The sequence below is a fragment of the Rhizobium sp. ZW T2_16 genome, assembly GCF_044987325.1.
In the GTDB taxonomy this organism is placed as follows: Bacteria; Pseudomonadota; Alphaproteobacteria; order Rhizobiales; family Rhizobiaceae; genus Neorhizobium; species Neorhizobium cellulosilyticum.
In genome coordinates this window covers 1-97,896 of sequence record NZ_JBJDRG010000016.1, presented here as the reverse complement: position 1 = coordinate 97,896, position 97,896 = coordinate 1, and the positions used below count along the sequence as shown (strand labels likewise).

At 59.2% G+C, this 97,896-nt stretch carries 93 protein-coding genes, 2 tRNA genes and 1 riboswitch; of the genes, 61 read left to right on the top strand and 34 right to left on the bottom strand.

Annotated elements, in window-relative coordinates:
* Positions 1 to 219 precede the first annotated feature (219 nt).
* From ACI3K0_RS24760 to ACI3K0_RS24750, 3 genes are all read left to right on the top strand, one after another.
* On the top strand, positions 220 to 585 hold the full coding sequence (locus tag ACI3K0_RS24760; protein WP_183686137.1) for a hypothetical protein: 366 nt from the start codon (positions 220 to 222) through the stop codon (positions 583 to 585).
* Between the two features lie 167 nt (positions 586 to 752).
* A complete protein-coding gene (locus ACI3K0_RS24755; protein ID WP_148148518.1) occupies positions 753 to 1,679 on the top strand; it encodes an ABC transporter ATP-binding protein in 927 nt (308 codons plus the stop codon).
* Positions 1,676 to 2,437: an ABC transporter permease gene (locus ACI3K0_RS24750; RefSeq protein ID WP_148148502.1), complete on the top strand. Its 762-nt coding sequence runs from the start codon at positions 1,676 to 1,678 to the stop codon at positions 2,435 to 2,437. The genes ACI3K0_RS24755 and ACI3K0_RS24750 overlap by 4 nt, the downstream gene beginning before the upstream one ends.
* Before the next feature lie 64 nt (positions 2,438 to 2,501).
* On the opposite strand, the gene ACI3K0_RS24745 is transcribed toward ACI3K0_RS24750, so the two are convergent.
* The gene (locus tag ACI3K0_RS24745) at positions 2,502 to 3,707 is read right to left on the bottom strand and encodes an MFS transporter (RefSeq protein ID WP_183821743.1); all 1,206 of its coding nucleotides are present in this window, start codon (positions 3,705 to 3,707) and stop codon (positions 2,502 to 2,504) included.
* Positions 3,708 to 3,790: 83 nt separating this feature from the next.
* Here ACI3K0_RS24745 and ACI3K0_RS24740 point away from each other — a divergent pair, with 83 nt between their 5' ends.
* Positions 3,791 to 4,789, top strand: coding sequence for an AraC family transcriptional regulator (locus tag ACI3K0_RS24740; RefSeq protein ID WP_183821742.1), 999 nt, complete (start codon positions 3,791 to 3,793; stop codon positions 4,787 to 4,789).
* A 117-nt stretch (positions 4,790 to 4,906) separates the two neighbouring features.
* Here ACI3K0_RS24740 and ACI3K0_RS24735 read toward each other — a convergent pair whose 3' ends face one another.
* The 3 genes from ACI3K0_RS24735 to cobS are packed head-to-tail and all read right to left on the bottom strand — an operon-like array spanning position 4,907 to position 6,664.
* The gene (locus tag ACI3K0_RS24735) at positions 4,907 to 5,608 is read right to left on the bottom strand and encodes a TIGR02281 family clan AA aspartic protease (RefSeq protein WP_148148499.1); all 702 of its coding nucleotides are present in this window, start codon (positions 5,606 to 5,608) and stop codon (positions 4,907 to 4,909) included.
* Entirely contained in the window at positions 5,605 to 5,826 is a 222-nt protein-coding gene (locus ACI3K0_RS24730; RefSeq protein ID WP_148148498.1) for a DUF1289 domain-containing protein, read from the bottom strand. The genes ACI3K0_RS24735 and ACI3K0_RS24730 overlap by 4 nt, the downstream gene beginning before the upstream one ends.
* Before the next feature lie 19 nt (positions 5,827 to 5,845).
* Positions 5,846 to 6,664 carry an adenosylcobinamide-GDP ribazoletransferase gene (gene cobS, locus ACI3K0_RS24725; RefSeq protein ID WP_404946410.1) on the bottom strand — a complete coding sequence of 273 codons (819 nt, stop codon included), beginning with the start codon at positions 6,662 to 6,664 and terminating at the stop codon, positions 5,846 to 5,848.
* A gap of 68 nt (positions 6,665 to 6,732) precedes the next feature.
* Here cobS and cobT point away from each other — a divergent pair, with 68 nt between their 5' ends.
* Both cobT and ACI3K0_RS24715 read left to right on the top strand, forming a co-directional pair.
* Complete coding sequence (gene cobT, locus ACI3K0_RS24720) at positions 6,733 to 7,749, top strand: nicotinate-nucleotide--dimethylbenzimidazole phosphoribosyltransferase (RefSeq protein ID WP_148148497.1); 1,017 nt, start codon at positions 6,733 to 6,735, stop codon at positions 7,747 to 7,749.
* 11 nt (positions 7,750 to 7,760) lie between these two features.
* A complete protein-coding gene (locus tag ACI3K0_RS24715; RefSeq protein ID WP_148148496.1) occupies positions 7,761 to 8,159 on the top strand; it encodes a diacylglycerol kinase in 399 nt (132 codons plus the stop codon).
* Positions 8,160 to 8,537: 378 nt separating this feature from the next.
* Here the strand turns inward: ACI3K0_RS24715 and ACI3K0_RS24710 are convergent, their stop codons facing one another.
* Positions 8,538 to 10,073: a HAMP domain-containing sensor histidine kinase gene (locus ACI3K0_RS24710; RefSeq protein ID WP_183821741.1), complete on the bottom strand. Its 1,536-nt coding sequence runs from the start codon at positions 10,071 to 10,073 to the stop codon at positions 8,538 to 8,540.
* A 122-nt stretch (positions 10,074 to 10,195) separates the two neighbouring features.
* Here ACI3K0_RS24710 and ACI3K0_RS24705 point away from each other — a divergent pair, with 122 nt between their 5' ends.
* The 3 genes from ACI3K0_RS24705 to ACI3K0_RS24695 are packed head-to-tail and all read left to right on the top strand — an operon-like array spanning position 10,196 to position 11,960.
* On the top strand, positions 10,196 to 10,780 hold the full coding sequence (locus tag ACI3K0_RS24705) for a thermonuclease family protein (RefSeq protein ID WP_183821740.1): 585 nt from the start codon (positions 10,196 to 10,198) through the stop codon (positions 10,778 to 10,780).
* Positions 10,777 to 11,421: a uracil-DNA glycosylase family protein gene (locus tag ACI3K0_RS24700; protein WP_148148516.1), complete on the top strand. Its 645-nt coding sequence runs from the start codon at positions 10,777 to 10,779 to the stop codon at positions 11,419 to 11,421. Before ACI3K0_RS24705 ends, ACI3K0_RS24700 begins: the two co-directional genes overlap by 4 nt.
* A gap of 50 nt (positions 11,422 to 11,471) precedes the next feature.
* Complete coding sequence (locus ACI3K0_RS24695; protein WP_148148515.1) at positions 11,472 to 11,960, top strand: Lrp/AsnC family transcriptional regulator; 489 nt, start codon at positions 11,472 to 11,474, stop codon at positions 11,958 to 11,960.
* Between the two features lie 73 nt (positions 11,961 to 12,033).
* Here ACI3K0_RS24695 and ACI3K0_RS24690 read toward each other — a convergent pair whose 3' ends face one another.
* Both ACI3K0_RS24690 and ACI3K0_RS24685 read right to left on the bottom strand, forming a co-directional pair.
* The gene (locus tag ACI3K0_RS24690; RefSeq protein ID WP_404946409.1) at positions 12,034 to 12,723 is read right to left on the bottom strand and encodes a DNA alkylation repair protein; all 690 of its coding nucleotides are present in this window, start codon (positions 12,721 to 12,723) and stop codon (positions 12,034 to 12,036) included.
* A gap of 18 nt (positions 12,724 to 12,741) precedes the next feature.
* Entirely contained in the window at positions 12,742 to 13,614 is an 873-nt protein-coding gene (locus tag ACI3K0_RS24685) for an NAD(P)-dependent oxidoreductase (protein WP_183821738.1), read from the bottom strand.
* A gap of 255 nt (positions 13,615 to 13,869) precedes the next feature.
* Between ACI3K0_RS24685 and ACI3K0_RS24680 the strand changes: the two genes are divergently transcribed.
* From ACI3K0_RS24680 to ACI3K0_RS24665, 4 genes are read left to right on the top strand one after another with little or no spacing between them, the layout of a single operon-like run.
* Positions 13,870 to 14,847, top strand: a complete 978-nt coding sequence (locus ACI3K0_RS24680) for an aliphatic sulfonate ABC transporter substrate-binding protein (protein WP_183821737.1) — start codon at positions 13,870 to 13,872, stop codon at positions 14,845 to 14,847.
* A 44-nt stretch (positions 14,848 to 14,891) separates the two neighbouring features.
* Positions 14,892 to 16,067 (top strand): FMNH2-dependent alkanesulfonate monooxygenase, encoded by a 1,176-nt coding sequence (ssuD, locus tag ACI3K0_RS24675; RefSeq protein WP_183821736.1) that lies wholly within the window; start codon positions 14,892 to 14,894, stop codon positions 16,065 to 16,067.
* 21 nt (positions 16,068 to 16,088) lie between these two features.
* Complete coding sequence (locus ACI3K0_RS24670; RefSeq protein ID WP_404946408.1) at positions 16,089 to 17,003, top strand: ABC transporter permease subunit; 915 nt, start codon at positions 16,089 to 16,091, stop codon at positions 17,001 to 17,003.
* 10 nt (positions 17,004 to 17,013) lie between these two features.
* On the top strand, positions 17,014 to 17,844 hold the full coding sequence (locus tag ACI3K0_RS24665) for an ABC transporter ATP-binding protein (protein WP_183821734.1): 831 nt from the start codon (positions 17,014 to 17,016) through the stop codon (positions 17,842 to 17,844).
* A 131-nt stretch (positions 17,845 to 17,975) separates the two neighbouring features.
* Here ACI3K0_RS24665 and ACI3K0_RS24660 read toward each other — a convergent pair whose 3' ends face one another.
* The 9 genes from ACI3K0_RS24660 to ACI3K0_RS24620 all read right to left on the bottom strand — a co-directional run bounded on the left by ACI3K0_RS24660 (position 17,976) and on the right by ACI3K0_RS24620 (position 25,677).
* The gene (locus ACI3K0_RS24660; protein WP_183821733.1) at positions 17,976 to 19,052 is read right to left on the bottom strand and encodes a D-alanine--D-alanine ligase family protein; all 1,077 of its coding nucleotides are present in this window, start codon (positions 19,050 to 19,052) and stop codon (positions 17,976 to 17,978) included.
* Between the two features lie 126 nt (positions 19,053 to 19,178).
* Positions 19,179 to 19,592: a CopD family protein gene (locus tag ACI3K0_RS24655; protein WP_183821732.1), complete on the bottom strand. Its 414-nt coding sequence runs from the start codon at positions 19,590 to 19,592 to the stop codon at positions 19,179 to 19,181.
* Complete coding sequence (locus ACI3K0_RS24650) at positions 19,592 to 20,158, bottom strand: DinB family protein (protein ID WP_183821731.1); 567 nt, start codon at positions 20,156 to 20,158, stop codon at positions 19,592 to 19,594. Before ACI3K0_RS24650 ends, ACI3K0_RS24655 begins: the two co-directional genes overlap by 1 nt.
* 28 nt (positions 20,159 to 20,186) lie before the next feature.
* Positions 20,187 to 21,002: a methyltransferase gene (locus tag ACI3K0_RS24645; protein WP_183821730.1), complete on the bottom strand. Its 816-nt coding sequence runs from the start codon at positions 21,000 to 21,002 to the stop codon at positions 20,187 to 20,189.
* Positions 21,003 to 21,075: 73 nt separating this feature from the next.
* Entirely contained in the window at positions 21,076 to 21,339 is a 264-nt protein-coding gene (locus ACI3K0_RS24640) for an usg protein (protein WP_183821729.1), read from the bottom strand.
* Positions 21,340 to 21,538: 199 nt separating this feature from the next.
* Positions 21,539 to 22,369: an ABC transporter permease gene (locus tag ACI3K0_RS24635; protein ID WP_148148483.1), complete on the bottom strand. Its 831-nt coding sequence runs from the start codon at positions 22,367 to 22,369 to the stop codon at positions 21,539 to 21,541.
* Positions 22,366 to 23,148: an ABC transporter permease gene (locus ACI3K0_RS24630; protein WP_183821728.1), complete on the bottom strand. Its 783-nt coding sequence runs from the start codon at positions 23,146 to 23,148 to the stop codon at positions 22,366 to 22,368. Before ACI3K0_RS24630 ends, ACI3K0_RS24635 begins: the two co-directional genes overlap by 4 nt.
* A gap of 153 nt (positions 23,149 to 23,301) precedes the next feature.
* The gene (locus tag ACI3K0_RS24625) at positions 23,302 to 24,087 is read right to left on the bottom strand and encodes an ABC transporter substrate-binding protein (RefSeq protein ID WP_183821727.1); all 786 of its coding nucleotides are present in this window, start codon (positions 24,085 to 24,087) and stop codon (positions 23,302 to 23,304) included.
* Positions 24,088 to 24,510: 423 nt separating this feature from the next.
* Entirely contained in the window at positions 24,511 to 25,677 is a 1,167-nt protein-coding gene (locus ACI3K0_RS24620; RefSeq protein ID WP_404946407.1) for a hypothetical protein, read from the bottom strand.
* Here ACI3K0_RS24620 and ACI3K0_RS24615 point away from each other — a divergent pair.
* Positions 25,636 to 26,859: an OmpA family protein gene (locus tag ACI3K0_RS24615; protein WP_343062350.1), complete on the top strand. Its 1,224-nt coding sequence runs from the start codon at positions 25,636 to 25,638 to the stop codon at positions 26,857 to 26,859. The two genes, ACI3K0_RS24620 and ACI3K0_RS24615, sit on opposite strands and share 42 nt — an antisense overlap.
* A 51-nt stretch (positions 26,860 to 26,910) precedes the next feature.
* Here the strand turns inward: ACI3K0_RS24615 and mobB are convergent, their stop codons facing one another.
* Genes mobB through ACI3K0_RS24600 form a run of 3 tightly spaced genes read right to left on the bottom strand, consistent with a single transcriptional unit; the run spans position 26,911 to position 28,948 of the window.
* The gene (mobB, locus tag ACI3K0_RS24610; RefSeq protein WP_183821725.1) at positions 26,911 to 27,426 is read right to left on the bottom strand and encodes a molybdopterin-guanine dinucleotide biosynthesis protein B; all 516 of its coding nucleotides are present in this window, start codon (positions 27,424 to 27,426) and stop codon (positions 26,911 to 26,913) included.
* Complete coding sequence (gene mobA / locus ACI3K0_RS24605) at positions 27,423 to 28,037, bottom strand: molybdenum cofactor guanylyltransferase MobA (protein WP_183821724.1); 615 nt, start codon at positions 28,035 to 28,037, stop codon at positions 27,423 to 27,425. Before mobA ends, mobB begins: the two co-directional genes overlap by 4 nt.
* A gap of 2 nt (positions 28,038 to 28,039) precedes the next feature.
* Positions 28,040 to 28,948 (bottom strand): DMT family transporter, encoded by a 909-nt coding sequence (locus tag ACI3K0_RS24600; RefSeq protein ID WP_183821723.1) that lies wholly within the window; start codon positions 28,946 to 28,948, stop codon positions 28,040 to 28,042.
* Between the two features lie 207 nt (positions 28,949 to 29,155).
* Between ACI3K0_RS24600 and ACI3K0_RS24595 the strand changes: the two genes are divergently transcribed.
* The 4 genes from ACI3K0_RS24595 to thiD all read left to right on the top strand — a co-directional run bounded on the left by ACI3K0_RS24595 (position 29,156) and on the right by thiD (position 34,281).
* Complete coding sequence (locus ACI3K0_RS24595) at positions 29,156 to 31,723, top strand: methyl-accepting chemotaxis protein (protein WP_404946406.1); 2,568 nt, start codon at positions 29,156 to 29,158, stop codon at positions 31,721 to 31,723.
* A gap of 143 nt (positions 31,724 to 31,866) precedes the next feature.
* Positions 31,867 to 31,963: riboswitch (TPP riboswitch) on the top strand.
* 49 nt (positions 31,964 to 32,012) lie between these two features.
* A complete protein-coding gene (gene thiM, locus ACI3K0_RS24590; RefSeq protein ID WP_404946405.1) occupies positions 32,013 to 32,828 on the top strand; it encodes a hydroxyethylthiazole kinase in 816 nt (271 codons plus the stop codon).
* A complete protein-coding gene (gene thiE / locus ACI3K0_RS24585) occupies positions 32,825 to 33,460 on the top strand; it encodes a thiamine phosphate synthase (protein WP_404946404.1) in 636 nt (211 codons plus the stop codon). Before thiM ends, thiE begins: the two co-directional genes overlap by 4 nt.
* Positions 33,460 to 34,281, top strand: coding sequence for a bifunctional hydroxymethylpyrimidine kinase/phosphomethylpyrimidine kinase (gene thiD / locus ACI3K0_RS24580; protein WP_404946413.1), 822 nt, complete (start codon positions 33,460 to 33,462; stop codon positions 34,279 to 34,281). Before thiE ends, thiD begins: the two co-directional genes overlap by 1 nt.
* Here thiD and moaA read toward each other — a convergent pair.
* Positions 34,268 to 35,257 carry a GTP 3',8-cyclase MoaA gene (gene moaA, locus ACI3K0_RS24575; RefSeq protein ID WP_404946412.1) on the bottom strand — a complete coding sequence of 330 codons (990 nt, stop codon included), beginning with the start codon at positions 35,255 to 35,257 and terminating at the stop codon, positions 34,268 to 34,270. The genes thiD and moaA overlap by 14 nt on opposite strands.
* Positions 35,258 to 35,343: 86 nt before the next feature.
* On the opposite strand from moaA, the gene ACI3K0_RS24570 reads away from it, so the two are divergent.
* Genes ACI3K0_RS24570 through ACI3K0_RS24555 form a run of 4 tightly spaced genes read left to right on the top strand, consistent with a single transcriptional unit; the run spans position 35,344 to position 38,326 of the window.
* A complete protein-coding gene (locus tag ACI3K0_RS24570) occupies positions 35,344 to 35,481 on the top strand; it encodes a hypothetical protein (RefSeq protein WP_206825432.1) in 138 nt (45 codons plus the stop codon).
* On the top strand, positions 35,478 to 35,861 hold the full coding sequence (locus ACI3K0_RS24565; RefSeq protein ID WP_183989235.1) for a gamma-butyrobetaine hydroxylase-like domain-containing protein: 384 nt from the start codon (positions 35,478 to 35,480) through the stop codon (positions 35,859 to 35,861). Before ACI3K0_RS24570 ends, ACI3K0_RS24565 begins: the two co-directional genes overlap by 4 nt.
* 24 nt (positions 35,862 to 35,885) lie before the next feature.
* Positions 35,886 to 37,709, top strand: coding sequence for a monovalent cation:proton antiporter-2 (CPA2) family protein (locus ACI3K0_RS24560; protein WP_404946403.1), 1,824 nt, complete (start codon positions 35,886 to 35,888; stop codon positions 37,707 to 37,709).
* 11 nt (positions 37,710 to 37,720) lie between these two features.
* On the top strand, positions 37,721 to 38,326 hold the full coding sequence (locus tag ACI3K0_RS24555; RefSeq protein WP_404946411.1) for a pyridoxamine 5'-phosphate oxidase family protein: 606 nt from the start codon (positions 37,721 to 37,723) through the stop codon (positions 38,324 to 38,326).
* Between the two features lie 47 nt (positions 38,327 to 38,373).
* On the opposite strand, the gene ACI3K0_RS24550 is transcribed toward ACI3K0_RS24555, so the two are convergent.
* Positions 38,374 to 39,444 (bottom strand): GGDEF domain-containing protein, encoded by a 1,071-nt coding sequence (locus ACI3K0_RS24550; protein ID WP_148148470.1) that lies wholly within the window; start codon positions 39,442 to 39,444, stop codon positions 38,374 to 38,376.
* A 277-nt stretch (positions 39,445 to 39,721) separates the two neighbouring features.
* Complete coding sequence (gene fumC / locus ACI3K0_RS24545; RefSeq protein ID WP_404946402.1) at positions 39,722 to 41,113, bottom strand: class II fumarate hydratase; 1,392 nt, start codon at positions 41,111 to 41,113, stop codon at positions 39,722 to 39,724.
* Positions 41,114 to 41,519: 406 nt separating this feature from the next.
* On the opposite strand from fumC, the gene ACI3K0_RS24540 reads away from it, so the two are divergent.
* On the top strand, positions 41,520 to 43,505 hold the full coding sequence (locus ACI3K0_RS24540) for a murein L,D-transpeptidase (RefSeq protein ID WP_246435746.1): 1,986 nt from the start codon (positions 41,520 to 41,522) through the stop codon (positions 43,503 to 43,505).
* A 59-nt stretch (positions 43,506 to 43,564) separates the two neighbouring features.
* On the opposite strand, the gene ACI3K0_RS24535 is transcribed toward ACI3K0_RS24540, so the two are convergent.
* Positions 43,565 to 44,254: an HAD family hydrolase gene (locus tag ACI3K0_RS24535; protein ID WP_148148468.1), complete on the bottom strand. Its 690-nt coding sequence runs from the start codon at positions 44,252 to 44,254 to the stop codon at positions 43,565 to 43,567.
* A 177-nt stretch (positions 44,255 to 44,431) separates the two neighbouring features.
* Between ACI3K0_RS24535 and rpiA the strand changes: the two genes are divergently transcribed.
* The 4 genes from rpiA to ACI3K0_RS24515 all read left to right on the top strand — a co-directional run bounded on the left by rpiA (position 44,432) and on the right by ACI3K0_RS24515 (position 48,815).
* Positions 44,432 to 45,127 carry a ribose-5-phosphate isomerase RpiA gene (gene rpiA / locus ACI3K0_RS24530; RefSeq protein ID WP_148148467.1) on the top strand — a complete coding sequence of 232 codons (696 nt, stop codon included), beginning with the start codon at positions 44,432 to 44,434 and terminating at the stop codon, positions 45,125 to 45,127.
* 18 nt (positions 45,128 to 45,145) lie between these two features.
* Positions 45,146 to 45,766 (top strand): DUF2059 domain-containing protein, encoded by a 621-nt coding sequence (locus ACI3K0_RS24525; RefSeq protein ID WP_148148466.1) that lies wholly within the window; start codon positions 45,146 to 45,148, stop codon positions 45,764 to 45,766.
* Positions 45,767 to 45,876: 110 nt separating this feature from the next.
* On the top strand, positions 45,877 to 47,265 hold the full coding sequence (gene gor, locus ACI3K0_RS24520) for a glutathione-disulfide reductase (RefSeq protein ID WP_148148465.1): 1,389 nt from the start codon (positions 45,877 to 45,879) through the stop codon (positions 47,263 to 47,265).
* 176 nt (positions 47,266 to 47,441) lie between these two features.
* Positions 47,442 to 48,815, top strand: a complete 1,374-nt coding sequence (locus ACI3K0_RS24515) for a class II 3-deoxy-7-phosphoheptulonate synthase (protein WP_148148464.1) — start codon at positions 47,442 to 47,444, stop codon at positions 48,813 to 48,815.
* A gap of 129 nt (positions 48,816 to 48,944) precedes the next feature.
* On the opposite strand, the gene ACI3K0_RS24510 is transcribed toward ACI3K0_RS24515, so the two are convergent.
* The gene (locus ACI3K0_RS24510; RefSeq protein WP_183821716.1) at positions 48,945 to 49,994 is read right to left on the bottom strand and encodes an NAD(P)-dependent alcohol dehydrogenase; all 1,050 of its coding nucleotides are present in this window, start codon (positions 49,992 to 49,994) and stop codon (positions 48,945 to 48,947) included.
* Between the two features lie 190 nt (positions 49,995 to 50,184).
* Between ACI3K0_RS24510 and ACI3K0_RS24505 the strand changes: the two genes are divergently transcribed.
* From ACI3K0_RS24505 to ilvC, 3 genes are all read left to right on the top strand, one after another.
* Positions 50,185 to 51,090: an AraC family transcriptional regulator gene (locus ACI3K0_RS24505; RefSeq protein WP_183821715.1), complete on the top strand. Its 906-nt coding sequence runs from the start codon at positions 50,185 to 50,187 to the stop codon at positions 51,088 to 51,090.
* Positions 51,091 to 51,204: 114 nt separating this feature from the next.
* Positions 51,205 to 51,864 carry a TetR/AcrR family transcriptional regulator C-terminal domain-containing protein gene (locus tag ACI3K0_RS24500; protein ID WP_183821714.1) on the top strand — a complete coding sequence of 220 codons (660 nt, stop codon included), beginning with the start codon at positions 51,205 to 51,207 and terminating at the stop codon, positions 51,862 to 51,864.
* A gap of 39 nt (positions 51,865 to 51,903) precedes the next feature.
* Positions 51,904 to 52,923: a ketol-acid reductoisomerase gene (ilvC, locus tag ACI3K0_RS24495; protein WP_183821713.1), complete on the top strand. Its 1,020-nt coding sequence runs from the start codon at positions 51,904 to 51,906 to the stop codon at positions 52,921 to 52,923.
* 63 nt (positions 52,924 to 52,986) lie between these two features.
* On the opposite strand, the gene ACI3K0_RS24490 is transcribed toward ilvC, so the two are convergent.
* Entirely contained in the window at positions 52,987 to 53,439 is a 453-nt protein-coding gene (locus tag ACI3K0_RS24490; RefSeq protein ID WP_183821712.1) for an RbsD/FucU family protein, read from the bottom strand.
* 200 nt (positions 53,440 to 53,639) lie between these two features.
* Here ACI3K0_RS24490 and ACI3K0_RS24485 point away from each other — a divergent pair, with 200 nt between their 5' ends.
* The 9 genes from ACI3K0_RS24485 (at position 53,640) to ACI3K0_RS24445 (ending at position 62,716) form a co-directional block, all read left to right on the top strand.
* Positions 53,640 to 54,884: a PLP-dependent aminotransferase family protein gene (locus ACI3K0_RS24485; RefSeq protein WP_183821711.1), complete on the top strand. Its 1,245-nt coding sequence runs from the start codon at positions 53,640 to 53,642 to the stop codon at positions 54,882 to 54,884.
* Positions 54,885 to 55,029: 145 nt separating this feature from the next.
* A complete protein-coding gene (locus ACI3K0_RS24480) occupies positions 55,030 to 56,010 on the top strand; it encodes an ABC transporter substrate-binding protein (protein WP_404946401.1) in 981 nt (326 codons plus the stop codon).
* Between the two features lie 11 nt (positions 56,011 to 56,021).
* Positions 56,022 to 57,716: an ABC transporter permease gene (locus ACI3K0_RS24475; RefSeq protein ID WP_404946400.1), complete on the top strand. Its 1,695-nt coding sequence runs from the start codon at positions 56,022 to 56,024 to the stop codon at positions 57,714 to 57,716.
* Positions 57,704 to 58,732, top strand: coding sequence for an ABC transporter ATP-binding protein (locus tag ACI3K0_RS24470; RefSeq protein WP_183821709.1), 1,029 nt, complete (start codon positions 57,704 to 57,706; stop codon positions 58,730 to 58,732). Before ACI3K0_RS24475 ends, ACI3K0_RS24470 begins: the two co-directional genes overlap by 13 nt.
* A 50-nt stretch (positions 58,733 to 58,782) precedes the next feature.
* Complete coding sequence (locus ACI3K0_RS24465) at positions 58,783 to 59,892, top strand: endonuclease/exonuclease/phosphatase family protein (protein ID WP_183821708.1); 1,110 nt, start codon at positions 58,783 to 58,785, stop codon at positions 59,890 to 59,892.
* Positions 59,889 to 60,647, top strand: a complete 759-nt coding sequence (locus ACI3K0_RS24460; protein ID WP_183821707.1) for an NUDIX hydrolase — start codon at positions 59,889 to 59,891, stop codon at positions 60,645 to 60,647. Before ACI3K0_RS24465 ends, ACI3K0_RS24460 begins: the two co-directional genes overlap by 4 nt.
* 66 nt (positions 60,648 to 60,713) lie before the next feature.
* Positions 60,714 to 61,631, top strand: coding sequence for a PhzF family phenazine biosynthesis protein (locus tag ACI3K0_RS24455; RefSeq protein WP_183821706.1), 918 nt, complete (start codon positions 60,714 to 60,716; stop codon positions 61,629 to 61,631).
* A gap of 167 nt (positions 61,632 to 61,798) precedes the next feature.
* Positions 61,799 to 61,874, top strand: a tRNA-Lys gene (locus tag ACI3K0_RS24450).
* Between the two features lie 122 nt (positions 61,875 to 61,996).
* Positions 61,997 to 62,716, top strand: coding sequence for a BA14K family protein (locus ACI3K0_RS24445; RefSeq protein ID WP_404946399.1), 720 nt, complete (start codon positions 61,997 to 61,999; stop codon positions 62,714 to 62,716).
* A 20-nt stretch (positions 62,717 to 62,736) separates the two neighbouring features.
* Here the strand turns inward: ACI3K0_RS24445 and ACI3K0_RS24440 are convergent, their stop codons facing one another.
* Positions 62,737 to 63,672 carry a LysR family transcriptional regulator gene (locus ACI3K0_RS24440; protein ID WP_183821704.1) on the bottom strand — a complete coding sequence of 312 codons (936 nt, stop codon included), beginning with the start codon at positions 63,670 to 63,672 and terminating at the stop codon, positions 62,737 to 62,739.
* A 138-nt stretch (positions 63,673 to 63,810) separates the two neighbouring features.
* Between ACI3K0_RS24440 and ACI3K0_RS24435 the strand changes: the two genes are divergently transcribed.
* From ACI3K0_RS24435 to ACI3K0_RS24425, 3 genes are all read left to right on the top strand, one after another.
* On the top strand, positions 63,811 to 64,608 hold the full coding sequence (locus ACI3K0_RS24435; RefSeq protein WP_148148450.1) for an alpha/beta hydrolase fold domain-containing protein: 798 nt from the start codon (positions 63,811 to 63,813) through the stop codon (positions 64,606 to 64,608).
* A 74-nt stretch (positions 64,609 to 64,682) separates the two neighbouring features.
* Positions 64,683 to 65,867, top strand: a complete 1,185-nt coding sequence (locus ACI3K0_RS24430) for an efflux RND transporter periplasmic adaptor subunit (protein ID WP_206825478.1) — start codon at positions 64,683 to 64,685, stop codon at positions 65,865 to 65,867.
* A gap of 119 nt (positions 65,868 to 65,986) precedes the next feature.
* Positions 65,987 to 69,169 carry an efflux RND transporter permease subunit gene (locus ACI3K0_RS24425; RefSeq protein ID WP_183821702.1) on the top strand — a complete coding sequence of 1,061 codons (3,183 nt, stop codon included), beginning with the start codon at positions 65,987 to 65,989 and terminating at the stop codon, positions 69,167 to 69,169.
* A 54-nt stretch (positions 69,170 to 69,223) separates the two neighbouring features.
* On the opposite strand, the gene ACI3K0_RS24420 is transcribed toward ACI3K0_RS24425, so the two are convergent.
* The gene (locus ACI3K0_RS24420) at positions 69,224 to 69,994 is read right to left on the bottom strand and encodes an SDR family NAD(P)-dependent oxidoreductase (RefSeq protein WP_183821701.1); all 771 of its coding nucleotides are present in this window, start codon (positions 69,992 to 69,994) and stop codon (positions 69,224 to 69,226) included.
* A gap of 201 nt (positions 69,995 to 70,195) precedes the next feature.
* Here ACI3K0_RS24420 and ACI3K0_RS24415 point away from each other — a divergent pair, with 201 nt between their 5' ends.
* On the top strand, positions 70,196 to 70,810 hold the full coding sequence (locus ACI3K0_RS24415) for an HAD-IA family hydrolase (RefSeq protein WP_183822430.1): 615 nt from the start codon (positions 70,196 to 70,198) through the stop codon (positions 70,808 to 70,810).
* Positions 70,811 to 70,816: 6 nt separating this feature from the next.
* Here ACI3K0_RS24415 and ACI3K0_RS24410 read toward each other — a convergent pair whose 3' ends face one another.
* A complete protein-coding gene (locus ACI3K0_RS24410; protein ID WP_404946398.1) occupies positions 70,817 to 72,184 on the bottom strand; it encodes an APC family permease in 1,368 nt (455 codons plus the stop codon).
* A 197-nt stretch (positions 72,185 to 72,381) separates the two neighbouring features.
* Between ACI3K0_RS24410 and ACI3K0_RS24405 the strand changes: the two genes are divergently transcribed.
* Positions 72,382 to 73,026: a class I SAM-dependent methyltransferase gene (locus ACI3K0_RS24405; protein ID WP_148148445.1), complete on the top strand. Its 645-nt coding sequence runs from the start codon at positions 72,382 to 72,384 to the stop codon at positions 73,024 to 73,026.
* Here the strand turns inward: ACI3K0_RS24405 and ACI3K0_RS24400 are convergent.
* The 4 genes from ACI3K0_RS24400 to ACI3K0_RS24385 all read right to left on the bottom strand — a co-directional run bounded on the left by ACI3K0_RS24400 (position 73,007) and on the right by ACI3K0_RS24385 (position 77,331).
* Entirely contained in the window at positions 73,007 to 73,447 is a 441-nt protein-coding gene (locus tag ACI3K0_RS24400) for a YqaA family protein (protein WP_183821699.1), read from the bottom strand. The genes ACI3K0_RS24405 and ACI3K0_RS24400 overlap by 20 nt on opposite strands.
* Before the next feature lie 82 nt (positions 73,448 to 73,529).
* Positions 73,530 to 76,058, bottom strand: coding sequence for a protein translocase subunit SecD (gene secD, locus ACI3K0_RS24395; RefSeq protein WP_183821698.1), 2,529 nt, complete (start codon positions 76,056 to 76,058; stop codon positions 73,530 to 73,532).
* 79 nt (positions 76,059 to 76,137) lie between these two features.
* Positions 76,138 to 76,500, bottom strand: coding sequence for a hypothetical protein (locus ACI3K0_RS24390; RefSeq protein WP_183821697.1), 363 nt, complete (start codon positions 76,498 to 76,500; stop codon positions 76,138 to 76,140).
* 153 nt (positions 76,501 to 76,653) lie between these two features.
* Positions 76,654 to 77,331, bottom strand: a complete 678-nt coding sequence (locus ACI3K0_RS24385) for an alpha/beta hydrolase (RefSeq protein ID WP_183821696.1) — start codon at positions 77,329 to 77,331, stop codon at positions 76,654 to 76,656.
* A gap of 238 nt (positions 77,332 to 77,569) precedes the next feature.
* Between ACI3K0_RS24385 and ACI3K0_RS24380 the strand changes: the two genes are divergently transcribed.
* From ACI3K0_RS24380 to sufA, 7 genes are all read left to right on the top strand, one after another.
* On the top strand, positions 77,570 to 78,736 hold the full coding sequence (locus ACI3K0_RS24380) for a cysteine desulfurase family protein (protein ID WP_183821695.1): 1,167 nt from the start codon (positions 77,570 to 77,572) through the stop codon (positions 78,734 to 78,736).
* 149 nt (positions 78,737 to 78,885) lie between these two features.
* The gene (gene sufB / locus ACI3K0_RS24375; RefSeq protein WP_148148440.1) at positions 78,886 to 80,355 is read left to right on the top strand and encodes a Fe-S cluster assembly protein SufB; all 1,470 of its coding nucleotides are present in this window, start codon (positions 78,886 to 78,888) and stop codon (positions 80,353 to 80,355) included.
* A gap of 63 nt (positions 80,356 to 80,418) precedes the next feature.
* Entirely contained in the window at positions 80,419 to 81,174 is a 756-nt protein-coding gene (sufC, locus tag ACI3K0_RS24370; RefSeq protein WP_183821694.1) for a Fe-S cluster assembly ATPase SufC, read from the top strand.
* A 19-nt stretch (positions 81,175 to 81,193) separates the two neighbouring features.
* The gene (sufD, locus tag ACI3K0_RS24365) at positions 81,194 to 82,477 is read left to right on the top strand and encodes a Fe-S cluster assembly protein SufD (protein ID WP_183821693.1); all 1,284 of its coding nucleotides are present in this window, start codon (positions 81,194 to 81,196) and stop codon (positions 82,475 to 82,477) included.
* Positions 82,478 to 82,681: 204 nt separating this feature from the next.
* Positions 82,682 to 83,926, top strand: coding sequence for a cysteine desulfurase (locus tag ACI3K0_RS24360; protein WP_183822428.1), 1,245 nt, complete (start codon positions 82,682 to 82,684; stop codon positions 83,924 to 83,926).
* Positions 83,927 to 83,958: 32 nt separating this feature from the next.
* The gene (locus ACI3K0_RS24355) at positions 83,959 to 84,333 is read left to right on the top strand and encodes an SUF system Fe-S cluster assembly protein (protein WP_112511628.1); all 375 of its coding nucleotides are present in this window, start codon (positions 83,959 to 83,961) and stop codon (positions 84,331 to 84,333) included.
* Positions 84,334 to 84,410: 77 nt separating this feature from the next.
* Complete coding sequence (gene sufA, locus ACI3K0_RS24350) at positions 84,411 to 84,800, top strand: Fe-S cluster assembly scaffold SufA (protein ID WP_183821692.1); 390 nt, start codon at positions 84,411 to 84,413, stop codon at positions 84,798 to 84,800.
* A gap of 122 nt (positions 84,801 to 84,922) precedes the next feature.
* On the opposite strand, the gene ACI3K0_RS24345 is transcribed toward sufA, so the two are convergent.
* Positions 84,923 to 86,182 carry an O-antigen ligase family protein gene (locus tag ACI3K0_RS24345; protein WP_404946397.1) on the bottom strand — a complete coding sequence of 420 codons (1,260 nt, stop codon included), beginning with the start codon at positions 86,180 to 86,182 and terminating at the stop codon, positions 84,923 to 84,925.
* A gap of 681 nt (positions 86,183 to 86,863) precedes the next feature.
* Between ACI3K0_RS24345 and ACI3K0_RS24340 the strand changes: the two genes are divergently transcribed.
* The 3 genes from ACI3K0_RS24340 to ACI3K0_RS24330 are packed head-to-tail and all read left to right on the top strand — an operon-like array spanning position 86,864 to position 89,487.
* Positions 86,864 to 87,715, top strand: a complete 852-nt coding sequence (locus ACI3K0_RS24340) for an oxidoreductase (protein WP_183821690.1) — start codon at positions 86,864 to 86,866, stop codon at positions 87,713 to 87,715.
* A gap of 12 nt (positions 87,716 to 87,727) precedes the next feature.
* Positions 87,728 to 88,762, top strand: a complete 1,035-nt coding sequence (locus ACI3K0_RS24335) for an AraC family transcriptional regulator ligand-binding domain-containing protein (protein ID WP_404946396.1) — start codon at positions 87,728 to 87,730, stop codon at positions 88,760 to 88,762.
* A 59-nt stretch (positions 88,763 to 88,821) separates the two neighbouring features.
* Positions 88,822 to 89,487: an NAD-dependent epimerase/dehydratase family protein gene (locus tag ACI3K0_RS24330; RefSeq protein ID WP_183821688.1), complete on the top strand. Its 666-nt coding sequence runs from the start codon at positions 88,822 to 88,824 to the stop codon at positions 89,485 to 89,487.
* Positions 89,488 to 89,609: 122 nt separating this feature from the next.
* Here ACI3K0_RS24330 and ACI3K0_RS24325 read toward each other — a convergent pair.
* Positions 89,610 to 89,699 (bottom strand) — tRNA-Ser (locus tag ACI3K0_RS24325).
* Between the two features lie 380 nt (positions 89,700 to 90,079).
* Between ACI3K0_RS24325 and ACI3K0_RS24320 the strand changes: the two genes are divergently transcribed.
* From ACI3K0_RS24320 to ACI3K0_RS24290, 7 genes are all read left to right on the top strand, one after another.
* On the top strand, positions 90,080 to 91,198 hold the full coding sequence (locus tag ACI3K0_RS24320) for a septal ring lytic transglycosylase RlpA family protein (RefSeq protein WP_183821687.1): 1,119 nt from the start codon (positions 90,080 to 90,082) through the stop codon (positions 91,196 to 91,198).
* 162 nt (positions 91,199 to 91,360) lie between these two features.
* Entirely contained in the window at positions 91,361 to 92,530 is a 1,170-nt protein-coding gene (locus ACI3K0_RS24315) for a D-alanyl-D-alanine carboxypeptidase family protein (RefSeq protein ID WP_183821686.1), read from the top strand.
* Positions 92,531 to 92,617: 87 nt separating this feature from the next.
* A complete protein-coding gene (tmk, locus tag ACI3K0_RS24310; protein ID WP_183821685.1) occupies positions 92,618 to 93,283 on the top strand; it encodes a dTMP kinase in 666 nt (221 codons plus the stop codon).
* Positions 93,280 to 94,311, top strand: a complete 1,032-nt coding sequence (locus tag ACI3K0_RS24305; protein ID WP_183821684.1) for a DNA polymerase III subunit delta' — start codon at positions 93,280 to 93,282, stop codon at positions 94,309 to 94,311. The genes tmk and ACI3K0_RS24305 overlap by 4 nt, the downstream gene beginning before the upstream one ends.
* Positions 94,312 to 94,428: 117 nt before the next feature.
* Complete coding sequence (gene metG / locus ACI3K0_RS24300; protein WP_148148432.1) at positions 94,429 to 95,985, top strand: methionine--tRNA ligase; 1,557 nt, start codon at positions 94,429 to 94,431, stop codon at positions 95,983 to 95,985.
* A 73-nt stretch (positions 95,986 to 96,058) separates the two neighbouring features.
* Complete coding sequence (locus ACI3K0_RS24295) at positions 96,059 to 96,841, top strand: TatD family hydrolase (RefSeq protein WP_183821683.1); 783 nt, start codon at positions 96,059 to 96,061, stop codon at positions 96,839 to 96,841.
* A gap of 3 nt (positions 96,842 to 96,844) precedes the next feature.
* Positions 96,845 to 97,687 (top strand): MBL fold metallo-hydrolase, encoded by an 843-nt coding sequence (locus ACI3K0_RS24290; protein WP_183821682.1) that lies wholly within the window; start codon positions 96,845 to 96,847, stop codon positions 97,685 to 97,687.
* The last annotated feature ends 209 nt before the right edge of the window (positions 97,688 to 97,896 follow it).

Sequence of the window (97,896 nt, the reverse complement as noted above, 5' to 3'; positions counted from 1 at the left end):
CCGACTTAGCAATGTCGACTCCAATCGTGGTAATCTCTTCCATGGATGGCTCCTCCCATGCGGTTCCTAACAGCACCGCGAATATGGCACATCGCGATGCCGGCGGAGGAGCCGTCCACAGCATCAATTGCGGACGTTGCCTCAGTCTAGGACTCATGGTTTTTTGGATACTGAGATATCAAGATTGGCAACGATGCCCCGTCACTACAGAGAACAAGCATGCGCTTCCCAGAAGAAAGACTTTGGGACCACATTAACGATGGATGGAGCCGCATGTCGTTCAAACAGCGCAAGTTTTGGGACGCTATTAAGCGGCCACCTGAAGAATGGGAGTTGAAGGGTTACGGGCCTTGCTGGGTTGTCGCATTAATTGGCGAAATTGTGATTTACTACAACCATTATGAGCATGGGTTTAATCGATCACCGTGGTCGCAGTTTGGCGTCATCGAACGATATCAATCGCTGCAAGATGAGTTGGAGGGCGCGGTTCAGACGCAGCTCAATAGTCTTGAAGCAGGCTACGACGTTGGCCCGTGGACTAGCGGCCCAATCGCTGGGGAATATGCTGTCAAGCATACCCGATGACCGGTTTGGGCCGATAACGGACAACCCCGAACGTCTCCGCATCGTCCCAAAATCCCGAACGCAATATTCTTCCATGAAGGGATAGCTTCATGGGAACGCGACCCTATATTGCGGCATCTCCGGGGAACAACTTCCTCGCAATGTCGCCCTATACGAATGCGGTTCCCATGCCCCCCATTATTTCCGTACAGCAACTGACAAAGACCTATGGTAACGGGTTCGAGGCCCTGAAGGGCATCGATCTCGATATCGAGCGTGGCGAGATCCTCGCTTTGCTCGGGCCGAACGGCGCCGGCAAGACGACGCTGATCTCTATTGTCTGCGGTATCGTCAACCCGACCGGCGGCAAGGTGCTTGTCGGCGGGCATGATGTGGTCAAGGATTTTCGCCAGACGCGATCGCTGATCGGTCTCGTGCCGCAGGAGCTGACCACCGACCAGTTCGAAACGGTCTGGAACACGGTAAGCTTTTCCCGCGGCGTCTACGGCAAGAAGCCGAACCCGGCGCTGATCGAGAAGATTTTGCGCGAACTGTCCTTGTGGAAGAAGAAGGACAACATGTTGCGCGAACTTTCCGGCGGCATGAAGCGGCGCGTGCTGATCGCCAAGGCGCTGAGCCACGAGCCGGAAGTGCTGTTCCTCGACGAGCCGACAGCCGGCGTCGATGTCAGCCTGCGCCGCGACATGTGGGAAGTGGTCAAGCGGCTGCGCGAGGATGGCGTCACCATCATTCTGACCACCCATTATATCGAGGAGGCGGAAGAGATCGCCGACCGCGTAGGGGTCATCAATGGCGGGCAGCTATTGTTGCTGCAGGAAAAGACCGGGCTGATGAAACAGTTCGGCCGCAAGCAGATGAAACTCGAACTGACCGAGAAGCTGGACGAGATACCGCCGAGCCTTGCGGCCTTTTCGCTTTCGCTCAGTGAAGACGGCATGTCGCTTACGCATGAATACAGCCACGAGGAAAGCCAGGACAGCATTGCCTCGCTGCTTTCGGCGCTGACGGCGGCAGGCATCCATTTCCGGGATCTCTCGACCCGGCAAAGCTCGCTGGAGGACATTTTCGTTGCTCTGGTGGAGGAAAAGGCATGAATATCGAAGCGATCAAATCCATCTACTTCTTCGAGATGGCGCGCATGCGCCGCACGCTTTTGCAGAGCGTCATCTCGCCGGTCATCACCACTTCGCTCTATTTCATCGTCTTCGGCACGGCGATCGGTTCGCGCATCCAGTCGATCGAAGGTGTGTCCTACGGCTCGTTCATCACGCCGGGCCTGATCATGCTGACGCTTCTGACCCAATGCGTCGCGAACGGCTCGATCGGCATATACTTTCCGAAGTTCACCGGCACGATATACGAGATCCTGTCGGCGCCGGTGGCGATGACGGAAATCCTGATCGGTTATGTTGGTGCAGCCGCCAGCAAGGGGCTGATCATCGGGTTGATTATCCTCGCGACGGCTTCCTTCTTCGTCGATATCCGCATCGCCCATCCGTTCATGATGGTGCTCTTCCTTGTGCTCACCGCAATCACCTTCAGCCTGTTCGGCTTCATCATCGGTGTATGGGCGAAGAATTTCGAGCAGTTGAACATCGTGCCGATGCTTGTCGTGCCGCCGCTGACATTTTTGGGTGGAAGCTTCTATTCGATCGACATGCTGCCGCCATTCTGGCAGGCGGTAAGCCACTTGAACCCGGTTCTTTATCTCGTCAGCGGCTTTCGCTGGAGCTTCTATGAGATCGCCGACGTCAATCCGGTGATCAGCCTGATCATGATCGGCGTCTTTCTGGCTCTGTGCCTGTCGATGCTCGGCTGGATGTTCAAGACGGGCTATCGGCTGCGCAGCTGACGCGGAGAGGGCGATAGGCGGCTTATCCCCGCCTATCGCTTTGTCTTTCAACAGTCGGCCACTCTTATCCGAGCGACAGCTGGCGGCGTTCGCCGCGTGCGGCCATGACCGATGCGGCAAGCAGGCTGGCTGCCGCAAGAAGCATCACGACGGAAACCGGACCCTGGGTTTCGATCAGGAGGCCGCCGAGAACCGCGCCGCTCGAAATCGCGATCTGGAAGGCCGGGATCACCAGAGCGCCGGCGCTTTCCGCCTCATCCTGCGCATGGCGCACGACGAAACTCTGTACGCTGACCGGGAAGGCACCGAAGGCGAGGCCCCAGAATGCGATCGCAGTCGCCGCAACGGCAAGCGAGGCACCGCCAACGGCCAAAACGACGGCCGATGCGGCAACGAGCGTGGTGAACAGGACGATCGACAGGCGCGGGCTGCGTTCCGAAACCATGCCGCCGAGCATGTTGCCGAAAAAGCCTGCAACGCCATAGGCAAGCAGGATCAGCGAGATGGTTTCGACATCAAGCTGCGGCACCCGCTCCAGGAACGGACGGATATAGGTGAAACCGGCAAAATGGCCTGCAACGAAAAGCAGGATGGTGATCAGGCCGGTGCGGATTGCCGGCCGGCGCATCAGCGCCGCAAGCGTGCCAAGCCCGGCGTGACCGGTCGGCGGCAAAGCGGGCAGGAGCGTCGCCTGGGCGACCAATGCAACGAAGCCGACGGCAGCGGACAGATAGAATGCCGCCCGCCAGCCGAGCGTGTCGCCGATCCAGGCGCCGAGCGGCGCGGCACAGACGGTGGCAAGCGAAACGCCGGCCATGATGATGGCCATCGCGCGCGGCATCCGCGCCGGTGGGACGAGGCGCATGGCAAGTGCTGCCGACATGGCCCAGAAACCGCCGAGCCCGACGCCGAGAAGGATGCGGGCGGCGAATACCGTATAGATATCGGTGGCGATCGCGGCGAGGAGGCTGGAAATGACCAGAAGTGTCGTCAGCGCCAGAACTGTCCAGCGCCGGTCGATCTTGCGGGTTCCGATGATGACGCCGGGTCCGGCGATTGCGGCGATCACTGCGGTGGTGGTGATCGACTGGCCGGCGACGCCGGTGCCGACGCCGAGATCAGCCGAGAGCGGGGTCAACAGGCTGACGGGAAGGAATTCGGCAGTGACGAGGCCGAACACGCCCAAGGTCAACGAGGCGACTGCGCCCCAACGTGCGACATCATGTTCCGTTCGCGCTGCATCGTCAGATGATAAGGGGGTGCCGTGCATGAGATTCTCCTGAATTGCAGCCTATTTGGCTTTTGTCAGGAATAGGCGTGACGGACTGGCGTTTCCATGCTAGAAAATCCGACATGCTTGACAGATCGTCCAAATTCTCATCGTCGGCTGGAGCCGATCCCTTGTCGGAAATGCTGCGGGGCCTACGGCTCGACGGTGTCGAATACGGGCGTTGCCGGCTCGCGGACCCTTGGGCCACGGCCTTTCCGGCCGAGGATGCGGCGCGGTTTCATTTCATTTCGTCCGGCAGGGCGCTTCTCAAGGCGCCTTCAGGCGAATGGCTGCAGCTGAATGCCGGAGATGCCGTCATACTGCCGCGCGGTGACGCCCATGTGATAGCGAGTGCCGAGACTGTCGAGCCGCTGCCTTTCGGGCGTTACGGCAAGAAGCAGGTCTGTGAGGGCGTATTCGACATGCAATGCGCCGATGCACGTTGCGGCACGGTGGCGCTGACCGCGTCGATGCGCTTCAATATAGACAGGTTGCATCCGCTTCTGCAGCTCATGCCCGAAACGATACTGACCAGCGACCTTGCAACCAGCGAGCCGGCCATTCCGCATCTTCTGGATGCCATGGCGCGCGAGGTGGATATGGATCGGGTCGGCGCCGGCGGTATTCTGGCGCGGCTGGCGGATGTCCTGACGGCGACGATCATTCGCACCTGGGTCGAACACGGCTGCGGCAATACGAATGGCTGGATTGCGGCGGTGCGTAATCCGGAGGTCGGGCGGGTTCTCGCTGCCATTCACCTTGAGCCTGAACGTGACTGGTCTGTGGCCGAACTTGCGCGGCTGATGGGTGCCTCACGTTCCGGTTTCTCCGAGCGGTTTGCCCGCGTCGTCGGAGAAACGCCCGCCCGGTATGTTGCACTGGTGAGAATGCACCAGGCGCGTCTCTGGCTGAAGCAAGGCATGCGGGTAGCGACGGCGGCCGAAAAACTCGGTTATGACGCTGAAGCCTCGTTCAGCCGTGCCTTCAAGCGTATCATCGGACACCCACCAAGCCATTTTCGAGGCAAGCCGGATAGCGAAACGGCGCCTGACGAGATGGTCGAACTGGCCGCGGTCGGGTGAGGCGAAGGACGCGGGAACCGGCTCTGCCCATCCGATGGCGCGAGGAGCTGGAAGCCTGATGGACCGGCGGCGTTTCTCAAGCATGTCGTCACAATGAGACGGCGTGTGCCGGCTTGCCTAATCCCTTAGCCGCAACTCGTCTGTCTGCATGTTGAGCGAACTCAGCGTCGACAGAAAGCTCATGCCAAGCAGGCTTTCGTCCAGCATTCCGTCCTGGGCTACCATGGCGCGGACGTTTCTGCGCGAGATCGGGCCGATGGCGATCTCGTCGAGCCTGACGGGGGCGGCCATGGCAGGGCCGTTGGCGGTCATTACCCGGACAGTGTAGGCGAGGCCGCCGGTATCTATTCCGACTGCCGAGGCATCCTCGAAGGAGAGAACCACGCTGCTGGCACCGGTGTCGACGAGCATCGGGATGTTTTTTCCGTCGACCGCGACATCGGCCTGGAAATGCCCGCCGAGTGCCTTCTGGATGATGACCTCGTTTCCGTCGCTTCCCGTGACGACGACGGCTCGGCCGGGCATCAGCCCTGCGACCATGCGGCCGGCGAACTGGTTGGCGTCGTTTCTGTAAAGATAGGCGGCAACCAGTCCGAGGATGATGACCAGCCAGATGGCGAGATTGCGTAATGCCTCGTTCATGCCGCCGCGGCGACCGGCAAGAATGCCGGCACCAAGCAGGCCGGCAATCGGGACGAGATAGATGAGTTGGCCGAAATCGTTGTTGTCGATGCCGAAGGTCTGGCCCGACGAATGGTTGAAGACCAGCAGCGCAAGGCCTGCGCCGAGCACGAGAAGCACGAAGGTCAGTCCGTTCATGTGATCTGGCGCTCCTTTGCTATTTTCTGTCGTCTGGTCTCCCGCCGCGGTTTTCGTTCGACCGTTTCCAGCCGGGCGGTAAGCCCGTCCATGATCGAATGCCGCTCGGCATCGGAATAGTCGATCCAGCCGGCAATCTCGTCGCGCGTGCGGCCGCAACCAAAGCAATAGCCGGTTTTCAGGTCGATCGAACAGACAAGGATGCAGGGCGAAATCATGCAAACCTATATCGGAGGTTCAGGCGATCAGGGCAAGGGTCGAAAGAAGCACGATTTCGCTAACCTGTTGTGTGGCGCCGATCGTATCGCCCGTATGGCCGCCAAGCTTGCGGCGGACGAAAGCGGTAAAGAACTGGCCGGCGGCGGCGCAGACGAGGATCGCAAAGATCGCAACCGGAATGCCGAGGTGAGAGGCGATGAAGATCAGCCCCATCACGCCGCCGATCAGCAGTGCAAGGTTACGCGAGCCCCGTTCGGGTGCGCCGATGGCCACCGCCACGCCGTTTGTTCGGGCAGGCGGGAGCGCGCTCCAGTGCCAGATCATTACCGAGCGGCTGAGGCAGGCCGCGGCTAGCATCGAGACTGCCGCCAGGCTGGAATCGAACCGGGCGAGTGCCGCGAGCGATGCTGCGCGCAGCAGGAAGGACAAAAGCATTGCAACGACACCGTAGGAGCCGATACGGCTGTCTTTCATGATCGCGAGCGCATGTTCGCGGTCACGTCCGCCGCCCAGCCCATCGGCTGCATCCGCAAGGCCATCTTCATGCAGCGCGCCGGTCAACAGAACCATCAGTGACAGAGCAATCATGCTCGTCACAAGCGCGTCACCCGTCTGCGACAACATGTAAAGCACGAGTGCGGGGACGAGCGCGATCAGCACGCCGGCAAGCGGAAATGCCCTGACTGCACGGGAAAACGAGCCGCTTTGACCGAGAAAGAAACGGTCCGGCACGGGGATGCGGCTGAGAAATGCGACCGAGCGGGCTAGGTCGGCGATGAAATCCGTCGCGTTTGGCAGTTGTCGCTCCCGATATAGGCGATTAAGAGATGCGCACACAAAGCGCGATTTGCCGGTGAACACAAGTGCCGGACGATGACGCGCCGGCTAAGACGAGAGAGATTTCGATGAGTTTGAGCGGCCTGCCTTTCGACGATTTTCGTAACCTGATTGCCAACTTGCCGGGACCGGATCCGCGCGCATTGGTGGATGCCCGTGAGCGTGACGCCAAGCTGACAAAGCCGCTCGGAGCGCTTGGAAGGCTTGAGGAAATCGCCTTCTGGCTCGCCGCTTGGACGGGCAGGGCACCTGCGGTCAACCGCCCGCTTGTTGCGATCTTCGCCGGCAATCACGGTGTTACCCGGCATGGGATCACTCCCTTTCCGCCGTCCGTGACGCAGCAGATGGTGGATAATTTTGCCGCAGGCGGTGCGGCAATCAACCAGATCTGCGTCACCCATGACCTGGGCCTGAAGATTTTCGACCTTGCGCTCGATTATCCGACCGGCGACATTGCAACCGAAGCGGCTCTTTCCGAGCGCGATTGCGCTGCGACCATGGCTTTCGGTATGGAAGCGATTGCCGGTGGCACGGATCTCCTCTGCCTCGGTGAAATGGGCATCGGCAACACTACGATCGCCGCAGCTATCCATCTGGCGCTTTATGGTGGCGAGGCCGAAGACTGGGTCGGTCCGGGCACCGGCTCCCATGGCGAGCTGATGGCCCGTAAGATCGCCGTCGTTAAACAGGCGGTCGAGTTCCACAAGGACCATCTCTCCGATCCGCTCGAAATTCTTCGCCGTCTCGGCGGTCGCGAGATCGCAGCAATTGCCGGTGCGATTCTGGCAGCCCGCATGGAAAAGATCCCGGTTCTGCTTGATGGCTACGTCGTCACTGCTGCCGCTGCAATTTTGAAGGCGATGAACCCGTCGGCGATCGACCACTGCCTGATCGGTCACGTTTCTGCCGAGCCGGGACATCTGCGCTCGATTGAAAAGCTCGGCAAGACACCGCTGCTGGCACTCGGCATGCGCCTAGGTGAAGGCACGGGCGCAGCACTGGCGGCCGGTATCGTCAAATCTGCAGCCGCCTGCCATACCGGCATGGTGACCTACGAACAGGCAGGCGTGACCAACAAGGCATAAGAGAACCGCCAATGGAAAACACGCCGCTCGACAGCACCCTTGGAAAAGCGAGCGGCGTCCGCCGGATTATCGCCGCGACCCGGTATTCGATGCAGGGTCTTGTGCGCCTGTGGCGTGAACAAGCCTTCCGGCATGAGGTCTATGCCTTCTGCGCAGGTCTCGCGCTCTTTGCGATCGTCGGTGCCGCGGCGATCGATTATTTCATCTTCCTCATTCTGACTCTGCTCCTGTTTTGCGTCGAGGCGCTCAACACGGCGATAGAGGAACTTGTCGACCGGATATCTCCCGAAATCTCCACGGTCGGACGCCACGCCAAAGATCTCGGTTCTTTCGCTGTCTTCTGTATGCTGACCGCAAACGGATTGTTTGTGCTTTACGTTCTGGTCAAGCCCTTCTTTCGATTGCATTAGGAAGGCGCGATATCGGCGTTTTCCGGATCTTCCGAGTTGCGATCACGGACCCGTGATCTTCAGATACAACTTTTTATAGTGGACGCGCGAATGTCAAAAAATTAGCATTTGTCATGTTTTGGAGATTGCGGGACCTGTCACCTTGACTGATGACTCGATCGAAGTTTTTGAATGTGATTTCAAATGGATTGTTCGGGTATGCGAAAACGGAGAAGTGACGGAGCGCGTTTTTAGCATCGCTGAACATGCCCATTCCTGGGCAGCAGGTCAGCGTATACGGATCAAATGTCCGCCGCAGAGATTCGCTTGCAGGCGCGAAGACTAATGACCGTGAACGATTTGCGGACGAATGCACGGATGATTATTCGGTAATTAAGTTCAGGCGAAAGAACGCTTACGTTTTTCGATCGCCGGCGCATCGGCAACGGCGGGAATGCTTTGCATCACCCGGGTGGCAGGCAGGATGGCTATGACTTCGGTGCCTTCACGCAGTTTGGAACGAAGCACGAATTGGCCGTCGTGCTTGGCCAGGATGGCCTGGACGATCGGCAGCCCGAGGCCGGTACCCTGCTCGGCGCTTTTGATGGCGATCGAGCCCTGTCCGAAGGCCGACAGCACGACGGGAATTTCTTCCTCGGGAATGCCGGGGCCGTTATCCTTGATTGCCACATATTGCCCGCCGCCTGCCGTCCAGCCGACCTTGACCGAGATCTCTCCGCCTTGCTGCGTGAATTTCACCGCATTCGAGAGCAGGTTGAGAATGACCTGTCGGATCGATTTTTCATCTGCCCAGACATGCGGCATCTCGTTTTCGAAATTGTGGCGAATGGCGATGTTCTTCGCCCGTGCCCGCAACTGAACCATGCCGATGCAGTCCTCCGCCACTTCCAGTAGCGACAGCGTCTCCTCGTTGAGATCATAACGGCCGGCTTCGATACGCGATAGATCAAGGATTTCGTTGATCAGGTTGAGAAGATGCTCGCCGGAGCGGTGGATGTCGCCGGCATATTCGCGGTATGTGGGGTTCGGCATCGGGCCGAGCACTTCTGAACTCATGACCTCGGAAAAGCCGAGAATGGCATTGAGCGGTGTTCTCAGTTCATGGGACATGGAGGCGAGGAAGCGGGATTTTGCCAGATTGGCTTCCTCCGCCCGGCGCCGCGCCTCGTCCGACATCGATTTTGCCACTTCCAGCTCGGCGATCAGGTCGTCCTTTTCCGACTGGTAGGACATCAGGGTAAGGTTCGAGCGGTAGAGGCGGTCGCCGATGAAATGAAAGAAAACCACGGCGATGGCGCAGATCGCGGTCAAACCGATGTCGAGGAGGTCCCGTGAGATCGCGACACGAAAGAGAAGTGCCGCAATCACCGGGACAAAGCCGACGAGAACGCCCTGGCGCAGCATGAAGCTGCTCATGGCTGTGATTGAAATCGCAAAGAGCAGGACGGCGCCCTTGTAGAAGTAAAAACTGTCGCCACCACACGCGTCGCAGGATTGAAGCGCAAAAGTCGCCCATCCCACGCCAAGCAGAATCTGCGCAAGCAGCAGCCGCCGGCGCCACTTGGTGGTTTCCGCCGCCGCGATTTCCTTGCGGCTGAAACGTCGGGCGAGCAGAAGGTTGATCGCATGCAGGCTGAGCATCAAAAGCGCCCAGGCAATCAGGTGGGCGCTCGGCGAGATATACATTCCGATCGCGGTGACGAGCGCGATGAAGAGTGGCACGACCGCCGCCGCCTGCAGTACCGCATTGACATGCATGGCGAGCATGTCACGGTCGAAGGCTTGGTTGCCGCTATTGGAAAGTTGCAGCCGTTCACGTGTCGCGCGGACGGTTTTGGATACCGCCTTGTTGCGGTGGCCACGCGATCGATCAACGATTATCTTGTCGGTCGAGATACTGACGCCGCTACTCATTGGTTGTGAACTAATTTATTCGGATGATTGAGAGCTTATGTTCCAAACCTTAAGAAGATACTGCCGGGAAAGGTTTTGTTTGCCATTCTCCTGAAGCTTCCGTTTGTAATTGAGACCGGATTGTGACCCGCCTTGCCAAGACCCTGAAGGATGGTTTGTTCCTCGGAGCATTCCTTGTCCTTGCCTCACTTATCGTTGCCAAGATCGACCTCAACGGTGACACCCGCATCAACGGTCCGTTTTACGCGATCGACGGCGATACGCTGGCGGCTGGAGCCGAGCGCTTGAGGCTGATCGGCATCGATGCCCCGGAGGCTGATCAGTCCTGCGGCGAAGGGCAGAATGTCTGGACATGCGGCGATGCCGCACGCGACGCCCTGGCAAAATTCGCCTCGGCGCCCGACGCATATTGCGCAGGATCCTCCAGGGATCGTTATGGCCGTGTTCTTGTACGCTGTCGGCTGGGTGAAACGGATATCAACGCCGAACTCGTACGCCGCGGAATGGCTGTCGCATCCGGGGACTATCACGCAGAAGAGACAGCTGCGCGGGCACAGGCAGAAGGGATATGGTCCGGTCCTTTCGAAACCCCACGCGCGTGGCGTACGGCCAAGGGTGCTGAGGCCGAAGATGATGGATCGACCGGGACCGGAAGCCGTGTCGAAGCGATCCTCGATCGGCTGAAAGGCATGCTGCCGTGGACGTGATTGAACCGGACCGGATTGCCGATCTCGGTGCAGGCATCGCAGCCTGTCGCATTTGTCGCGACCATCCTGCAAAACCAGGAAATCCGTTGCCCCACGAGCCGCGGCCGGTTGCGACATTGTCCTCGACGGCACGGTTACTGATTGCCGGTCAGGCGCCGGGCTTGCGAGTTCATCAGAGCGGACTGCCATTTGACGATGCCTCGGGCAACCGGCTGCGCGACTGGATGGGCGTGACCCGAGAAGAGTTTTACGATGCAGACCGTCTGGCGATCGTGCCAATGGGCTTCTGCTTTCCCGGTTACGACGCAAAGGGAAGTGACCTGCCACCGCGCAAGGAATGTGCGCCCGCATGGCGCAGCAGGGTGATTGCGGCAATGCCGCAGATCGACACGGTTCTGGTGATCGGCCAATATGCTGCGGCTTGGCATCTGGGCGCTCGCCGAAAGAAAACCACGACGGAAACGGTGAGGAACTGGCGGGAATATTTCTTCGTCAATGACGGGCCGCGCATCCTGCCGCTGCCACATCCGAGCTGGCGCAACAGCGGCTGGCTGAAAAGCAACGGCTGGTTTGAAGCGGAGATCTTGCCCGTGTTGCGCCAGCATGTGGATAGCTTGATCCGCGGAACAAAATTCGCTTAACTGTGTGAAAATCGGGTGTATAACGAAAAATCATTTCGAAGGGGACAATGATGGACCGTCTTGACCGCAAGATCCTGCGTATTCTGCAGGAAGATTCCACACTCGCAGTGGCGGATCTCGCCAAGAAGGTCGGCCTGTCCACCACGCCTTGCTGGCGCCGTATCCAGAAAATGGAAGAGGACGGCGTCATCCGCCGTCGCGTGGCGCTGCTCGATCCGGGCAAGGTCAATACGAAGGTTACCGTTTTCGTCTCGATCCGCACCGCCAGCCACTCGATCGAATGGCTAAAGCGCTTTTCCGAAGTCGTGGTAGATTTTCCGGAAGTGGTAGAATTTTACCGCATGAGCGGTGACGTAGACTATCTGCTGCGTGTCGTCGTGCCGGATATCGCTGCCTATGACGCCTTCTACAAGCGCCTGATCGCCAAGATCGAGATCCGCGACGTCTCTTCCGTTTTTGCCATGGAGCAGATCAAATACACGACGGAACTGCCGCTCGACTACATGATGATCGACAACCAGAAATCCGGCGACGACTGAGCGATCCAACTCAGCTGAGATGATTTTGAAAGCGCTGCAATCCGGGTTGGGTTGCGGCGCTTTGCTTTGGTATTCAGACCTTTAGTCGCCGCATCACCTTCTCGCCCGACAGTTCTTTGAGCGCGTCCTTGCCGATCCAGCGTGCCGTTTTGTCATTCGATTCTGCGAGTTTCTGCGCAAGGGCGAGAGCCGGCTTATGGCAGGTGACATTTCGCTTGCCGATATTGCGCAAGGCCCAGTTGACAGCCTTTTTGACAAAACTGCGCGGGTCGGTGGAGTGTTGTTCGATCAGGCGCAGACAGCCTATCAAGGTCGCGTCCGGCTCCTTCTTCAGATGGACGGATGCTCCGGCGATCATCGCAAAGGCGGTGCGGCGGACGAATTCACGCTCGTCTTCGGCAAACTCGGCGATCAGGTCCTGCCAGAAGGGGGCTTCGGTAAAGAGGTCGGCGGCGGCATCGACGATTTCCCAGGAGGCGAAATCATCCGCCCAGGAATGCGCTTCGGCAGAGGTAAGCGCTTTCGGGTCGGCGGTGTAAATCGCCACCATCCGCGCTTCGCGAATGCCTGTGTTCCACAGATCAAGCGCCCGGGCGTGATCGCGTTTCACCACATGGGCGATTTTCTGCAGGTCAGGATTGGAGATGCCGAGCGCCGCATCGGTGACGATGCCGAAGCGACCCATGCCGGCAATGTTCTCCTCCGACCGCAAAGTACCAAGATGATCGATGATCCCGGCGACGTCGGAGGAGGGGCTGAGCATTGCCTTTGACCTTTTGTCTTACTTCCGTTCGAGACGGGCAAGCAGCGAGGACGTATCCCAGCGATTGCCACCCATGGCCTGCACGTCGCCATAGAACTGGTCGACCAGTGCCGTCAGCGGCAGTTTCGCCCCGTTGCGACGTGCTTCTGTCAGGACGATGTCGAGATCCTTGCGCATCCAGTCGACGGCAAAGCCGAAATCGTACTTGCCCTGGTCCATCGTCTTGTGGCGGTTTTCCATCTGCCATGAACCGGCAGCACCCTTGGAAATGACATCGACGACGGTCTCGATGTCGAGGCCGGACTGCTTGCCGAAATGAATGGCTTCCGACAGTCCCTGGACGATGCCGGCGATGCAGATCTGGTTCATCATCTTGGTGAGCTGGCCGCTTCCGACCGGTCCCATCAGGCCGACCATGCGGGCATAGGCGTCGATGACCGGCTTGGCCTTGTCGAACACGGCCTGATCGCCGCCGCACATGACGGTGAGCACGCCGTTTTCGGCCCCCGCCTGACCGCCGGAAACCGGGGCGTCGATGAAGTGGACGCCGCGCTCCTTCGCAGCCGCATCCAGTTCGCGCGCAACCTCGGCACTGGCTGTGGTGTTGTCGATCAGAATCGCGCCGGACTTCATGGCCGAGAGCACACCGTTTTCGCCCGTTGTCACCGAGCGGAGATCGTCGTCATTGCCGACGCAGGTGAAGACGAAATCGGCATCCTTGGCAGCTTCCGCCGGCGTGGCTCCGGTCGTGCCGCCGAATTTCGCGGCCCAGTCGGCGGCCTTGGCGGCGGTGCGGTTATAGACGCTGACGTCGTGGCCACCCTTTTGCTTGAGATGTCCCGCCATCGGGAAACCCATGACCCCGAGACCGATGAATGCCACTTTCGCCATGCCGAACCTCCGAACGCTTGTTGTTCCCGATGATTAGAACAAAGCATGGCCGACGGGAAGAACAAAGCAGGCAAAAATGATTTTCCGCAATGCAGTGGAGATTTGCACTTTAGCAGTTTTGCATTCCCATCGGCTTGAATCGGAGAAATGAAATCTCCGATTGCAGTTGTTTTTTGAAACGATGGAATGTCGACCAACTCGATAGAGTATGGGAGCCTTCTGTCATCAGAGATCTGGTGAGGAAGGGCTCATTCCATGGTGACAGGCAATTTGAACCGTCGACAGACACTTGGCTTGTTCGGCGCGGCAGCGGCCACTGCCGTCCTGCCCATCGCGGGAAAGGCAAAGGCGGCAGCCAAGGAACTGCGCATCGGCTGGCAGAAGAACGGCGTGCTGGCTCTGGCAAAAAGCCAGGGTGCGCTCGAAAAGCGTTTCGCCGATCGCGGCATCAAGGTGACATGGGCGGAATTCACCTCCGGCCCTCCGCTTCTGGAAGCGCTCGGGGCGGGCGCGCTCGATTTCGGCCCGACCGGTGACGTGCCGCCGCTCTTTGCACAGGCCGCTCGCGGCAACCTGCTTTATGTCGGTACCTATCGCGGCAGTTCTCAAGGTTCGGCCATCCTCGTCCACAAGGATAGCCCGATCCAGTCGATCGCGGATCTGAAGGGCAAGAAGCTGGCCTTCAAGCGCGGCTCCAGCGCCCACAATGTTGCAGTCAAGGTTCTGCGCAAGGGCGGACTTTCCCCCAGCGACGTGACGCAGCTCGATCTTGCGCCACCGGATGCGGCCGCTGCCTTCAAGAATGGTTCGATCGATGCCTGGTCGATCTGGGATCCCTATACGGCAATTGCCCAAGCCGACCCGCAGACCCGCGTGCTGACGACGGCGGAGGGTATTGTCGATAGCTGGAGCTATTTCCTCGGCAATGGTGATTTCGCTGCCGAGAACGGCGATCTGATCGTCGAGGTGATCGACGAGCTGAAAAAGGTCGGCGGCACGGCACAGTCGAATTTCGATGAGACGGTGAAGGCGATCGCCTCAATCACCGGCGTGCCGGAAAACGTCACCAAGGTCGTGCTGTCGCGCCGTGGGGCGGATCTGGGCGCGGTCTCCACCGTGCCGGATGCGGCGGTCCAGTATCAGCAGGCGCTGGCCGATGAATTCTACGATCTCAAGATCATTCCGCGAAAGCTGGACATCTCCGACATCGTCTGGCGCCCCAAGGCCAGCTGAGCCTGCGTCCGTCACAGACCAACCGAGATCAAGGATTTTTCACGATGAGCGATACGAAGAACCCCATCGATTTTCTCTGGTTCATCCCGACCGGCGGCGACGGCACCTATCTCGGCGGCAGCGAGCTTAACCGTCCGCCTGAAAACAGGTATCTGCGCGAACTGGCGCAGACTGTGGACAGGCTTGGGTTTTCCGGCGTGCTTTTGCCGACCGGCGTCTCCTGCGAAGAGTCCTTCGTGACGGCTGCCTCGCTGGCGCCGTTCACCGAAAAGCTTAAATTCCTGGTGGCGATCCGCCCGGGCACGGCGGCGCCGGCCTATTATGCAAGGCTCGCGGCAGCGCTCGACCGGGTATCGAACGGCAGGCTGCTGCTCAATATCGTCGTCGGCGGCAATCCGTCGGAACTAGCGGGCGACGGCATCTTTCTTGAGCATGACGAGCGCTACACCCATGCTGAAGAATTTTTCCAGGTCTTCGAGGATCTCGTCACCACCGGCCATGCGGATCTAGACGGCAAGCATATCAAGGCGAGGAATGCCAAGCTCGGTTTCCCGACCATTCAGCAGCCACGGCCACCGCTCTATTTCGGCGGATCGTCGGATGCCGGCATCGAGTTCTTCGCCGGCCGTGGCGACAAATATCTGACCTGGGGCGAGCCACCGGAACAGGTGGAGCAAAAGATCAAGGCCGTGCGCGCTGCCGCCGAAAAACGGGGCAGGGAGGTTTCCTTCGGCATCCGGCTGCATTTCATTGTCCGCGAGACCGACGAGGAGGCCTGGGAGGCTGCGGACAAGCTGATCTCCAGGCTCTCTGACGAGACAATCGCCAAGGCGCAGGCGCATTTCGCGCGCGATTCCGACAGTGTCGGCCAGCAGCGGATGGCGGCGCTCCACAATGGTCGTCGCGACAAGCTGGAAGTCTCGCCCAATCTCTGGGCCGGCATCGGTCTGGTGCGCTCGGGGGCGGGTACCGCCCTGGTCGGCTCGCCGAAGACGGTGGCGGCGCGCCTGCGCGAATATCAGGATCTTGGCATCGAGACGGTGATCGGCTCCGGTTATCCGCATCTGGAAGAGGCTTACCGCGTGGCGGAATTGCTTTTCCCGGAACTCGGCATCACCCGCGAGGAACAGCGTGCCGGTTTCGGCAATGAATTCGCGTCCGAAAAGCCGCTCTTCGGCGGCGGCGGCCACGCGACTATCCGTGCTGTTGCTGCATCCTGATAAGATAGCGAGGGCGAGATAATGACGGCAGTCGATACGTTTTCGGAAGGGCGCAGCCTGAGGCGCATCAGGGAAGACAGGACTTCTTCGGCGGCAATCGGCTATTCAGATCCTCCCAAGGGGTCGGCGGAGAAGGCTGCGCGGGCAAATGACGGGAAGCCGCTACGCCCGCGCAGCGTCTCCGGCGTAGCGCTTTTACCTTTTCTCCTGCCGGTGACATTGGTCATACTCTGGCAGGCGGGCTCGTCTTTCGACTTAATCTCCGACCGGATCATGCCGTCGCCGGTGGCGGTGGTTGCGGCCTTTTGGGAACGGTTGCTCTCCGGTGAACTGGTCCGCGATGTCGGCGTCAGCGGCGCACGGGCGCTGAGCGGTCTTCTGATCGGCGGCTCGATCGGGTTCCTGCTAGGCATCGCCAACGGCGTGTCGAAACTGTCGGAACAACTGACCGACACGACGCTGCAGATGCTGCGCACGATTCCGCATCTGGCGATGATCCCGCTCGTCATCCTCTGGTTCGGGATCGGCGAGGAGGCAAAGCTGTTCCTCACCTCGCTCGGTGTACTCTTCCCGATCTACTTGAACACCTATCACGGGGTGAAGAATGTCGATCGCGACCTCATTGAGATGGGACGTATCTACGGCATGAGCGGCTGGTCGCTGTTCCGCAAGGTGATCTTTCCGGGAGCATTGCCGTCGATCTTCGTCGGCTTACGGTATGCGCTCGGTATCATGTGGCTGACGCTGATCGTCTCTGAATCGATCGCTGCAAATTCCGGCATCGGCTACATGGCCAATACCGCCCGCGAGTTCATGATGACCGATGTCGTCGTGCTGGCGCTGGTCATCTACGCGGTGCTCGGCAAGCTCGCGGACGTCATTGCCCGGACGCTGGAGCGCGCAGCGCTCTCTTGGAACCCGGCCTATCAGCGGTAAGGAGGAAAAAATGCCTGTTGGACCCTATCAATCACCGCTCGCCTTCATTTCGGATGTGGAACTCGATGCGCACCATGCCGCGCAGCCGGTGGACTATCAGGCCGCGCCGCAACCCGCTGGCCTGAAGCTGCGCGGCGTCGAGAAACGCTTCGGCGACAATCTGGTCTTACGCGGTCTTGATCTCGATGTGCCCGCCGGGCAGTTCCTGGCAATCGTCGGCAAGAGCGGTTGTGGCAAGAGCACGCTCTTGCGGCTCCTGGTCGGGTTGGACGAGCCGACTGGTGGCCGGATCGAATTCGTCGATGAGGAAGGCAAGGCGGTGGAGCCCAATTCCCGCATCGTCTTCCAGGAGCCGCGGCTTCTGCCCTGGTTCTCGGTGGCCGACAATGTGGCGGTTGGATTGGGCGACGGCGTGCCAAAGGCATTCGGGCGGCGAGAGGCCGAGCGGGCGCTCAAGGGCGTGCAGCTGTCGGAAAAGGCGAAGGACTGGCCGTCGAAACTTTCCGGCGGCCAGCGCCAGCGCGTGGCCTTGGCACGCGCTCTGGTCAGCCGTCCGGGCCTGCTGGCGCTCGATGAGCCGCTCGGGGCGCTCGATGCCCTGACGCGGATTGGCATGCAGGATCTGGTGACCGATGTCTGGCGCGAACTTGGCTTTACCGCCGTGCTCGTCACCCACGATGTGGCGGAAGCCGTGCATCTGGCCGACCGGGTGATCGTGCTCGATGAAGGCCGTATCAGCCTCGACCTCGAGATCCCGAGAGATCAGCCGCGCCGGCATGGCGATCCGGTTCTGGCGGAACTGGAGGGCAGACTGCTTGATACGATCCTCGGGAGAACCTGAGGATCGTATCTAGAGCATTTCCGCCTTTCTTTGAAATGCGAAACCGCTCTATCTCTTTGTTTTAACGCAATTCCGGACGCAAAACCGGTTCCCACTTTTGCTGGAATTGCTCAAAAAACAGGTCGGGCCGATCAGATCGATCGGCCGGCCCGTGCCAGGCCGTGTTCGACAAGCCGGTCAATGACTTCAGGATAGCTGACGCCGCTTGCGCCCATCACCTTGGAATACATGCTGATATCGGTGAAGCCGGGAATGGTGTTCAGCTCGTTGATAAGAATGCGCCCTTCCGAGGTGAGGAAGAAATCCGCTCGCGCCATGCCGTCACAGCCGAGCGCGCGAAACGCCTTGATCGCGAAGGCGCGGATCTCATCCTCGACATCCGGCGGCATCTGCGCCGGAACTCTCAGCGCTGCGCCATCCTCGTCGATATATTTGGCATCGTAGCTGTAAAAGCCGTGGCTCTCCGCCGGAACGATCTCGCCCGTTGTCGAGACGAACAGGCTGCCGTCCGGCGCTTCCAGAACAGCACATTCGATCTCGCGGCCCTTGATGAATTCTTCGGCGAGAAGCTTGCTGTCGTGGCGAAAACCTTCAGACAAGGCCGCGTCGTAACCGGCTTTCGTCAAAACCTTGCTGACGCCGACCGAAGATCCCTGGCGGGCCGGCTTGATGAAGATCGGCAGGCCGAGCGCCTGTTCCAGTTCCTCGAAAGCGGGTGCCGCATCCTGATAGATCGTCACCGAACGAGCCGCCGGAATGCCGGCCTCGTTGAACAGCCGCTTGGCGATATCCTTGTCGAGCGCATTGGCGGAACCGAGAATGCCGCAGCCAACTAGCGGTACGCGCGCCACTTCGGCAAGCCCCTGAACCGCACCATCCTCGCCATGCAGGCCGTGAAGCACTGGAAACAGGATATCGATCTTCGGCAGTTCGTATGCCGCAGCACCTTCGGGAAGTGCAAGAAGACGACCCTTGCCACCGGGGATCAGGGAAAGCTGGGTGCCGTTTTCCGGCTTTGAAAGCGCGCCGCCCTCGAACGCGCTGAGCAGCCATAGGCCTTCGCGACTGACGAAGACCGGTACCGCATCGTATTTTTGCGGATCGAGCGCGTTCATGACATTGGTGGCCGAAAGCACCGACACGTCATGTTCCGCCGAACGCCCGCCGAACAACACGGCAATACGCAACCTGCCTGAGTTTCCCGTCATGTAACCCTCTCCAGTCCGGCTCGTGGCCGGTATCCGATTCTGCATCGGTTTTTCACCCACTCCTTGCGACGCCGCAAAACGGGCTGTTTTGCGGCGCGCTGGCTATGGAGATTAGGAAAGTTGGTGTCAGAACGGCTTGATGACGGCGAGCGCCACGACGAGCACGAGACAGATCAGGATGACCGGCATGCCGATGCGCACGAAGGCGTTGGGGTCGAATTTCGGATCGGCAGCCATCTTGCGCATCGCAGCCTGCTGCATGCCGTGCAGCGCCGAAAGGATGACGACGAGCAGAAGCTTGGCATGCAGCCAGCCATTGCCGGCAAAGCCGATGTAACCGAAGGCAAGCCACAGGCCGAAAATCCAGGCGCCGGCAAGCGCTGCAGTGGTCACTGTGCGGTCGTATTTGCGTAGCGCGACGATCACGCCGACACGGATCGGCGGCGGCACCATCGAAATGACGAAGGCATTGATCAGCATGCCGCCGATCAGGAGGAAGTCGGAGAGTTGGTGCAGAGCCTTGATGACGAAATACAGCATTATCGATCACTCCAGATCATGGATTCGGTAAACCCGAGTTCAGCAAGATCCTGCGCTCGAAGCGCCTGTTCTGCCGGGTCGGATGGAAAGAATTCGTCCAGTTGCGGCGGCTTTACGCCCGTTGCGGATAACATCGCATGAACCTGTCCGCGATGATGTATCTGGTGTTGGAAGAGATGCAGAAGGATGCGGTCTGTCGGCTCGACCTGCATATGCATGTAGCGCGGGATGCGGACTTCGGCGCAAAGCGTGTCGTCCGTCAGGCTGCGACAGTGGTCGATGAGACGGTGATCGGCTGCGCGCTGTTCGCGGTCGAGATCGGCAAGGGCGGGAAACGGGATTTCCGGTTCGAAGGCGGAAGCACCCGGACAGTCGCCTTCGAGCGCGCCGATATAGAGCCAGTCGACGGTCAGGATATGGTTCAGCGTGTGGATGATCGACGGAAAGAAGTTTTGCCGCGGCGCGGCCAGCTCTTCGGAAGACAGCAGGGCGCAGGCTCTCAGCAGCCGGTGATTGGCCCAGGCGTTGTTGTATGCCTGGGCTATGAGGTAACGCTCCGGCGTCATGGGGCCGTTCTCCGTTGAGGCGAAGAAATTATCCCTTCAACTTCGCGATGACCAGATGGCCCGGGCTGGGATTGCCGTCCTGCATCCGCACGTTGATATCGCTCATTTCGACAAGTTCGAAACCGGTATCGGCAAGCCGTGCGCGGATATAGGCCGGCGAATGCATGAAGCGCTGATGCGGGCCGACCGTGTAGGTGCGTTCATCACCTTCCGGCAGGGATTCGGAGGAAAAGATGAACAGGCCGCCAGCGACCATGTTTTCGGCCGCACCGAAGAACAGCGGTTCGAGCGCACCGAGATAGGGAAGCACGTCGGTCGCGGTGATCAGGTCGAAAGGCTCGTCGTCATTGTCCTCGAGGAAATCCTCGACTTCGGCGACATAAAGCGTCTCGTAGAGATCCTTCTCATGGGCGATCTCGACCATGTTTTCGGAAATGTCGAGACCGGTAATGTCGTCGACCATGTCGCGCAGGGTGCCGCCGGTCAGACCCGTGCCGCAGCCGAGATCGAGCATGCGCTTGAACGGGCCGAGCTTCAGTTCCTGCAGGCGCTGGCGCACCAGAACCGGGACAGCATAACCGAGCTGTTCGACGAGGATGTCTTCGAAGCTTTCCGCATGCTGGTCGAACAGCGTTTCGACATAGGCGTCGGGCGCCTTCGGAGGCGCTTCGCCGCGGCCCATCGAGGCGATGCGAACGGCGGCACCACCATGATCTTCGGGATCGATTTCCAGCACCTGGCGATAAGCTTCGACGGCAGCATCGATCTCGCCGGCCTTTTCATGCGCGAGCGCCCGGTTATAGGCTTCCGCCAATGCTTCTTCGTCGATCTTCGCCATAACCATATCCTCGTTGTTGCCAGCCGCTTTACGTGTCGCGGCAGCGTTTGGCAATTGCGAGGATCACAGCCAAGCGCAATCAGTGCAGGATGATTTCGCCCTTCACCTGCCGCCACTCGCTGGCCGAGATCAGCTTGCGATGCACGTAGCGGACAGAATGGATCGGGCCTTCCAGCTTTTCCTGCCAGAATTTCAGAAAGCCGTTCATCTCCGGAAAGTCGGGGGCGAGATCGTAGTTCTGCCAGAGGTAACTCTGCAGCAGGGCAGGGTGATCCGGCATGCGGTAGAAGATCTGTGCGGTGGTGAGGCCGTAGCCTTTCAGCATCATTTCGAGTTCCGACATCTGCTGTTCCCTTTTTTCAATGACGCATTGTCTGCGTCATTGAAATGGGATCATGTCATGCTTAACGGAAGCTTGACAATTGTCGCTTTTGGCTGAAATTGATGTTTTATTTCAGCCTGTTAGCATCCATCGTCTGGGAGTGCTGCTAACGCATGTCTCCCGAACGTGCTCAACCGCTTCGGGGGGATCGCGACGTGCATCAGCGCACCAGATGGCGGGTCAGGCGCCGTTCGATGAAGTTCCACAGATGCCGCAGCGCTTCGACCATGGTGAGGTAGAAGATCGCAGCCCAGAGATAAGTCTGGTAGTCGAACGTCCGCGAGAAGGCGTAGCGCGTCTCGCCCATCAGGTCGTAGACGGTGACGATCGCAACGACGGCGGAACCCTTGATCATCAGGATGATCTCGTTGCCGTAGGGGCGAAGTGCCACGATCAATGCCTGAGGCAGAATGATCTTCCAGAAGGCGACGCGCTTGGAAATGCCGAGTGCGGCGGCACCTTCATGCTGGCCGACGGGAACACTCTGGATCGCGCCACGCAGGATTTCCGCCTGATAGGCGGCCGTGTTCAGTGTCAGCGAGAAGAGGCCGCAATACCAGGCCTCGCGGAAGAACCACCACAGGCCGACGGATTCCAGCTGCGGCCGGAAACTGCCAAGACCGTAATAGATCAGGAACAGCTGGGCGAGCAGCGGCGTCGAGCGGAAGATGTAGACATAGGCGTAGGCGATCGCATTCAGCACGCGGTTCTTCGACATGCGGGCAAACGCGATCGGCAGCGAGAGAACGGCGCCGAGCACGATGGAGATTCCGACCAGCGAAATCGTCGTCCATAAACCGTTAAGGTAACGCGGTCCGTAACGTTCGAATTTGGCCGGATCCCATCCCTCGATCACCATGCTGATCAGAGCCATGGCAAGCAGGGCCCAAAGGATCAGCACGCCAATGCCGACGACTTTCGCTGTCGTCAGAGGCCGGTGCAGCACTGCAGGTGCCGGGCGTGGCGGGATCATTTCTTTCGCCACGCTCATCGGGAAACCTCCGACCGCTTGGCCCAGCGCTCGATGAAGCCGAGACCGTAGGAGGAGATCATCGCCAGGATCAGATAAAGCAGGCAGGCCAGGAAATAGAAGAAGAAGGCTTCCTTGCTGACGCGCGCCGCAACGCCCGTCTGGCGCACGATATCTGAAAGCCCGATAACGGATACGTAGGACGTATCCTTCAGGAGGATCAGCCATAGATTGGTAAGACCGGGCAGGGCGATGCGGATAAGCTGAGGCAGAACGATCAGCACCATCGTCTTGCTGCGGCGAAGACCGAGTGCGTCACCAGCCTCATATTGCCCGCGCGGAATGGCGCGGAAGGCGGAGAGCAGCACTTCCGACGAATAGGATGAGAAAACCACCGCAAGCGCCACCATGCCGGCAACGAAGGCGTTGATCTCGACGCGCCCGTCATATCCGAAGAACGCCAGCACCGACTGGATCAACATCTGCGCGCCGTAATAGACAATGAACAGCGTCAGCAGTTCGGGCAGGCCGCGAAAGATGGTGGTGTAGATACCGGCGGCCAGCCTGAGCAGTTTTTCCTGCGACTGCGCGGCAAGCGCGATCAGGAAACCGATCAGCAGCCCGACAGGCAACGTGGCGAGCGCCAGTGAGATCGTCACCTTGACGCCGAAGGCGATTTCGTCGCCCCAGCCGGTGTCGCCACAGGAGACGAGGCCGGTGCCGCCGAACCAGGTGAAGACACCGGCGGGGCCGCAAAACGGGTCGAGTGTATTAAAGAGGGCGGAGAGCCATCCGCTCATAGGATCATGTTCCGGTTCATATTCCCCTGCGGCTTATGTCGTGCCGCTTTCAAATGCCAATTAAAAAGGAAAATTTTCTGAGGACAAGTGCTTGATGAAAATGAAAACGGCGGAAGGTGACCCTTCCGCCGTTTTTTTTAGCGATTGGACGGATTACTTGTCGCCGCCATAGACGTCGAAGTCGAAATACTTGTCCTGGATCTTCTTGTAGGTGCCGTCGGCGCGGATTGCCGCGATTGCGGTGGTGAACTTGTCTGCGAGCGCCTGTTCGTCCTTGCGCACGGCAATGCCGGCGCCCTGACCGTTGATTTCCGGATCGACCGGCAGCGGGGTCAGGATTTTGCAGCAGGAGCCGGCATCCGACTTCACCCATTCGGTGAGCACGACGATATCGTCGACAACACCGTCAATACGGCCGTTGGTCAGGTCGAGCTTGTATTCGTCAGCTGTCGGATAGAGCTTCTCATCCGCATCGGGGAAATGCTTTTCGACATAGTTGGCGTGGCTGGTCGAACCCTGCGCGCCGATGGCCTTGCCCTTCAGCGAAGCAGCAGTTGCTTCCGTCAGCGGCGAATCCTTCGGCACGGCAATTGCCGGAGGCGTGTTGTAATACTTCTTGGAGAAGGTGACCTGCTGCTGGCGCTCAGGCGTGATCGACATCGAAGCGATGATCGCGTCGAACTTCTTGGACTGCAGGGCCGGGATGATGCCATCCCAGTCATTGGTGACAAAGGTGCACTCGGTCTTCATCTGGACGCAGAGTGACTTGGCGATGTCGATATCGAAGCCGGTCAGTTCGCCGTTGGATTCCAGAACGTTGAAGGGCGGGTATGCGCCTTCCGTGCCGATGACCAGCTTGTCCTGGGCCGAAGCGGCGCCAGCAAAAAGCGAGATCGCCGCGATCGACGCGGCAGCAAACAAACGGGTGGAGATCTTCATAATTGTCCTCTCTGTTGGCAGGCCGGCGACGTGTTCTCGGTTTTTCGCAGCCGGCGAGGGGCATTTCGCAGCCCTTGTTTTTTATAGATACCGGCTCCGGCAAAATTGCAACGGCATTTTCTACGGCAACCTCGGGCTTCACATGCGTTTGACGTTTACGTCCAAACCCTGATGTCGCCAGAGGGTTCCTGGAGGAGATTGTTGCCGGAAGAAAATGCCTGACATCGCAGGCGGAGCTTTTTGTGATGCGCCAAGATGGCGCAGCCATAATTGCCGGATGAATACAGCATTCAAACACAGTTCAGACTTTGGTCCCGATGATACGGACCTTTGCAGGCGGCCATAATGGGAACCAAATTGGAACAAATACAGTTGTGGTGCCGCGAAAAACTGCCCGCAAGAGGTGGGCCTCAACAGTCATGATCATTGGGGCCGTCGCGAGCATCTAGGGACGAAAGCCAGAAGAAGGAAAATGTCATGTCGATGAAATCCAGATTGTTCGCCAGCGTGGCGGCGCCTGTTTTGTCCCTGCCATTGTTGATGCAACCTGCCTATGCCCTGCCGTCCGGTGTGGATCTCGGATCGGTGCAGCCGGCGGCGCCCGGTATCATTCGGGTGCAGGAGCAGGTTCCGGCAGAGGGCGAGGAGCTTCCGAAGCGCCGCAAGCCGCAGGCTGATCAGGGCGAAGGAGCTGAACGTCCGCGCGGCGAGCGCCAGCAGCGGGCAGAACAGCCAGAGGGTGAACGTCCCCAGCGTCGCCAGCAGCAGGCAGATCAGGGTGAGGGTGGTGAACGGCCGCAACCCCGCCAACGTGAACAGCGTGCCGAGCAGCCGGACGCCGAGCGCCCTCAGCGCCGTGAGCAGCAGGCAGATCAGGGTGAGGGTAGTGAACGGCCGCAACGGCGTCAGCAGAACGCCGAGCAGGCCCCCGATCTCCGTCAACAGGCAAAGCCGGATGCAGATCAGGCCGAACAGCCCAAGCCGCGCAAGGAACGCCAGCAGCAAGCGGAACAGCCGCAGGCTGAGCAGCCTCAAGGCCGTCCGCAGCAGGCCGAGCGTCCTCAGACTGAACGGCCGCAGCGTCAACAGGCAGATCAGGGCGATGCGATCCAGCCGCCAAAACCTCGCGCACAACAGAATGCCGATCAGGCACCTGAACCAAAGCCGACAGCAAAGCCGCCTGCACAGGCGGATGCGGAACAGCCCAAGCCGGGGCAGGAACGCCAGCAACAGGCGGAACAGCCGCAGGCCGAGCAGCCTCAAGGCCGTCCGCAGCAGGCCGAGCGTCCTCAGACTGAACGGCCGCAGCGTCAACAGGCAGATCAGGGAGATGTGATTCAGCCGCCAAAGCCTCGCGCGCAGCAGAATGCCGATCAGGCGCCGGTGCCCCAGCAGCAGCCGGGCCAGCCGCCCAAACCTGCCCGACAGCAGGCTCAGGACGCGGACAAGGCACCTGATCAGGCGGTGAGCGGTGGAGAGCGCAATCAGCCGCGTCCCGTTGAGCAGAGCGCCGAGCAGCCGAAGCTTCCGGTCGAAAACGGAGCCGCCGTGCTCGACAGTGCCAAGGAACAGCGGCCGGATCGTGCGCAACGCGGCGGTGACCGTCCGCAGGATCCGAGCCGTCCGGACAGACGCGGAAATCCGAGCGCGCCAGACCAGCAGCAGGCACAGGAACGCGCGGCTCCGCCGCCGCGTAACGATGCAGACGCGCAGGCCAATGATCGTGTCACCCGCGAAGACCGGGAGCGCTGGCGCAACCAGCGTCGCGAGCTGGTAGAGGAACGCGGCCAGCGTATCGATGGCCGGCCCGATTTCGAACGGCCGCGCGGCTGGGATGTTTTGGGCCCGATCGGCGACGCCCTTCTGGGACAGAACCAAAACCAGGATCGCAATCGTGACCGTGGCCGCGACAGGAATTGGGATCAGGACCGTGACGATGGTCGCGTTATCATCTCGATCGACAACCAGACCTATGTGCGCCACGACGACAGCCGCCGCTTCTACGATGATGGAGGCCGTCCGGAATATGAGCGTCTGGGCGACGGTCGCTATCGCGAGGTCGTCGAACGCAACGACGGTACCCGCGTGGTGACGATCCGCAACCGCTATGGCGAAGTCGTCCAGCGTTCGCGCATCGTCCGTGGCGGTCGGGAGTATGTGCTCTATTACGCACCGGAGCTTCTGGAAGACCGTCAGGACTATACCTGGCGCGATCCGGGTGACGACCTGCCGCCGATGCGCCTTGGCGTGCCGATTGACGACTACATCATCGATACATCCAGCCAGCCGGATCGCGACTATTACCGCTTCCTTGAGCAGCCGCCGGTGGAGCGGGTCGAACGGCCTTATTCGCTCGATGAGGTCCGTTATTCGGCCCGTATCCGCGACAAGGTTCCGCGTATCGACCTCGATACCATCACCTTTGCCACGGGCAGCGCCGAGATTCCGATGAACCAGGCAACCTCGCTGCGCAAGGTTGCAGACGCGATCAACAAGGTGCTGGAAAAGGATCCGTCGGAAACCTTCCTGATCGAAGGTCATACGGATGCGGTCGGCTCGGATGAAAGCAATCTAGTCCTTTCGGACAAGCGCGCAGAATCGGTGGCTGTTGTCCTGTCGGATGCTTTCGGCATTCCGCCCGAAAACATGACGACGCAAGGTTACGGCGAGCGGTATCTGAAAGTGAGTACCGAAGCGGCAAACCAGGAAAACCGCCGCGTGACGATCCGCCGGATCACGCCTCTCGTAAAACCTGTCGCCTCGAACCAGTAACGGATCGGACAGGCAGGAATTGGAAGCCGTCGGCCAATCGGTCGGCGGCTTTCAGCGTTTTGGAAGACCTGTGATGTCGATGATGAAGTCGGCAATGGATGCCGTGTCGTCGAGCTCGAAGACGGGCAAGGTTTGCAAAGCGAGCGAGTGATCCGTGGCGATCGCAACGATATGGGGATCAATCGGTGCCAGAGGCTCGCGGCTTTTCGATTCCAGCCGGCGCAGTTCTATCTTCGGGATGGCCTCGTGCTTGTAGCCCTCTACGAGTACGAGATCACAAGGTGCCAGCCGTGAAAGGATTTCGGCAAGCGTCGGCTCAGCTTCGTCTCGCAGTTCATGCATGATCGCAAAGCGCGTTCCCGAGACAATTGCCACTTCCCCGGCGCCCGCCTCCCTGTGCCGAAATGAATCCGCACCGGGCTTGTCGATGTCAAAGTCATGATGCGCGTGCTTGACGGTGGAAACGCGATAACCGCGGGCGGTAAGCTCCTCAACCAGACGAACGGTCAGTCCCGTCTTTCCAGAATTCTTCCAGCCGGAAATCCCGAAGGCGGGCGTGGTGTTCATTCAAGGCTCTCCGTAAAGGCCGCGGCTTGGGTAAGCTCTTCTGGTGTGTTGATGTTGAAGAAGGGATCAAGCAGGCCGCGGCGTGTCTGAAGCGACGGGAAATCGATAGTCACCATGCGGTGACGGCTCAGGAACCCATTGATACGGCGATTATCGTTATCAATCAGCCAGTGTTCGAGATCCTCCGCAAGAGCGATCGGCCAGAGGCCGAAAACCGGGTGACGGCGCTCCAGTGAGGTGGCGATGACGATGGTTTCCGGATCGGAACAGGCTGCGCTGAATTGCAGCACAAGATCTAACGGCAGAAAAGGGCTGTCGCACGGAACGCTGGCGAAATGCGACACTTCTGCGAGCCGGCGGGAATAATGGCGCATCCCGGTAAGGATGCCGGCGAGTGGTCCTAGCTGTCCGGCGAGATCATCTGCAAGATAGCGATAGCTCTCAAACCCCGGGAAGGGGGCATTGGCGTTGACGGCGAGATCCGATACCTGAGGAGCCAGTCGCCTAATGACATGAGCGAGAACGCTTTTGTCGCCGAGCGGAAGCAGCGCCTTGTTCGCTCCCATGCGGCTGGAGCGGCCACCGGCAAGAATGAGACCGGGCGGGCGCATCCTCAGCCACCCGCCGTGGGCGTCACCGCCTTTTTGGCCGTATCGATGGCGCGGCGGCTTTCGCGGTAGAATGTATAGAGGCCGGAGCAGATCACGACGGCTGCGCCCAGGAGCACTGTCATGCCCGGACGCTCACCGAAAACCAGGACCCCGATGAGGAGCGCCCAGATCAGGCTGGTATAGCGGAACGGCGCAATGAAGGAGATTTCTCCGCCGCGCATGGCGAGGATGATTGCCTGATAGCCGCAGAATACCGCAATCGCCGTCAGCGCCAGAAGCAGCCAGTTGAAACCCGAAATCGGGTGCCATCCGCCTGTCGGGCCGACGAGAACAAAGCCGACGACCATGATGATGAAGGAGGTGAAGAGGGTCACGTGGATGGTCGGGATTTCCGTTGCGATCCTGCGTGTCACGAGATCCCGGCAGGCGGTGAAGAAAACCGCTGCAAGCGGGAACAGCGCGTCGCTGGAAAAGCCTTCAGGTCCCGGCTGGATGATCAGCAGCACACCCAGGAAGCCGACGATGATGGCGCTCCAGCGCCGCCAGCCGACCGGTTCGTGAAACAGAAGCGCAGCCCCGAGCGTAACCGCAAGCGGCAGCGACTGCATGATCGAGGAAGCCGAAGCGAAATCGATCCTGGCAAGCGCGTTAAAGAAGGACAAAGTTCCGCCGAGTTCGCAGGCGGTGCGCAAAAGCACCAGCGGATGGGTGAAGGCGCGTAGCGAGAATTTGGCGCGCAGGAGAATGGAGACCGCAAATACGAGTATGGTTGTCAGAACCCCACGTACTGCCATGATCTGCGGAATGCTGAGGTCGTGCGTCAATGCCTTGACCATCGCGTCATTGCAGGAAAACACCGCCATCGCGGTCGCCATGAGCAGCGCACCGCGCGTGTTATCCGACAATGCCATCCCGATTCCTCCACCCTTTGCGTCCCGTCTTTACGTGATCGGCAAGTTTGCTGCCAGCAGATTTCCATCTGATTTTTCCGCGCGCAAATGTCGCCGGCTGCCATTAACGGTTGCTCAACCGAAAGTGGCCATCGTGTGCAGATGTTCCCGCATGAGGCTGGAATCGCTCCGTTGTGCACACATGCAATCGTGCCTTCAGCGCAGCTAATGACGGGGAAAAAATTGTTTATCGATCGACTTTTGCAAAGCCGGAAAATTGTAACCAAGGTTCTTCTGTTCGTTGTTCCTCTCGTTCTGCTGATCGCGGGCGTGGGCCTTGCCGGATATTACACGGCCAATACTCTGAATGGCCATATGACCGTGACCCGCGCCACGATTGAGAACATCGGCGATTTCGAGCGCCTTCAGTCGAGCTTGCAGGAATATTCCGCTACGCCGAATGAAAAGACGCTTTCGGCACTAAGAGCCGATATCGATGCCCAGGAACAGGGCGTCGGTGTGCTTGAGGGACTTCTGACAAGCGAAGGGGATCGGTCACGGGTTGCACCGGTTATGGGGCTCGCCTCGGCAATGCGCAGTCATGTCGATGCGCTGTGGGCCGTCAAGCTGCTGCGGGACGAAACGGATGCGCAGATGGCCAGCGCCGTGACGGAAATCGATACGCTCGGCACGGAAGTGGAAGCGCAGGTGGGCAGCCTGCGCAAGCAGAGCGCCGGCAAGGAGAAATTTGCCAAGGGCATGTTGCTGGAAGCCTATGCCTATAACGCCATTTCGGGCAGGGTCTCGGACTTGCGTGAAGCAATGCGTCGTGCCGAAAGCGACGATGCGGCCATCAATACGGCCAAGCTCTACCTCGGCCCATTGGAAGAGGAATTCGCAAAGATCAGCACTCTCGTATCGGAAAAGGCGGGCAAGGCTTTCGATCCGGCGCGACAGGCCGCCGCCAGCTTGAAAGCGACCATTGCCGGCGACGCCCCGATCGCCGACAAGGCGCAGGCGGTGCGTGTCGGAACAAGTGCACTCATGCCGATACAGCGAGATTTGGATAATCTGTCCAACAGCCGGGCCGTAACGGCGGCTGAACGGTTTGTCGGTCTTGAAGGTGATGTGGCCGTCCAGCGTGAGCTGCTTGCCCAGACAGAGGATTCGCTGCGCAGGATCGATGAGCTCAAACTGCTTGTCGAGCGGATGAGCGGTACGATGAGCGAGGCTTCGCAGAAGCCGCTTCTTGAATCGACGGCGGGTTTGCGTACCGTCTCGGCGCGTGTTTCTGAACTTGCCAAGACCAACTTCACCATGGCTGGCTTTGCTGTGAAGCTGGAGCCGCTTCTCGCATCGCTCGACGCCGGATCGACAAAGCTGATCGTGATCGCTTCCGACTGGCAGAAGAAGAGGGCGGAAGCCACGGCCACTCTGACCGGCGCAATGGCCGGGCTGAAGAATTTCGTTGCCCAGGCTCAGGAAGTCGGCAAGGAAGATAGCGAACGGTCGGCAAACCTTTCGGTCGTCGCCATGGTGGTCGGTACGATATTGGCGATCGCTGGCGGCCTGATGCTGGTCGAGACATTGCGCGGCCCTCTGCGCCGGGTGACCGAAGTGATGAAGCGTCTTGCCGACGGCGACCTCGAAGTTTCGATCGAAGGCCGCGAGCGTGGCGATGAGATCGGTGACATGGTTCGTTCCGTTACGGTATTCCGCGACGCTGCGAGAGAAAATGTTCGGCTGGAGCAGGAAGCCGCCGCCGCCCGGGAGCTCTCCTCGGCGGAAGCAGAACAGCGTGCCGGCGAACGTGCCCGCATCGCGGCCGATCAGCAGCATGCGTTGACCGCGCTCTCGGGCGTGCTCGGCAATCTGGCCGAGGGCGATCTGGCAACGGGGATGGACGAAAATCTCCCGGCAGATTTCGTCATGATGGCCAGAACCTATAATCAGGCTGTCGATGCTCTCCGTGCGACTTTGTCCGAAGTCGGTTTTGCGGCGCAGGAGATCAATGGCGGTACGGCCAATCTTTCCGCCTCCGCCGACGATCTGGCGAAACGCACGGAACAGCAGGCGGCCGCGCTGGAGGAAAGCTCTCGGGCTTTGCGCCACTTGAGCGATGTTGTGCGTAGCACCGCTACCAATGCCCGTCAGACGTCTCAATCGGTCAACGAGACCGAAGAGTTCGCCGTCCGCTCAGGCGAGGTCGTGGCACGCGCAGTCAATGCCATGGGCGAGATCAGCCGCTCCTCCGACAAGATCAGCCAGATCATCGGCGTCATTGACGAGATCGCCTTTCAGACGAACCTCCTGGCGCTGAATGCCGGCGTCGAGGCTGCTCGCGCTGGTGAAGCAGGCCGCGGTTTTGCTGTTGTCGCCCAGGAGGTCCGCGAACTGGCCCAGCGCTGCGCGGGTGCGGCTCGCGAGATCAAGCAGTTGATTTCGGCAAGTGCAACGCAGGTCGAAAGCGGCGTGCAGCTCGTCGAGGAAACCGGCGAAGCACTCTCCAGGATCATTGCTCACGTCACCGATGTTCGAAAACTGGTGGCACAGATTTCCTCGGCTGCCGCAGAGCAGTCGACTGGCATCACGCAGGTCACGCAGGCTGTCAACGACGTCGAACTGATAACCCAGCAGAATGCCGCCATGGTCGAGGAGAACAATGCCGAAATACGTGGCCTGCGTCACCGGGTGGAGGATCTGACCCAGAAGATCGGCCGCTTCAGGACCAGCGACAGCAGCGGGACCTATTACCAGGAGCCTCAGCCGCGTTTGCACCGTAGCAGCGCCGCATGACGTGAAGGCAGATGCCCAGAATCTCGTGAAACTTCAAAAGCCGCCGCCAGACACGACGGCGGCTTTCGAGGCTAAGGCTAAGCCCGCATCTCGCCGCATTTGCGTAAAAAGGCTGGAATCGCGGATCATCATCCGGTAGTTGTTGATCATGACAGGGGCGTCCGGCGAAAGCCGGGCTGAGAAGTACCCTTTGAACCTGAACCAGATCATGCTGGCGGAGGGAGTCGTTCGGGTCTTCGTTCTTGACGTCGTATCCCCACGTCGACCTCCGCCTCAAAAGGAGGCGCAGATGGCAGACGATTCCGCTCAATCATTGAAACCCGGCGCATTGCTGGCAGCGATGCGGCAGAAAAATCCATTGGTGCAGAACATCACCAATTTCGTCGCGATGAACATTGCCGCCAACGTGATGCTGGCTGCGGGCGCATCTCCTGCAATGGTGCACAGCCCGGAAGAGGCGGCGGAATTCGCGGGCATAGCGGCGGCACTGACCGTCAATATAGGGACCATCTCGCCGGACTTTTTCGACGGCATGAAGCAGGCCGCCGAGGCTGCAAGCGAAGCGGGAAAACCCTGGGTACTCGATCCGGTCGCGCATTTCGCGACCGCCTATCGGCGTGCCGCCGTTTCAGCGCTTCTGGAGCACAGGCCGACGGTAATCCGCGGCAACGCTTCCGAAATCATTACGCTTGCCGGCGAGCATGCATCGGGGCAGGGGGTGGATTCGGGTGACAGCGTGGCTTCTGCGCAGGCTGCTGCCCGCGCTCTTGCCATTCGTCATGGCTGTGTCGTCGCCGTGACCGGGGAACGGGATTTCGTCACCGACGGTCATCGTGCCGTTCATGTTCTCGGTGGATCTGCGCTGATGCCGAAAGTGACGGCGCTCGGTTGCTCGTTGACCTGTGTCATCGGCGGTTTTGCAGCAACCGTGCCGGACAAGCCGTTTGAGGCAACGCTTGCGGCGCTTGCCTTGTTTGCTGCAGCTGGCGAACTGGCGGGACGGGACGCTCATGCGCCGGGGTCCTTTGCCGTGCGTTTCCTCGATCTGCTTGCGGAAGTGACGCCGGATGCCGTTGATGCCGTAGCGCGGGTGATACCGGCATGAAGCAGTTCGACCTTTCCCTTTATCTGGTGCTGGACCCGGATCTTTGTCGCGTGATCGGCATGGTCGAGACGGCGCGACTTGCCGTGCTGGGCGGGGCAACGATGGTGCAGTTGCGCGACAAGCAGGCAACGACCGCAGAGATGATCGCGACGGGCCTGCAGCTGAAAGCTGCCCTTTCAGGGGCCGGCGTGTCGCTGATTGTCAACGATGATGTGGAGGCCGCGCTCGCGATCGGTGCAGATGGTATTCATGTCGGGCAGGAAGACATGAATGCGACGGAGGTTCGAAAGCGTGTTGGCGATAGGCTAATCCTTGGTCTCTCCGTAGAGACGGAAGATCTGGCGCGACGGGTTGATCCGGCGGTGGTTGATTATGTCGGCGTCGGTCCGGTCTTCGCGACCGGCACGAAGCCGGATCACAAGCAGCCGATCGGTTTTAAAGGCCTTGCGCGGATCGTGGCGGCATCCCCGATACCCGCAGTCGCGATCGGCGGCGTCAAGATTCAAGATGTCGAAGAAATCTTTCGCGCAGGGGCAACGGGTCTCGCGGTCGTATCCGCCATATGCGGATCGCCCGATCCCCAAGCTGCCACAAGATTGATCGCCGATAAAATTGCGGAGGTGAAGAAATGATGATTCGCAATGTCTTGTCGATTGCCGGCTCCGATCCATCCGGCGGCGCCGGCATACAGGCGGACCTCAAGGCATTTTCCGCCCGCGGCACTTATGGCATGGCAGTGCTGACGGCGTTGACGGCCCAGAATACGCAGGGCGTGACCGCCATTCACGCGTTGCCTCCGGAGTTCGTTCGTGCCCAGATCGAGGCGATTTTTGCCGACATAACGGTCGATGCGGTAAAGATTGGCATGATCGCCAATGCGCAGATTGCGCGCACCGTTGCAGAATTGCTTGAGACCCATGCGATGGGTATTCCGATCGTGCTTGATCCGGTGATGGTCGCAAAGGGTGGCGCTCCACTTCTTGCCTCCGATGCCGGTCAAGCGGTTATCGACCGGCTGCTGCCGCTTGCTTCCGTCATCACGCCGAACCTTCCCGAAGCTGCAGTCCTGCTGGGCGAGAATGAGGCTAAGACACGGGCGGAAATGGCCAACCAGGCGATGGGTCTGCTACAGCAAGGACCGGGTGCCGTGCTGATCAAGGGAGGCCATCTCGCCAGCGATGACAGCCCAGATGTACTGGCGGATAGTGGTGGCGTGACCTGGTTTGAAGGGCCGCGCACGACGACGAGGAATACCCATGGCACCGGCTGCACCCTGTCGAGCGCCGTTGCCGCCGAACTTGCCAAGGGACGGTCCATGGTGGAGGCGGTGAAGTGGGCGAAAGCTTATCTGGCCAAGGCTATAAACGCTGCCGACACGTTATCCGTCGGCAGCGGACACGGGCCGGTCAATCATTTCGTCGAGCTGTGGGAGAATGAGGTCACCCGCCGGTGACGCTCATGTGTCGCGCGACGGCGGGGCGTTTGTGAGTGCGGTCGATGATGAAGTCATGGCCTTTCGGCTTGCGGGTGATCGCCTCATCGATAGCATTGGCGAGGTAATCATCATCGTCGGAGCCGCGCAAGGCGGAACGCAGGTCCGCGGCGTCGTTCTGGCCGAGACACATGTAGAGCGTGCCGGTGCAGGTGAGGCGTACGCGGTTGCAGCTTTCGCAGAAATTATGCGTCATCGGCGTGATGAAGCCTAATCGTCCATTTGTTTCCTTTACCTCGACATAACGGGCGGGACCGCCTGTCTTGTAAGGAATTTCGGAAAGAGTGAACTGCTCTTCTAGGCTTGCCCGAACCTGCGACAGGGGGAGATAGCGGTCAGTGCGGTCCTCTTCGATCTCGCCCATCGGCATGGTCTCGATCAGCGTCAGGTCCATGTCCCGGCCATGTGCGAAACGGATCATTTCCGGGATTTCATGCTCATTGAAATCCTTCAGCGCCACGGCATTGAGCTTGATCTTGATCCCGGCTTTCTGGGCAGCATCAATACCGTTCATGACCTGACGGAAATTGCCCCAGCGGGTGATAGCCTTGAATTTCGCTTCGTCGAGCGTGTCGAGCGAAACATTGATGCGGCGCACACCGTTGTCATGAAGCTCTTGCGCATAACGGGCAAGCTGCGAACCATTGGTCGTCAGCGTCAGCTCATCGAGCCTTCCTGCATCGATTTGTTTTCCAAGCGCCTCGACCAGGAACATGATGTTCTTGCGCACAAGCGGTTCGCCGCCTGTGAGTCTCAATTTGCGAACACCCTTCGCGATGAAGGCGGAACAGAGACGTTCCAGCTCTTCGAGCGTCAGCAGGTCCTTCTTCGGCAGAAAAGTCATGTTTTCTGCCATGCAATAGGTACAGCGGAAATCGCAGCGATCCGTCACTGACACACGAAGATAAGTCACCGCACGACCAAACGGATCGATCATCGGCGCCTGGGCCGATGCTGGATTGCCGAACAATGGTGGGGTAACGATGGAATTCAAGTCAATATACTCCTGATTGCCGGAATCTGGTGGTCATCATCGATGACGTCAAGCTTTATACCGACAAAGCGGATGGCACTTTGATCAAAACGGCGCGACGCACAGGGTTGCGGCGAATTGATGAAATCCATAATCCTGAGCGGGTGAAATTGGAAGAGCGGATATGACCGAGGTTTCGAACGACAGCTGGCCCACCGAACTGCGCGTGGCCGAAGACAAGCGGACGTTGACGGTGACATTCGACGATGGAGCGCGTTTTGCGCTGCCCGCCGAGCGGCTGCGCGTTCTCTCACCCTCGGCCGAGGTTCAAGGCCATGGCCCGGGCCAAAAGGTGACGGTTCCCGGCAAGCGTATGGTGGCGATCCGAAATTTGGTTGCGGCCGGAAATTATGCCGTGCGTATTGCTTTCGACGACGGACACGACAGTGGAATTTTCACCTGGCGTTATCTGCGCGAGTTGGGAACGGACGGTGACGATCTTTTTCGACAATACGAAGAGGAACTGGCTGCTAAGGGCCTGAGCCGAGACGGCGCGCGAGCGCGTTAACAGGATAAGCAAGGGGAAAAGCGGGTGGCGGCAGAATCGAATGCAGGTGAACTGGTACAGGTCGTGGCGCTTTTGGGCGCAGGCGTTATCGCCGCGCCGCTGTTCAAGCGTATAGGGCTTGGCTCGGTTCTCGGTTATCTGGCGGCAGGCCTGGTTGTCGGCCCATTCGGCCTGAAGCTGGTCTCCGATCCACAAGCCATCCTCCACATTGCCGAACTCGGCGTGGTCATGTTCCTCTTCATCATTGGGCTGGAAATGCAGCCCTCGCGCCTATGGAGCATGCGCAAGGATATATTCGGCCTGGGCGCACTTCAGGTTTGCGCCTGTATTGTGGCGCTGATGGCGATTGGAATGGGGTTTGGCCAGACGGCTCCCGTTGCCTTCGTGGCAGGGACAGGTTTCGTCCTGACATCGACGGCAATCGTCATGCAGATGCTGCAAGAGCGCAATCATCTGCATACACCGAAAGGCCAGCATATCGTCTCGATCCTGCTCTTCGAGGATTTGGCCATTGTACCCTTGCTGGCGATTGTCGCGCTCCTTGCTTCGCACGGTGAGACCGTATCCATCATGGAACGTTTCCAGTCTGTTGCTATCGGTTTTGCCGCGCTGGTGGCTCTCGTTCTTGCGGGACGTTATCTTCTCAACCCCTTTTTCCGGTTGTTGGCCAATTCCGGTGCCCGTGAAGTTATGACGGCAGCCGCCCTGCTGGTGGTGCTGGGGTCAGCGCTGCTGATGGATTTCGCCGGACTTTCCATGGCTATGGGCGCCTTCCTTGCTGGCGTTCTCCTGTCCGAATCCTCTTTCCGGCATCAGCTTGAAGCCGATATCGAACCTTTCCGGGGGATATTGCTCGGCCTGTTCTTCCTGGGCGTCGGCATGGCGGTTGATCTCGCAGTCATCGCCGCGAACTGGCAGCATGTCGTTCTTGCCGTGATCGCCTACATGATCGTAAAGGCACTGGTAATCTATGGTGTTGCCCGCCTTCTCGGTACGCCTCATCCGGAAAGTGTCGGCCGTGCGATCCTGATGGCGCAGGGCGGTGAATTCGCATTCGTGCTCTATGCCGCTGCGACATCGGCCGGCATTTTCGACGCAGAGACGAATGCAGTGCTGACCGCAACGATCGTGTTGTCCATGGTGGTCACACCGCTTGTCGTGGCTGTTTATGTCCGAATTGCACCCAAGCCGCAGGTCGACACAAGCGGGCTTGACGCGCCGGAAGATATTGCGGGCACTGTGCTGATGATCGGTTTCGGCCGTTTCGGCCAGATCGTCAGCCAGCCGGTGCTGGCGCGCGGTTATACGCTGTCGATCATCGACAAGGATGCCGAATTCATCCGGGATATCGGTGATTTCGGCTTCAAGGTCTTTTACGGGGACGGCTCCCGCCCGGAAATTCTCCACGCTGCGGGGGCAGCGACCGCAAAGGCGATCCTCATCTGCATTGACGACAAGGAAGCGGCCATCAAGGTAGCCGAGATCGTCAAGGATGAATTTCCCATGGTGCCGCTGCTTGCCCGTGCCTATGACCGCGGCCACGCGATAGATCTCTTGAAAGCTGGCGTCGACTACCAGATTCGGGAGACCTACGAATCGGCGCTGAATTTCGGCAGCGAAGTGCTGAGCGTGCTTGGCGAGGAGGAAGAACTTGCAGCCCAGATCATCGAGGAATTTCGCGAGACCGATCGCGAGCGTTTCGCACTAGAGCAGATCGGTGGCATCTATGCCGGTCGCTCGCTGATCAAGGGCAACGCACGTCCCGCCGATGTCATTGCCGCAAGAACGGGACGGCAAAGAGAGCAACGCGCGGCAGAACAGGCCGCCGCGCAGGAGGCTGCAACGTGAATGACGAAACCATGATCATCCGCTCGATCGAGGAATTAAAAGCGATCTATGGCGCTTCGAGCGAAGCGTCGACTGCCAAGGTGACGACAAAATTGACGTCGGAATATCGGCACATGATCGAGCTCTCTCCGTTCGTAGCGCTTGCGACGGTGGGCCCGGAAGGTCTCGATTGTTCGCCGCGCGGCGATATTGGCGGTGTTGTCAGGGTCGAGGATGAAAATACGCTGCTGCTGCCGGATTGGCGCGGCAACAACCGTGTCGATTCGCTTATCAACATCGTTCGCGATCCTCGTGTCGCCCTGATGTTCCTTATTCCCGGTTCGACCACCACAATGCGCGTCAACGGCAGGGCAGTCGTTTCCGCCGAGCCATCTCTCCTGCAGAGCTTCGAGATGGATGGCAAACATCCGCGAACGGTTACGATCGTCAGCATCGATGAGGTCTATTTCCAATGCGCCCGCGCACTGATGCGATCCGAGCTGTGGAATGTCGATCGTTTCGTCGACCCGATGACATTGCCGACGCCAGGGCAATTGTTGAAGGCGGCAAAAGCGGATTTCGACCGGGAAACCTATGATCGCGAATGGCCGGCGCGTGCCGCCAAAACCATGTGGTGAGTGAGAGATATCCTGAAAGAGAAAAGGCAGGCCGGGCGGCCTGCCTTTTACTTTTTGTAGATCAGCCAGTTCTTGCTGATGTAATGACTCTTCATGCTCTCCTCGAAGAAGACCGAGCGATTGCGACCGCTGTTTTTGGCATAATAGAGAGCTGCATCCGACTGTGCGTAAAGCTCGCCGGGATCGGCCGCCTGGACGGCCATCGAATAACCGAGCGAGATTGTCACCGGTCCGTAGTTCACGCCCGAGCGAGAGTTGCGGAAGGTTCTTGTCTCAAGGGCACGGCGCACGCGCTCGCAGATCACCATTACCTCGTCCGGCGTATTGCCTTCAACGATGATCGCAAACTCTTCACCGCCGGTGCGCGCGACGAATACATCTTTCCGTACATTGGCGCGCAGCACAGAAGCGACAGTCGCGAGAATTTTGTCGCCAACCGGATGGCCAAAATTGTCGTTTATCTTCTTGAAGTTATCGATGTCAGCCAGAACAAGCGCGGTGAGGGGCAGGGCCGTCTGGTTGTCGAATGAACTGGCCAGGCGCTCATCAAAGGCGCGACGGTTTGAAAGTCGCGTCAGTGAATCGGTATTGGCAATGCGCTTATACTCATCAAGTTCACGGCGCACCTGATCCATTTCGTTGGATCGCTGAACCATGTCGTCGACGGTCTTTTCGCCATGCGCCATCTTGTCATCGGTTGCCTGGTGCAAGAGGCTGATGGCACTGCGGATGATATCCGTAGAGAAACTGTTCTTCGTATTGATTCTCGACGCGGTCTCGCTGAGCAGCTTGCCGTAACTTTCGAGCGAGTTTTGCTCTTGGCGCAGAAGCTTCAGCAGCGCATCGAGTTCCCCGAGCAAACGGTCGTTTGCCTTCTCGATAACGGCAGCTTGAGGCCCGCCGAGATAACGCTCTGAAATTATGTCCAGATCTTCCTGAGTAGCTCGGCTGCCAAGCGCTGCGAGTTCTCGAGTAAGATCCGGGTTCGAGCCTATATAGGCCTCATAGAAAAGCTGATAATTGCGCGGTATGGGCGATACGCCCATTGACCGCACTGCATAGATGATCTGCCCCATCAGGTCACCCGAATGCGGCTTCGATGCAGATATCGTCGTCATCGACGACCCCCAGTTAGACCCTATGGATTTGATAAAATCTTATATTAAAATCTATTGGAAAATAATTAAGGATCTATTTCGTCGACGCTTCGTTCAAGTAGTAAAAGGAATTTTTGGTGGCGCTAAAATTTATTATTACTCAATACGATAAGTGATTATGTGTCGCAACTAAGTATCTTTTGATTTATCTATAGTTGTATGATGATAGGTGCAATTGTGGTATGCAGTGGCCGCATTCCGGCTGCGCGCCGGAATGCGAAGCCCTGTTTCATGATATTTATTTCGGGCCGATCATGTTTTCCGGACGGACATACTGATCGAATTCTTCATTCGTCAAGTAACCGCCGCCAACTGCTTCGTCGCGTAGCGTCGTGCCATTCTTGTGAGCGGTCTTGGCGATCTTGGCGCAGATGTCGTAGCCGAGCTTCGAATTCAGGGCGGTGACGAGCATAAGTGAGTTCTCGACACCCTTTCTGATGTTGTCTTCGCGGGCCTCGATGCCGACAACGCAATTGTCGGTGAAGGAGACTGCGGCATCGCCAAGAAGCTGTACCGACTGCAGGAAGTTGTAGGCCATCATCGGATTGTAGACGTTAAGCTCGAAATGGCCCTGGCTACCGGCGAAAGTCAGCGCCGCATGGTTGCCGAAAATGTGCGCGCAGACCTGGGTGAGCGCTTCAGATTGGGTCGGATTGACCTTGCCCGGCATGATCGATGAGCCCGGTTCGTTTTCCGGCAGCGAAAGCTCGCCGAGGCCGGCGCGAGGACCTGAGCCAAGGAAACGGATGTCGTTGGCGATCTTGAAGAGGGCGGCTGCAGCTGCGTTGATGGCGCCATGCGAGAAGACCATCGAATCATGCGAGGCAAGAGCCTCGAACTTGTTCGGCGCGGTGACGAAAGGCAGGCCGGTAATCTTGGAGATTTCGTCGGCAACCTTTTCAGCAAAGCCGATCGGGGCGTTCAGGCCGGTACCGACGGCAGTGCCGCCCTGTGCCAGCTTTGAGAGCGCCGGCAGCGTCAGTTCGATATTGGCGATCGCCGATGCGACCTGGGCTGCGTAACCCGAAAATTCCTGGCCGAGCGTCAGCGGCGTTGCGTCCTGCGTGTGGGTGCGGCCGATCTTGATGATATGGCTGAAGGCCTTGACCTTCGCTTCCAGCGCTTCGTGGAGATGCTTCAGCGACGGCAGGAGGTGGCGAACGATCGTTTCGACGCAGGCGATATGCATGGCTGTCGGATAGGTGTCGTTCGACGACTGGCTCATATTGACGTGATCGTTCGGATGTACCGGCTTCTTTGAGCCCATGACGCCCCCGAGCATTTCGATTGCCCGGTTGGAGATCACTTCATTGGCATTCATGTTCGCCTGCGTGCCTGAGCCGGTCTGCCAGACGACGAGCGGGAAATGCTCGTTGAGCTTTCCGTCGATAACTTCCTGGGCGGCGTCGATAATTGCATTACCAAGGCCTTTGTCGAGACCTGCCAGTTCCATATTGGCAACAGCTGCGGCCTGCTTGACGATGCCGAGTGCGCGAACTACCGCAAGCGGCTGCTTTTCCCAGCCGATCTTGAAGTTTCCAAGCGAACGCTGCGCCTGAGCGCCCCAATAGCGGTCGCTCGCGACCTCGATCGGGCCAAACGTATCGGTTTCGGTGCGGGTCGATGCCATGGTTGTTGCCTTTTCTCCCTGATGCATTCACCGGCGTCGCGATCCTCGATAAATATATGGTGGAGGCGTAACCGTACCGGCGCGGCGCATTACTATACGATTGCCGGACGTCCGCAAGCTTCCGATGCGGCTTTTTGCAGCAGCAAATGCGTGTCCTTCATGACACGCCGAACCGATTTATGCGGAGGGTAGGCCGACGCTGCGGGTAAGATCGTGTCGGCTGTCAGCAAAAAATTAACCAATACTTTCTTAACTTTTATGCAGATCGGCGCGTCGCTTTTTTCAGTCTTTTGGAACCGAGAAGTGAACGACCGTTTTCTTTCCATCCCTCACGCGATCGGATAGATGGCGTGATACTGAAGTCGAGCCCGCCAACGAGACGCGGACGAAGGTCACGGGGACTACATTGCAGCACAAACATAAGAAGACATCGATCGCACTGGCGCTCCTGTCGGGTATTTCCATCTTTGCAGGAGCGGCTGCTCCGGCCCATGCCATCACTCTTATGGATATTCTTCGCGGTGGGCCAGGCAAGCGCGATGGTGCAGCTCAGGCAAATGCAAGGGCGCAAGAGGCAATGCCGAGCGAGCGCGCCTTGGCTGATCCCGAGCCTCTGCCCAAGGTTACCGGTCCTCGATACTACACATACAAGGCGGACAGTCAGCGTCTGGTAAGGACAGGTTTCTCTTCCTCCGCTGTGGCCCCGTTCCAGGCAATGGCGAACGCCAAGGTGTCCGCACCCGGAGATATAGCATCCGTGCTTGAGGCCTATTATGGCAAGGCCACGGCGCCGCTTTGGGTTTCCGGTGGTGAGATCAACGACAAGGCGAGGGCAGTCCTCGCGCTTTTCGAAAGAGCATGGGACTACGGGCTTGATCCGGCCGACTATCTGCTGACGCCGCCGGTACTGACAACCGCAAGCGTTGAGCCGGCTGCTGCACCCGCAGTCGATGCGACGGCTGCGGACGTTGCCCCTGTAGCTGCACAGGCGCCGGTTGCTGACACAACTGCCGCCCCGGCCACCGATAATGCATCTGCGCCTTCAGTTGAATCCGCTGCATCTGCTCCCGTTGTCGCTGCAGAGCCGGCGGTTTCCCATGATGCCGAACTGATGCAGTTCGAGCTAGCGCTGTCCGGCAAGGCGCTGCTGTTCGCGCAGGATATGGTGCGTGGCCGGATCGATCCGAACCGCATTTCCGGATATCACGATTTCAAACGTAAGGACGTCAATCTTTCGCAGACCCTGTCATCGACTGCGACGGCACCCGATGCTGCAGTCTATCTCGAAGGCCTGGCGCCCAAGGGTCCGAATTTTATGGCACTCAAGGCGGAACTCGCAAAGCTGAAGGCCGAGGCAGCTAGCGCCGGTGACGATATCCTTTTGCCTGAAAAACTGTTGCTGAAGCCCGGTAATGTAAGCACAGACCTGCCGCAGATCGTGGCCGTGATCGAGAAGAAGGGCTCAGAATCGCTTAGGACGCAGCATGCCGCAACGCTTGCCGCCTATCAGAAGACTCCGGAATACACGCCTGAACTGGTCGAACTGGTGAAATCGTTTCAAGGTGAGGTCGGTCTGAAGGCCGACGGCGTCATCGGTACCGCGACGCTGCGAAAGATGGCCGGTCATTCTCCGCAGGCCATGATCGACAAGGTGGTCGTTGCCATGGAGCAGGCGCGCTGGCTGCCGGATGATCTTGGTCAGCGCTACGTCTTCATCAACCAGCCCGCCTACCGCGTCTATTATCACGATCATGGCGCCGAGCAGTTCTCGATGCGCGTCGTCATCGGCGCCAAGGCGCATCAGACATTCTTCTTCGAGGACCAGATCCAGACGGTCGAGTTCAATCCCTATTGGGGCGTGCCGCAGTCGATCATCGTCAACGAGATGCTGCCCAAGCTGCGCCAGGATCCGAGTTATCTCGACCGCACCGGTTATGAAGTCGCCGTCAACGGCAAGGTTATGCCGTCTAGCGCGGTCAACTGGTATGGTTCGACCAACAACATCTCCGTGCGCCAGCCGCCATCCAGCGACAATGCTCTCGGCGACCTGAAGATCCTCTTCCCCAACGCACATGCGATTTATATGCATGACACGCCATCGAAGAGCTTTTTCCAGCGCGACATGCGTGCGCTCAGCCATGGTTGCGTGCGCTTGCAGGAGCCGCGCAAGATGGCCGCAGCTGTGCTTGGGGTTACCGAGCAGCAGGTCGACGCTGAAATTGCCGCCGGCAAGAATGTCGCCGAAAAGGTGAATGCGAAGATCCCGGTCTATGTCGCTTACTTCACCGCATGGCCTAACAAGGACGGCGCAATCGAATATTTCGATGACGTCTATGATCGTGATGTTGCGGTCCAAAAGGCTTTTGATGCCACGACGAAGGCGCGCATCTGATCCTTCGGGATATTGGGATACGAAAAAAGGCGACCGATCGGTCGCCTTTTTTGCAAGGTTCAGGAGACGACCTTGCTGGCGACCAAGAGGTCTCTCACCAGATTATCGGTGAGCGCGTCAAAGTGGCTGATTACGCTGCTGGGCGAAAGGCTTGCTATCGGAACGTCGGAGTAGCCAAAATCGACCCCGATCGACGGAATACCCGCATTTTTGGCGGCAAGAATGTCATTGATGCTGTCGCCGATCATGACTGCCCGATCTCTCGATCCTCCGGCCCTTTCGATTGTGCCGAAGATGTGGGCGGCGTCAGGTTTGCGGACCGGGAATGTGTCGCCGCCGGTGATCGCCGCGAAATGGTCGCTCAGGCCCAAGGTCTCGATAAGCGGGATGGCGAGTGCCTCGCTTTTGTTGGTGCAGATCGCAAGTGTCATGCCGGCAGCGGCAAGGCGCTCAAGGCATTCAACCGTGCCCCGAAACGGCTGGCTTTTGCCCGGCATGTTGTGCCGATAATGTTCGACGAAATTGTTGAACAGGGTGTCGGCATCCGCCTCGTCGAGCGGGACGTTTCGCAATTCGAAGGCACGTTTGATCATCACTCGTGCACCCTGGCCGACGAGATGGTGCAGGTCGTCCAACGTCATGGGAGCAAGGCCGACTGGCGCAATCGTGTGGTTTAGGCTGTCGATCAGATCGGGCGCGGTATCGATCAGCGTGCCGTCCAGATCGAAGATGACGAGGGGAGAACTCACGGGGATATTACCTCACTGCTGCTTTGGATGGTCTGACCGGTTAAGCACGCCGGGACGCCCTTGGAAAGGCCGCCGGTGCCGCATGTTGGCAGTGAGAAACGACTGCGGGGGTCTTCCGCTCAATCAATCAGGCGTGTAAACAGCGTCTCGGCTGGAACAATGGGGAGCAACAGGCGCATGGACGCCCGGGAAATGAAGGTCAAGGCGGCTGCAGCAGCACTTGCGCATGTCGAAGACGGGATGAAGCTTGGCATCGGGACCGGCTCGACGGCGGAGGAATTCGTTCGTCTTCTGGCCGAGAAGGTTCATGCAGGTTTGCGTGTTCAGGGTGTTCCGACCTCTGAACGAACAGCACGGCTTTGCCTGGAGCTTGGGGTCTCGCTGAAGTCTCTGGATGAGCTTCCTGAACTCGATCTGACGATTGACGGCGCTGACGAATTGGACGGCAATCTCAGCCTGATAAAGGGCGGCGGCGGTGCTCTGTTGCGCGAAAAAATCGTTGCCGCTGCATCCGAACGCGTCATCGTTATTGCCGACGAAAGCAAGCTGGTCGAGACGCTCGGCGCATTTCCGCTGCCGATCGAAATCAACCCGTTCGGGCAGATGGCGACGCGCGTTGCGATCGAAAAGGCGGCGGCGAGGCTTGGTCTCGGTGGCTCGCTCTCGATGCGCAAGGCGGGCGACGAACTCTTCACCACCGACGGCGGCCACTACATCGTCGACGCATCTTTTGGCCGCATTCCTGATGCAGAGGCACTGTCAGCCGAACTGCATTCGATTCCAGGCGTCGTAGAACACGGACTTTTCATTCATATGGCGTCCCTTGCGATCATCGCCGGCCCGGCGGGAGCGCGGACGCTTCAGGCCAAATAAAAGTAGGAGCATTCACTCATGATCAAATCCGCGGTTTTCGGCCGTGCCGTCGTGCTAGCTGTTCTTCTGTCCGGCACCGTGGCTGTTCAGGCGCGTGCCCAGGAAATTCCGGAGGCTCATCTGGCGGCGGCGCGCGACGCGATCAAGGCGCTTAACGTCACGGATCGATACGACAATATTCTGCCGGCTCTTGCGGAAAATCTGAAGGCACAGTTCATTCAGTCCTCCCCCAATTTCCAGGATCAGATTTCCGCGATCGTCAACGAGCAGGCCCTGACGCTGGCCCCGCGCCGCGCTGACCTCGAGAAGGAAGCGGCAACCATCTATGCCAAAAGCTTCTCGGTCGACGAACTCAAGGCGATCGCCACCTTCTTCAACACGGAAGCAGGCAAGAAGCTGATGACCAGCACGCCGCTTGTTGCCCGTGAACTCGGCCGCGCCGCCGAAATCTGGAGCAACGGCATTTCGCGTGACCTGACGGCTCAGAGCACCGCAAAGCTGCGCGGCGTGATCGATGCCAATCCGATCCAGATGCCGACGGCAGAAGCTGCTCCGGCCCCCGCAGCTCAGGCGCCTGCCGCAGCCGCTCCGGCCCCTGCGCGCGCGCCTGCACCGACGCTCAACCTGCCGAAGCCGTAATCGGCTGAGGAAAGCAGGATGTTTATCAAAAGCCCGGAGCGATCCGGGCTTTTTCTTGTTCAGGAACATGCCTATATGCGGCATCACCCTATATGCCGAAGGAGATTAGAATGGCCGCCTATGACTACGATCTGTTTGTAATTGGCGGAGGCTCCGGTGGTGTAAGGGCAGGGCGTGTCGCGGCCAGCCTCGGCAAGAAGGTCGGCATCGCCGAGGAATATCGTTTCGGCGGCACTTGCGTCATCCGTGGCTGCGTGCCGAAGAAGCTTTTCGTCTATGCATCGCAATTTCACGAACACTTCGAGGACGCTGCCGGTTTCGGCTGGGAGGTCGGAAAAAGCACGTTCGACTGGGCGAAGCTGATCGAAGCCAAGGACAAGGAAATCACCCGTCTGGAAGGGCTTTATCGTCGTGGGCTTGAAAGCAACAAGGCCGAGATTTTCGATAGCCGTGCAGAACTGGTCGATGCCCACACGGTGCGGCTCATCAAGACCGGCGAGACGGTGACGGCCGAACGGATCGTGATTGCCACGGGCGGCGTTGCCAACCCGCATAGCGCGCTTCCCGGTCACGAGCTTTGCATCACCTCCAACGAGGCGTTCCATCTCGAAACCCTGCCGAAGTCGATTCTGATCGCCGGCGGCGGTTATATTGCCGTTGAATTCGCCAACATCTTTCACGGCCTCGGCGTCGACACGACCCTGATCTATCGCGGCAAGGAAATCCTGTCCCGATTCGACCACGACATGCGCCAGGGGCTACACAAGGCCATGGTCGAGAAGGGCATCAAGATCATCCTCACCGACGTGATCGAGGAAGTCGCCGAGGCGCCTGCCGGCGGACTGACGGCGCGCACCAAATGCGGCGAGACGCTTTCGGTCGAGACAGTCATGCTGGCACTCGGTCGCGACCCCTACACAAAGGGTCTCGGACTTGAGGCGGCCGGTGTGAAGACCGACGAGCGTGGTGCAATCGTCGTCGATGAATATTCCCGCACCAACGTGGAGAATATCTACGCGCTGGGCGACGTCACCGACCGGGTACAACTGACGCCGGTCGCAATCCACGAAGCCATGTGTTTCATCGAGACGGTCTATCGCAACAATCCGACCTCGCCGGATTATGACCTGATCCCGACAGCTGTTTTCTCGCAGCCGGAAATTGGCACGGTCGGGCTTTCGGAAGAGGAAGCCGCCAAGCGTTATGACGAGCTGGAAGTTTATCGCGCCGAATTCCGCCCGATGAAGGCGACTCTCTCCGGCCGCTCCGAGCGAATGATCATGAAGCTGGTCGTCGATGCGGCAAGCCGCAAGGTTGTAGGCGCACATATTCTCGGCCACGAGGCCGGTGAAATGGCGCAGCTTCTCGGAATCTGCCTCAAGGCTAGTGCGACCAAGGACGATTTCGACCGGACGATGGCACTGCACCCGTCAGCCGCCGAAGAACTCGTGACCATGTACAATCCGAGCTATCGGATAAAGAACGGCGAGCGCGTCTGAAAACCGACCGATTTCAGAGGCCGGAGGCGTCTTTCAAGGGCGTCTCCGAGGACTGATCGTTCACCGAAACGAGCTGTCCAAAGCGGCTAGGCAAAGGCGGAATCACGGTTTATAAGCCGCCACTATTGTGAAGAGGAACGGCCGGACCCGGTGGTCCGGTCCCACAGGTGAGACAAATGGCACAGAATTGGACCCCGAGCAGCTGGCGGAACAAACCCATCCAGCAGGTTCCGGCATATCCCGATCCGGCCGCTCTGGCGGCTACAGAAGCCCAGCTGGCGAAGTTTCCCCCGCTCGTGTTTGCTGGTGAGGCACGCCGCCTCAAGGCGCAGCTTGCCAAGGTTGCGGAAGGCGATGCCTTCCTGCTTCAGGGCGGCGATTGCGCCGAGAGCTTCTACGAGCATGGCGCGGACAACATCCGCGACTTCTTCCGATCATTCCTGCAGATGGCGGTTGTCCTGACCTATGGCGCGCAGCTGCCGGTCGTGAAGGTTGGCCGCATTGCCGGCCAGTTCGCCAAGCCGCGCTCCTCGAATTTCGAGAAGCAGGGCGACGTGGAGCTGCCGTCCTACCGCGGCGACATCATCAACGGCATCGATTTCACGCCGGAGAGCCGTATTCCGTCACCGGAGCGCCAGCTCGATGCATATCGTCAGTCGGCCGCGACGCTGAACCTTTTGCGTGCGTTTGCCATGGGTGGTTACGCCAACCTGGAAAACGTCCACAAATGGATGCTCGGCTTCGTCAAGGACTCACCCCAGGGCGAGCGTTACAAGAAGCTGGCGGATCGCATCAGCGAAACGATGGACTTCATGCGCGCGATCGGCATCTCTGCTGACAACCAGCCGAGCCTGCGCGAGACGGATTTCTTCACCAGCCACGAAGCGCTGCTTCTTGGTTATGAAGAGGCCTTCACCCGCGTTGATTCCACCTCGGGCGACTGGTACGCGACCTCCGGCCACATGTTGTGGATCGGTGACCGCACCCGCCAGCTCGACCATGCCCATGTGGAATATTTCCGCGGCATCAAGAACCCGATCGGCCTGAAATGCGGCCCCTCGCTGCAGCCTGACAACCTGATCGAGCTGATCGATGCGCTGAACCCGGCAAACGAGGCTGGTCGTCTGACGCTGATCTGCCGTTTCGGCCACGATAAGGTTGCAGAACATCTGCCGAAGCTCATCCGCGCCGTCGAGCGCGAGGGCAAGAAGGTGGTCTGGTCCTGCGATCCGATGCACGGCAACACGATCACGCTCAACAACTACAAGACCCGGCCGTTCGACCGGATCCTGTCGGAAGTGGAGAGCTTCTTCCAGATCCATCGTGCCGAAGGCACGCATCCCGGCGGCATCCATGTCGAAATGACCGGCAAGGACGTAACCGAATGCACCGGCGGTGCACGCGCCGTCACCGGTGCGGATCTGCAGGATCGCTATCACACCCATTGCGACCCGCGTCTCAACGCGGATCAGGCTTTGGAACTGGCCTTCCTTCTGGCCGAACGGATGAAGACCGGTCGCGACGAAAAGCGGATGGTCGTCAACGGCTGAGCGATATCGCAATCCCTGCTTCAGGAACGAGAAAAGGCCGGCAATCGCCGGCCTTTTCCTTTTCACATTCGCCGCAACCTCCGCATTTATCATCGATGGCAGTCATGGCGTCCGGATATGTTCGCCGGATCAGGCGTCGAGCGAAGCCATATCGATGACGAAGCGGTAGCGGACGTCGCTCTTCAGAACGCGTTCATAGGCTTCGTTGACCTGGCTGATGTTGATCGTCTCGATTTCAGAGACGATGCCCTTCTCGCCGCAGAAATCCAGCATTTCCTGGGTTTCCTTGATCGAGCCGATCATCGAGCCAGAAAGTTCCTTGGCGCCGAAGATCAGCGAGAAGGCGTGAACCGGGATCGGGTTTTCCGGAGCGCCGACGACAACCATGCTGCCCTTCGGCTTCAGCAGGCCAAGATAGGCGTTCCAGTCGATTTCAGCCGACACGGTGCAGATGATCAGGTCGAAGGTGCCTGCGAGCTTCGTGAAGGTTTCGGCGTCGCTGGTGGCGTAATAGTCTTTCGCGCCGAGCTTCAGGCCGTCGTCCTTCTTGGAGAGCGACTGGCTGAGCACGGTGACATCGGCACCCATGGCAGCGCCGATCTTGACGCCCATATGGCCGAGACCGCCCATGCCGACGATAGCGACCTTCTTGCCCGGACCTGCCTGCCAGCGATGCAGCGGCGAATAAAGCGTGATGCCGGCGCAGAGAAGCGGGGCTGCTGCGTCGAGCGGCAGGTTGTCCGGGATAGACAGGACGTAACCTTCCTTGACGACGATCGAGTCGGAATAGCCGCCATGGGTCGGGGCATTGCCGTTCAGCGTGTCGACGTCGTTATAGGTCTGGACCAGGCCCGGCAGGTAATGTTCGTTGTCGAGGTCGCGGGTGGCGCAGCCGACGCAAGAATCGACGAAGCAGCCGACGCCGACGCGGTCGCCAACCTTGAACTTGGTGACCTTGGAGCCGACGGCCTTGACGATGCCGGCGATCTCGTGGCCGGGCACGATCGGGTAGACGGCATTCTTCCATTCGTTACGGACTGTGTGGATGTCGGAATGGCAGATGCCGGCGAACTTGATGTCGATGACGACGTCGTCATCATTGGGTTCGCGGCGCTCGAAGGTGAAAGGGGTGAGCGGGCTCGACGCGTCGGTCGCAGCATAGCCTCTGGCGATGGGCATGGGGAACTCCATTCATGGATGGGTTGAAAATCAACGGCCGGACTATGCGTCACGACACGGGGCAGGCGTTAGATCGATCCTCCAAGCTTCTTGCACGATCCTGCAAGATTGCGAGACACCCCTCGTTGCGAAGACCGCGACGCATTATAGAATGGAGACGGTTCGGCGCCTGCTTCGGAGAAATGGCTCAATGACACTCCCTTTCAATCCCTATCAGGAAATTGCCTCGATCGCAGCGCGCCATGGAGGCGGCGAGGGTGATGGAACGACGGCGATAGACGGGCTGGGCATCAGCCGGCGGACATCGCCGAGCGAGCCTTGCCATGGGAGCTACCGCCCCTGTTTCGCGATGGTCATCCAGGGGGCGAAATGCGTTCAACTCGGCAGCGATACGATCAATTACGGGGCAGGCGACTATCTTCTGACATCGCTCGACCTTCCTGTTGCGTGGAGGGTTGTGGAGGCCAGTCCTGAGGTTCCGCATTTCTGTATCACGGTTGCGATCAGCAGCGACAAGGTGCTCGACCTGATGGGCCGAAACGGGCTTTCGAAGCCGGTGGGGCCGAACAAGAACCAGCGCGGCATCGTCGTCAATGTCGCCACGCCGGAGCTTCTGGATGCTGCCGTACGCCTGATGCGCTTGCTTGATCGTCCAGCGGATATCGCCTCGCTTGCACCGCTGATCGAGCAGGAAATCCTCTATCGTATCCTGACCGGCCCGGCAGGCGGGCAGTTGATCAACATCGCCATAGCCGACAGCCACGGCAACCGGGTGGCACGGGCCATCGCGTGGCTGAAGGAGAACTTTGCCGGATCGCTGAGGATCGAGGAACTGGCCGAACATGTCGGCATGAGCGTCTCGTCGTTCCATCATCATTTCAAGGCCATCACGGCGATGACGCCGGTTCAGTACCAGAAGCAGTTGAGGCTTCATGAGGCCAGGCGGCTGATGCTGGTGGAAGGGCTGGACGTCGGCAATGCCGGGCACCGCGTCGGATATCAGAGCCCGTCGCAGTTCAGTCGCGAATATAGCCGCCTCTACGGGCTGTCTCCGGCGCGTGACATGGAGGCGGTCCGGGTTTCTGCCGCGGGCTGAGTTCCTCGGTTCCCACAAATTCCTCCCCGCCGTTTGCTAATCCGGCTTGACGGAAAGCAGAATTGCTTTATACGCCAGAACCGTACCGTACGGTACCTGAGAGGAGCAGCCGCAGTGAGACCCGATACCGCCGACACGCCCCAGTTTTCGCCGCGCCAGAACGAGGTTCTGGAGCAGGCGCTTCGCCTTCTCGTCGAAGGTGGCGACAAGGCTCTCACGACGTCGGGGCTTGCGCGTGCGGCGAGCTGTTCCAAGGAGAGCCTGTATAAATGGTTCGGCGATCGCGACGGCGTTCTGGCCGCGATGATCGCCTATCAGGCAAGCAAGGTTCGCACCGCCGACCGTTCGGGCGAGAAGCTGACAGAACAGGTCCTGAAGCAGTATCTCGAACAGTTCGGGCGCGATTTGCTGGAAGTTCTGGGCGGTGACGTGTCTCTGGCTCTCAACCGCCTGGCAATCGGCCAGACGAGCCGCGACGGCTCGAAACTCGGCAAACTTTTGGTCGAACATGGCCGCAGGCAGATCGATCGTCGCGCGATGGCGCTGATGGAAGCCGGCAAACGTGCCAGCCTGCTGCGCTTCGAGAATGCCGATGCCGCCTATCACACATTTTACGGCCTGGTCGTTTCCGATCTGCATGTACGCATGCTGCTCGGCGAGCCGGGGCTGAAGGACAATTCGCGCCAGGCGGAGAGGGCGGTCGAAGCCTTCCTCGCACTGCACGGCGTCGAGCAGAAAACTGCGGACGCGCTTCGCGTATCCGCCGGACGATGAACAACTGAAACAAACACTCGCATAGGGAAGGAATTTAAGATGCGCGTTTATTATGATCGTGATGCCGACCTCAACCTGATCAAGTCGAAAAAGGTCGCCATCATCGGCTACGGTTCGCAGGGTCGCGCACATGCGCTGAACCTGAAGGACAGCGGTGCGCAGAACATGGCAATCGCTCTCAAGGCCGGTTCCGCCACCGCCAAGAAGGCCGAAGCCGACGGCTTCAAGGTCATGACCGTTGCCGAAGCTGCCGCCTGGGCCGACCTGATGATGATGGCAACCCCGGACGAGCTGCAGGCCGACATCTACCGCGATGAAATCGCCGGCAACATCCGCGACGGCGCAACGATCGCATTCGCTCACGGCCTCAACGTTCATTTCGGCCTGATCGAGCCGAAGGCATCGATCGACGTCGTCATGATCGCACCGAAGGGTCCCGGCCACACGGTTCGCGGCGAATACCAGAAGGGCGGCGGCGTTCCCTGCCTCGTCGCAATCCACCAGAACGCTTCCGGTAACGCGCTTGAGCTCGCTCTTTCCTACGCCTGTGGCGTTGGCGGCGGTCGCTCGGGCATCATCGAAACGACGTTCAAGGAAGAGTGCGAAACCGACCTCTTCGGCGAGCAGGTTGTTCTCTGCGGCGGTCTGGTCGAACTGATCCGCGCTGGATTCGAGACGCTGGTCGAGGGCGGTTATGCGCCTGAAATGGCCTATTTCGAGTGCCTGCATGAAGTAAAGCTGATTGTCGACCTGATCTATGAAGGCGGCATCGCCAACATGAACTACTCGATCTCCAACACGGCCGAGTGGGGCGAATATGTCACCGGTCCGCGCATCATCACGGAAGAAACCAAGGCCGAGATGAAGCGCGTCCTGAAGGACATTCAGACCGGCAAGTTCACCTCCGACTGGATGCAGGAATACCGTGCCGGCGGCGCCCGCTTCAAGGGCATCCGTCGTAACAACGACAGCCACCAGATCGAAGAAGTCGGCGCCAAGCTGCGCGGCATGATGCCGTGGATCGGCAAGAACAAGCTCGTCGACAAGGCCGTAAACTAATCGGCTCGGTCACCGAGTAGGGAAAACACACCGCGCGGGATAACTGCGCGGTGTTTCGTATCATCATTCCCTGGGCGGAATAACGCCCTTTGTGAGGATGAAACAGCCGTAGAAGCGCAGTTCGCCGGTGGCGACGACGCAATAGGCTTTTTTGGCCGTCTCGTAGAAGGCGTGGCGTTCGATTGCGTACATGGGCGCAGGCTGGCCTTCGGCGGCATCGATTTCCGCCTGTATCTCTTTCTGGATCTCCGGGATTTCATCCGGCTTGCCGATAACCTCCATACGCGCGACCGAAGGTTGCAATGGTGTGTCGAGCGGCAGGACCGACAGGATCGCCTTCAGGGCGCGCGGCGCCGAAATGTTGTCCATCCTTATCACCTTGCCTAGCACCGTTTGACGGGCAATCGAATCGGATGGGAAATTGGCATCGGCCAACACGAGCGTATCGCCGTGGCCCATGGATTTCAGGGCATAAAGAAGATCGGCACTCAGCGCCGGATCCAGGTTTTTCAGCATTCGTCTCTCCTCCAAGACACATAAAAGCTCAGCTCGCCCTTTATCGCAGGCAAAAGCCAGAGCGCACCAGCGAAATATCGGCCATGTCGGAATGTCATGGAGACAAAAAATGTCGCAGGAGGCGATAGGTCAGTATTGCTGACCTGTCGGAATTTATGTAAAGCCATGGCAACAAAATTGAAATAACAGGAAACATCCCCATGCTTGATTGGGAACATATCTTCGCTACGCGTTCCAGCCGGATGAAGGCGTCGGAAATCCGCGAACTGCTGAAACTGCTCGAACAGCCCGATATCATCTCGTTTGCAGGCGGCATTCCTGATCCGGCTCTGTTCCCGGCGGAAGAGTTCAAGGCAGCTTACGCCGATATCTTTTCCAGCACACAGGTAAACTCTGCGCTGCAATATTCCGTCAGTGAGGGTTACAAGCCGCTGCGCGACTGGATCGTCGAGGACGTCGCCAAGATCGGCATCGACTGTTCCGCCGATAACGTTTTCATTACCTCCGGTTCGCAGCAGGCGCTCGACTATCTCGGCAAGCTCTTTCTGTCGCCGAAGGATACGGCCCTGGTCACCTGGCCGACCTATCTGGGTGCGCTGTCTGCGTTCAACGCCTATGAGCCGAATTACGATCAGCTGTCGCTGAACGGCAACCGCACGCCGGATGCCTATCGCGATACGGCATCCAAGCTGGGCGGTTCGGTCAAGTTCGCCTATTTATCGGCCGACTTCTCCAATCCGACCGGTGAGACGATCGACCGCGCGGGCCGTGAAAAACTACTGGCGCTGGCCGACGAGTTGGATATCGCGATCCTCGAGGATGCGGCCTATCAAAACCTGCGCTTCGACGGCGAGGCAGTCCCGCCGATCCTGTCTCTGGATATCGCGCGCAAGGGCGGCATCGAGAACACGCGCACGATCTATAGCAGCAGTTTTTCCAAGACGCTGGCTCCGGGCCTGCGCGTCGGCTTCGTCATTGCCGCGATGCCTGTCATCCGCAAGTTGGTGCTGATGAAACAGGCGGCCGACCTGCATTCCTCGACGATCAACCAGATCGCCGTCGAACATGTCGCTTCGCGGGGCTTTGCCGAACAGGTTGCCAAGATCAAGCGCGTTTATAGCGGCCGCCGTGATGCGATGCTGGCGGCGCTTGAAAAATACATGCCGAAAGGTACGACATGGACGAAGCCGGAAGGCGGTATGTTCGTCTGGATTACGCTGCCGGAGGGCATGGACGGGGCCGAACTGCTCGCCAAGTCACTGGCGACAGAAAAGGTCGCCTTCGTGCCGGGCAAGGCGTTTTATGCGGATGGCAGCAATGCCAACACGCTGCGCGTATCGTTCTCCTGCGCCAACAACGAGATGATCGACGAGGGTATCAAACGCCTTGGACGTCTGGTCGCCCACGCATCGGTAAGTGAACACGAAAGCCTGCCGATCATCTGATCGCTGCTCACGAATTCGTATGGAAAGGGCGGATCCACAGGCGATCCGCCCTTTTTTCGTCGGAACTCAGCCTTAGGCCGAAGCCTGTCACATGAGTGTCGTTGAATGTGTGTTTAAGCGCGTCAACTCAAACAGGAACTCTCCCATGAAAAAGCTCCTTTCCTCTTTCACGGCGCTTGTCGCGCTCGGTCTCGCCGGCGTTGTCAACGCTGCCGACCTGGTGGTCTATACCAGCCAGCCGAATGCCGATGCGCAGGCAACCATCGACGGCTTCAAGGCCGCCAATCCGGGCGTCGATGTCGAGTGGGTGCGTGACGGAACTCCGCAGATCATGGCAAAGCTCAACGCCGAGATCGCTGCCGGCAACCCGGTCGCCGACATTCTGCTGATCGCCGACACGGTGACGTTCGAGCGCATGAAGGCCGCCGGCCAGCTCTTGGCCTACAAGTCGCCGGAAGCCAAGAATTTCGACGCTTCGCTCTATGATGCCGACGGTTACTACTACTCGACCAAGCTGATCACCACCGGCATCATGTACAACACCCAAGCTGCGATGAAGCCGACGAGCTGGGCTGATCTTGCCAAGCCGGAAGCCAAGGGTCTCGTCACCATGTCGAGTCCGGTTGCTTCGGGCGCCGCCCTCATCCACGCCCAGACGCTGGCAGCCGTCGATGGTCTCGGCTGGGACTATTACAAGCAGCTGAAGGACAATGGTGCGGTTGCCGCTGGTGGTAACGGTGGCGTGCTGAAGGCTGTCGCCTCCGGCGAAAAGGCCTATGGTGTCGTCGTCGACTACATGCCGATCCGCGAAAAGGCAAAGGGCGCCCCGGTCGAGTTCGTTTTCCCGAAGGAAGGCGTTTCGGCCGTCACCGAACCGGCTGCGATCCTGTCGTCGACCAAACATCAGGACAATGCCAAGAAGTTCATCGACTATCTTCTCTCGGAAAACGGTCAGAAGATCGCAGCCGGCCTCGGCTACATCCCGGCTCGCAACGGTATCGACCTGCCGGCTGGCTACCCGGCACGCGACAAGATCAAGGTTCTGCCGCTCAACGCCGCGGACGCGCTGAAGAACTCGGAAAAGGACGTGAAGACGTTCTCCGATATTTTCGGCACCAAGGGCTGATATAAGGCCTCATGTTCCGATCTCAGAATCGAGGAAACAGCCAGCCCCGCTGGCTGTTTTCCTTTGTCGTAGTGGTGATCTTCTTCCTGAGCGTCCTGCCGCTCGGACGGCTTGCCGCGACCGGCTTTTCATCGCTTTTCAATGGCGGTGCGCGTGCGCTTCTTTCCGATCCTGTCGTCTGGCAGGCGGTTTATGACACGCTCACCACCTCAATCCTCGGCATGATCGCGGCCGTCATCCTCGGCGGCGGGTTTGCGCTGCTGCTGACACTGTTTGACGTGCGCGGCAAGACGGCTCTGGGTTTCCTGTTCATGCTGCCGACGATGATCCCGCCGCAGGTGACGGCTCTGTCCTGGATCGGCATGACCGGACCGTCGAGCGCGCTTTTGAAGGCGGTCGGCATGGCGCCGCCGCTGGGGAGCCCGCAGCCGCTTTATTCTATCGGCGGTATTGCGCTGCTTTATGGCGTGCAGAATGCACCACTCGTTTTCCTGTCGCTGCGCGCCGGTCTTCTGGCCCTGCCGCGTGATGGCGTCGAGGCCGCACGGCTGTCCGGTGCATCGTCCTGGCAGGTGCTGAAGGATATCATTCTGCCCTTGTCACTGCCCGGTTTCGTCGCCGGTGCAGCGATCGCTTTCGTTTCCTGCGTCGGCAATTTCGGCATTCCGGCCATTCTCGGCATTCCGGCCTCGATCTACACGCTACCGACGCTGATCTATTCGAAATTCGCCGCTTTCGGCACGAACACCTTTGCCGACGTCTCGCTGCTTTCCGGTCTTATCGCGATCCTTTCGGTCATCGGCCTAACGGTCGAGGAAAGGGTTTTGCGCGGGCGCGACTATCGCGTCATCGGGCTCTCAGGGCAGGTGGCGATGTTCCGGCTTGGAAACTGGCGTCTGATCGGCGAACTGGTGCTGTGGCTGGCGATTTTCATCACCCTCCTCATGCCGCTGACGGCACTGATCGCAAGTTCTCTGGCGCCCGCCTATGGCGTGCCGTTGACCCCTGCGACCGCAACGCTGGATGCCTATCGCGAGGTCCTGTTCAAGCAGTCTATTACCCGAACGGCGTTCACCAATTCCGTCTCGCTATCGCTTGCGACGGCGCTTGGTCTCCTGGTGGTGACTGTGCTGACGGGGTATTATCTCGTGCGTTCGAAAAGCCGCTTGGCTCCGGTGCTTTCGGCACTTGCCGAAATTCCCTACGCTCTGCCGGGCATCGTGCTCGCGGTGGCGCTGATCCTTGTCTTTGCGGCTCCGATCCCGATCATCGGCATTTCCATCTACGGGACGATCTGGATCATTCTCGTTGCCTATTTCTCCAGCTTCTTCGCTGTGAGCCTGAAACCGGTGGTGAGCGCGTTCCGGCAACTGGATCCGTCGCTGGAGGAGGCCGCACGCCTTTCCGGCGCAGGGTTCGGACGGCGGCTTACGGATATCGTCGTGCCGCTGGTGGCGCCTGCGGCGGGCGCATCCGTCATTCTCGTCTTTCTCATTGCCTGCAACGAGCTCACCGTCTCGGCCATCCTCTGGTCGGCCGGCACGCAGACGCTCGGCGTGGCGATTTACAATCTCGATGACAGCGGCAGCTTCAATCTCGCTGCAGCGCTTTCCGTCCTCGTGGTCATCATGGTGATCGCGATGATGCTGGTGCTGGAACTGATGGCGAAGAGACTGCCGAAAGGTGTGGTACCGTGGCGAAGCTGATCCTAAACCGCCTGTCCAAGGCATTCGAAACCGGCGGCCGTCCAGCCGTGAACGATGTATCGCTGGAAGTTCGCGATGGTGGTTTTCTCGCATTGCTGGGTCCCTCCGGCTGCGGCAAGACGACGGTGCTCAGAATGATCGCCGGCTTCGAGCAGCCGACCGACGGCTCGATCCTGCTTGGTGACCGGGTGCTGGCGGATGCCGGCGAGATGGTGGCGCCGGAACATCGCAACATGGCGATGGTGTTCCAGTCCTACGCGCTGTGGCCGCATATGAGCGTTGCCGACAATGTCGGCTATCCGCTCAAGGTTCGCGGTGTCACCGGCGAGAGACGCTCGACCAAAATCCGAGAGGCGCTCGCGGCGGTTAGGCTCGAAGCCTATGCGGATCGCCGCCCCGCTGATCTCTCCGGTGGCCAGCGACAGCGTGTTGCGCTGGCGCGATGCCTTGTGACGGATCCTGATGTGGTTCTGCTCGACGAGCCGCTCGCCAATCTCGATCGGCATCTGCGGCAGGAAATGGAAGAGACGTTCCGCGAGTTTCATCAACGGTCCGGCGCGACGATGATTTATGTCACGCATGACCAGGCGGAAGCCATGGCGCTGGCGACGGATGTCGCGGTGATGTCGGAAGGCCGGCTTCTGCAGGTGGCAAGCCCGCAGGAAATCTATGCGCGGCCGGAAGGCCGGCTGGTTGGCGGACTGGTCGGGCAGGGGGCGATCGTCGCATGGCCGGCAGCCTCGGTCGAGAACCGTCAGCTGGACTGGGATGTCTTGCAGCAACTGCTCAGCCGCTCACATGGCGCCGATTGTGCCGATATCCTCATCCGGCCGCAGGATGTGGAGATCGCCGGCGAAGGCGTGTCTGCGCGTGTAACATCCGTGCTGTTCGAGGGCGAGCGTTACGCGCTGAAACTGGCACTCGGCGACGAGCAGGTTCTGCGCGCGTTCAGCCGCCAGCCGGTCAAGGTCGGCGACATGGTGGCGATCATCATCCGCTCGGCCTGGAGGCTGTAGCCAGCTAACTGTCGAGCCGCTAATGTGCCGGTCGCAATAGGGAAGTTTGCATGTCTCTTCGCCTCGGTACCTTCAATATCGAAAACCTCATGACCCGTTTCGATTTCTCCGGCTGGCGCAATCAGTTGCGCCAGGACAGGGTTCTGCGACTGTTCGAAGTGGGCAGCAAACAGGAATACGAGCAACTTGAGCAGGCCCGGCTGATCGCCGAGACGGATGATACTCGCCAGCTTTCGGCGCTCGCCATTGCCGATGCGGATGCCGATATCCTGTGCCTGCAGGAAGTCGACAATATACCGGCATTGCAGGCTTTCGAATACGGCTATCTCTACCGCATGGTCGGCAATGGCTATCTGCAGAAGTTTCTGGTTGAGGGTAATGATGGGCGCGGCATCGATGTCGCGGTCCTGATGCGCGACGAGACGCGAAGCGGCCAGAAAATAGAAGTACTCGATGTCCGCAGCCACGCGATGCTGACCTATCAGGATCTCGATCTGTTTAACGACGAACTAGCGCTGACCAGCCGACCGACCGACAAGATCTTCAAACGCGACTGCCTGGAGCTGGATCTCAAAATCGGGGACAAGCGCTTGTCACTCTACGTCGTGCATTTCAAATCGATGAGTAATGCACGCGATAACAAGGACGGACGTATCGGTACGATGGCGCTCCGGATCGCAGAAGCGAAGGCCGTGCGACACATCATCGAGAAAAGATTCGGTACGGAGAATACCGGTCGAATGAATTTCGCTATCTGCGGCGACATGAATGATTATCAGGAGCGGGTGAAGGTGATCGGCACCCGCCGCACCGGCTATCGGTTCGAGCCTGTGACGGAGGAGATGAGTGCACTTGACGTTTTCAGTCACGACGACTTTGCCCACAATGTCATGACCCGGCGCGGCGTGATGGATCGATGGACGCTTTATCATGCGCGCGGGCCAGAAGAACAGCATCTCTGCCAACTTGACTACCTCTGGCTCTCTCCGGCACTTGCGGAACATAATCCGGCTGCAGTGCCGGATGTCATTCGCAACGGCCAACCGTTTCGCACGATTTTTCCGCCGGGGCAGGAGGTGGAGCGCTATCCGCGTATTGGCTGGGACAGACCCAAGGCATCCGACCATTGCCCTGTGGTCGTGGAGATAAACCTCCCATGATAACCCCATTCGCTCCCGGATTAGCTGGCAGGCCTGCAGGTATCTGGCCGCCATCTACAAGTCCTGTGCGCGTCGATGCCTTCGATCTTTCGGTGGTAGACGATCCGCATCCCCTCTACGTAGTGCATCAGGCTGAAATCGAGGCGAATTGGGAGAGGGAAATCAACGCCAATCCGCATCTCTTCAACGGCCAGATGGTCCTTCAGCGGCATCTGACCTACGATCAGGGCGTCATTAGAGGGGTAGCTCATGTCATTCCCTATTCGACGCTTCTGTGGTGGCGCAAGCGGCCTGATCCCGAAGGGGCTCTGCATCTGTTCGGCTTTGCGGTGATCGTCTCGTCCGACGGCGCGATCATTGCCATCCGTATGAGCGATCGCACGGCCAATCCGGGGCAAGTCTATTGCGCAGCCGGCTCGCTCGACCTCAGCGACATCGTCGATGGAAAGCTCGATGTTGCGGGCAATATGGCGAGAGAAGTGCGTGAGGAAACGGGGCTCGCTCTCTCTGAAGCAGAGGCAGATCAGCATTTTTACGCCAGCCACAAGGATAACCGCATCGTGGTTTTCAGGCTTTATCGCTTTCCGGTGACATCGTCCGAAATTAAGGCCCGGATTGAGGCGCATATGCCGCATGACAAGGAGCAGGAGATCGACGGCGTCGTCATCATCCGATCTGCAGATCCCATTGCCCACAACTATAATCCGCTGATGTTACCAATTTTGGACTGTTTTTTCTCCGGCATAGGCCGCTAGCCTGTCGCTTGCTTCCTTAAGCGCGCTCGGGCAGGGTGCGGCCCTGTCTTGAAAGGGAGGGGAGTCGTGGCAAGACATTATGCCATCTACGATGTTTTCACCGATCGGAGACTTTCCGGCAATCCGCTTGCGGTCATATTCGATACGGAAGGACTTTCGGACGACGCCATGCAGGCGATCGCACGCGAGATAAACCTGTCGGAAACGGTCTTTCTGTGGCCCGCGGAATCGAACGGGCATTCGGCCCAGATTCGCATTTTTACGCCGGGAAAAGAATTACCCTTTGCGGGACACCCAACGGTCGGTGCGGCCATCGCACTTGCGGAGCGAGACCACGAGCCGGGGGTGACGGAGCTTGATCTTATGTCCGTGATTGAAGAAAAGGTCGGCCCGGTTCGCTGTGCGATCAGGATGCGGACGGGGGAGGCGACCTTCGCCGAGTTCGAGCTTCCACGCCGCCCGGTAAGGATAGACATCCCGCTGGATCGGGAAGGTATCGCGGATTCGATTACGGTCAAAACCACTGACATGGCGTTTGAGAACCATACTCTGTCGATTTGGACTGCCGGGGTTCCGTTTCTGCTCGTGCCGCTGCGCAATCTCGCAACGGTGCAGAATCTCGAATTTGAATCGACCCTGTGGGAGCGGGTGGCCCCATTCGTCGATGGTGCGCTCGCTTCAGCCTATGTTTATTGCAGGGGCGGCGTGCATCATCAGGCGAAATTTCACGCACGGATGTTTTCGCCAGATATGCGGATCTGGGAGGATCCTGCGACTGGTGCTGCGGTTGCCGCACTGGCGGGTGCGATCCAGCAATTCGATGCTTTGCCGGAGGGACATCATCCGATCATCGTGGAACAAGGCTTGGAAATCGGTCGCACGTCCTTCATCCATCTGCATATCGATTCCAAGGGTGGTGAGATCGCGAAGGCACGTATTGGAGGGCATGCGGTGAAGATAGCGGAAGGCATGCTGCACATCTGAAAAATAATCAGGGCGGGAAGTCCCACGAAATAAGGCTTTCCATCGAGAGCGGTGATTTTTTTGAGCAGTTGCACAAAGAAAATCATTTTGGCCGCTAGACAAGCCAAAAGAAGCTCTTTATACGGCCACTCACACCAACGGCGCAGGCCACTGAAGCGGTTGGTTACGGGTGATTAGCTCAGTTGGTAGAGCAGCTGACTCTTAATCAGCGGGTCGTAGGTTCGAGCCCTACATCACCCACCATATCTTCTTAAAACAAATATATGACAATAGTTTATCGCTGAAAACAAAGTTTTCGGCGGTCGGAACTTCTTTGGCTTTCCGCGCATTTTACCGGCAATTCCAATCTTTATGGGCTGCTAGGCGTGCGCGCGATTTTTACTCTTGTCTCCACAATCGTATGTGCGGTGTTTCTGTTCGTCGCAGGCCTTGTTGTCGTGGCATATGCCACCCGAGACTATGAGCCGTATCATTTCGCCCACATGGAAACGCCCGACTTGTGGACGTCCAGGCCGACTTCCGTCGATCCGGCCAAACAGGGCTACGAGCGCATCGAAGGCGTTCAGGTGGCTGCCTACGTCGCGCCGACCGATGGAGACGTGGAAACCGCTTCCTTTGCCCGTAGCGAGGAGCGGGGTTCGAAGACACCGGACATCGCCGAAAATGTTGCCGAGGCTGCCCAGCCGGTCGATAGCGCCGCGACGGGTACTGCGCAGCTTGATGCCGGGCATGTGGATTGGTGTCTTGCTCGTTACCGATCCTATCAGGTCGAGGATAACAGTTATCAACCCTATGGCGGCGGTCCACGGAGGGAATGCGTGTCGCCGGCCATGGACACCGCTTCCGTCCAGCCGGCAACGGACTTGTTCGCTGACGGTGGGCGTGAGCCGGCGAGGAATATTGCTGTAGCGTCGTCTGTCGTCATGGCATCACAGGAGCAGCAGACCGCAGACGTGAGGTCGATGCCTATCGGCACGCACGAGGCATGGTGCCACGAGCGCTACCGCTCCTATCGAAGTGAAGACAATAGCTACCAGCCTTTCGACGGTGGTCCACGCCGGGCCTGCACGTCTCCCTACGGCTAACCCGCAAAGCAGGCTGTCCGTCAGCTTGCCTCACGCATGAGCATGCGGTTTTCCTCGACCTTCAAGGTCTGTACGCGCTTGGCAAGCCAATCGACGACGACACGCACTTTGTTGCTGAGATGGCGTGTCTGGGGATAAACGATGTAGAGCGGGAAACTCTCACAGACCCAATCCGACAGGATCGGCACAAGCTTGCCCTCCTGCAAAGCCTTCTGGGCCATGAAGCGCGGCACCTGGGCGACACCGACACCGGCGATTGCCGCATCCAGATAGGAGCGGGCGTCGTTGACGGAGACGATGTAGTTCGGATCGATCTCGATTTCCTCGTCGCCGCGCGTGAAACTCATCTGCATGATTTTTCCGGACGGCGCCTGCAGATATCCGACACAGCGGTGACCGTTATTGAGGTCTGTCGGATGCGCCGGCTCGCCCATTTTTTCCAGATAGAGCGGAGCGGCATAGGCTTGCATGCCGATTTCTCCGACCTTTCGAACAATCAGCGACTGGTCCGTCGGGGTGCCTCCGCGAAGCGCGCAATCGACGTTTTCTGCAATGTAATCCACCAGCCGGTCACCCACGCCGATGTCGAGCTTAATCAGCGGATATCGTTCATGAAAATCGCACAAGTGCGGGATGATCAGGAGGTCGGCAAAGGCGCCTGCCATCTCCAGGCGAACACGGCCGCTGGGCTGTGTCTGAGAGGTCGAGAGACTACCATCGAGCTCGGCTATATCGGCGAGGATCTGGATCGCCCGCTCGTAATAGAGGGCGCCGTCCGTCGTCACCATGACGCGCCGCGTCGTGCGGTTGAGCAGAGTGGTCTGCAGATGCGCCTCAAGTGCCTGCACCATGTTGGTGACGGTGGTTTTCGGGATGTTGAGCGTCGTCGCCGCACGGGTGAAATTGCCGGTCTCGACGACCCTTACGAAAACACGCATTGCCGATAGCTGGTCCATGGAATTCTCCTTGCGACGCGATTATCCATGAATTTGGAAAAGTGTTGCCGATCGAGGCGTATTGCGCTTGCGATCCCGAACAATAATATCTGAATACGAATTCGCCGCAAGACCTGTGGCTAAAACGGAAGAAACGCTATGTCGCTGCGCTGGGAAACATTGGAGATTGATGGGCCTTGGAAGGCCGCTATCCCCGTGCGCATTCACAAGGGCAATGTGCAGGGCGGCAAGCCGCCGGTCGTGCTCTACCTGAAGGGTGATGCATTTCAGACGCCAGTAGACGAAAACGCTCCGCGGCCAGTGATCAGCGCTCTTGAAGACGCCGGCGCGGTCGTGGTCGAAGCCGACTACGGGAGAGTTTCTGGCAATGTATTCCCGAAGGCGATGGAATGCGCGTTTTTGGCGCTCTATGGCCTCAGCAAGAAGCTGAATGATTATGGCAAGGGCAAGTCGCCCCTGCTGATTGCCGGAGACGAGGCCGGTGGCAATGTTGCCGCAGGAGCCGCGTTGAAGGCAAGGGACCAGATGCCGGGCCGGCTTACCGGGCAGGTTCTGCTCTCCCCCATGATCGACCCGATGATGACATCGGCCTCGATCCGCGGTGCCGACGAGATCGGCATGCGTGAACGCTGGTCGGACGGATGGAGCCATTATCTCGGTTCCGCCTGCTCGATGCAGCACCCTTACGCCGCGCCCTGTCTGTGTTCGCGGTTATCGGGTGTCGCGCCGGCGCTGGTCATGACATCTGACGACGATCCTTTGCGCGACGAAGCACTCGGTTATGCCGACAAGCTTTCCGGGGCAGGGGTGAGTGTCACCAAGCGTGTATTGCCCGCCGGCAGTGGCTGGACGGGCCTGTATCACGGCGTTGGCGGAGCCTGGTTAGCCGGGCTCTGCACGGAGTTTTCGACCTTCGTTCGTCAGTTGACGAGCTGAGGTCAGCAGTTTCTGCCCATATTTCTAGTTCCAGGAAACGATAACAGCCCTTCCCAAGGCTGAAGGAGTTCACAATGACATCGAAGACACCCCGCTGGGCCCTGTTGGGCGCCGGCCTGACGACCTCTGTGCTTATTGCAGGCGCAGCCTTCTATTTCGACATGCCGAACGGCGCCAATGCTGCTTCGCCTGCAGAGGCTGTGGCACCTGCCGCCATTCCGGTTACTGTCGCCACCGTGCAGCCCCGCAAGGTCGGCACGTGGCAGGAATTTTCCGGCCGTCTGGAAGCCGTCGATCGCGTTGACGTTCGTCCGCGCGTAGCCGGCGAGGTCAAGTCCGTCCATTTCCGTGAAGGCGGGCTGGTCAAGGCTGGTGACCTCTTGGTGACCCTCGATCCCGAGCCTTATATGGCGGCAGTCGCTGAAGCGGAAGGCTCCGTTGCCTCGGCTGAAGCAAAGCTCGCCTATGCCGAAACCGAACTTGAACGGGGCAATACGCTTCTTTCGCGCAACACGATCTCGCAGAGCGATCTGGCGCAGCGGCAGAGCACGCAACGCGAAGCCAAGGCCAATCTCCAGTCGGCCAAGGCCGCGCTTCGTGTCGCCGAACTCAATCTCGGTTACACCGAAATCAAGGCACCGATTGCCGGACGTGTCGGCAAGATTGAGGTAACGGTTGGCAATCTGGTTGCGGGCGGTTCTGCGTCGGCGCCGCTGACGACGCTGGTTTCCGCCGATCCGATCTATGCGAGCTTCGATGCCGACGAGCAGCTGGTGACCCGCACTCTCGCCGAACTGCCGCTCGCAGATGGCCAGCCGGCAATCGATCAGGTTCCGGTGGAAATCGTAACGCTGGCTCCCGGCTCAGAAGCCATCAAGGGGCATCTGCAGCTCATCGATAACCAGGTGGCGGCCGGTACCGGCACGATCCGGGTGAGGGCGGTGTTTGGCAATCCGGGCGGCAGGCTGATCCCCGGTCAGTTCGTGCGGGTGCGCATGGGGGAGCCTGAGCCGATGAACCGCGTTCTCGTCAGTGAACGGGCGCTCGGCAACGATCAGGACAAGAAGTTTGTGCTCGTCGTCGACGGCAAGAATACCGTCGCCTACCGCCCGGTCGAATTGGGTGAGGCAATCGACGGCATGCGCATCGTCGAAAAGGGCCTGAATGCCGGCGACCGCATCATCGTCAACGGATTGCAGCGCGTGCGCCCCGGCGCAACGGTCGACCCGCAGGACGAAGCGAAACTCGCCTCGAAGTAACCAACGGGCCGGCTGACCGGCCTTTCCGAACCTGAACCTATCGATCGCCCGCGGCAGCGTGCTGCGGGCGCAGGGGCCATTTGCGCCCTGACCATCGCCCAGGAGAGAGGGCTTTCAAGATGAACATATCCCGCTTCTTTATCGACCGACCGGTGTTTGCCGGGGTCCTGTCCATTCTCATCGTGGTTGCCGGCCTGCTGGGACTGCGATCGTTGCCGATCTCGGAATATCCGAATGTCGTGCCGCCATCTGTGGTCGTGAAGGCGACCTATCCGGGTGCAAACCCGAAGGTCATAGCCGAAACCGTCGCAACGCCGCTCGAAGAGCAGATCAACGGCGTCGAGGACATGCTTTACATGTCCAGCCAGGCGACGTCCGACGGCGTCATGACGCTGACCGTCACCTTCAAGCTCGGCACCGACCCCGACAAGGCGCAGCAGCTGGTACAAAACCGCGTCAGCCAGGCGGAACCTCGCCTGCCGACGGAAGTGCGTGCGCTCGGCATCACGACGGTGAAAAGCTCGCCGGACTTCATCATGGTGGTCAATCTGGTCTCAGATACCGACCGTTATGACCTGACCTATCTGCGCAACTATGCGACGCTCAACATCAAGGATCGTCTGGCCCGTATCGAAGGCGTCGGCCAGGTGCAGATTTTTGGTGCCGGTGACTATTCGATGCGCATCTGGATCGATCCGCAGAAGGCCGCAGCGCTTTCGCTGGCGGCCAGCGACATTACCGATGCAATCCGTGGACAGAACGTGCAGGCAGCCGCCGGCACAATCGGCGCCTCGCCGACGGTTCCGGGTGTAGACCTGCAGCTGAACGTCAATGCCCAGGGCCGCCTTACGACGCCGGAACAATTCGGCAATATCATCGTCAAGACCGGTTCCAACGGCGAGATCACCCGTCTGCGCGATGTTGCCCGTATCGAACTCGGCGCTGCCGATTATTCGCTGCGGTCGCTTCTCGACGGCCAGCCGGCCGTTGCAATCCCGGTTCTCCAGGCGCCGGGCTCCAACGCGATTGAAATCGCCGACCAGGTTCGTTCCACCATGGACGAATTGCAGAAGGCGATGCCGGAAGGCGTGAAATACGAGATCGTCTACGACACGACCAAGTTCGTGCGTTCGTCGATCGAAAAGGTTCTCGATACGCTTCTCGAAGCGATCGCGCTGGTCGTTCTCGTCGTCATCATCTTCCTGCAGACATGGCGCGCCTCGATCATTCCGCTGATCGCGGTTCCGGTCTCGGTCATCGGCACGTTTGCGGTCATGTATGCCTTCGGCTTCTCGATCAATGCGCTCACCCTGTTCGGGCTTGTGCTGGCGATCGGCATCGTCGTCGACGACGCGATCGTCGTGGTCGAAAATGTCGAGCGAAATATCGAGAACGGCCTAAGTCCCCGGGAGGCGACATACAAGGCTATGAGCGAAGTGTCCGGTCCGATCATCGCGATCGCGCTGGTTCTGGTCGCGGTCTTCGTTCCGCTTGCCTTCATCACCGGTCTGTCGGGCCAGTTCTATCGCCAGTTTGCCCTGACGATCGCCATCTCGACTGTCATTTCCGCGATCAACTCGCTGACCTTGTCTCCGGCTCTGGCGGCTCTTCTTTTGAAGGATCACCATGCGCCGAAAGATTGGTTGACGCGCGGCATGGACAAGATCTTTGGCTGGTTCTTCCGTGGCTTCAACCGAGGTTTCGGTAAGGCGGCAAACGGCTACGGCCGCTCGGTCGGCGGACTTCTGTCGCGCAAGAGCATCGTGATGGTGATCTATCTGGCGCTGGTCGGTGCGACCTACGGCATGTTCAGTGCCGTGCCGGGCGGTTTCGTGCCGGCGCAGGACAAGCAGTATCTGATCGGCTTCGCACAGCTACCCGATGGCGCAACGCTCGACCGGACGGAAGACGTGATCAAGCGGATGAGCGATATCGCCATGGAGCAGCCGGGCGTCGAACATGCGATCGCCTTCCCGGGCCTGTCAATCAACGGTTTCACCATCGGCTCCAACTCGGGCATCGTGTTCGCCGTGCTTGACGATTTCGACAAGCGCACCACGCCGGATCTTTCAGGCGGTGCCATTGCGATGGCGCTGAACCAGAAATACGCCGGTATCCAGGATGCGTTCATCGCCATGTTCCCGCCGCCGCCGGTCAACGGCCTCGGCACGACAGGCGGCTTCAAGCTGCAGATCGAGGATCGGGCCGGCTACGGTTACGAGGCTCTCGACGAGGCAACCAAGGCCGTCATGGCCAAGGCCTATCAGGCTCCGGAACTGACGGGCGTGTTCTCGAGCTTCCAGATCAACGTGCCACAGCTTTATGCCGATCTTGATCGTGCCCGTGCCGAACAGCTCGGTGTCTCCGTCACGGATGTGTTCGAGACGCTGCAGATCTATCTCGGTTCGCTCTATGTGAACGACTTCAACGCCTTCGGCCGCACCTACAGCGTCCGCGTCCAGGCCGATGCGCAATACCGCGCCAAGGCCGAGGATATCGGTCAGCTGAAGGTCCGTTCGCAGTCGGGCGAGATGATCCCGCTCTCGGCATTGCTGAAGGTCGATGCATCGGCAGGTCCGGAACGGACGACGCGCTACAACGGCTTCCTGTCGTCGGATATCAACGGCGCTCCGGCACCGGGTTATTCGTCGGGGCAGGCGGAGGCTGCGATCACCAAGATCCTCGCCGAAACGCTGCCCTCGGGTATCGACTTCGAATGGACAGACCTGACCTACCAGCAGATCCTCGCCGGCAATTCGAGCATCATCGTCTTCCCGCTCGCCCTGCTGCTCGTCTATCTCGTGCTGGCTGCCCAGTATGAGAGCCTGACATTGCCGATCGCGATCATCATGATCGTACCGATGGGCGTGCTTGCAGCGTTGACCGGCGTATGGCTGACCGGTGGCGACAACAACATCTTCACCCAGATAGGATTAGTGGTGTTGGTGGGGCTATCGGCGAAAAACGCGATCCTGATCGTGGAGTTCGCCCGCGAACTTGAACTTGCCGGAAGGAAACCCTTGGAGGCCGCGGTGGAAGCGAGCCGACTGCGTCTTCGCCCGATCCTGATGACGTCGATGGCGTTCATCATGGGCGTGGTGCCGTTGGTCATCTCGACCGGTGCGGGTGCGGAAATGCGTGCCGCCATGGGTGTTGCCGTCTTCTCCGGCATGATCGGCGTCACCTTCTTCGGCATCTTCATGACACCGGTCTTCTACATCCTGGCGCGGCTTCTGACGGGCAACCGTCCGCTGCGGAGCCACGGCACCGAGGTTGCGCCTACTCTCTCCCCGGCAGAGTAGGCTGCACGGGCCGCGCGGACATCTCTCTCCGTCCGCGCGGCATTTTTATTTTGATCAAAGCGTTCCGCCGTCGATGACCAGCGTCTGCGAGGTCATGGCGGCGGAGGCGTCTGAGGCGAGGAACAGGCAAGGGCCGACAAGGTCGGTTCCGTCGAGCGTTCGCTTCAGGCATTGCCGGTCGATCATTGCGGCGATGCTTTCATCCGTCAGCCACAGGCGCTTCTGTCTTTCGGTAATGATCATGCCGGGAAGGATCGCATTTACCCGGATATTGTCTGGACCAAGCTTTCCGGCAAGGCTCTTGGTCAGCCCGATAATGCCGGCCTTGGCCGTCGTATAGGCCGGCATGCGGCCGGTATTGAGCAGATAGGAGATCGACGAGAAATTGACGATCGCCCCACCGCCCGCCTCTTTGATGAACGGAACGGCCGCCTGCGAAACGAAGAACATCTGCTTCAGGTTGATCGCCTGGCTCTTGTCCCAATAGTCCTCGGTAACTTCCGCCATTTCATGCCGGTCGTCCCAGCCCGCATTGTTGACCAGAACGGAAAGCGAGCCCAGGTGCTGGGCAGCTTCGCGGACGGCGGCTTGAGACTCGTCCACGTTGGAAAGGTCTGCTCGGACAAATACCGGTTTGTGGTCCGCGTCTTTTGCCAGTCCCTCGACCAGCTCCCGGCTAGGTTTCTCGGCGATATCGATGAACGCGACCCTGGCGCCCTGTTTGACGAAACCTTCGACCAGTGCTGCGCCGATCCCCGAGCCGCCGCCGGTAATCAAGACGCCACGTCCACTGAGATCGGCATGGCTTACGGATGGGTATGTCAAATGATCCTCCCTTTGATGTCCCGCGGCAAACTTACGCCAGGATGCTAAAAAATCACGGGATTATTTGCGCCTGCGTCACTGGCGGGATAGTCATGGAGATCCCGCCATCTACCACTCATTTCGAGAGGAATTCCCTTGTCTTCTGCTGCTTCCACCAAGTCCGTCCTGCCGTCGCGCGATTATGCCGCCTTCCTCTTCGATATGGATGGAACGATCCTGACGTCTACTGCGGCCGCAGAGCGTGTTTGGGGCAAATGGGCGGAAGGAATGGGCCTTGATGTGGAGAAATTCCTGCCGACCATGCACGGCCGTCGTGGCATCGACACGATCACCGATCTGAACCTGCCCGGCGTCGATCCGATCGTCGAGGCGGAAAAGATCCTGCAGGGAGAGATCGATGACGTCGAAGGCGTTGTTGCGCTTGGCGGCGCTGCCGAATTCCTGAAGCAGTTGCCGGTCGAGTGCTGGGCGATCGTCACATCGTCGCCGCTGGAACTGGCCAAGGCAAGGCTCGCGGCTGCGGGTATCCCGGTGCCGAAATATCTCGTCACGGCGGAAGACGTCACCATCGGCAAGCCCAATCCGCAGGGCTATCGTCTCGGTGCTGAACGCCTCGGGGTCAACCCGAGCGACGTTCTCGTATTCGAAGATGTTCCGGCAGGCATCCAGGCAGGTGAAGCGGCCGGGGCGGAAGTCATGGTGATTACGGCCACCCACAGCCACCCGGTCGAAGGCGGGCAGTACCGGATAACCGACTACAGCGCCGTCGCCCCAAATGTTGCGGGCGACGGCCGTCTGTCATTCCGGGGCAGGTAATCCTGACTATGCCGACTGGCTGGCGGTGCGCATGAACTGCACCGTGGCCAGCCAGAGCACAGTGCCTAGGACGAGAAGGCAGCCAGCGATCACGTACTGGATCGGATCGCGGCCTGTCCAGGGGCCGGCGAAGAAGGCACAGGTCAAGGCACCTAGCACCGGCAGAATGGTCGGCGTGCGAAAGTGCTTGTGGCTTACCTTGTCCTTCCTGAGCATCAGTACGGCGACATTGACGATTGCAAAAACGCAGAGCAGCAACAGCGCCGTCGTGCCGCCCAGCTCCTTCACGCCGCCTGCAAACAGGATCAGCGCCACCGCTAGCAGCGATGTGAAGATGATCGCGATGTATGGGGTGCGGCGCGCCGAATGAACCTTGCCCAGCGAAGCGGGCAAAACGCCTTCGCGGCTCATGCCGTAAAGGAGGCGGCTAGCCATCATCATGTTTATCAGCGCCGAATTTGCGACGGCAAACATGGTGATCACGGCGAAGACACCCACAGGAAAGGTGGGCGCGCCGGCCTGGATGACCTTCAGTAGTGGCGTCTCACCTTCACCCAGTTCTGCAGCCGGCACCAGCGTGATGGCCGAGATTGCCACCAATACGTAGATGGTGCCGGTGATCGCGAGGCCGCCCAGGAGAACCTTGGGAAAGATCTTGCTGGGTTTCTTGCATTCCTCGGCCATGTTCACCGAGTCCTCAAAACCGACCATGGCGAAAAAGGCAAGCGTGGTGGCCGCAACGACCGGCCAGAAAGTTCCTCCACCTTCAGGTGCTTCAAACGTCCATGCGCGTGACACGTCACCCTGTCCACCGGCTATAGCCCAGAGGCCGATGCCGATGATCAACACCAGTCCGGTCAATTCGACGACGGTCAGGAGCACGTTCAATTTCACGCTTTCGCCGACGCCGCGAAAATTGATCGCCGCAACGAGTGCGATGAAGCCGACCGCGATCAGCGGTACGCCGAAGGCGCCGACGTCCAGCCCGAGAGAAGTCGAGAAGTTGGCGGCAAATGCGCGTGATGCGGTGGCGGCTGAAGTGATCCCGGACGACATGACGGCGAAGGCGACGAGAAAGGTCACGAAATGAATGCCGAAAGCCTTGTGGGTGTAGAGCGCCGCACCGGCTGCCTTCGGATATTTGGTGACCAGTTCGAGATAACTGCAGGCGGTCAGGAGCGCGACGACAAAGGCGATCAGAAACGGCAGCCAGACGACACCACCGACTTCTGCCGCCACCTGTCCGGTCAGCGCGTAAATGCCGGTCCCGAGCACATCCCCGACGATGAACAGAAGCAGCAGTCCGGGACCCATGACCCGTTTCAGTTCTCCACGTTCCTCATCGTCCCCGATCGGCTCGATTGTATTTTTCATCGGCGGGCTCCTCCACATGCATCGATTTTGAACGCATTAATGGCGGCAGCCCAAGCATTGTTCCCTCCGCCATCATTTCGCAACAATTTGCGATGGTCATTGCGCTTGTCCGGTGGACTCACCACCTTCAGACGCGCAAGCCCCAAACGGAGATGTTGTCGATGCGTTGGTTTCGATCTCACTGCCGAAGCGACGCCATGGCAGACGCTTCGGATGTCATCGCAGCAGAGCCAGGGTTCGGCGAGGCGCAGTTGTCGGACATCCTGCATTTTCTTCGCTCATGGGCGAGTAATCCCCTGCGAGTGGGAGCGGTTGCCGCATCGGGCGAAACGCTCGCCAGGCTGATTACGCAGGAAATCGACGGCTCTGCCGGGGCGGTGATCGAGCTTGGACCGGGGACGGGTGTATTTACCCGCTCGCTTCTAGCGCGCGGCGTGGCCGAGGATAACCTGACGCTGATCGAATATGGCGATGAATTCCTGCCGCGGCTGAAGCATCGTTTTCCGAAGGCGCGGGTCCTGCAGATGGATGCGTCGAGATTGCGCAAGGCCCATCTTTTCGAGGAGCCGAGTGTAGGCGCTGCGGTCAGCGGACTGCCGCTTCTTTCGATGTCGCCGCGCAAGCAGACGGCGATCCTGGCCGGTGTATTTGCCTATCTGAGGCCGGGTGCATCACTCTATCAATTTACTTATGGCCCACGTTGCCCGGTGCCGCGGCGCATCCTCGATAGGCTGGGTCTGAAGGCGGTGCGTGTCGGCGGCACCGTGCGCAACATTCCACCGGCTGCGGTCTATCGCATTTCCCGGCGCCGACCCTTCGACTTCACACCCAGCGCAGAGTGACCCAGGCCAGAACCGCGTAACGGGCTGCCTTGCCGATGAACACCAGCAGCAGGAACGTGGGAAGGGGTTCGCGCAGAATCCCGGCCACGACTGTCAGCGCATCACCGCCGATCGGCAGCCAGCTGAACAGAAGCGACCATTTTCCGTAGCGCCGATACCAGCGCTGCGCCTTCTCCAATTGTGGTGTTTTGACTGGAAACCAGCGCCGCCCCCTGAAACGCTCGATGCCGCGCCCCAGAAGCCAATTGACTGCGCCGCCAAGCGTATTGCCGATCGAGGCCGTGAGCAAAAGAGCCACGGTGGAATGCTCACCGGTCAGCAGCAGGCCGACAAGGATAGCCTCCGATTGCATGGGCAGGATCGTCGCTGCGATGAGTGCCGAAAAGAAAAGCCCCGCATAGGCGGCAAGCTCCATAACCATGAAATCAATCACTCCAGGCGAGCGTGGATAGCAAAAGGGGCGGAATTCGATCCGCCCCTTCGTCTGTCTATTGATGACGGGATCAGGCCTTGCTGATGCCCTTCGTGTCTTCCGTAACCTCTTCTGCAGGCTTCTGTGCCCGGTGACGGGTGCGCCAGTCGCCGAGGAAGAGCAGGATCGGGGCCGCGATGAAGACCGACGAAAGAGCTGCGACCGCGATGCCGAAGACCATCGGGATGGCGAAGCTCGACACGGCGCTGCCGCCCCAGATTGCCATCGGCAACATGCAGAGGAAGGCCGTGGCGGAGGTGTAGAGGCTTCGTGCCAGCGTTTCGTTGATCGACAGGTCGATCAGGTCGCGCAACGGCATCTTCTTGTAGATACGCATGTTTTCACGCATGCGGTCATAGACGACGACCTTGTCGTTGACCGAATAACCGACAAGCGTCAACACTGCGGCGATAGCGGTCAGGTTAAAGTCCAGCCCGGTGATCGCGAAGAATCCGACGGTTTTTGTGATGTCGAGGATCAGGGTGACGATCGCGCCGACCGCGAACGGCCATTCGAAGCGCACCCAGATATAGATCATCATCGCGATCGAAGCGAGGAAGAGCGACAGGAAGCCGGCAACGGCAAGCTCACCCGAAACCTTCGGGCCGACGACTTCGGTCCGTTCTACCTTGGCGGTCGGATCGATCTTGACGACTTCCGCTTTGAGTTTCTCGACGGCAACCGTCTGCGCCTCTTCCCCGCCTTCCTGGCGCTCGACACGCACGAGAACGCGGTTGTGTGCACCGAACTCCTGCAGGCCGACTTCCCCGAAGCCGAGCTCGCTGAGACCGGAACGGAACGCGGCCAGATCTGCAGTGTCCTGTGTGGTCACTTCCATCTGGATACCGCCGCGGAAGTCGACGCCGTAATTCAGGCCTGGCTTGAAGAACAGGAAGACCGAGGCGATCGAAAGCACGATCGAGACGCCGATGCCGATATAGCGGCCACGCATGAAGCGGATCTTGGTACCATCCGGCACAAGGTTGATCGGCAGAAGCGGCTTGATTTCGATCCTCTTCAGCTTGCGGCGGGCGGTAATGGCGACCATGGCGACACGCACGACCGAAACGGCGGTGAACATTGAGATCATGATGCCGAGACCCATGGTGACGGCAAAGCCGCGAACCGGGCCGGAGCCGAACCAGAACAGAAGCACGGTCGCAATCAGGCTGGTGACGTTGGAGTCGACAATAGTCGAATAGGCACGGGCAAAGCCGGCGTCGATCGCTGCGAAGGCACTCTTGCCCTTGCGGGTTTCTTCCTTGATGCGCTCGTTTATCAGAACGTTGGCATCAACAGCCAGACCGATACCCAGCACAACACCGGCGATGCCGGGCAGCGTCAGGGTTGATCCGATCAGCGTCAGGCCTGCGAAGGTCAGGATAACGTTGATGAGAAGCGCCGTGTTGGCGAGAAGGCCCCACCAGCCGTACAGGAACAGCATGAAGCCAACGACGAGTGCGAAGCCGATGAGACCGGTATAGATACCCATCTCAATGGCGTCGGCACCAAGGTCGGCACCAACGGTGCGTTCTTCGATGACGGTCAGCTTGGCGGGAAGAGAGCCGGCGCGCAAGAGCGCTGCAAGCGTGGTGGTTTCCTGAGGCGAGAAGCTGCCGGAAATCTGGCCGGAACCGCCGGTGATCGGCGTCTGGATGGTCGGGGCGCTAAGAACCTTGTTGTCTAGAACGATGGCGAAGGGACGCCCGACATTCTGCTGGGTGATCTGGGCAAAGCGGGTTGCACCGGCACTGTCGAAGCGGAAGGTGACGATCGGCTGCTGGGTCTGCTGTTCGAAGGCGGCGCGTGCATCGGTAAGGCGGTCGCCGGAAAGCTCGACGCGGTCGAGAACAGGATACTGCTGGCCACGCTCGTCGGACAGCATGGTGACACCCGGTTCGCCCGGATTTCCGAGCAGGTGAAAGCTCATCTTGGCGGTCGAGCCGAGAAGCTGGCGAAGGCGCGACGGATCCTGTTCGCCCGGAAGCTGGACGAGGACACGGTCGGAGCCGACGCGCTGGATCGTCGGTTCGGCAACGCCAACCTGGTCGACACGCTGGCGGATGATTTCAAGGCTCTGTTCCACGGCACCGGCGATGTGGGCATTGATGCCCGCTTCTGTCTGAGCGATCGAGATCGAGTTTTCGCTCGGCGTGGTAATCGAGAGGTCGGAACTGCCGACCGAGCCGAGACCGACCGGGTTGGACAGCGTCTGCAATTCGGTGACGGCCTGATCGCGCTGGGCGGGATCGCGCAGCGTCACCAGGATAGCATCTCCGGCACGACGGATGGCAGACGTGTTGATGTTCTTGTCGCGCAGGACACGACGGGTGTCCTGCGTCAGGCTCTGGATGCGCTCGTTGATCAGGTCGGCGCGATCGACTTCCAGAACGAGATGCGAGCCGCCGCGAAGGTCGAGACCCAGCGATACGCGGCTATGGGGAAGCCAGGACGGCATCCGGTCCAGTGTGGACTGCGGAATGACATTCGGCAGCGCCACCAGAATGCCGATGATGATGATGAGAGCATAGCTTCCCACCAACCACGGAGAGTTTCTCATTGTCTAGATCCTGTTTGGCCCGGACCGATCAGCGGTCGGCATGGCCGTCAAATTTCATGCCGTGAGGCGAATGTCCCGATCAGGTCGATACCGGCGGTGCGCGGGGCAGGGCGCTCGGCCAATCATCACCGGCAATCACAGCATTGTTGTGACCCGATGCGCGGGCGGTAGCGTAGTTTACGGCCGGAAGCGCGACAAATTGTGGGGCGGGAAGGCCTTCGTTATTGGAGGCATGCGCACCTGCACCATCCTTGCGCTCTGCAATCGAGACGGCACGCAAGGGGTCGCGCTTGGTCAGTACCGGAGAACGGTCAGAGCGGTCATCCACCGGCCTTGCCGATGTGGCAATCTCGGCATTACGCGGAGATCCGGCAAGTAGACCGAAGAGAGCAATCAGGAATGCGGCAGCGAGAACCGGCAGGCGCGCAAGATCGGCTTGCACGCGTCCACCCTTTTTCCGATTTCGCAGCGGGAATACCGCCATCCGCACCTGCTCCGGATATTAGAGATTCGGAATTATTTCCGAGCGAGGCCGCCTTCTAAAGGAAGGGGGCTTTTCGGTCAACAAAAGGGCCTCCTAGGAGGCCCTATGCATTCAGCGAATACGCTTGGCGGCCGGTTCCGGCACCAGTTCGCCGACAAGGCGGCGATCGAGGTAATCCTCGCATTCGCCCATCAACGTATCGACCTGACCGTTGAAGAAGTGATTGGCACCTTCAACGATCTTGTGGGTAATCAGAATACCCTTCTGGGTCTTCAGCTTCTCGACGAGGCCGTTGACGTCCTTTTCCGGCGCAACCTTGTCCGAATCACCATTGATGATGAGGCCGGACGACGGGCAGGGGGCGAGGAACGAGAAATCGTAGATGTTCGGCTGTGGCGCGATCGACATGAAACCTTCGATTTCCGGGCGGCGCATCAGAAGCTGCATGCCGATCCAGGCGCCGAAGGAATAACCGGCGACCCAACAGCTCTTCGAGTCAGGATGCAGGCTCTGCACCCAGTCGAGCGCCGATGCAGCATCCGACAATTCGCCAGCGCCGTGGTCGAATTCGCCTTGGCTGCGGCCGATCGAGCGGAAATTGAAGCGCAGCGTGGTAAAGCCACGCTTCTGGAACATGTAGAAGAGCTGGTAGACGATCTGATTGTTCATCGTGCCACCGAACTGGGGGTGCGGATGCAGGATGATCGCGATCGGCGCACTCTTTTCCTTGGAGGGCTGGTAACGTCCTTCCAGGCGGCCGGCAGGGCCGTTGAAAATCACTTCGGGCATCGGTACTCCGGTCAATCGTTTTTGGTTCCAACTTGCGCTTGCCGTCGAGTTTGACTTGACGAAGGCGCTCAGCTTTTCTAAAACTCAGTTTAGAACCATTCGAAACTTAGGCATGCGACAGCAATGCCTGTTGCGAAGTCTCATAAGGCAAGCGCAGTTGAGATTTCAACTAAAATGAGGATTCCGCGCGCCGCGTGGGGGTCAATTCTATTGAACGACGAGGAAGTGCGGCTAGTCAATGGCTTTGCAGAGGACATATCTCGACTGGAATGCGACCGCTCCGCTATCGGAAGTCGCGCGTCTCGCGATGGTCGAAGCCTTTTCCTTGCCGGGAAATGCGTCCTCCGTACATAGCGAGGGAAGGGCGGCGCGCGCTGCTGTCGAGAAGGCAAGGCGTCAGGTCGCAGCGCTCGTCGGGGCTGAATCTGCACATGTGACCTTTACGAGCGGCGCGACAGAGGCATCCAACCATGTCTTGACGCCGGATTATCGCATGGGTCGGGCGCCTGTTATGGTATCGCGTCTTTATGCCTCCGCCATAGAGCACCCGGCGATCCGCGAAGGCGGCCGTTTTGCACCCGAGCAGGTGACGGAGGTGCCGGTAACGCCTGCCGGCATCGTCGATCTTGCCGCTCTCGAAACGCTTCTAGCCAATCACGATCCGGCTTCGGGCCTTCCGATGGTGGCGGTGATGCTCGTCAATAACGAGACAGGCATCATCCAGCCGGTGGCCGAGGCGGCAGTACTTGCTCACAAGTATCGTGGACTGATGGTTGTCGATGCGGTTCAGGCGGCCGGACGCATCGCGCTCGACATCAACGCGCTGGATGCCGACTTCCTGATCATTTCCTCCCACAAGATCGCCGGTCCGAAAGGCATTGGCGCGCTTATTTCCCGTGGTGAAGTGCTGATGCCGAAACCGCTCATCCGGGGCGGCGGTCAGGAGAAGGGTCACCGGTCGGGGACGGAGAATTTTCACGCGATCATCGGCTTCGGCGCGGCAGCTGAAGTGATGTCTGAACAGCTGGAGAGCCGCAACGCCCGAATCGGCGCGTTTCGCGATGGGCTTGAACAGGCGATGCTGCAGGCAGCTCCCGATGTGATCATCCACGGCGCGGCCGGCCCTCGCGTTGCAAATACCAGCTTTTTCACGCTGCCGGGATTGAAGGCCGAAACCGGTCAGATCGCCTTCGATCTCGAAGGAATAGCTCTTTCGGCGGGGTCTGCCTGCTCTTCCGGCAAGGTCGGGCAGAGCCATGTCCTGACTGCGATGGGACTCAGCTCGGAAGTCGGCGGCCTGCGCATTTCGCTTGGCCCTGAAACGACGCAGGCCGACATCGAAAAGGCCATATCGGCTTTCGGAAAAATCGCCGGTCGCCGCAAGCTGCCGGGACGAGCCGCATAAGCGGCTTCCAGAATTGGCGGAAAAGCAATTTTCTGCTTGCCAAAAGGTGGGAAAATCGCCTTTTGGCCCTTACATGGGGGAGGCATTGTTTTCCCCGCAAGACTGACGGAATTGCCGGAATTTGAACCGGCAAAATTTGGAGACTGAAGATGCCTGCTGTCCAGGAAACGATCGATCAGGTCCGTGGGATCGATATCGATCAGTACAAATACGGCTTCGAGACAGTTATCGAAGTGGACAAGGCTCCGAAGGGGCTTTCTGAAGATATCATCCGCTTCATCTCGGCCAAGAAGCAGGAACCGGACTGGATGCTGGAATGGCGTCTGGATGCCTACAAGCGCTGGCTGACGATGGAAGAGCCTACCTGGGCTCGTGTCGAGTATCCCAAGATCGACTTCAACGACATCTACTATTATGCCGCACCCAAGAACGTGACCGGCCCGGTGTCGCTGGACGAAGTCGATCCAGAGCTGCTGCGCACCTATGAGAAGCTGGGCATTCCGCTGCGCGAACAGGAAATCCTGGCCGGCGTGCAGACTTCCAAGGTCGCCGTCGATGCGGTGTTCGATTCGGTATCGGTCGTCACGACCTTCAAGAAGGAACTGCAGAAGGCCGGCGTGATCTTCATGTCGATATCGGAGGCCATTCGCGAGCATCCCGAGCTGATCAAGCAGTATCTCGGTTCGGTCGTGCCGACGACGGACAATTATTACGCGACGCTGAATGCTGCGGTATTCACCGACGGTTCGTTCGTCTTCGTACCCAAGGGCGTTCGCTGCCCGATGGAACTGTCGACCTACTTCCGTATCAACGAGAAGAACACCGGCCAGTTCGAGCGCACGCTGATCATCTGTGAGGAAGGCGCCTACGTTTCCTATCTCGAGGGCTGCACGGCGCCGCAGCGCGACGAAAACCAGCTTCACGCTGCCGTCGTCGAGTTGGTTGCGCTGGATGATGCCGAGATCAAGTATTCGACCGTGCAGAACTGGTTCCCGGGCGACAAGGAAGGCAAGGGCGGCATCTACAATTTCGTCACCAAGCGTGGCGATTGCCGTGGTGCGCGCTCCAAGATCTCCTGGACCCAGGTCGAGACCGGTTCGGCGATCACATGGAAATACCCGTCCTGCATCCTTCGGGGTGACGACAGCCGTGGCGAGTTCTACTCGATCGCGGTCTCCAACGGTCACCAGCAGATCGACTCAGGCACCAAAATGATTCATCTCGGCAAGAACACGTCGAGCCGCATCATTTCTAAGGGCATTTCCGCTGGCGTGTCGCAGAATACCTATCGTGGTCAGGTGTCGATCCACCGCCGTGCCGAGAACTCTCGCAACTTCACCAACTGCGATTCGCTCCTCATCGGTGACAAGTGCGGTGCGCATACCGTGCCTTATATCGAGGTGAAGAACCAGTCGGCACAGATCGAACACGAGGCGACCACCTCGAAGATTTCCGACGACCAGAAGTTCTACGCCATGCAGCGCGGCATTCCGGAAGAAGAGGCGATCGCACTGATCGTCAACGGCTTCGTCAAGGATGTCATCCAGCAGCTGCCGATGGAATTTGCCGTCGAAGCCCAGAAGCTGATCGGCATCTCGCTGGAAGGCTCCGTAGGCTGATTGGCCGTCATCTGAATTATCGCGCACCACGCGTCACTGAAAAACATCCGGAAGGATATACTTATGCTTGAGATCAAGAACCTGCACGCCCGCATCGCCGAAGACGGCACCGAAATCATCCGCGGCCTGAACCTGACCGTGAAGCCGGGCGAGATCGCCGCCATCATGGGCCCGAACGGCTCCGGCAAGTCGACGCTGTCCTACATCCTGTCGGGCCGCGAGGACTATGAAGTCACCGAGGGTGACATCACCTACAACGGCGAGAGCATTTTGGAACTCGATCCGGCCGAGCGCGCCACCAAGGGCATCTTCCTCGCCTTCCAGTACCCGGTCGAAATCCCGGGCGTCGCCACGATGCAGTTCCTCAAGGTTGCCATGAACGAGCAGCGCAAGGCGCGCGGCGAAGACGAGCTGACGACACCGGACTTCATGCGCCGCGTCAAGGAAGCCGCCGAACAGCTGAAGATCGACCCGGCCATGCTGCGCCGTCCGCTCAATGTCGGTTTCTCCGGCGGTGAAAAGAAGCGCGCCGAAATCCTGCAGATGGCGCTGCTCGAGCCGACGCTCTGCATCCTCGACGAAACCGACTCGGGCCTCGACATCGACGCGCTGAAGATCGTTGCCGATGGCGTCAACGCGCTGCGTTCGCCGGATCGCGCCGTCATCGTCATCACCCACTACCAGCGCCTGCTGGACTACATCGTGCCGGATACCGTCCACGTTCTCTACAAGGGCCAGATCATCCGTTCGGGTGATAAGGAACTGGCACAGGAACTGGAAGCCAACGGTTATGCCGACGTGATCGAGACCGCGGCCTGAGACCGGGGAGGATTTTGGCATGAACATTCAAGCTAACCAGCCAGCGGCCAAGCTCACGGTTGCCGAAACGGCGCTCGTCGAGGCCTTTTCCGCGCAGATCGGTGACCTGCCGGGCAATGGCGCCGTCGCCGGCACTCGCGATCGTCTCCTCGACGACCTGAAGAATGCCGGGCTACCGACCCGCCGGATCGAATCCTGGCATTATACCGACCTGAAGAACCTGCTGCGGTCCGTGCCGGAGCGGGTCGCGGGCACCAAGGTTTCGTCCATCACGCCACTGGTCAAGGGTTCGACCGTGCTGCCGGTGCTGCAGGGCGAAGCCCATGCGGATGCCGAAATTGACGGCGTGAAGATTACCGCGTTCCGTGATCAGCTGAGCGACGGCTCTGCCGTTACCGGCCTGACCGCACTCGACAAGGACGATGCGATCGGTCGCCTGAACGGTTCGTTCGTGCGTGACGGCCTGGCGATCGTCATTCCCGCAAATGCGGAGATCGAGGACGTCATCGAACTGCAGGCTTCGCACGGCGAAGGGCAGGTTCACACCCGTTTCCCGGTCTCCTTCGGTGCGGGTTCCAAAGCCACTATCGTCGAGCGTCACCGCTCGGAAACGGATGCTGCAGCGCTCGTGTCCTCGATCAGTGATATCACACTTGAAGACGGCGCGGAGATCACCTGGATCATCCTGCAGCAGCAGGGCGCGTCCGACACCCATCTGGCGCAGATCCGCGTTAAGCTCGGTGCAGAGGCCAAGCTTCGGCTTTACGTCGTCAATGCCGGCGGCAAGCTGGTTCGCCAGGAACTTCGCATCGAGGTTCAGGGCGAGGGCGCCGAGCTGACGCTGCGCGGCGTCAACCTGCTCGGTGGCGACACGCATACGGATGTCACGCTCGTGCTCGGCCACAATGTGCCGCATACCAATTCGACGGAAACCTTCCGCAATGTCGTGTTCGACAAGGCAAGCGGCGTTTTCCAGGGCATGATCCGGGTTGCGCCGGACGCACAGAAAACCGATGCGAAGATGGCGTGCAACACGCTTCTGATGTCCGATGACGGTGACTTCTCCGTCAAGCCGGAACTCGAAATCTTCGCCGACGACGTCATCTGCGGCCATGGTGCGACGGTTGCCGATATCGACCGCAACCATCTCTTCTATCTGATGGCCCGCGGCGTTCCGGAAAACAAGGCGCGCGCTATGCTGGTCAACGCCTTCGTCGCCGAAATCGTCGAAGAGCTGGAAGAGGAAAAGCTGGTCGAGCCGCTGGAAGAGGTGATCTCGACCTGGCTTGAAAAGCATGCCTGATGTGAAGCAAGGAGGAGATGACGTATCTCCTCCCGTCATGCTCGGGCTCGTCCCGAGCATCTGCGACCGTTGAGGCGGTTGCAACGTGATTGGATCCTCGGCACAAGGCCGAGGATGACGCAGTGGGGATGGCGACGTCGATGCCGATCATAACTGCGATCTTTACGGGACTTCGCCCAGAAGCGCGATATGAAAGGGTCTGCAATGGACCAGACGACACCGTTGGCTACCTATGACGTCGATGCGATCAGACGGGATTTTCCGATCCTGTCGACCATGGTGCACGGCAACAAGCCGCTTGTGTATCTTGATAACGGCGCGTCGGCGCAGAAGCCGCAAGTGGTGATCGACGCGATCGCCCATGCCTATTCCAGCGAATATGCCAATGTGCATCGCGGCCTGCACTTCCTTTCCAATGCCGCGACCGACGCCTATGAGGCGGCGCGCGAAAGGGTGCGCCGGTTCCTCAATGCCGGATCTGTCGATGAGATCGTCTTCACCAGCAATTCGACCTCGGCGATCAACACGGTCGCCTATGGCTACGGCATGCCGCATATCGGCGAGGGCGACGAGATCGTCATCACCATCATGGAGCACCACTCCAATATCGTGCCGTGGCATTTCATCCGCGAGCGTCAGGGCGCCAAGATTACCTGGGTGCCGGTGGATGACGACGGCACCTTCCATATCGAGGATTTCGTGAATGCGCTGACGGAGAAGACCAAGATGGTTGCCGTTACGCATATGTCGAATGCGCTCGGCACGGTCGTGCCGGTGAAAGAGATTTGCCGTATCGCTCATGAGCGCGGGATTCCCGTTCTCGTCGACGGCAGCCAGAGCGCCGTTCACATGCCGATCGATGTGAAGGATATCGATTGCGACTGGTTCGTGATGACCGGCCACAAGCTCTACGGCCCGTCCGGCATCGGCGTTCTTTACGGCAAGATGGATCGTCTGAAAGAGATGCGGCCCTTCCAGGGCGGCGGCGAGATGATTGTCGAGGTGGCGGAGGATTTCGTCACCTATAACGATCCGCCGCATCGTTTCGAAGCCGGAACGCCGCCGATCGTCCAGGCGATCGGTCTGGGGTATGCGCTGGACTATATGGACAAGGTCGGACGCGCGGCAATTGCCGCTCATGAGGCTGATCTGACGGCTTATGCCACCGAACGGCTGCAGGCCATCAATTCATTGCGGATCATAGGCAATGCGCCGGGCAAGGGCGGGATCTTCTCCTTCGAGCTTGCCGGCATTCATGCCCATGACGTATCGATGGTGATCGACCGCCGCGGCGTTGCCGTGCGTGCCGGCACGCATTGCGCCATGCCGCTCTTGAAACGTTTCGGCGTCACCTCCACATGCCGCGCATCGTTCGGCATGTATAATACCCGTGCCGAAGTCGACGCGCTCGCGGACGCCCTCGACTACGCCCGCAATTTCTTTGCTTAAATTCAGCGAACTGACTGGGACATTTGAAGGCCATGGACCAAGACATACCGAAGTGGGATGCCCGCGAAGGGATCATCGAATCTGCAATTCCGGCGGATGAACTGGAGCGCCTGTCTGACGATATCATCGCAGCCCTGAAGACTGTTTACGACCCGGAAATTCCGGCAGACATTTTCGAACTCGGGCTGATCTACAAGATCGACATCGAAGACGACCGTATGGTCAAGATCGCCATGACGCTGACCGCGCCGGGCTGCCCGGTTGCCGGCGAAATGCCTGGCTGGGTCGAAAATGCTGTGAGCGCAGTTCAGGGCGTATCCGGCGTCGAAGTCGAAATGACTTTCGATCCGCCGTGGACTCCGGAGCGCATGTCGGAAGAAGCACAGGTCGCGGTCGGCTGGTATTGATAGCTTAGGCTGCTGCGACTAAATTGATTGTCAGAAACGCCGGGCCTTGAACCCGGTTGTGGAAGAGGAATAAGCCGATGGGCTTTGCAGTGATGACCATGACCGATGCGGCGGCAGACCGCGTCAAGCAGATCGTTTCCAATTCCGGTCCGGATGCCAAGGGCATACGCGTCGGGATCAAGAAGGGCGGTTGCGCCGGCATGGAATACACGATCGACCTCGTCACCGAGGCGAATGCCAAGGATGACGTTATCGAGCATGACGGCGCAAAAGTTTGGATCGAGCCCTCAGCCGTTCTTTATCTGCTGGGCACTCAGATGGATTTCGAAATCACCAAGATGCGCTCAGGCTTCACCTTCGTAAATCCGAACCAGACGTCCGCCTGCGGCTGCGGCGAATCGGTAGAACTGAAGCCAGCGGATCTTGCCGCACTCGCAAAACAACGCGAAGCTGGCGTCACCGCCTGACGAAAGTCATATTTGGGTACGTGCGGTCGTTTTAATCCATCCGGGCTGCGTTGCGCACCAAGACCGAATGCAGCGTATCGCGGGAGGAAACTGACCAGCCCCCCTACCTTCGCGCAGCGCATCTATCGCGCCGAGATGGTTTGCCGGAGCGATCCTGAAAGCGGCTGAGAGCGCCGCTTGTGGTTTCTCTGTTGAACGTGAGCAGTCAGGCCAACACCAAAAATCAACCCTGTCATTGTCGCCCCACCTGGGGCGATCGCCAGAGGTGCCATCGCGCCATAAGCCGTCAGCATTGTTCCGGTCAGGAAAAGCGGCCAGCCATATTTCGTCGGCAATGACCGCTGTGGAGTGGAGCACCGCCAGAGGATGACCAGATACAAGACTAGGCCGATCAGGCCAAACTCAAACCACACCCCGACACTGCCCACATCTCCGGGGAAGATAAGATAAGGCCCCAGGAATGGCTTGGACGCATCTGACGTCGGCGACATTCCAAAGCCCCATAGGGGATCGGCAAAAATTCGGTCGCGCATGACTTCATATTCCAGCGCTCGATACGCGCCCGAAGCGTCATTTGCAAACAGATCGAATGGATTGAAGGCCGGAACCAGCATCCCAGACAAAACGAATGTGGTTCCAAGTCCCAGAACAGAGATAGCCAATATTCGTAAAAAAGCGGGTCTGGGCGAAAGCATGAACACGATGCTGAGGCAGAAGATCACAAGAAGATAGACGCGAGAGAGAGAAAGCAATGATGCCAGCGTGCATATCAAGAAAAAGGACAGACTGACCCAGGTCACGCGTGTCCGGATTTGCACCAGCCAATAGAAATATGTGAGTGCGGCTAGGCCGGAATAGAGGAAAATCCGCGCGCCCCGGAAATCAAGATCGGAAACAAGTCCGGCCAGAATTTTGCCGGGCAAGACGCCCGCCATCTGCATGATCGAGACAAGTGCGTAAAAGCAGCAATAACCCGTTCCGTAGCCGATAACGCATTTCAGCAGATAGGTTCGCCCACCGGCCAGGCACACGCCCGCGAACGGAACGAATGACATCACCCATATGTATTGGAAGAAGGCGTTTGTATTGACGGGCAGCCAAAGCTTGTCTGCGAACACAGTCAATTGTGTCATGACGAGCGCCACATAACCAACGGCCATCAGTGGTATGAGTATGTGACCCCTTATTGCTGTATAGGCACAATAAAAAATGATGATAGCCGCACAGCTGCCCAAAATTAGCGGCTGTAGGAATAGACCGATCGCTTGATAAATACGGGATGCAAACAGGACGTCGCAAATAAGAATGACATGAATCAGCACTCGATGAAGAGCAAATTCAAGTTCCTCTAAGGGCTCTTTCATGCTGCTGACAGTCTTCATTTCCACCTAGCTTATAGGGTTGGCATTGATGATTTGCGAGTCTGCGCAAATTTCCAGAGGTGCAAAAGTAAGGCACGTGACGCCGATCTTATTCGGATGCATCTCTGTCTTCATCGTGTCGCCTATGAATGAATTCAGTCAGCTTATTCTACGTAGGTATTAGACTGTCAACGACACGTCTTGTTTTTTGGCGGATTGTATTAATGACGGGGGGAGCGAGGTGCTTGGTCGGTTTGCTCATGAATGCCCATTGGCTCCCAAACGAAGTTTGCAGCCTTTGGACGGTGTTTGCGTAGCAAGTGGCTGCTATATCGGAAATTCGGCGGACCTGACCTGCCGGTCCCTCAGCTCGGAATGCATTTCAGCAGGTGTCGAATGGCACTTCATGCAAAAGTGGTGGCGCTTTCCGCCTCACGCCAGCGTCTGTCGCATCACCCATCGTCGGCCGGTGTTGTCTCTCTCTTCCTCTCTCGATGACTGTGACGCCTAGACAGTCAACAAACTCTGGAGCGCGACACCACCGCGGCATGTGGCGTCAGACTGTTGGCGCGATACGCAAGTTATGTGGCATATAATGCCAATGCCATGACGTGTTGATGCCGCTAGTTTGCATTCCAGAATACGCAGCCTGGTCGAGTTAGGGCTCTGAAAACAACAATTTCCAACGTAAGGAACCGGTACATGGCCAACAAAGTCGCACTTGTCACCGGCGCTTCTTCCGGTATCGGGGAATCCACTGCCCTCAAGCTCAAGGACCTCGGCTACACGGTTTACGGCGCCGCTCGCCGTGTCGATCGCATGCAGCATCTGACGCAGTCCGGTATCAAAATTCTGGCGATGGACGTGACTGATGACGCTTCCATGCAGGCAGGGATCGAAGCCATCATCGCCGAATTCGGTCGCATCGACGTCCTCGTCAACAATGCCGGCTACGGCTCCTATGGTGCCGTCGAGGACGTGCAAATGGAAGAGGCGCGCGCCCAGTTCAACGTCAACGTCTTTGGCGCGGTCCGGCTGATCCAATTGGCCCTACCGCACATGCGCGCCCAACGTTCGGGCACGATCGTCAACATCACGTCGATGGGCGGCAAGATCCATACCCCACTTGGTGCCTGGTATCACGGCACCAAATTCGCCTTGGAGGCAATTAGCGACTGCCTTCGCATGGAAGTTCAGCCTTTCGGCATCGATGTCGTTGTAATCGAACCGGGCGGTATCAGGACCGAATGGACCGGCATCGCCGCCGACAAGCTGCGCGAGACCTCGGGCCACGGTCCCTATGCGGTGCAGGCCAACGCCATGGCGGAATCCATGGTCGGTGAAGCCAGCGTCAAGCGCCAGTCACCGCCGCAGATCATCGCCGACACCATTGCCAGGGCCGTCACCGCAGCCAGGCCGAAGACCCGCTACGCAATCGGTTTCGGTGCGAAGCCGATGATCTTCATGCGCGGCATGCTGTCCGATCGGACCTTCGACGGCATGATGCGGATGGCGACTGGTATCTCGAAGGCGCTCAAGACCCAGAAGGCATAGAAGGAAATGACGATGGCGCAGGTCGATAAGTGCAAGATACCGCAGGCCTTCTGGCGGGCGACGGAGCAGTTCGGAATCCGTCCCGCAGCCCTGCTGCGGCAGGCGCGCCTGCCGGCGACGCTACATCTTGGCGCGCAGGCCTTCGTCACCACGGCGCAGTATTTTGCGCTGATGCAGGCGATGGCTGATCTGGCCGGCGATGCAGCACTTGGCATCCGCATGGTTCAGACTGTCGATACGGCCGTCCATCCGCCGTCGAGCCTCGCCGCCTTCTACGCCCGAGACTATCGCGACGGCTTGACCCGGCTCGCGCGCTTCAAGCGTCTGTGCACGCCGGAGCACCTGCAGATCGTCGAGGCGAACGGAGATTGCACCATATCCGCCGAATGGCCGTTCGCCACTGGCGCGGAGCCTGCGATTTCGGTCGACATAACCTTCGCTACGCTGGTGGAGCTTGGAAGGCGCGCCACCGGGCGGCACATCTTGCCGCGCCGGCTGGAGCTTGCCCGACCGGGGCCCGCCGGCGCGACACATGCGGAGTATTTCGGCTGCCCTATCCGCACCAGCGCACCGCGCAATCTGCTGTTGCTCAATGCGGCCGACCTCGACAGACCGTTCCCGGGTCACAACCCCGAAATGCTGGAGATGTTGACGCCGGCCCTCAGCGCGGCGCTCGGCGAACTGCAAGCGCAAAGTTCGGTAAAGGAGCAGGTGAAGATCGTGCTGAAGCGCAGTCTCGCCAGCGGCCAGCCGGGCCTGTCCGACGTGGCGAAGCAACTCGGCATGAGCGACAGGACGCTTCAGCGGCGCATCACCGGGGAGGGCGCGACCTTCCGCGACCTCCTGTCCGACGCGCGCCGGGATTTGGGCCGTCATCTACTTGCCGATCCAGAGACCGACATCGACGAAGTCGCCTGCCTGCTCGGCTACCAGGACACGACCTCCTTCTACCGCGCCTTCCGTGAATGGGAGGGAATGTCGCCCAACCGCTGGCGTGAAATAAACATGAACAGGCTCGGCCCGGCCGGAACCGCCGGTCTCCATTGAGCCGACCTCCACTGCATCAAGAGTCGGGCGCTCGCTAGCGTGCCAAAGGAGTCTACAATATGCCTCAACGCGTTCTTCTCGCCGGCAGTACCGGCTTGGTCGGCGGCCTCGTGGCTGCACGGCTTGCCGGAGACGACAATATCGATCTCGTCAGCCTCATCCGGCGCGGGTCATCGGCACCGGGCCGGGCGATTGACTACGAAGACCTTTGCGAGACACCTGAACGGGTGTTGCGGCCGATCGCGGCCGAAGGCGTCGATGTCGCCATCTCCTGCCTCGGCACGACCATTCGCACGGCCGGATCGCAGCCGGCCATGTTCCGGGTCGACCATGATTACGTGCTCGCCGTGGCGAAAGGCGCAAAGGCGCTTGGTGCACGCAAGTTCATTCTTGTGACCTCGGCGGGCGCTGGTGGTCCCGGTTTCTATCTCCAGACAAAGGGCAAGATCGAGCAGGCGGTCATCGGTCTCGGCTTCGAGCAAGTTGACCTGATCCGCCCTGGTTTTCTCATCGGAAACCGCAACGAACGGCGCATGTGGGAGGCGATCGGCCAGAGCATCTTCGCGGCTCTCACGCCGATTTTGCCCGGCCAGCTCTCCCGCTACGGAGCCATTCCCGCCGAGACCGTCGCGGATGCGATCGCTAAGCGTATCGCCGATGTGAATCCTGGTGTCACCGTCATCGACAATGACGGCCTCAGGCGTCTTTCCGGGTCTGGGCGTTGAAAGCTCTATTGGGCTTCAGGCCCGTATCCATTGACGCGAACTTCCCCAGAAATCTGCCTCTAGACGGGAAAAGGTGGCAATCGGCGGTAACCCGTTCGTAGAATCGTACGTTTTGATGAGAGTGGCGGATGGGGTGGGATTCGAACCCACGGTACGGTTCCCCGCACGACGGTTTTCAAGACCGTTGCCTTAAACCACTCGGCCACCCATCCAGACTGTTGCGCTTTATCGTCCATTGATCGCCCCGTCAACGGCAGCTGCGATGATAGGAGGGCACCAAGGCGACAATCATGCGTCCCGCGCTGGGGGGGCATAACCTTGTGTGGTGGTGATTCTTGCTGCGGTCGCATGTGAAAAGGTTAAGACAAAGTATAAGTTTCGGCGCGTTGCGTATTGGAACAGCAATAAAATGAAATTAATTTACTTTTCGTTAACTATAACCATTTGAATTTTAACCATTCCACAGATTTTGTTCGCATTTCTGCCACGAACCAAGCAAAACCTGTCCAGTATTAGGCCCAAGTGGTTTCACGAGGGTGGGGTTGTGGTTGCGAATGGTACGGGTTGCGAGGCCCTGCATCATATTCGCACAATGCGAAATAGGGACGGACGAGCTTTGAGTTTGAGTGGCGGCAAACTTTCCCTCTGGTCTAAATGGCTTGGGATCAGCGTAATGTGTGCGACAATGGCATCCTGTGCCTCGACCAAGATGGCTGAAGCCCCGAAGAAGAAGGGTCACGGCAAGGAATATTTTGCTGAGTCGGAATATGGTGTGAAGGCCAGCCCGCGCGTTGTTGCGGACGGCAGGCCTGTTCCGAAGGGCGGTGGCCGCTTCATGGTCGGACAGCCTTATGAGGTCAAGGGCAAGACCTACGTGCCCAAGGAAGACCCGAACTACAACAAGTCCGGCCTTGCGTCTTGGTATGGCTCGGCATTCCACGGTCGTCTAACCGCCAATGGTGAAGTGTATGACAGCTCGCATCTTTCTGCCGCGCATCCGACATTTCCTCTCCCGAGCTACGCCCGCGTAACCAATGTCGATACCGGTTCGTCCGTCGTCGTTCGCGTCAACGACCGTGGGCCATATCACCCGGGTCGCATCATCGACGTTTCGGACAAGACCGCAGAGATGATCGACATCAAGCAGACCGGTACCGGTCGAGTTAATGTCCAGTATCTTGGTCGTGCGCGAATGGATGGCGAGGATATGCCGTTCCTGATGGCGTCCTATGTTCGCAAGGGCGATCGCCTGCCGTCGTTCAACCCCGGCGGCCAGATTGCGAGCGGGGTAATGGTTGCATCTAACCAGCCCCTTGGTGATCAGTTGCAGAGTTACGGCTCGTCCATGCCGGCCGCCGCCTATGCGGGACGCAGCCCAAGCGCATCGTCCGCCAAGCGCCCGGTCGCCGAAAAGTTCGAACAGCAGACTGCGCAGATCGCATCTGTCACGCGCGCCGCTCCCGTGCCTGTCGAGCGCAAGGCTGCTCCTGCCGCTCGTCCCGTCCAGCAGGAGCGCGTTGTTGCTTATGCGTCGGCGCCAAGCCAGCCAAAGCCAGCGCAACGCGTTCAGTCGGTGCAGCGTGTTCAGCAACCGGTCCAGGCTCGAACGACTGAGACCGCCTATGCAGCGGAACCGCAGCAAGGCAAGGTTACACGCGTGATGTTCGGCAACGTGCTGCTGGAGCCGCCAAAGCCCGGCCAGAAATATTGACGCCGACTATCGTCGAAACACGAAACGATACTGACTTTTCATCACCCCGAAAGCTTGAAAGGTTTTTGGGGTGATTTTGTTTTCACGGATGCCATGCCGCTCTTAATTCACCATAAAAGACCTGTCGCTACTGTGAGCATGAATCGGATGGACTGCGGGGGAATGATGCGAAGTTTTCTGCTTCGGTTTTTTGTACTGGCTGCGACCGCATTGCAGGCGGCAGGGAACGTATGGGCGCAGGAAGCGCAACCCGTTTTCGCGACAAAGGCGAAGCAGGCGTATCTCATTGAGGCAGCGACGGGCACCGTGCTCTTGGCTGTCAACGAAAATCAGTCCTTTCCGGCAGCATCGCTTGCCAAGCTGATGACGATGGAAGTCGTTTTCGATGCCTTGAAAAGCGGCGCGATTTCACCCGAGACGCTATATCCGGTCAGCGAATATGCCTGGCGCACGGGCGGTGCGCCTTCCGGTACGACAACAATGTTTGCCGCGTTGAAATCTCAGGTGCCGGTGGCCGACCTGATGCGCGGCGTGATCATCCAGAATGCCAATGACGCCTGTATCATTCTGGCGGAGGGTATTGCGCGCTCCGAAGGTGAATTTGCGGCCCGCATGACGGCAAAGGCCAAGGATATCGGTCTGGCGCGTTCCACATTCGGCAACGCCACAGGTTTGCCTTATGCTGAAAGTTGGACGACCGCGCGCGATCTGGTTGAGCTTTCGCGGCATCTCTATCGAAACTATCCGGAATATTACCCTCTTTATGCGCAGCCGGATTTCGCCTGGAACAAGATATTCCAGCGCAACAAGAACCCGCTTCTGTCACTTAATATGGGGGTAGACGGTTTGGGGGCCGGTTTTGCCGAAGGGACAGGTTATGCGCTAGCCGCTTCGGTCGCGAGAGATAATACGCGCCTCTTCCTCGCCCTCGGCGGCCTTGCCACGGACAAGGAGCGGACAGATGAAGCCAGACGCATTCTGGAGTGGGGATTGTCCTCGTTCGAGACCCGGGTTGTTTTTAAGGCGGGAGAGGTGATCGGGCAGGCGAGCATATATGGAGGTGTCGAAAGCAAGGTCGACCTCGTCACGCGAGAACCTGTCGATATTTTCACGCCGAAGACCAACCCGGAAAGGCTGTCCGGACGGATCGTCTACAACTGGCCCCTGCGGGCGCCTGTCGCCCAGGGACGGGAGATCGCGACCTTGCGAATCTCGTCAGGCGACAGGGTGATCCGGGAAATCCCGCTTGAGGCCGCAGCTTCTGTGGAGGTCGGCGGTCTCAGGGCTCAGGCAAGCGATGCCCTGATGGAGCTACTGTTCTTCTGGCTTTGACGCCGAGTGAGCCGTGCCGAAAGTCGTTCCGAATTTCTGGCCGATGCGCTATATGCCGTTCAGACATAGACAGGTTCAAAGACAAGCGTGACAGATCGTTCGGGCATATTCATCACCTTCGAGGGCGGCGAGGGGGTCGGCAAGTCGACCCAGATCCGTCGGTTGGCCGATCGGCTTCGCCGTGCCGGTCACGATGTGCTGGTGACACGCGAACCGGGCGGATCTCCGGGCGCAGAAGCCGTTCGGCACGTTCTCCTCAGTGGAGCAGCCGAAACCTTCGGTGTCCGCATGGAGGCTATCCTGTTTGCCGCTGCCCGCAACGATCATGTCGAAGAGGTTATTCGCCCTGCGCTGGAAACGGGCGCAGTCGTGCTCTGCGATCGATTCGTCGATTCCTCACGAGTCTATCAGGGCGTCACCGGAAATCTCGAGCCAGGCTTCATCGAAGCCCTTCAGCGCATCGCCACAGACGGCGTCATGCCGGACCTCACCTTTATTCTCGATCTTCCGGCCGAGGCAGGTCTTGCCCGTGCACGCCGCCGCGGCGGCAGTGACGCGCCCGATCGCTTTGAGAAGGAAGAGGTCGATACACATGAAAAGCGGCGGCAGGCATATCTCGATATTGCGGCGGCCGAGCCGCGACGCTGCCGGGTTATAAACGCAGGTCGGCCGGAAGACGAAATCGCCGAGGAGATTTTCACGCTGGTGGAAACGGCGACTGAGGCGTCAGTCGCCGCGGAGCAGGTCTCGTGAGCGATACAGCCGCAAATGTTCTGGACGGAGCCATTCACCCGGCTGCAAATACGCAGCTATTCGGCCATTCGGGCGCGCAGGAGTTTCTGGCGCGTAGCTATCGTACCGGCAAGTCGCATCATGCGATACTGATCGAGGGGCCGGAAGGGATCGGTAAAGCGACGCTTGCGTTCCGGTTCGCAAACTACGTGCTTTCCAATCCAGAGCCGGGGCTTGCCCCGGTGACAATTCCGGATCCCGATCCGTCCACGCCGATCAGCCGGCAGATCCTGTCGGGGGCTTCCCATAACCTGCTGCACCTGACGCGGCCTGTGGACGACAAGACCGGCAAGGTGAAGAGTGCAATCACCGTCGACGAGGTAAGGCGGGCAGGGCATTTTTTCTCGCAGACCTCGGGCACCGGTAACCGGCGCATCGTCATCATAGATCCCGCCGATGACCTGAACAGGAATGCGGCCAACGCGATCCTGAAGATTTTGGAAGAACCACCGCGCGGGGCCATGTTTCTGGTTCTGTCGCACGCGCCCGGCAAGCTTCTGCCGACGATCCGCTCTCGCTGCCAGACACTCAAGCTGTCACCGCTCGGCGACAGCGAGTTGCGCCAGTCTCTGACTGCGCTCGGACAATCGATCGACGGCGGCCAGACGGCCGAGTCGGTGCAGCGGTTGGCCAAGGGCAGCGTCTCGCGCGCACTGAAGCTGAAGAATTATGGCGGGCTCGACATCATCGCCGCATTCGACGAGATTGTCGCCGGAGAGGGACCTTCTGCACGCAAGGCCATGCATCGGCTGGCCGATGTCCTGTCGGGCAAGGACAGCGAAGTGATCTTCACCTTCTTCCTCGAGCACTTAAGCGAGTATCTCGTGGAACAGGCCCGTGGCGCGGCGTTGCAGGGGCAATTGGCGATTGCCGATAAGCGGGCGAAGCTGGTCAGCGAGATCGTCGAGAAAATCACTGTGTCGACCGCCTATAATCTCGACAAGAAACAGACGCTTCTGTCTATCCTGGAAGCAGCAAAAGCGGCCTGACGATCGGCCGTTAACGGCTCCCATAAGGAAGTTTGGGTTTCGCATCAGGCAAACATGCGCTAAGAGCGGCATGACCCGCGCCGCTGTGCCGCGAAAAACCATTTTCCGAGTGTATCGATGTCCGACAAGACGCCTTTCTACATCACCACCGCGATTTCCTATCCGAACGGCAAGCCGCATATCGGCCATGCCTACGAACTTATCGCGACCGATGCCATGGCGCGCTTCCAGCGCCTTGATGGAAAAGACGTCTTCTTCCTGACCGGTACTGACGAACATGGCCAGAAGATGCAGCAGACCGCACGCAAGGAAGGCATTTCGCCTGAAGAGCTAGCGGAGCGCAATTCCAATGAATTCCGCGCCATGGGCAAGGTACTCAACGCCTCTAACGACGATTTCATCCGCACCACTGAGCTGCGCCATCATGAGGCGTGCCAGATCATGTGGAACCGGATGGCCGACAATGGCGACATCTACAAGGACAGCTATGCCGGCTGGTATTCCGTCCGTGATGAAGCCTATTACGCCGAGGACGAAACGGAAGTTCGCGACGGCGTGCGTTACGGCGGGCAGGGGACGCCGGTCGAGTGGGTTGAGGAGTCGAGCTACTTCTTCAAGCTTTCGGCCTATCAGGACCGGCTGCTGAAGCTTTACGAGGAACAGCCCGACTTCATCGGCCCGGCCGAGCGTCGCAACGAGATCATTTCCTTCGTCAAATCCGGCCTGAAGGATCTTTCGATCTCGCGCACGACCTTCGACTGGGGCGTGAAGGTTCCCAACGATCCGGAACATGTAATGTATGTGTGGGTCGATGCGTTGACCAATTATGTGACCGCGACCGGCCTTCTGACTGATGAAAACGGTCCGCGGGCGAAATTCTGGCCGGCGGATGCGCATATCATCGGCAAGGACATCATCCGCTTCCACACGGTCTACTGGCCCGCCTTCCTGATGTCGGCCAAGCTGCCGTTGCCCAAGCGCGTCTATGCGCATGGTTTCGTGCTGGCCAAGGGTGGCGAGAAGATGTCGAAGTCGCTCGGCAACGTGCTCGATCCGTTCGAGCTGATCGAACATTTTGGCCTCGACGCGATCCGCTATTACCTGATGCGCGAGATCTCGTTCGGCCAGGATGGTTTCTGCAGCGAAGAGGCGATCGGTATCCGTATCAATGCCGACCTTGCCAACGGTATCGGCAACCTTGCCAGCCGTTCGCTGTCGATGATCGTCAAGAATTGCGACGGCCAGATCCCGACGCCGGGCGAACTGACCGAGGCCGACCGTGAGATGCTTGCCTCTGCCGATGCGCTGATTGCCACCTGCCGCGAGGAGATGGACAAGCAGATGATCCACAAGGCGCTGGCGGCGATCATTGCCGTCGTCTCCGAAACGGATCGTTATTTCGCCGGGCAGCAGCCATGGTCGCTGAAGAAGACCGATCCGGAGCGGATGGGTACGGTTCTTTATGTCACGGCCGAGGTCGTGCGCCAGATCGCCATTCTACTGCAGCCGTTCATGCCGGAATCATCGACCAAGCTGCTCAATCTGGTCGCCGCTTCTGCGGACGCACGGGATTTCGCAACACTGGGCGAAGCCGGACGCCTGAAGCCGGGCACCGTGCTTGAAGCACCGACGCCGGTCTTCCCACGTTATGTCGCGCCCGAGGCAACGGCCTGAGAAAGAAAAGGACGGTCCGGCATGTCCGCCGGATCGTCGCCCATATTGCAGTCAAGGTTTGAATAACGTGTCCATGCTGATCGATACCCATTGCCATCTGGATTTTGCCGAGTTCGATGAGGAGCGCGACCTGCTCATCGAGCGAGCGCATCAGGCCGGCGTGAAGCAGATGGTGACGATCTCCACGCGCGTAAAGAAACTCGAGACGCTGCTGGCAATTGCTGAAAAATACCCGTCCGTTTTCTGCTCTGTGGGCACGCACCCGAACAATGCCGGCGAGGAACTGGATATCCAGGCGGAAGACCTGATCCGCCTTGCCAATTCACATGAGAAGATCGTGGCGATCGGCGAAGCCGGCCTCGACTATTTCTATGACACGCAGACGCCGGCGGACCAGAAGACCGGTCTTGCCCGGCATATCGAAGCGGCGCGTGTCACAAAACTTCCGCTGGTCATCCATAGCCGAAGTGCCGACGAGGACATGATCGAAATCCTGACCGCGGAAAGCGGGAAGGGGGCATTTCCCTTCATCCTGCATTGCTTCTCGGCCGGACCCGACCTCGCCCGTGCCGGTATTGAACTGGGTGGCTACGTATCCTTCTCCGGCATCCTGACCTTTCCGAAATCCCAGGATATCCGCGACATAGCAAAAACCGTGCCGCTGGACCGCCTTCTGGTGGAAACAGACGCGCCGTTCCTGGCGCCGAAGCGCTGGCGCGGCAAACGTAACGAGCCATCCTATGTGGTCAATACGGCCGAGGTTCTGGCCGAGGTCCATGGCGTCAGCTGCGACGAGATGGCGACGATCACGACGGAAAACGCATTCCGCTGCTTCTCCAAGATGCCGAGGCTTTAAAGCGTGCCAGAGGTAGCAACCGGATACCGCAGGCGATTCACCATTCTGGGCTGTTCGTCATCTCCGGGTGTGCCGCGGCTGAATGGTGACTGGGGCGCTTGCGATCCCGAAAATCCCAAGAACAGGCGCACGCGCACGGCCTTTCTCATCGAGCAGATCGCTCCGGATGGCGGCCGTACGATCGTCGCTGTCGATACCGGGCCGGATTTTCGCGAGCAGATGATTGCGGCCAGGGTGCCGCGCATCGACGCCGTTCTCTACACGCATGCCCATGCCGACCATCTGCATGGCATCGATGACCTGCGTGGCTACGTTCTCTTGCAGAAGCACCGGATACCGATCTACGCCGATCCGCTGACGATGGAACGCATCCACCAAGGCTTCGGCTATTGCCTGGAAACGCCGCCCGGCGGAAATTATCCGCCGATCGTGACGCCGGTTCTGATCGAAAATCTTGACGACGAGATCGTGGTCGACGGCGCCGGCGGACCGATCCGGTTCCATGCGCATATGCAGGCCCATGGCGACGTTCATTCGCTGGGTTTCAGGATCGGTGACGTCGCTTACTGCACGGATGTCAGCGATTTTCCGGTAGAGAGCATCGAGCGGCTTTCCGGGCTCGACATACTGATCATCGACGCGCTGCAATATAAGCGGCATCCGAGCCATCTCTCGTTGGAGCAGGCTCTCGACTGGATCGCACGCCTTGGCGCTAAGCGCGCCATTCTCACGCATATGCATATTCCGCTCGACTATCAGACCGTGATGAACGAAACGCCGGATCATGTGGAGCCAGCATATGACGGATTGAGTTTCGAGATCGCTGTGCCGGGCAACGAGTTGTAAGGACGTCTCAAGGGATCTACGCAAGTCTCTGCTAGTTCGGCCGTATTCGTTTGTTCCATAATCTATCTTATGCGATATTCGTATGTAGCCGCAAAGTTAGAATGTCCTAATTCAGCAAAGTTAGACTGTCACACTCCCCGCGTTTGATAACGCGGAGACAAGCAGATGGGATTGATAGCGATGAGCGAGCGCGATCTGCAGCGGATCGA

Excerpts from the sequence above, each read along its gene's own strand:
- ACI3K0_RS24760 (WP_183686137.1), top strand. The coding sequence starts at position 220 with ATGCGCTTCCCAGAAGAAAGACTTTGGGACCACATTAACGATGGATGG.
- ACI3K0_RS24755 (WP_148148518.1), top strand. The coding sequence starts at position 753 with ATGCCCCCCATTATTTCCGTACAGCAACTGACAAAGACCTATGGTAAC.
- ACI3K0_RS24750 (WP_148148502.1), top strand. The coding sequence starts at position 1,676 with ATGAATATCGAAGCGATCAAATCCATCTACTTCTTCGAGATGGCGCGC.
- ACI3K0_RS24745 (WP_183821743.1), bottom strand. The coding sequence starts at position 3,707 with ATGCACGGCACCCCCTTATCATCTGACGATGCAGCGCGAACGGAACAT.
- ACI3K0_RS24740 (WP_183821742.1), top strand. The coding sequence starts at position 3,791 with ATGCTTGACAGATCGTCCAAATTCTCATCGTCGGCTGGAGCCGATCCC.
- ACI3K0_RS24735 (WP_148148499.1), bottom strand. The coding sequence starts at position 5,608 with ATGAACGGACTGACCTTCGTGCTTCTCGTGCTCGGCGCAGGCCTTGCG.
- ACI3K0_RS24730 (WP_148148498.1), bottom strand. The coding sequence starts at position 5,826 with ATGATTTCGCCCTGCATCCTTGTCTGTTCGATCGACCTGAAAACCGGC.
- cobT (WP_148148497.1), top strand. The coding sequence starts at position 6,733 with ATGAGTTTGAGCGGCCTGCCTTTCGACGATTTTCGTAACCTGATTGCC.
- ACI3K0_RS24715 (WP_148148496.1), top strand. The coding sequence starts at position 7,761 with ATGGAAAACACGCCGCTCGACAGCACCCTTGGAAAAGCGAGCGGCGTC.
- ACI3K0_RS24710 (WP_183821741.1), bottom strand. The coding sequence starts at position 10,073 with ATGAGTAGCGGCGTCAGTATCTCGACCGACAAGATAATCGTTGATCGA.
- ACI3K0_RS24695 (WP_148148515.1), top strand. The coding sequence starts at position 11,472 with ATGGACCGTCTTGACCGCAAGATCCTGCGTATTCTGCAGGAAGATTCC.
- ACI3K0_RS24690 (WP_404946409.1), bottom strand. The coding sequence starts at position 12,723 with ATGCTCAGCCCCTCCTCCGACGTCGCCGGGATCATCGATCATCTTGGT.
- ACI3K0_RS24685 (WP_183821738.1), bottom strand. The coding sequence starts at position 13,614 with ATGGCGAAAGTGGCATTCATCGGTCTCGGGGTCATGGGTTTCCCGATG.
- ACI3K0_RS24680 (WP_183821737.1), top strand. The coding sequence starts at position 13,870 with ATGGTGACAGGCAATTTGAACCGTCGACAGACACTTGGCTTGTTCGGC.
- ssuD (WP_183821736.1), top strand. The coding sequence starts at position 14,892 with ATGAGCGATACGAAGAACCCCATCGATTTTCTCTGGTTCATCCCGACC.
- ACI3K0_RS24670 (WP_404946408.1), top strand. The coding sequence starts at position 16,089 with ATGACGGCAGTCGATACGTTTTCGGAAGGGCGCAGCCTGAGGCGCATC.
- ACI3K0_RS24665 (WP_183821734.1), top strand. The coding sequence starts at position 17,014 with ATGCCTGTTGGACCCTATCAATCACCGCTCGCCTTCATTTCGGATGTG.
- ACI3K0_RS24660 (WP_183821733.1), bottom strand. The coding sequence starts at position 19,052 with ATGACGGGAAACTCAGGCAGGTTGCGTATTGCCGTGTTGTTCGGCGGG.
- ACI3K0_RS24655 (WP_183821732.1), bottom strand. The coding sequence starts at position 19,592 with ATGCTGTATTTCGTCATCAAGGCTCTGCACCAACTCTCCGACTTCCTC.
- ACI3K0_RS24650 (WP_183821731.1), bottom strand. The coding sequence starts at position 20,158 with ATGACGCCGGAGCGTTACCTCATAGCCCAGGCATACAACAACGCCTGG.
- ACI3K0_RS24645 (WP_183821730.1), bottom strand. The coding sequence starts at position 21,002 with ATGGTTATGGCGAAGATCGACGAAGAAGCATTGGCGGAAGCCTATAAC.
- ACI3K0_RS24640 (WP_183821729.1), bottom strand. The coding sequence starts at position 21,339 with ATGTCGGAACTCGAAATGATGCTGAAAGGCTACGGCCTCACCACCGCA.
- ACI3K0_RS24635 (WP_148148483.1), bottom strand. The coding sequence starts at position 22,369 with ATGAGCGTGGCGAAAGAAATGATCCCGCCACGCCCGGCACCTGCAGTG.
- ACI3K0_RS24630 (WP_183821728.1), bottom strand. The coding sequence starts at position 23,148 with ATGAGCGGATGGCTCTCCGCCCTCTTTAATACACTCGACCCGTTTTGC.
- ACI3K0_RS24625 (WP_183821727.1), bottom strand. The coding sequence starts at position 24,087 with ATGAAGATCTCCACCCGTTTGTTTGCTGCCGCGTCGATCGCGGCGATC.
- mobB (WP_183821725.1), bottom strand. The coding sequence starts at position 27,426 with ATGAACACCACGCCCGCCTTCGGGATTTCCGGCTGGAAGAATTCTGGA.
- mobA (WP_183821724.1), bottom strand. The coding sequence starts at position 28,037 with ATGCGCCCGCCCGGTCTCATTCTTGCCGGTGGCCGCTCCAGCCGCATG.
- ACI3K0_RS24600 (WP_183821723.1), bottom strand. The coding sequence starts at position 28,948 with ATGGCATTGTCGGATAACACGCGCGGTGCGCTGCTCATGGCGACCGCG.
- ACI3K0_RS24595 (WP_404946406.1), top strand. The coding sequence starts at position 29,156 with ATGACGGGGAAAAAATTGTTTATCGATCGACTTTTGCAAAGCCGGAAA.
- thiM (WP_404946405.1), top strand. The coding sequence starts at position 32,013 with ATGGCAGACGATTCCGCTCAATCATTGAAACCCGGCGCATTGCTGGCA.
- thiE (WP_404946404.1), top strand. The coding sequence starts at position 32,825 with ATGAAGCAGTTCGACCTTTCCCTTTATCTGGTGCTGGACCCGGATCTT.
- thiD (WP_404946413.1), top strand. The coding sequence starts at position 33,460 with ATGATTCGCAATGTCTTGTCGATTGCCGGCTCCGATCCATCCGGCGGC.
- moaA (WP_404946412.1), bottom strand. The coding sequence starts at position 35,257 with ATGATCGATCCGTTTGGTCGTGCGGTGACTTATCTTCGTGTGTCAGTG.
- ACI3K0_RS24565 (WP_183989235.1), top strand. The coding sequence starts at position 35,478 with ATGACCGAGGTTTCGAACGACAGCTGGCCCACCGAACTGCGCGTGGCC.
- ACI3K0_RS24555 (WP_404946411.1), top strand. The coding sequence starts at position 37,721 with ATGATCATCCGCTCGATCGAGGAATTAAAAGCGATCTATGGCGCTTCG.
- ACI3K0_RS24550 (WP_148148470.1), bottom strand. The coding sequence starts at position 39,444 with ATGACGACGATATCTGCATCGAAGCCGCATTCGGGTGACCTGATGGGG.
- fumC (WP_404946402.1), bottom strand. The coding sequence starts at position 41,113 with ATGGCATCGACCCGCACCGAAACCGATACGTTTGGCCCGATCGAGGTC.
- rpiA (WP_148148467.1), top strand. The coding sequence starts at position 44,432 with ATGGACGCCCGGGAAATGAAGGTCAAGGCGGCTGCAGCAGCACTTGCG.
- ACI3K0_RS24525 (WP_148148466.1), top strand. The coding sequence starts at position 45,146 with ATGATCAAATCCGCGGTTTTCGGCCGTGCCGTCGTGCTAGCTGTTCTT.
- gor (WP_148148465.1), top strand. The coding sequence starts at position 45,877 with ATGGCCGCCTATGACTACGATCTGTTTGTAATTGGCGGAGGCTCCGGT.
- ACI3K0_RS24515 (WP_148148464.1), top strand. The coding sequence starts at position 47,442 with ATGGCACAGAATTGGACCCCGAGCAGCTGGCGGAACAAACCCATCCAG.
- ACI3K0_RS24510 (WP_183821716.1), bottom strand. The coding sequence starts at position 49,994 with ATGCCCATCGCCAGAGGCTATGCTGCGACCGACGCGTCGAGCCCGCTC.
- ACI3K0_RS24505 (WP_183821715.1), top strand. The coding sequence starts at position 50,185 with ATGACACTCCCTTTCAATCCCTATCAGGAAATTGCCTCGATCGCAGCG.
- ilvC (WP_183821713.1), top strand. The coding sequence starts at position 51,904 with ATGCGCGTTTATTATGATCGTGATGCCGACCTCAACCTGATCAAGTCG.
- ACI3K0_RS24490 (WP_183821712.1), bottom strand. The coding sequence starts at position 53,439 with ATGCTGAAAAACCTGGATCCGGCGCTGAGTGCCGATCTTCTTTATGCC.
- ACI3K0_RS24485 (WP_183821711.1), top strand. The coding sequence starts at position 53,640 with ATGCTTGATTGGGAACATATCTTCGCTACGCGTTCCAGCCGGATGAAG.
- ACI3K0_RS24480 (WP_404946401.1), top strand. The coding sequence starts at position 55,030 with ATGAAAAAGCTCCTTTCCTCTTTCACGGCGCTTGTCGCGCTCGGTCTC.
- ACI3K0_RS24475 (WP_404946400.1), top strand. The coding sequence starts at position 56,022 with ATGTTCCGATCTCAGAATCGAGGAAACAGCCAGCCCCGCTGGCTGTTT.
- ACI3K0_RS24465 (WP_183821708.1), top strand. The coding sequence starts at position 58,783 with ATGTCTCTTCGCCTCGGTACCTTCAATATCGAAAACCTCATGACCCGT.
- ACI3K0_RS24460 (WP_183821707.1), top strand. The coding sequence starts at position 59,889 with ATGATAACCCCATTCGCTCCCGGATTAGCTGGCAGGCCTGCAGGTATC.
- ACI3K0_RS24440 (WP_183821704.1), bottom strand. The coding sequence starts at position 63,672 with ATGGACCAGCTATCGGCAATGCGTGTTTTCGTAAGGGTCGTCGAGACC.
- ACI3K0_RS24435 (WP_148148450.1), top strand. The coding sequence starts at position 63,811 with ATGTCGCTGCGCTGGGAAACATTGGAGATTGATGGGCCTTGGAAGGCC.
- ACI3K0_RS24430 (WP_206825478.1), top strand. The coding sequence starts at position 64,683 with ATGACATCGAAGACACCCCGCTGGGCCCTGTTGGGCGCCGGCCTGACG.
- ACI3K0_RS24425 (WP_183821702.1), top strand. The coding sequence starts at position 65,987 with ATGAACATATCCCGCTTCTTTATCGACCGACCGGTGTTTGCCGGGGTC.
- ACI3K0_RS24415 (WP_183822430.1), top strand. The coding sequence starts at position 70,196 with ATGGATGGAACGATCCTGACGTCTACTGCGGCCGCAGAGCGTGTTTGG.
- ACI3K0_RS24410 (WP_404946398.1), bottom strand. The coding sequence starts at position 72,184 with ATGAAAAATACAATCGAGCCGATCGGGGACGATGAGGAACGTGGAGAA.
- ACI3K0_RS24405 (WP_148148445.1), top strand. The coding sequence starts at position 72,382 with ATGGCAGACGCTTCGGATGTCATCGCAGCAGAGCCAGGGTTCGGCGAG.
- ACI3K0_RS24400 (WP_183821699.1), bottom strand. The coding sequence starts at position 73,447 with ATGGTTATGGAGCTTGCCGCCTATGCGGGGCTTTTCTTTTCGGCACTC.
- secD (WP_183821698.1), bottom strand. The coding sequence starts at position 76,058 with ATGAGAAACTCTCCGTGGTTGGTGGGAAGCTATGCTCTCATCATCATC.
- ACI3K0_RS24385 (WP_183821696.1), bottom strand. The coding sequence starts at position 77,331 with ATGCCCGAAGTGATTTTCAACGGCCCTGCCGGCCGCCTGGAAGGACGT.
- ACI3K0_RS24380 (WP_183821695.1), top strand. The coding sequence starts at position 77,570 with ATGGCTTTGCAGAGGACATATCTCGACTGGAATGCGACCGCTCCGCTA.
- sufB (WP_148148440.1), top strand. The coding sequence starts at position 78,886 with ATGCCTGCTGTCCAGGAAACGATCGATCAGGTCCGTGGGATCGATATC.
- sufC (WP_183821694.1), top strand. The coding sequence starts at position 80,419 with ATGCTTGAGATCAAGAACCTGCACGCCCGCATCGCCGAAGACGGCACC.
- sufD (WP_183821693.1), top strand. The coding sequence starts at position 81,194 with ATGAACATTCAAGCTAACCAGCCAGCGGCCAAGCTCACGGTTGCCGAA.
- ACI3K0_RS24360 (WP_183822428.1), top strand. The coding sequence starts at position 82,682 with ATGGACCAGACGACACCGTTGGCTACCTATGACGTCGATGCGATCAGA.
- ACI3K0_RS24355 (WP_112511628.1), top strand. The coding sequence starts at position 83,959 with ATGGACCAAGACATACCGAAGTGGGATGCCCGCGAAGGGATCATCGAA.
- sufA (WP_183821692.1), top strand. The coding sequence starts at position 84,411 with ATGGGCTTTGCAGTGATGACCATGACCGATGCGGCGGCAGACCGCGTC.
- ACI3K0_RS24345 (WP_404946397.1), bottom strand. The coding sequence starts at position 86,182 with ATGAAGACTGTCAGCAGCATGAAAGAGCCCTTAGAGGAACTTGAATTT.
- ACI3K0_RS24340 (WP_183821690.1), top strand. The coding sequence starts at position 86,864 with ATGGCCAACAAAGTCGCACTTGTCACCGGCGCTTCTTCCGGTATCGGG.
- ACI3K0_RS24335 (WP_404946396.1), top strand. The coding sequence starts at position 87,728 with ATGGCGCAGGTCGATAAGTGCAAGATACCGCAGGCCTTCTGGCGGGCG.
- ACI3K0_RS24330 (WP_183821688.1), top strand. The coding sequence starts at position 88,822 with ATGCCTCAACGCGTTCTTCTCGCCGGCAGTACCGGCTTGGTCGGCGGC.
- ACI3K0_RS24320 (WP_183821687.1), top strand. The coding sequence starts at position 90,080 with ATGCGAAATAGGGACGGACGAGCTTTGAGTTTGAGTGGCGGCAAACTT.
- ACI3K0_RS24315 (WP_183821686.1), top strand. The coding sequence starts at position 91,361 with ATGATGCGAAGTTTTCTGCTTCGGTTTTTTGTACTGGCTGCGACCGCA.
- metG (WP_148148432.1), top strand. The coding sequence starts at position 94,429 with ATGTCCGACAAGACGCCTTTCTACATCACCACCGCGATTTCCTATCCG.
- ACI3K0_RS24295 (WP_183821683.1), top strand. The coding sequence starts at position 96,059 with ATGCTGATCGATACCCATTGCCATCTGGATTTTGCCGAGTTCGATGAG.